The following is a 115343-nucleotide window of genomic DNA, read 5'->3' on the forward strand; positions in this document are numbered from 1 at the left end:
CTCGACCTGCGCCTCGACGATCTCGACCGGCTCGACCGCCTTCGGCGAACCCGCCGGAGACGTCGCCTTACGGACGGCACGACGACGCGGACGCGCGGGCGGCGCGGCCTCCGGCTCCGGGGTGCTGTCGGTCTCGGCGGTGGCGATGTCGGTCACCATGACGTCGACGGCCGTTATGGCCGGGGCGTCGACATCCTGCGTCTCCGTCACCGGCGGACCGGCCGGGCGGGACGCGGCGCGGCGCCTGCGGCGCGGCGGCAGCTTGTCGCCGGGTGCGTTGTTCTCTTCGATGTTCTCGATGTTCCCGGTCGTGCCGGGTTCGTTGGCCTGGGGCATGCGGGCGTTTCTCCCGTCAGGCTCCCGGGCGCCGCGTCTGGTTCCGGTCCGTCGCGGTTCGCGTGATGTGCGCGATACCGCCGTCCGGGGCGCGGGCGCCGCACGGGAGCTCGGTGTCTGGCTCGCCGGTTCCGTACGCGAGGTGCGCACGGCCTGGCGAAAGTCTTATTGGTCATCGCGCGGTCCGACCCAGGTGGCTCCCGAGTCTCAGGGCTGCGCTGCAACGACCGCCTTACGCGGAACCTGCACCTTCCGGCGCCGTCGCGACAGCGGTCCCGACGGCCGTGGGTGGGGCGGCCGGGGCTGCCTCGCGGTCGGGCGCGAGCGGGTCGGTCACCGTGCCGGACTCCTCGTCGAAGAGCCCCTGCGCCAGCCTGGTCACCGCTACCGGGACCGGCGGCGCCAGGTCGGCCACAACGCGGAGACCGGACAGGACGTCGTCAGGTCGGACGGCAGGTGTCACGTGCCGAACAACCAGCCGCAGTATCGCACAGGGCCTGCCCTCGGACCCATCAGGCAGGGAATCGAGGACTCGCAGGTCGACCACGGCGGCGCGGGCGTCGAAGGTCCGCACGCCGTTCTTCGCCCGGCGCTGCACCTCGACGATCTCCGCCCCGTTGAAGGCGTCCACGGCCGCGGTCGCCTCCTCGACGGGAACCCCGTCGAGACGCAGCTCCCACACGGAGGCGGCCAGCCGCTCGGCGAGACCCGACGTGCGGGCCTCCACGGCGTCGACGACGTCGAGGCCGTCCGGCAGCGAAGCGTCGAGCAGCTCACGCAGAACGGCCGGGTCCCGCGCCTCGGTGAGGGCGATCTCCAGGAACTCGGCCTCGCTGCCCGTGCCGGTGGGGGCGGCATTGGCGTACGACACCTTCGGGTGCGGGGTGAACCCTGCCGAGTAGGCCATGGGCACCTCGGAACGGCGCAGCGCCCGCTCGAAGGCACGCTGGAAGTCGCGGTGACTGGTGAACCGGAGGCGGCCGCGCTTGGTGTAGCGCAGTCGGATGCGCTGCACCGCCGGTGCGGGCGGCGGGCCTTCGGGCTGTCGCTTGCCCAGTGGTTCTTCTCCTCGGTGCGGGGCGGACGCGGTGGCATGCCGCCCACGAAAATGCGGGGTGGCCCGGGGTGTCCGTCCGGCTCACGCCCGCTCGGTGGTCTGTCCTCCGAGCGGGGAGATCTCTGGTGCGGGCGCCGCGCTGGGCACAGTCGTTGCAATACCCAGAGTACGCGCAAGGCCGCCCCCGGGTTCCCAGGGCTCGGGCGCCCCCGCTCCACCGCCTGCCGTCGGCAGGCGTCGCGGAGCCCCCGGAACCCCTCTCCCCGCACCGCGCGCCACCGCTCCCGGCCCTTCGCCGGGCATCCGTACGACCGGAACCCCGCACCGGGCCGGGGCCCGGTGCGGGGTGCGGATCCGGGCCGGGCCCCGGGGACCGGGCGTGGCCCCGGGTCACGGCCGCACCCCGACCTCGTGTCATGTACGGGCTACGCTGTCGGCCCGGGCGGGGCCGTAGCGCAGAGGTCGTCGCGCGCGGTCTCCAAAACCGCGAGGACGCCGGTTCGAATCCGGCCGGTCCCGTCCGCGCCGTCCTCCGGTCGCCTGTCCGACGGCCTTCGTCGGACGGCGTCGCGCTGCTTCCGCTACTTCTTCACCATCAGCGGCAGCAGCTTCTTGCCGGTCGGGCCGATCTGGATGCTGGTGTCCATCTGCGGGCAGACGCCGCAGTCGAAGCACGGGGTCCAGCGGCAGTCCTCGACCTCGGTCTCGTCGAGCGCGTCCTGCCAGTCCTCCCAGAGCCAGTCCTTGTCCAGGCCCGAGTCCAGGTGGTCCCAGGGCAGGACCTCCTCGTAGGTGCGCTCACGGGTGGTGTACCAGTCGACGTCCACGCCGTACTCGGGCAGCGTCTTCCCGGCGGCGGTCATCCAGCGGTCGAAGCTGAAGTACTCGCGCCAGCCGTCGAAGCGACCGCCGGACTCGTAGACCTCGCGGATGACGGAGCCGACGCGGCGGTCGCCGCGCGAGAGCAGGCCCTCGACGATGCCGGGCTTGCCGTCGTGGTAGCGGAAACCGATGGAGCGGCCGTACTTCTTGTCGCCGCGGATCTTGTCGCGGAGCTTGGCCAGCCGGGCGTCGGTCTCCTCGGCGCTCAGCTGCGGGGCCCACTGGAACGGGGTGTGCGGTTTGGGCACGAATCCGCCGATGGAGACCGTGCAGCGGATGTCGTTCTGACCGGAGACCTCGCGGCCCTTGGCGATCACGTTGACCGCCATGTCACCGATCTGGAGGACGTCCTCGTCGGTCTCGGTGGGCAGCCCGCACATGAAGTACAGCTTCACCTGGCGCCAGCCGTTGCCGTAGGCGGTGGCGACCGTGCGGATCAGGTCCTCCTCCGAGACCATCTTGTTGATGACCTTGCGCATCCGCTCGGAGCCGCCCTCGGGGGCGAAGGTGAGTCCGGAGCGGCGGCCGTTGCGGGTCAGCTCGTTGGCCAGGTCCACGTTGAACGCGTCGACGCGGGTGGAGGGCAGCGAGAGGCCGATCTTGTCTTCCTCGTACCGGTCGGCGAGGCCCTTGGCGATGTCGCCGATCTCGGTGTGGTCGGCGGAGGACAGCGAGAGCAGCCCGACCTCCTCGAAGCCGGTCGCCCTGAGCCCCTTCTCGACCATCTCGCCGATGCCGGTGATGCTTCGCTCCCGCACGGGGCGCGTGATCATGCCGGCCTGGCAGAAACGGCAGCCGCGGGTGCAGCCGCGGAAGATCTCGACGGACATCCGCTCGTGGACGGTCTCGGCGAGGGGAACGAGGGGCTGCTTCGGGTACGGCCACTCGTCGAGGTCCATCACCGTGTGCTTCGACACCCGCCACGGCACGCCCGACCTGTTGGGCAGGACCCGGCCGATGCGCCCGTCCGGGAGGTACTCGACGTCGTAGAAGCCCGGGACGTACACGCCGCCGGTCTTCGCGAGGCGGAAGAGGATCTCCTCGCGCCCGCCGGGGCGGCCCTCGGCCTTCCAGGCGCGGACGATGTCGGTGATCTCCAGCACGGCCTGCTCGCCGTCGCCGATCACCGCGCAGTCGATGAACTCCGCGATCGGCTCCGGGTTGAACGCGGCGTGACCGCCGGCCAGCACGATCGGGTCGTCGACGGTGCGGTCCCGGGCCTCCAGCGGGATGCCCGCGAGGTCCAGCGCGGCGAGCATGTTGGTGTAGCCGAGCTCGGTGGAGAAGCTCAGCCCGAAGACGTCGAACGCCTTGACCGGGCGGTGGCTGTCCACCGTGAACTGCGGGACCCGGTGCTTGCGCATCAGCTCTTCGAGGTCCGGCCACACGCTGTACGTGCGCTCGGCGAGGACGCCCTCGCGCTCGTTGAGCACCTCGTACAGGATCATGACGCCCTGATTGGGGAGCCCGACCTCGTACGCGTCCGGGTACATCAGCGCCCAGCGGACGTCGCATTCGTCCCACGGCTTGACGGTGGAGTTCAGCTCACCGCCGACGTACTGGATGGGCTTCTGCACATGCGGGAGCAGAGCTTCGAGCTGTGGGAAGACCGAATCGACAGACATCGCGAACTTTCGAGAGCCGGCAAGGGTGACCATCCAGCGTACCCCGGCGTCCGGTCTCCCAGTGCCCTCCGCCGGGCCCCCGCGGGCCCGCCCCACCCGCCTCTCCCCGTCCCGCTCAGCCTCCCAGGGCCCTGCGCACCTTCGGTCTCGCGGCCCGCTCCCACACCGCCGGAAGCTGCCGCTCCTCCTCGGCGGCCGTCGCCTCCTCCCGCCCGTGGAGCAGCCCCCAGGTGAACCCCTGCTCACCCGCCGCATGCGCCTGGACGGCCAGGTCCCGCAGGGCGTCACGGGCCACCACGCTGTCCTGGTGGTCCCCGAGAAGCGTCTGCACGGCCTTCATCCGCGAGGCGAACCGCCGGGCCGGCTTGCCCAGCGCGGGACAGGCCGCCTCCGCCGCGTAGCGGGCGCGCTTGGCGGCCTTGCGGGCGTCGTGCAGGGCGAGGTTCCGGTCGTGGCCGGGCGGAAGCTCCAGTGCGTGGCCGACGCGGGCCGCGAGGCGCCCGTACTCCTTGAGCACGGCGCGGGGCAGCGCGCGCCCGGGGGCGTGGGACGCGGCGGACCGCAGCGGCGGGTCGGCGAGCAGGGCGTCGAGACGGTTCAGCAGGGCCAGGTACCGATCGCCGTCGAGCACCGCGACGGTACGGCGCCGGGAACCGCCCCGGCGGGCCCCCGACCAGATCTGCAGCCGGGCGCGGACGGGGCCGAGGACCAGGGTGCGGGGCAGGGTGTCCAGGGCCGCGCGCAGCCGGGCGTCGAGGACCTCCTGGTCGCGGTCGATCCCGAGCTCGGCGGCCAGCCATTTCAGCTCGTCGCCGATCGGGTCGGTGACGCCCCGGTCGAGGATCCTGCGGTACGTCCGCAACGCGCTGCGGAACCTTCGGGTGGCGACCCGCATCCGGTGCACGGAGTCGGGGAGGTCGCGGCGCACGGCCGGGTCGAGGGCGACGATGTCCTCGATCTGGGCGCGGAGGTACGCGAGGACGTGATCGCCCGCGGTGACGGGTCCGGCGCCCTCCCGGGTGCCCGGAGCGGTCCCTTCGCGCGCCTTGTCCCTCCGGACGCCCGGAACGGTCTCAACGGCTTCTTGGCGTGCGGTGTGCTCCCAGGAGTCCGGCCGGGCCCCCCGGCGCGCGGCCCGTCCGTCCTCGGTCCCCCGCCCGTCTCCCGTACCCCGCCCGTCTCCCGGGTCCGTCTCGGCGAGCGCACGTGCCGCCTTGGACGGGGCCGCGGACGGGCGGACGCCCGCCTTGCGCAGCCGTTTCTCGACGGCGTCGAGGAGGGCGGGGTCGGTGCCGTCGGCCAGCTCGACCTCGATCTCGGTCCAGACGGCCGTGCCGCCTCGGCCGGGCCGCCCTCCGGCCTCCCCGCCGGGCTGCCGTCCGGCCTCGCCGCCGATCAGCCGTTCGGCACGCACGGTGTCGACCGAGACTTCGGCGAGCGACGATCCGTCGGCGCCGGTCAGGCGATGGACGTCGCGGGCGGTGCGCAGCCGGACGACGGGGACGAGCGCGCCGTCGCGCACCCGCGAGCGGACCAGTCCGGCCAGGGAGCGCGGCAGGGTGTCGGAGAGCGGTTCGCGCAGCTCGTCGCGGATGCCGGAGGCGACCGGGAACTTGAGGTGCCACCCGGCGTCGTCGCCTCCGGTGCGGCGGCGCAGGGTGATGGAAGCGGCCGCGAGCCGGAGGTCCTCGGTGTCGTAGTAGACGGCGTCCAGTTCGCCGACGCCCTGGTGGACGACGGACGAGACCCCGGCCACCCGGCTCAGATCGGGGAGCCGGGTCTCCGCGGTGGCTTCGTACTTGCGCTCGATCTCACGCTTCGAGTCCGCCATAGACCGAATCTAGCGCTCCGGCCGGGAAGGTTCACCGGCTCGGAGCCTGCCGGGTGGCCTCCGGCCAAGCGGACGCGGGCCACCCGACAGGCTCTCAGGCGCTTATCGGCCGCTGCACCCTGATCGACTGGAGCAGCCCGACGGCGACCCAGACGGCGAACATCGAGGACCCTCCGTACGACACGAACGGCAGCGGGAGCCCGGCGACCGGCATGATGCCGAGCGTCATCCCGATGTTCTCGAACGACTGGAAGGCGAACCAGGCGATGATCCCGGCGGCGACGATCGTGCCGTACAGCTCGCTGGTCTCACGGGCGATCCGGCAGGCGCGCCACAGGACGACGCCGAGCAGCACGAGGATCAGCCCGGCGCCGAGGAAACCGAGCTCCTCGCCCGCGACGGTGAAGACGAAGTCGGTCTGCTGCTCGGGGACGAACTGGCCGGTGGTCTGGGTGCCCTGGAACAGGCCCGTTCCGGTGAGACCGCCGGAGCCGATCGCGATGCGGGCCTGGTTGGTGTTGTAGCCGACGCCCGCGGGGTCGAGCGCCGGGTTGGCGAAGGCCGCGAAGCGGGCGATCTGGTACTCGTCGAGCAGACCGAGCTGCCAGACCGCGACCGCACCGGCCACACCCGTGCCGAGCAGACCGAACACCCAGCGGTTGGAGGCGCCGGAGGCGAGCAGCACCCCGAGCACGATGACGGCCATGACCATCACGGAGCCCAGGTCGGGCATCCCCATCACGATCGCCATCGGCACGGCCGCCAGGCCCAGCGCCTTGGCGACCGTCCGGTGGTCCGGGTGGAGCTGGTCGCCCGCGTCGACGCGCTCGGCGAGCAGCATCGCCATGATCAGGATGATGGTGATCTTGGTGAACTCGGACGGCTGGATGGAGAAGCCGCCGCCGATGATGATCCAGGCGTGCGCGCCGTTGACGGTGGCACCGAGCGGGGTGAGGACCGCCAGCACGAAGAGCACCGAGACGCCGTAGAGGATCGGCACGGCGCCGCGCAGGGTGCGGTGGCCGAGCCAGATCGTGCCGACCATCAGGGCGAAGCCGATGCCCGTGTTGAGGGCGTGCCGGAGCAGGAAGTAGTACGGGTCGCCGTGGGTGAGCGAGTCCCGTCCCCGGGTCGCCGACCAGACGAGCAGCGAGCCGATGAACGAGAGCGCGAGCGCGGACCCGAGCAGCGGCCAGTCGAGCCGGCGGACGACGGAGTCACGGGCGACGAGCTTGCCCCAGGTGGAGCGTTCGGGGGTGTAGCGCGAGACGGAGAAGCCGGCCATCAGTCGCGCCTCCCCAGGACGGCCGCGAGGGTCTGCTCCTGCGCGGGCTTCTGCGAGGCGGGGTTGTAGGGCTTGATCTCCGGGGCTTCGATGGAACCGTCCGACTGGATCTTCGGCAGGGACTTCTGCGGCGTGGGCAGCAGAGCCTTCTTCAGGTCCTGCTTGCCGGAGTCGTCGAGGCCGTAGATGGCGTCGTAGATGTTGCGCACGGCGGGCCCGGACGCACCGGAGCCGGTGCCGCCCTGGGAGATCGTCATGACGATCGAGTAGTCCTTGGTGTACGTGGCGAACCAGGAGGTCGTCTGCTTGCCGTAGACCTCCGCCGTGCCCGTCTTGGCGTGCATCGGGATCTTGTCCTGCGGCCAGCCGCCGAACCGCCAGGCGGCCGATCCCCGGGTCGCGACCCCGGCGAGGGCCTCGTCCATCTCGTTGCGGGTCTTGCGCGAGAAGGGCAGCTTGCCGTGCGACTTGGGCCTGATCTCCTTGACCGTCCTGCCGTCGCCGCTGACGATCGCCTTGCCGACGGTGGGGTCGTAGAGGGTGCCGCCGTTGGAGATCGCGGCGTAGATGGTGGCCATCTGGATCGGGGTGACGAGGGTGTCGCCCTGCCCGATCGAGTAGTTCACGGAGTCACCGGCGCGCATCCTGTCGCCTTCGAGGCAGTTCTCGTACGCGATCTTCTCGACGTACGAGCCGTCCTTCTTGCCCTGCTTGCACCAGGCGTCCTTGTTCGCCTCGTAGAACTTCTGCTTCCACTGGCGGTCGGGGACCCGGCCGCTAACCTCGTTGGGGAGGTCGATGCCGGTCTCCTTGCCGAGGCCGAACTGGTGGGCGGTCCTGTAGAACCAGTCCTTGGCGTCCTTCTTCGGCTTGTTGCCGCCGTCCTTCTGCCACTCCTTGTGCGCGATGCCGTAGTAGACGGTGTCGCAGGAGACCTCCAGGGCGCGCCCGATGGTGATGTCGCCGTAGCCCTGGGACTCGAAGTTCTTGAACACCTGCCCGCCGATGCTGTACGAGCTGGGGCAGGGGTAATGGCCGTCGAAGGGATAACCGGCGTTGACCGCTGCGGTCGAGGAGATGACCTTGAAGATCGAGCCGGGGGCGGCCTGGCCCTGGATGGCCCGGTTCAGCAGCGGGAAGTTGGACTTGGGGCCGGTGAGCCTGGCGTAGTCCTTGGCGGAGATGCCACCGACCCAGGAGTTGGGGTCGTAGTTGGGCAGCGAGGCCATCGCCACGACGCGCCCGGTCTTCGCCTCCATGACGACGACGGCACCGGAGTCGGCCTTGTAGTTCTCGCCGGTGTTCTTGTCGAACGACTGGCGGGCCGCCTTCATGGCCTCGTTGAGCTCGTACTCGGCGACGGCCTGGACCCGGGCGTCGATGGAGGTGACGACGGAGGAGCCGGGCTGCGCCTCGTCGTTCTTGGCCTCGCCGATGACCCGGCCGAGGTTGTCCACCTCGTAGCGGGTGACCCCGGCCTTTCCGCGCAGCTCCTTGTCGTAGGTGCGCTCCAGGCCGGAGCGGCCGACCTGGTCGGATCGCAGGTACGGGGAGTCGGTGTCCTGGGCCTTGGTGATCTCCTCGTCGGTGACCGGCGAGAGGTAGCCGAGGACCTGGGCGGTGTTGGCCTTGCCGGGCGCGGGGTAGCGGCGCACGGCGGTGGGTTCGGCGGTGATGCCGGGGAAGTCCTCGGCGCGCTCGCGGATCGTGAGGGCCTGCTGGGTGGTGGCCTCGTCGGTGATCGGGATCGGCTGGTAGGGCGACCCGTTCCAGCAGGGCTGGGGCGTCTTCGCGTCGCAGAGCCGCACCTTGTCCATGACCTCGCGGGGCTTCATTTCGAGGACGCCCGCGAGCCGGGTCAGCACGTCCTCGCCGTCGTCCTTCATCTTCATCAGCTCGGTGCGGCTCGCGGAGACGACCAGCCGGGTCTCGTTGTCGGCGAGGGGGACGCCGCGCGCGTCGAGGATGGAGCCGCGGACGGCGGGCTGCACGACCTGCTGGACGTGGTTGCTCTTCGCCTCGTCGCTGTACTCCTGACCGTTGCGGATCTGGAGGTACCAGAGCCGCCCGCCGAGGGTGAACAGCAGCGAGAACACGAGGACCTGGATGACGACGAGACGGATCTGGACCCTGGGGGTCCGGCCGGTCTCGGGGATGTTGCTCACGAGGCGCCCCCGAGGGTGGTCGGGCTGGAGATGCGGTGCGTGCCGTCATGACGGGACGGGCCGGGTGTACGGGACCGGGCACGGGACGGGCCGTGGGTACCGGATGTGCCGGGGGTACGGGGCGCGCCCGGGACACGGTTCGCGCCCGTGGTGCCCGCCCGGTGGTGCGGCCTCACAGTCGCTTGACTCCCTTGATCCGTCCGGCGCGTGTGGCCCGGCGGGCGGCCCTGACGCGCAGTCCGCCGCGCTGGTCACCGACCCGCAGCCCGGTGCCCGAGGCCAGCCATCCGGAGGACACGTCGCCGCCGGACGCCTCGGCGACCGGGTCGTTCACGGTCCGTCTGGCGATGGCCATGATCAGCGGCACGGTGAACGGGGCGAGCAGCAGGTCGTAGAGGGCGGCGGTGAACAGCAGGCTGCCGAGGCCCACGTGGCGGGCCGCCGTGTCCCCGACGAGTGCGCCGACCAGCGCGTAGAGCAGGGTCGAGCCGATCGCCGCGCCGACGACCGCGACCATCGGCACGGCGGCCGACCTGAGCTGCCCGTTCTCCGGCTTGACCAGTCCGGCGAGATAGCCGATGACGCAGAGGACCAGGGCGTAGCGCCCGGCGGCGTGGTCGGCGGGCGGTGCCAGGTCGGCGAGGAGGCCCGCGCCGAAGCCGATCAGGGCCCCGCTGGTGTGTCCGTACACGAAGGCCAGGGCGAGGACGACGAGGAGCAGCAGATCGGGCACGGCGCCGGGGAGCTGGAGGCGGGCGAGCACCGAGACCTGGACGACGAGCGCCACCACGACCAGGACGGTGGAGAGCAGAATCCGGTTGAGACGCATGGGGATCGGCGCTACCTCTGCTCGTCGTCCGCGGCGGTGCGGGCGCCCGGGCTGCCGCTCGGGTCGGGGCCGCCGCTCGGGTCGGGGCTCTCGTGGATGTTGCCGACGACGTTGCCGTCGGTGTCGACGATGTCGCCGTTGGGCGAGATCGTCACGGTGACGGTCGGCGTGGGCTTCGGCTTGGCGGGCTTGGCCGGGGCCTTCGGCAGGACCATGTCGCGGGGGTCCTCGCGCGGGGCCTGGACGACGACACCGACGATGTCGAGCTTGGTGAACCCGACGTACGGGCGGACGTAGACGGTACGGGTCAGGCCGCCGCCGGACGGGTCGACGCGGACGACCTCGCCGACCGGGACGCCGGGCACGAACGGCTTGCCCTTGCTGGAGCCGAAGGTGACCAGGCGGTCGCCCTTCTTCACCTTGGCCTTGCCGTTGAGGAACTGGACCGACAGCGGCCGGGAGCCCTGGCCGGTGGCGAAGCCCAGTTCGTCGGTCTTCTCCATGCGGGTGCCGACGGTGAAGTCGGGGTCGTTGGCGAGGAGCACCGTGGCGGTCTCCGGGCCGACGGTGGTGACCCGGCCGACGAGCCCGTCGCCGTTGATGACGGTCATGTCGCGCCGGATGCCGTCGTGGGAGCCCGCGTCGATGGTGACCGTCCAGGAGAAGCCCTGGGCGGCTCCTATGGCGATGACCTCTGCGGCCTTGATGCCGTACTGCCCGGTGGCCGACTTCTTGAGCATCTTGTCGAGCTCGCGGACCCGGCTGCGGTTGCGGTCGTCGCTGCCGAGCGCGGTCTTGAGTGCGGCGTTCTGGCGCTCCAGTTCGGCGATCCGGTTGTGCCGGGTGCCCGAGTCGCGCACCGCTCCTATGGCGTTGCCCACCGGATCGACGGCGGCCGCGACGCCGTTCTCGACCGGGCCGAAGACGGCGGCGGCGGCCCGCCTGGCGCCGTCCACCGGTGATCCCTCGCCGCCTCGGATGTCCACCGTGATCAATGCGAACGCGATGGCGATCAGCAGCACCAGGAGCAGCCGGCTCTCTCGTGTGTCCCTCACGTGCGGCGGCCGTGCCTTCCTCGTCGGAATGTTCGTGCCTGTATATCAGCGATCCGCCGTACGGAACTCAGGGGTCCGTACGACGGACTGCCGGGTTGTCCACCCGCGTGCGCCCGTCCGCCCGCGGGCTCGTGCCCTGCCGTCTACCGGCGGGGCTGGGCGTCCAGCACCTGCTGGAGCGCCTCGAATTCCTCGACGCACTTGCCGGAGCCGAGCGCCACCGAGTCCAGCGGGTCCTCGGCGATGTGGATCGGCATGCCCGTCTCGCGGCGCAGCCGCTCGTCCAGCCCGCGCAGCAGCGCGCCGCCGCCGGTGAGGACGATGCCGCGGTCCATGACGTCGCCGGAGAGCTCCGGCGGGCACTTGTCGAGCGTGGTCTTCACGGCGTCGACGATCGCGTTGACCGGCTCCTCGATGGCCTTGCGGACCTCGGCTGCCGAGATGACCACGGTCTTGGGCAGTCCGGAGACCAGGTCGCGGCCACGGATCTCGGTGTGCTCGTCCTTCTTCAGGTCGTCCGCCGAGCCGATGGTGATCTTGATCTGCTCGGCCGATCGCTCGCCCAGGAGGAGCGAGTACTCCTTCTTGATGTGCTGGATGATCGCGTTGTCCAGTTCGTCGCCGGCGACCCGGATCGACTGGGCGGTGACGATGCCGCCGAGCGAGATGACCGCGACCTCGGTGGTGCCGCCGCCGATGTCGACGACCATGTTGCCGGTGGCCTCGTGGACCGGCAGCCCGGAGCCGATGGCCGCCGCCATGGGCTCCTCGATGATGTGCACCTGCCGGGCACCGGCCTGCGTCGACGCCTCGATGACGGCGCGGCGCTCGACCCCGGTGATGCCGGAGGGCACGCAGACCACGACCCGCGGACGGGCCAGGTAGCGGCGCTTGTGGATCTTCAGGATGAAGTAGCGGAGCATCCGCTCGGTGATCTCGAAGTCGGCGATCACGCCGTCCTTCAGCGGGCGCACGGCGACGATGTTGCCCGGAGTGCGCCCGATCATCTTCTTGGCCTCGGAGCCGACTGCCAGGATGCCGCCGGTGTTGGTGTTGATGGCCACGACGGACGGCTCGTTCAGTACGATGCCGCGCCCCCTGACGTACACCAGCGTGTTGGCAGTCCCGAGGTCGATAGCCATGTCACGACCGATGAACGACATTGAGTTCCCCTTGTTCCCCATGAGGATGCGTCGGGCCTCCCAGGAAAGCGATGATGGCTTGTTCTGGTCGGCGAGGTGAGCGCTGTGGGCGTGGAAGATTCCATCGTAGTGCCGTGTGGACGGACACCGCGCGAGGGTCCTTCGCCATTGTGGGCGGAACGGGTGGCCGTTCCACTCATGGTGACGTTACGTCGGAGTGATGCGTTCCCGCGACCCCGACTCGTATGCCGAAGGGCGACCGAATTAATTCGGTCGCCCCGGGTCATGAGCGCTGTTCGGCTGATTCGAGGTCAGAAAAGTCCGGGAAAGAAAAGCTTCAGTTCCCGCTCCGCGGACTCCTCCGAGTCCGAGGCGTGGATGAGGTTCTCCCGGACGATCGTGCCGAAGTCGCCCCGGATGGAACCGGGCGCGGCGGCGATCGGGTCGGTGGGCCCGGCCAGTGTACGGATGCCCTCGATGACCCGCTCCCCCTCGGCGACCAGCGCCACGACCGGACCGGACAGCATGAACTCGACGAGCGGCTCGTAGAACGGGCGGCCCACGTGCTCGGCGTAGTGCTGCTCCAGGGTGGCGCGGTCGAGGGTGCGCAGCTCCAGCGCGGTGATCCGCCAGCCGGCCTTGCGCTCGATCCGCCCGACGATCTCGCCGACCAGTCCGCGCCGGACGGCGTCGGGCTTGAGCAGAACGAGGGTGCGCTGGGTCATGGTGTGCGGCTCCTTGCGGGCATGCGGGTGCGGTGAGGCGAGGCTACAGGGCTGTAGGAACGGGTCCGCGACCGGGTTTGGCCAAAGGATGACGGATCAGCCACCGGCGGGGGCCTCCGTCGGCTCCTCCGCGGCCGCCCAGCGGGCCTTGGCCTCGTCGATCTTCCGGCCGTAGTGGACGGAGGCCCACCACAGACCGCCGAAGACCACGCCGAGAACGAACATCATCGGGACGAAGAATCCACTGGCCACCAGGGCGACCTGGAGGGCCCAGCCGAGCTGTGTGCCACCGGGACGGCCGAGCATCCCGCAGAGCAGCACGGAGAGCACCATGCCGATGCCGCAGACCGTCCAGACCGTCGAGGTCGTGAGGTCGTCCGATTTCATCGCGACGAGGCCGGCAAATCCGATCACGAAGAATTCACCGATCAGCGTCGACGCGCAGAGCATTCGCACGGGTCAGCGCCTTCCCAGAAGCAGTCGGGCCTCGCCGACCGTGATCACGGAACCCGTCACGAGCACGCCCGCGCCCGAGTATTCGGCCTCCTCCTCGGCGAGGGTGATCGCCGCCTCCAACGCGTCGTCGAGACGGGGTTCGACCTGGACGCGTTCGTCGCCGAAGACCTCGACGGCGACGGCGGCCAGGGCGTCGGCGTCCATCGCGCGGGGGGTGGAGTTCTGGGTGACGACGACCTCGGCGAAGATCGGCTCGAAGGCTTCGAGAAGGCCCTTGACATCCTTGTCCTCGCTGACGCCGACGACCCCGATGAGCCGGGAGAAGCCGAACGACTCGGTGATCCCGTCGGCGGTGGCACGGGCGCCCGCCGGGTTGTGGGCGGCGTCCAGGACGACGGTCGGGCTGGAGCGGACCACTTCGAGGCGGCCGGGCGAGATCACCGAGGCGAACGCCGCGCGGACCGTGTCGGGGTCGAGCGGGCCGGGCCGCTCGGCACCGACCCCGAAGAACGCCTCCACGGCGCAGAGTGCCACCACCGCGTTGTGCGCCTGGTGGGCGCCGTACAGCGGGAGGAAGACCTCCTCGTACTCGCCGCCGAGCCCGCGCAGTGTCAGCAGCTGGCCGCCGACGGCGACCTCCCGGGAGACCACGCCGAACTCCATGCCCTCGCGGGCGACCGTGGCGTCCACCTCGACGGCCTTCTTCAGCATGACCTGTGCCGCGTCGACCGGCTGCTGCGCGAGGACGACCGTCGCGTCCTGCTTGATGATCCCGGCCTTCTCACCAGCGATCTCGGCGGGCGTGGCGCCCAGCCGGTCGGTGTGGTCCAGCGAGATGGGGGTGATCACGGCGACCGGGGCGTCGATGACGTTCGTCGCGTCCCAGCTGCCGCCCATGCCGACCTCGACGACGGCGACGTCGACCGGTGCGTCGGCGAACGCCGCGTACGCCATGCCCGTCAGCACCTCGAAGAAGGAGAGCCGGTAGGGCTGCCGGCTGTCGACCAGCTCCACGTACGGCTGGATGTCCCGGTACGTCTCGACGAACCGCTCCGGGTCCATCGGGGCGCCGTCCAGGCTGATCCGCTCGGTGATCGACTGGACGTGCGGCGAGGTGTATCGGCCGGTGCGCAGGTCGAAGGCGCCGAGCAGGGCCTCGATCATGCGGGCCGTGCTCGTCTTGCCGTTGGTCCCGGTGATGTGGATCGAGGGGTAGGCGCGCTGCGGCTCGCCGAGCACGTCCATCAGCGCGGCGATGCGCGTGACGGAGGGCTCCAGCTTCGTCTCGCCCCAGCGCCCGGCGAGCTCCTGCTCCACCTCGCGCAGCGCCCTGTCCACCTCGGGGTCGGCGGGGCGGGCGGGGACGGCCTGGCCGTGCGGCGGGCCCGAGCGGGTGCGCAGCGTACGGCTCCCGGCCTCGATCACCGCCAGGTCGGGGTCGCGCTGGGTCGCTTCGTCGACGATGTCCGCGAAGGCGTCGTCGGAATCGGAGGCGTCGTGCCGGTCGGAAGGGCGGGGCTCACTCACGGGGCCAGTCTACGGATCGGCGACGGCGACACGCGCGGCGCCCGGCGGCGGGACGGTGACGGCTCCGGTCGCGGGCCCGGTGACGCGCCGGAGCCCCGGCCGTGCGGTCCCGGGCACGGGCCCAGCCCCGGAGCCCCGGCCGTACGACGTCCGACGGCCGCCGACGGGCTCCCACGTTCCCCTCGTGCGCGGGGAACGGCGAAGCCCCCGCCCTCCCGCGCCTCGGCGGGGGTACGGGGGCTTCGCCAGGGCTCCGCTCAGCCCTGCGGCAGGTTCGCCAGCTGGGCGGTGATCCGCTCGATGTCCGCCTCGGCCTTGGCGAGACGGCCGCGGATCTTGTCGACCACGTTGTCCGGGGCCTTGGCGAGGAACGCCTCGTTGGCCAGCTTGCCGTTGGCCTGGGCCTTCTCCTTCTCGGCGGCGCCCAGGTCCTTCGCCAGGCGCTTGCGCTCGGCCTCGACGTCGATGGTGCCGGACAGGTCGAGGGCGACCGTGGCGCCGGCGACCGGCAGCGACGCGGTGGCGTGGAAGCCGTCCTCGGCGGGCTGGAGGCGCAGCAGCTGGCGGATGGCCGCCTCGTGCGGAGCGAGCACCGTACCGTCGAGGGTGAGTTCGGCCGGGACCTTCTGACCGGGCTGGAGGCCCTGGTCGGAGCGGAACCGACGGACCTCGGTGACGACCTGCTGGACGAGCGCGATCTCCTGCTCGGCCGCTTCGTCGCGGAACCCGCGGTCCTTCGGCCAGTCGGCGACGACCACGGACTCCTTGCCGGTGAGCGTGGTCCACAGCGTCTCGGTGACGAACGGCACGACCGGGTGCAGCAGGCGCAGCATCACGTCGAGGACCTCACCGAGGACCCGGCCGGAGACCTTCGCCTGCTCGCCGCCCGCGAAGAACGTGGTCTTGGACAGCTCGACGTACCAGTCGAAGACCTCGTCCCACGCGAAGTGGTAGAGCGCCTCGCTGAGCTTGGCGAACTGGAAGTCGTCGTAGTACGCGTCGACCTCGGCGACGGTCTTGTCGAGGCGCGACAGGATCCAGCGGTCGGTCACCGACAGCTGCTCGACGGGCGGCAGTGCGCCCTCGACCGTGGCGCCGTTCATCAGCGCGAAGCGCGTGGCGTTCCAGATCTTGTTGGCGAAGTTGCGCGAACCCTGGACCCAGTCCTCGCCGATCGGGACGTCGACGCCGGGGTTGGCGCCGCGCGCCAGGGTGAAGCGCAGCGCGTCGGAGCCGTACTTGTCCATCCAGTCCAGCGGGTTGACCGCGTTGCCGAAGGACTTCGACATCTTCTTGCCGAACTCGTCGCGGACCATGCCGTGCAGGACGACGGTGCGGAAGGGCGGGACGCCGTCGTTGACGTACAGGCCGAACATCATCATCCGGGCGACCCAGAAGAAGAGGATGTCGTAGCCGGTGACCAGGACGGAGTTCGGGTAGAACTTCGCGAGGCTGTCGGTCTTCTCCGGCCAGCCGAGCGTGGAGAACGGCCAGAGGCCGGAGGAGAACCAGGTGTCCAGGACATCGCTGTCCTGCGTCCAGCCCTCGCCCGTGGGGATCTCGTCGTCGGGTCCGACGCAGACGACCTCGCCGTTCGGGCCGTACCAGACGGGGATGCGGTGGCCCCACCACAACTGCCGCGAGATGCACCAGTCGTGGAGGTTGTCGACCCAGTCGAAGTACCGCTTCTCCATCTCCTGCGGATGGATCGCGACCTTGCCGTCGCGGACCGCGTCGCCGGCTGCCTTGGCGAGCGGGCCGACCTTGACCCACCACTGCATGGACAGGCGGGGCTCGATGGTGGTCTTGCAGCGCGAGCAGTGGCCGACGGAGTGGAGGTACGGCCGCTTCTCGGCGACGATCCGGCCCTCGGCGCGCAGGGCGCCGACGATCGCCGAGCGGGCCTCCAGGCGGTCCAGGCCCTGGAAGGGGCCGGGGGTGGTGATGACGGCGTGCTCGTCCATCACGGAGATGGACGGCAGGTCGTGGCGCTGACCGATCTCGAAGTCGTTCGGGTCGTGGGCCGGGGTGACCTTGACGGCGCCGGTGCCGAACTCGGGGTCGACGTGCTCGTCCGCGACGACCGGGATGGAACGGTCGGTCAGCGGCAGCCTGATGAGCTTGCCGATCAGGTGCCGGTAGCGCTCGTCCTCGGGGTGGACGGCGACGGCCGTGTCACCGAGCATGGTCTCGGCGCGGGTGGTGGCGACGACGATGGCGTCGTCCCCGTCGCCGTACTTCATGGAGACGAGCTCGCCGTCATCGTCCTGGTACTCGACCTCGATGTCGGAGATGGCGGTCAGACAGCGGGGGCACCAGTTGATGATGCGCTCGGCGCGGTAGATCAGCTCGTCGTCGTAGAGCCGCTTGAAGATGGTCTGGACGGCCTGGGACAGCCCCTCGTCCATGGTGAAGCGCTCGCGGGACCAGGCGACGCCGTCACCCAGACGGCGCATCTGGCCGGAGATCTGTCCGCCGGACTCGTTCTTCCACTTCCAGACGCGCTCGACGAAGGCCTCGCGGCCGAGGTCGTGGCGGGACTTGCCCTCCTTGCCCAGCTCGCGCTCGACGACGTTCTGGGTGGCGATGCCGGCGTGGTCCATGCCCGGCTGCCACAGCGTCTCGTGGCCCTGCATGCGCTTGCGGCGCGCGAGGGCGTCGATGAGCGTGTGCTCGAAGGCGTGGCCCAGATGGAGGCTGCCCGTGACGTTCGGCGGCGGGATGACGACCGCGTACGGCGGCTTGTCGCTCTTCGCGTCCGCCTCGAAGTAACCCCGTTCTACCCAGCGCTCGTACAGCTTCCCCTCTACCTCGGCCGGTGCGTACTGGGTCGGCAGTTCGGGGTTGCTGGCTGGCGTCTGCTGAGTGTTCTCGGTCACGGGGGACAGTTTACGGCTGTCACAGTCGTGCGCCGAAACCGGTTTGTTCGGTAACGGTGTACCACCCGATCGCCCATACGGGCGCCCTTTCCGTCAGGATGTTCGGAACACATAAGCATCACAACACCTCCGGTGAGCACTTCCGAACAGGGGACACCGCACATGAGCCACAACCAGCCCGGTCCGTACGGCCAGCAGCCTCCGCAGGGTCAGCCCAACCCCTACGGGGCCCAGCCGCCGCAGGGCCGGCCCGGACCGTACGGCCAGCAGCCGGGTCCCTACGGGCAGCCCCCGCAGGGCCAGCCCGGTTACGGCTACCCGCAGCAGGCCCCGGGCCCGCAGGGCGTCCCCCCGCAGCAGCCCCAGCCGGGCTACGGCCACCCGCAGCCCCAGCAGCCCGGCCCCTACGGCCAGCAGCCGCCCACTCCCCCGTACGGCCAGGCTCCGTACGGCGGCCAGATGCCGGTACCACCGCCCCAGCCGAAGAAGAAGACGGGCCTGGTCGTCGGCGGCATCGTGCTGGCACTCGCGGTCATCGGCGGCGGGGTGTACTTCGTGCTGTCGGGCAGCGGCGGCGCGAGCAACAGCGATGTCGCGGACTCCACCAAGGGCTACAAGATCACGGCGGCGGAGTCGGTGGACGACTACAAGAAGGCCCCGTCCGGCTCGGCACGGACCGAGGGCCCCCTGACCGGCGAGGCCAAGACCAGGGCCAACAATCTGGGCATCGAGAACCCCCAGCAGGTCGTCGCTTCGTACCAGTCCGGTTCCGAGACCGACCTGACGAACATGAAGTCCCTGACCTTCTCGGGCATCTGGGGTGAGGTCACCGACCCCGCGAAGGTCATCAACAGCGCCTTCACCGACGCCGAGTCGCTGTACAAGAAGGACGACAAGGACATGGAGGCCGAGCTCGACGGCAGCCCCAGGGCGGTCACCCCGGCGGGCTTCAAGGGCGCCCTGATGAAGTGCCAGGACATGAAGGTGACCAACAAGAAGGGCGACGGCACTCCCCAGAACGGCCCCAAGGAGTTCACGGTCCCCATCTGCGTCTGGGCCGACTACAGCACGGTCGGCACCGTCGTCGGCATCGACCTGAAGCTCGCCATGGCCGGCAAGGGTATGCCCCAGGACTCGCTGGCCGCCCTGACCGCCAAGCTCTACAACACGTCCCGCACCAAGCTCTGACCGCACCACGACACCACGAGGGGCGCCCGGCAGACGGATCTGCCGGGCGCCCCTCGGGTATGCGGGCCGCTACGCGGACTTCTCGTGGCGTCCGCCGTCGTTCTTGCCGATCGTGCGCGGCTCGCGCGGAACCAGCGTCGGGTTCACGTTGTCGCGGACGACGTCCGCGGTGATGACGACGCGGGCGACGTCCTTGCGGGACGGCACCTCGTACATCACCGACTGGAGGACCTCCTCCATGATGGCCCGCAGGCCACGCGCGCCCGTGCCGCGCAGGATCGCCTGGTCGGCGATGGCCTCCAGGGCCGGGCGGTCGAAGTCCAGCTCCACACCGTCGAGTTCGAAGAGACGTTGGTACTGCTTCACCAGGGCGTTACGCGGCTCGACCAGGATCTTGAGCAGCGCCTCGCGGTCCAGGTTGTGGACCGAGGTGAGGACGGGGAGACGGCCGATGAACTCCGGGATCATCCCGAACTTCACCAGGTCCTCCGGCATGACCTCCTGGAACTGGTCGCTCGCCTCGATCTCGCGCTTGGAGCGGATCGTCGCACCGAAGCCGATGCCCTTGGCGCCGGCGCGCGACTCGATGATCCTCTCCAGCCCGGAGAAGGCACCGCCCACGATGAACAGCACGTTCGTCGTGTCGATCTGGATGAACTCCTGGTGCGGGTGCTTCCGGCCGCCCTGCGGCGGGACGGAGGCGGTGGTGCCCTCCAGGATCTTCAGCAGGGCCTGCTGGACGCCCTCACCGGAGACGTCACGGGTGATCGACGGGTTCTCGCTCTTGCGGGCGACCTTGTCGATCTCGTCGATGTAGATGATCCCGGTCTCGGCCTTCTTGACGTCGTAGTCCGCCGCCTGGATCAGCTTGAGCAGGATGTTCTCGACGTCCTCGCCGACGTAGCCGGCCTCCGTCAGCGCCGTCGCGTCGGCGATGGCGAACGGGACGTTGAGCATGCGGGCCAGGGTCTGCGCGAGCAGCGTCTTCCCGGAGCCCGTGGGGCCCAGCAGAAGGATGTTGGACTTGGCCAGCTCGATGGCGTCGTCACGGCCCTGCGCGCCGCCGTTCTCGCCCGCCTGGACCCGCTTGTAGTGGTTGTACACAGCGACCGAGAGGGCCTTCTTCGCGGGCTCCTGCCCGACGACGTACCCCTCGAGGAACTCGTAGATCTCGCGCGGCTTGGGGAGTTCCTCCCACCGCACCTCGGAGGTCTCCGCGAGCTCCTCCTCGATGATCTCGTTGCAGAGATCGATGCACTCGTCGCAGATGTACACACCGGGTCCCGCGATGAGCTTCTTCACCTGCTTCTGGCTCTTTCCGCAGAACGAGCACTTGAGCAGATCGCCGCCATCACCGATGCGTGCCACGAGGTGCTTCCCCTTCGCCTGGGAGCAGCTTGGTTCAGCGGCTCCTGGTGCCTCTATCCGACGGTACCTTGCCTTGCCCCCCGTTCGGGCCCCCCTTGGCGCGGTTCACGCGGTTCGCGCGGTCCAAGCGTCATCAAACCGCCCGAATCCGCCGCGCCAAGGGCTGAAGGCCGACGTCAGGCGGCCGCTCCGGCCGTGCTCTTGCGGGTCGAGACGATCTGGTCGATCAGACCGTAGGCGAGGGCGTCCTCGGCGGTCAGGATCTTGTCGCGCTCGATGTCGTCGCGGATCTTCTCCAGCGGCGTGGTGGAGTGCTTGGCCAGCAGCTCCTCCAGCTGGGTGCGCATCCGCAGGATCTCGTTGGCCGCGATCTCCAGGTCGGAGAGCTGCTCACGGCCGGTCTGCGAGGACGGCTGGTGGATCAGCACCCGCGCGTTGGGCAGGGCCATCCGCTTGCCGGGCGTGCCCGCGGCGAGCAGGACGGCCGCGGCCGAGGCGGCCTGGCCCATGCAGACGGTCTGGATGTCCGGCTTCACGAACTGCATCGTGTCGTAGATCGCGGTGAGCGCGGTGAACGAGCCGCCGGGGCTGTTGATGTAGACGGAGATGTCACGGTCCGGGTCCATCGACTCCAGGCACAGCAGCTGGGCCATGACGTCGTTGGCCGAGGCGTCGTCGATCTGCACGCCGAGGAAGATCACGCGCTCCTCGAAGAGCTTCGCGTACGGGTCGTACTCGCGCACGCCCTGCGAGGTGCGCTCCACGAAGCGCGGGACGATGTAGCGGTTGTCCACCTGCGGGCCGGTGTAGAGGCCGCTCGCGGAGGCGCCGGGGAAGTTGTTCATGTGGGTGTTCACCATCCTGGTGGCGTTCTGTGGCTGGGTGTCTCGGCGTACGAGAGGTGCGCGCGGCGCGGAGCCGATCCGGTGGGTGCCGGATCAGGCGCCGGTGCCGCCGCCGCCCGGAACGCCCGACGCGAACGAGATGATCTCGTCGATGAGGCCGTACTCCTTGGCCTCCTCCGCGGTGTACCAGCGGTCGCGGTCGCCGTCGCGGATGATCGTCTCGACCGTCTGGCCGGAGTGTCGGGCGGTGATCTCCGCCATCCGCTGCTTGGTGCGCAGCAGGTACTGGGCCTGGATCTTGATGTCGGAGGCCGTACCGCCGATGCCGGCCGAACCCTGGTGCATGAGGATGTCGGTGTTCGGGAGCGCGAAGCGCTTGCCCGCGGTACCGCCGGTCAGCAGGAACTGGCCCATCGAGGCCGCCATGCCCATGCCGATGGTGACCACGTCGTTCGGGATGTACTGCATGGTGTCGTAGACCGCCATGCCAGCCGTCACCGAGCCGCCGGGGCTGTTGATGTAGAGGTAGATGTCCTTGTCCGGCTCGGCGGCGAGAAGAAGCAGCTGCGCGGTGATCTTGTTGGCGATCTCGTCGTCGACCTGCTGGCCGAGGAAGATGATGCGTTCGCCGAGCAGCCGGCTGTAGACCTGGTCGCCGAGTCCTCCACCGATGGACGGCTCTCCGGCGGCGTAAGGCATCAGATTCGTCACGTGTCCACCTGCTCGTCTCTGACGGCTCCGGCCGTCTCAGCGTCTTCGTACCGGGTGGGCGGGGACTCCCCTGCCCTTCCTATTCATGGACCCTAACGCGCAGGTGGGACAACGCCATCCCGCTTCCCCAACTGTTCGCTGGGAGCGCAAGCTCCGCAGTCCGCACAAGGGTTGTGGGCCATCGCGCGCCTGCCGCCGACGGCCTCGACCGGTGGTCCGCCGGTCGAAGCCGACGGGCTCCGGACGCACAGCGTCCGGAGCCCGTCGTACGGATCATGCGAGGCTCAGGCCTCGTTCTTCTCCGCGGCGGCCTCGGTCTTCTCCTCCGCCTTCTCGGCGGCGTCGGTGGCTGCCTCGGCGACGGCCTCGGCGGAGCCGTCGGCGGCCTCGACCGTCTCGATGGCCTCCTCCTCGTCCTCCAGGTCGACGGTCTCACCGTTGGTGTCGACGACCTTGGCGGCCTCGACGACCACGGCCAGCGCCTTGCCGCGGGCGACCTCGCCGACGAGCATCGGCACCTGGCCGCCCTCGACGACCGCCTGGGCGAACTGGTCGGGGCTCATGCCGGAGGAGGCGGCACGGCGCATGAGGTGCTCGGTGAGCTCCTCCTGGTTGACGTTCAGCTTCTCCTTGTTGACGATCTCGTCCAGGAGGAACTGGGTCTTGATGCCCTTGACCGCCTGCTCGGAGGTCTCGGTCTCGAACTCCTCGACCGTCTTGCCCTGGATCTCCAGGTACTTGTCGAGGGTCAGGCCCATCTGACCGAGCTGGTGGTGCTCCAGGTTGTGCCGACGGGTCTGGACCTCGTCCGCCAGGAGCTTCTCCGGGATCGGGACCTCGGCCAGCTCCAGCAGGGCGTCCAGGACGCGCTCCTGGGCCTGGGTGGCCTGCTCGTACTGGCGGCTCTCCTCGAGGCGCTTGCGGCTGTCCGCCTTCAGCTCGTCGAGGGTGTCGAACTCGCTCGCCATCTGGGCGAACTCGTCGTCCAGCTCGGGGAGCTCACGGGCGGCGACGGCGGTGACCTTGACGGTGACCTCGGCCTCCTTGCCGGCGGCCGAGCCGCCCTTCAGCTCGGAGGTGAAGGTGGCCTCGCCACCCGCCTCCAGGCCGGTGACGGCGGCGTCGATGCCGTCGAGGAGCTCACCGGAACCGATGGTGTACGAGACACCCTCGGCGATGCCGTCCTCCAGGACCTCGCCGTCGACCTTCGCCTGCAGGTCGACCGTCACGACGTCGCCCTCGGCGGCGGCGCGCTCGACCGGGCTGGTGGAGGCGAAGCGCTCGCGGAGCTGCTCCACGGCCTTCTCGACGTCCTCGTCGCCGACCGCGACGGCGTCGACGGTGACCTCGATGCCGGAGTAGTCCGGGATCTCGATCTCGGGGCGTACGTCAACCTCGGCGGTGAAGGCCAGCAGCTCGCCGTCCTTCAGCTCGGTGATGTCGACCTCGGGCTGGCCGAGGACGTTGAGCTCACCCTCGTTGACGGCCTCGGTGTAGAACTTCGGAAGCGCGTCGTTGACGGCCTCCTCCAGCACCGCGCCGCGGCCGAACCGCTGGTCGATGACCCGCGCGGGGATCTTGCCCTTGCGGAAGCCCTTCACCGTGACCTGCTGGTTGATCTTCTTGTACGCCGCGTCGAGGCTGTCCTTGAGCTCCTCGAAGGGCACCTCGACAGTGAGCCGAACCCGGGTCGGGTTCAGGGTCTCCACGGCGCTCTTCACGGTTCGGTCTCCTTGTGGCTGACTTCTTGGGGTTCTGCTCCGCCGCACGGGAGGCGGCTTCGCGGACCGAGCCCGGTACATCAGACACACGGGCACGCATTTTGCATAGTAACGGCAAGGAGACGGACTCCCACAATGCGCTCTCGCCGTGCTCCGCGATCCCGCCGGGGCGATCCCGGCCGGTCCTGCCGGTGGTTCCGTGATCTTGCCGGGTGGTCCGTGTACGTGCCGGTGGTCGGGGTGGCCGGATTCGAACCGACGACCTTCCGCTCCCAAAGCGGACGCGCTACCAAGCTGCGCCACACCCCGTCGGTGCGACACGTAGGGTACATGCAGACAGGCGGTGCATCGGCCGCTTTGCCCGAGCGGCTCGCAACGGGCGGCTGGCGCGGGTCGCGTTCCGGACGCGACGACCGGAGGAGCGGCTATCAGGTGTGCGGGCAGCTCCCACGACCCGCTACGATGCTTCTCGTGCCGCCGGTCACCGGACCAGCGGTGCGACGTATGCGGGCGTAGCTCAATGGTAGAGCCCTAGTCTTCCAAACTAGCTACGCGGGTTCGATTCCCGTCGCCCGCTCCACGCCCGGGCCCGGTCCGACGAGATCTCGTCGGACCGGGCCCTTCGCGTCGGAACCGTCCGCGCCCGCGATTGCCCTCGGGGCCGGGATGCGGACCGTGGCGGGGTCAGAAGCTGATCTGGTTGATGGTGTGCGCTATCGAGTCCATGAAGCGCTGGATCGTCGGCGCCAGGCCGGTCGAGGCGAGGAAGAAGCCGAAGAGGGCGGCGACGACCGCGGGGCCGGCCTTGATGGATCCGCCTCGGATCATGACCACCAGGACGATCGCCAACATCAGCACCACAGACAGCGAAATGGCCACAACTGATCACACCCTCGGTCGGTCCGCCTTGCCGGCCCGGAGGCGTGCGGCCGAGCACCCCTCCGATCCGTCCATCGTGCCATCAACTCCCCTCCGGCCGCCGCCGAGTGACGGATCGCACTGACAGGATCACGCCACCCTTGCGCCCCCGCGCCTCACGTGCGCCCTCGGGTGCACAGCCGCACGGGCCCCAAGCCGCACGGGCCCCACACCGCGGTGATCCGGCCACGAGCCCGCGCCCCTGTGAATCGCCTGTGCGTCGAATCGTCTGCGCGCCGAATCGCCTCTGCGCCGAATCACCTGTGTACCGAATCACCCGCGAGTCGGGAAATCACAACAGCGCATGAACATAATGGTTTCCGCATCCGCACACTTCATTCACATGCAATTCTCAGATTCGCGCACCGCGAAATTCTCCCCACCAAAGAGTCTTCCATATGCCCCGCTCAAGGGGGATAAATACGGGCATATCAGGCAGTACTCCGCGGTTTCGCCAGCGAGTGGACGCGGACATGTAATTCCAGCAGGCGGTTTTACGAATTACGATCGGGGCGTCTATGGTGCTTTGGATGTTCCAAGCTCCGAACGTATTTCAGAGGGCCCCGCTCCCATCGGCGACCCGGGAGTCGGAGCCCAGACACCAAGGGCCGATTTCCTCTGCGACAGCGGCCGGTACCGCGACGGCCGATCCCGCGACGGCCCCGCACGGGAATCCGGCGGCGGCTCCGACGAAGAAGCGGGATCCCTACTTCGACAACGTCAAATATCTCGCCATCGTGCTCGTGGCGATGGCACACGCGTGGGAACCGGTGATGGAGGGAAGCCGGACCGCCCGCGCGCTGTACATGGTCGCGTACACCTTTCACATGCCGGCGTTCATCGTCGTCTCCGGATATTTCTCCCGCTCGTTCGACATGTCGGCCGCCAAGGTGAAGCGTCTGGTCACCGGAGTCGCCGTGCCGTACGTGGTGTTCGAGACGGCGTATTCACTGTTCAAGCGATACGCGGACGACACTCCCGATCATCCGATCAGCCTGGTCGACCCCTGGTACCTCACCTGGTTCCTGGTCGCCCTGTTCGTCTGGCGCCTCACCACACCGCTGTGGCAGTCGCTGCGCCATCCGCTTCCGGTGGCGCTCGTCGTCGCCGTGCTCGCCTCCTTCTCACCGACCATCGGCGACGATCTCGACCTCCAACGCGTGCTCCAGTTCCTGCCGTTCTTCGTGCTCGGTCTCCGGCTGAGGCCCGAGCACTTCGACCTGGTGCGCCGGCGCGAGGTGCGGATGCTCGCCCCGGCCGTGTTCGCCGCGGCCGCGGTGTTCGCGTACTGGGCGGCGCCGCGGATGCAGCTGGGCTGGTTCTACCGCAGCAACAGCGCGCAGGAGATGGGCGCTCCGTGGTGGTCGGGCGCCGTGATGACCCTGCTCATGTTCGGCTGTGCGCTGTTGCTCACCGTCGCCTTCCTGTCCCTGGTGCCGCGCCGTCGCACCTGGTTCACGGTGCTGGGCGCCGGGACCATCTGCGGCTATCTGCTGCACGGTTTCCTGGTCAAGGGCGCCGGATACGCCGGGCTGTTCGACGCCTACGACTGGCTGTCGTCGCCCGCCGGGCTGGTGCTCGTCTCCGTGGCGGCGGCCGGTGCGGTGACGCTGATGTGCACGCCTCCGGTGCGGCGGCTGCTGCGCCCGGTGACCGAGCCGGGGATGGAGTGGGCGTTCCGGCGGGGCGGTCCCGGACGCTGATGCGGTACGGACGGGTCCTCGGGGCGAACGCCTCGCCCCGGACCCGTTCACCGCCCCGGACCGGTTCACCGTTCCGGACCGGCTCCTTGTCAGCGATCGGTTCCGTGCCGGGGGCGGTCGCTCGCGGGATCGGCTCCTTCTCCGGGATCAGTCCTCGCCACGTTGGCTTGAATTCAGTGCATGGTGGGCGATTCGCCCGAGGTGAGGCCGAGCAGTCGCCGGACGTGTGCATACTTTTCGGTCAGCCGGGTACGGGTCGCCGGTTCCAGTACGGCGAGGCGGACCGGATCCGCGTTGTGCGCCAGGTCGGACTCCTTGATCAGCAGGGCGCCCGGGGTGTCGAGAATGCGCCGGGTGTACGCGCCGAGGTCCTCGCCGTCGCGCTTGGTGACGGCGAGGACCATGTCCTTGACCTGCTGCGGAAGTGCGGCCCCGGCCAGCCATTCCTCCGACAGGACCTCGTCCTCGACGGCGTCGTGCAGCCAGGCGGCGGCGATCTGTTCGTCGGTTCCGCCCCTGGCCCGGACCCCCTCGGCGACGGCGTGAAGGTGTTCCGCGTAGGGGCGTCCGGCCTTGTCCGTCTGCGTGCGGTGGGCGGCGCGGGCGATCGCCTCGACTTCGGCCAGGTCCAGGTTTCTGCGTGGCGTGGTCATGACCCGACTCTAGGACAGAGCCCTAGGGCCGGGCGGCCGCCCCGCGCAGGGCCGCCCGGGCCGGGATCGTCGCGGCGGCGAGCCCGAGCCCGAGAGTCACTGCGACGAAGGTCCCGTACAACACCGGAGGGACGTACGGGGGTTCACCGGTCAGCCCCTTCATCATCGGATTCAGCGTGGCCAGTGCGATGGCGGTGCCGAGCCCGGCCCCGGCCACGGTGACGAGCAGTGCCTCCCAGCGGATCATGCCCATGATCTGGCGGCGGGTGGAGCCGACGAGGCGGAGCAGGGTCAGTTCGCGGCGGCGGTCGAGCACGGTCATCACCAGGGTGTTGACGGCGGCGACGGCGGCGAATCCGCCGAGGACCGCGGCCATGACGGTGTTGGCCCAGGCGTTGAACTCGCGGTCGCGGTCCCGCGCGGCGGCGTAGCCGGAGGCGTCGGTGACGGTGCCGAGCGCGGCGAGCTTCCGCGCCGCGGCGGGGGTGGCCCGCACCAGCAGTTCGGAGGCGTACGGCGCGGTGACGCGGGTTTCGAGGTCCGCGGCGGGGAGCGTGACGAGGCTGGTGCCCAGGCCGCGGCCGTAGACGGCGACGATCTTCGGGGTCGTCCGGGTGCCGTCCGGGAGGCGCAGTTCGAGGCGGTCGCCCGTCGTCCGGCCTGCGGAGTCGGCGAGGGTGGTGTCGATGGCCACGGTGCCGGGGCGCAGGCCGTCGAGCGAGCCGGTCCGGACGTCGAGGTCCTGGACCTCGGCCAGCTCCTCGCCGGTGCCGATCACGCCCTGCGCGGAACTGCTGCTCATCATGCGTCCCTCGCCCGAGCCGGTGGTCACCAGGACGGAGGTGCGGAGCAGGCCGACGGCGGTGGAGACCCCCGGGACGGCGGTGGCACGTGCGGTGGCGTCGGAGGCGAGTCCCCCGGGGGCGGTGACGACGTGGTCGGCGATGACGGCGTCGCGCTGCTGGTGCGCGATCACCCGCTCCTCGCTGGTGTGCATGAACACGAGCGTGGAGGAGAAGGCCATGGCGAGCACGATCGGGGTGATCGCGGAGGCCAGTCGCCGGGAGTTCGTACGGGAGTTGGCGGCGGCCAGCGAGCCGGAGGCACCGGCACCGCGCAGCGGGAGGCCGATGACGACGGCGCAGAGCCGTGCGATCAGCGGGCCGAGCAGGCCGACGGCGAGCATGAAGAGCATGACGACGCCGAGCGCGGCGTTCGCCGCGTCCTCGCCGCTGTCGGCCCCCGCGACACCGGCGAGGGCGATGCCGCCGACGAGCGCGGCGATGCCGAGCGGGGTCCGGATCCAGCCGTACGGCGGCTGTTCGACCGCGGACTGCGCGAGGGCGAGCCCGGGTTGGGTCCGGGACGGGCGGCGGGCGGCGAAGTAACCGGCGGCGAGCGCGGTGAGCATGGTGGTGGCCGTGGCGATGGACAGCGGCAGCCAGGACACGTGCAGGACGACCGCCTCGGGGACGGCGCCCTTGTCCCGGAGCTGCCCGAACCACCAGTGGGCCAGGACGGTTCCGGGCAGGCAGCCGAGTGCTCCGGCGAGCGGCGCGATGAGCAGCGACTCGCAGGCGATGGCGCGGCGCAGCTGGCCGGGGGTGGCCCCGATGGCACGCAGCATGGCGAATTCGCGCCTGCGCTGGCCGACGGAGAGAGCGACCGTGCCGGCGGCGGTGAAGACGGCGACCGTGGTCGCGACGCCGCCGAAGGAGCCGCCGAGCGCGATGAGGAGTTCCTCGGCGTTCGCGAGGCCCGGGTCCTCGACGCCTCCGCGGTCGTCGCCGGTGTGGACCCGGGCCCCGGCGGTGTGGCCGACGCTCGCGCGTACCCGGTCGGCGAGGGCTTCGCTGTCGGTGCCGGGGGCGGCGAGCACGGCGATGGCGTCGACCCGGCCAGGGTGGCCGGACAGCCTCACGGCCTCGCGGTCGCCGAACCAGACGGTTCCGGTTCCGCCGCCGTTCTCGGTGGTGGCCGGGGCGTCGGCGGTGCCCGAGACGCGGAACCTCCCGGCGCCCGCGGGGGTGTCGAGGGCGAGGGTGTCGCCGACCCGCGCCCCGGTGCCGGCGGGGACGACGACCTCGCCGGTGCGGGGGGCCTCGCCGGTGAGCAGCCGGGTGCCGGTGAGGGCGGCGGAGCCCCAGCCGTGGGCGGTGAGGGGGGCGCCGTCCCGGCGTACGGGGTAGCCGACGTCGCCGATCGCGGTGGCCGCGCCGGGGACCGAGGCCGCCCTGTCCACCAGGGACTCGGGGAGTCGTGCGGTGTCCGGTACGAGCGCGCCCAGGTCGACCTCGCTCTCGCCGCTTCCGATCGTCATGTGGACCCGCTGGTCGGCGGCGACCACGACGGGTGCCTTCGCGTAGCGGTCGGCGGGGACGGAGGCGCGCAGGCCGGTCTCCAGCAGGATGCCGCAGGCGGAGACGATCGCGGCGGCCAGCAGGAGGGCGACGAACGTGCCGACGAACGCCGCGGGCCTGAAGCGGACGGCCGCGCGGGCGAGGCCGTTGGGAACGCGTGGAATGAACATCAGGCCGCCGCTCCCGCACGGGCGCGGGCGGTGGCGTCGCCCTGGGCGGCCGGCGCGGTCGCCGTGGTCAGCGCGGTCAGCCGGGCGGCGATCCGTGCGGCGTCGGCGCGCGGCAGGCTGTCCACGATCGACCCGTCGGCCAGGAAGAGGACCCGGTCGGCCCAGGCGGCGGCGGCCGGGTCGTGGGTGACCATGACCACGGTGGCGCCAAGGACGTCCACCGCGTGCCGGAGCAGGCCGAGGATCTCGGCGGCGGTGGTGGTGTCGAGTGCGCCGGTCGGCTCGTCCGCGAAGATCACGTCGGGGCGGGTGATCAGGGCGCGGGCGACGGCGACGCGCTGCTGCTGGCCGCCCGAGAGTTCGCCGGGGCGGCGGGCCCCCTTGTCGCCGAGGCCCACCGCGGCGAGCATCTCGGCCGCGGCGCGGCGGCTGCCGGCGCCACCGGTGCGCTGTCCGGCCAGGCGCAGGGGCAGCAGGACGTTCTGCTCGACCGTCAGGGACGGGAGCAGGTTGAACGCCTGGAAGACGAAGCCGAGACGGGTGCGTCGCAGTTCGGTGAGGCGGTTCTCCTTCATCCCGGTGATCTCGGTGCCGCCGAGGCGGACGGAGCCGGCGGTGGGGCGGTCGAGCCCGGCCGCGCACTGCAGGAAGGTCGACTTCCCGGAGCCGGAGGGGCCCATGACGGCGGTGAAGCCGGAGCGCGGGAGGGCGAGGTCGATGCCCCGCAGGGCGTGCACGGCCGCCTTGCCCCGGCCGTACTGCCGCCGGACACCGCGCAGTTCGACCGCGAACTCCGTGCGGTCCGGGCGGTCGGTGACGTCCGCGGACTCCGAGCGGCCCATGAGGTCCGTGCGGTACGCCGGCTCCGTGCCGTCGGTGAATTCCCTGCCGCCGCTCCGCACGCCCCGCTCGTCCCACGCGTTCTGCTCGTCCCGCTTCTGCGCGCCCTGCCTGGTGCGTCGCAGCGCCATGATGTCCGCCTTCCGTTGCTCACCGGCCGCTTCTCCGGCCGGCGATTCGAACGTACGGACATGGGGCAGGCGCGGACCATGGCGGCTACTGGCGGATCGGGGGTGGGGCAAACCCGAGGTCAGCGATCGGGAGCCCGGGCCATAGTTACAACGTCAATTGTTCGGTAAACTAATTACTGACGAATCCTTGACGCTCTCTTGACCCGAAGAAGGATCAGGCTCATCGGACACGCAGACACGCTCATCGCCATGGGCGGCGCCTTCCTCGCCGCCGCCGTTCTCGCCCGTGTCGGCAGCCGCATCGGACTGCCGACCATTCCCCTGTTCATCCTGGCCGGGATCCTGCTCGGCCCGCACACCCCAGGCATCGTGCTGGTCGCCGACCCGCACGACCTGGAGATGCTCTCGGCACTCGGCCTGGTGCTGCTGCTCTTCTACCTCGGCCTCGAATTCCACCTCGACGACCTCAAGGCAGGCGGCCGCAAGATGGTCGTCGCGGGCTCCGTCTACCTGCTCCTGAACGTGGGGGCCGGGCTCGGATTCGGCTTCGCGCTGGGCTGGGGCACCTCGGAGGCCCTGGTCATGGCCGGGGTCATCGGCATCTCCTCGTCGGCCATCGTGACCAAGATCCTCGTCGACACGAGGCGTCTGGGGAGCCCGGAGACCAAGACGATCCTCGGCATCATCGTGGTCGACGACATCTTCCTCGCCCTCTACCTCGCCGCGCTCCAGCCGATCCTGTCGCGTTCGGACAGCCTCGGCGCCGCGCTTCTCGACGGGGGCAAGGCGTTCGGCTTCCTGCTGCTCCTGGCGCTCAGCGCCCGGTTCGGCACGAAGCTCGTCAGCAGGCTCATCCACACCTCGGACGACGAGCTGCTCGTCATCTCCTTCCTCGGTGCCGCCGTGCTCGTCGCCGGGGTGTCCGAATGGTTCGGGGTCGCGGACGCGATCGGCGCGTTCATGATGGGTCTGATGCTCGGCAGCACGACGTCCGGCGGGCGCATCCTCAAGCTGGTCCATCCGCTGCGCGACGCCTTCGGGGCGATCTTCTTCTTCGCCTTCGGGCTGTCCATCAACCCCGGCGACCTGCCGGGCGTGCTGTGGCCGGTGCTGGCCGCCGTGGTGCTGACCGTGGTGATGAACGTGCTCTCCGGCATGGTCTCGGCACGTGTCTACGGCTTCGGCGCGCAGGCCGCGGCGAACATCTCGACCACGCTGACGGCCCGCGGCGAGTTCGCCCTGATCCTCGCCACGATGGCCGCGGGCGCGGGGCTGGACGAACGGCTCCCGCCGTTCATCGCCGGTTACGTGCTCGTCCTCGCGGTCCTGTCGCCGCTGGCCGCCGGACGCTCGCACTGGCTGGCCCGCCTCCTGCCGGGCGGCCGGGACCGGGGTCCGGACCAGGGCAGCGGCGGTGGTCGTGGCGACGACAGCACCGAAGAGGTCCCGGTCCCGGCCTGAGACGTACGAGCGGGCGGCCGGTTCGTCGGCGGGTGCCGGGCCGGTGCCCGGACCGCCGGGCCCGGCGCGCGGGCCGCGGACCGCTCGGGTGCCGTACGCCTACGGCTCGGGGTGCGCCCGGCTCGGACGGCCCGTCCGGTACCGGGCGCCGACGGCGGGGTCAGGCGGTCCGCGACAGCAGCAGCAGCGCCCGGTCGTCGTTGACGTCCTTGGCGCACGCCTCGATCAGATGCCAGGCCGCGCCCTCGAATCCGGTCGTGACATGGCGGTCGGCCTCGCCGGTCAGCCGGTCGATGCCCTCCGCGATGTCACGGTCGGACGCCTCCACCAGGCCGTCGGTGAACAGCATCAGCACGTCACCGGGGGCCAGCGAGCCCTTCACGGCGTCGAACTGCGCCCCGTCGTAGACCCCGAGGAGCGGACCCTCGGCGGCCTTCTCCTCCCACTGGCCGCTGCCCGAGTGGAGTTGCAGGGCCGGCGGGTGCCCCGCGGAGAAGAGTTCGTAGTCGCCCGATTCGAGGTCCAGGACCAGATGGATCGAGGTGGCGAAGCCCTCCTCCCAGTCCTGGCGCAGCAGATAGCCGTTGGCCGCGGGCAGGAAGCCGTGCGGGGGCAGCGAGCCGAGGAGACCGCCGAAGGCGCCGGACAGCAGCAGGGCGCGCGAGCCCGCGTCCATGCCCTTGCCGGACACGTCGGTGAGGACGGCCTCCAGGGTCCGGCCGCCGTTCGTACGGGCCGCGACCACGAAGTCGCCGGAGAAGGACTGCCCGCCCGCCGGACGCAGCGCCATCTCGCGGTGCCAGCCCTGCGGAAGCCGGGGCAGGGCGCTCTGCACCCGGATGCGTTCACGCAGGTCGAAGAGCATGGTGCTGCCGCGTCGCCACGGCACCCCGACCCTCGCCCGGAACTGGGCGAGGACCAGCCCGAAGAAGCCGCAGGCCGCGACCACCAGGACGATGCCGGGCGTCACCCGGGCCGGACCGTCCTCGTACGGGCCGAGTCCGAGCGACTCCACGATCAGGGCCAGGGCGGCGGTCGCGTAGACGCCGAGCAGGCTCGCGGGGCGCAGCAGCAGACCTCCCGCCACGATCGGCAGGCCGAGCGCCGCCGGTGAGAACCACACAGGGTTCAGCAGGGTGGCGCAGGTGATGGCCGGAACGGTGAGCAGCAGACCGGCCAGCGCGATCCAGTCGGCCCCGTCGCCCCGGAAGTAGTCGACCCCGGCTTTGCGCAGCGCGATGCGCGCCCGGTGCACCGATTTCCGCAATCGGGCCGGGTACGTCTCTGCTCCTGCGCGACGGGCCATTGCGGGGACCCTATCCACCCGACGGCTTCCGGTGCAGGGGGACCCCGTGACAATGCGTTCGAAATCGGGTCGACCAGGTGCTGCGCCCCTGATAGGTATGAATCATGACGACCGAGCTTCGCGTACTGCGCCCCTCCGAGTGGAACCAATGGTTCGAGTCCCTGGAACTCGCGTTCGGCGGAGTCGCGGAGCCACCGGAACAGCGTGAGCTGGACGAGCAACTGACCGAGCCCGAGCGGTCGCTCGGCATCTGGGACGGTTCCGACGTGGTCGCCACGGCGGGGGCGTTCAGCTTCCGGGTCGCCGTGCCGGGCGGGGCGCTGGTGCCCGCCGCCGGGGTCACGATGGTGAGCGTCGCGTCCACGCACCGCAGGCGCGGGCTGCTGACCTCCATGATGCGCCGGCAGCTCGACGACGTCCGGGCGCTGGGTGAGCCGTTCGCCGTTCTGACGGCGTCGGAGCCCGTGATCTACGGCCGGTTCGGCTACGGGGCGGCCAGCCGACAGATGTCCCTGACGATCGACACGGACCGGGTGCGGCTGACGGTGCCGGAGGGCACCGACGCGGTGCGGCTGCGTCACGCGCGGCCGGACGAGGCGGTGGCCGCGTGCGAGAGCGTCTACGCGCAGTTGGTGCCCGGTCGTCCCGGCACCCCCGCCCACGGCCCCGGCTGGGAGCGCAAGCCGATGGTCGATCCGCCGAGCGGACGTCAGGGGGCCTCCGCGCAGCAGTGCGTGCTGGCGGAGCTGGACGGCGAGGTCGTCGGCTATGTGACGTATCGCATCAAGCCCGACTGGGACATGGCGGGCCCCCGGGGCACGGTCGTCGTGAACGATCTCGACGCGCTGGACCCGGCGTCGTACGCGGCGCTGTGGCGGTTCGTCTTCGACATCGACCTGACGTCGACGGTGGAGGCGCGGAACCGGCCGGAGGACGACGCGGTGCTGCATCTGGTGTCGGACGTGCGGCGGTGCGACGTCCGGCTCCGGGACTCGCTTTACGTACGGCTGGTGGAGCTGGGGGCGGCGCTGGAGGCGCGGAGGTACCGGGCGCCGGTGGACGTGGTGTTCGAGGTCGAGGACACGTTCTGCCCCTGGAACGCGGGGCGTTGGCGGCTGACGGGCGACGCGAAGGGCGCGGCGACCTGTCGGCGGACCGAGGACCCGGCCGACCTCGCGCTGTCGGTACGGGAGTTGGGCTCGGTGTATCTGGGTGGCGAGTCCCTGACGGCGCTGGCGCGCGCCGGACGGGTGCGGGAGCTGCGGCCGGGCGCGCTGGCGGAGGCGTCGACGGCGTTCTCGTCGGACGTGGCGCCGTGGCTGCCCCGGGGGTTCTGAACCGGGGTGCCGTACCCGGGGCTTTCGCCCCGGGGTACTGACCCGGCGGTTCCGGGACGGCCCCTTCCGGGACAGCCCCTTCCGGGGGGCTCCGGCTCGTGGGAGGTCACCCGACAGGCTCTCAGGCCCGTTGGCAGCCCGGACACCAGAAGAGGTTGCGGGCGGCGAGATCGGCGGTGCGGATCTCGCCGCCACAGATGTGGCAGGACTGCCGGGCCCTGCGGTACACGTACACCTCGCCGCCGTGGTCGTCGACGCGCGGCGGGCGGCCCATGGCCTCCGGGGTGTGCTCGGGACGGACCGTGTCGATCCGGTTGTTCCGCACGCCCTCGCGCATCAGCGCCACCAGGTCGGCCCAGATCGCGTCCCACTCGGCGCGCCGCAGGTCCTTGCCCCGGCGGTAGGGGTCGATGCCGTGACGGAACAGCACCTCCGCGCGGTACACGTTGCCGACGCCCGCGATGACCTTCTGGTCCATCAGCAGGGCGGCGACCGTGATCCGGCTGCGGGAGATCCGCCGCCAGGCCCGCTCGCCGTCCTCGTCGGTCCGCAGCGGGTCCGGGCCGAGGCGGTCGTGTATCGCGCGCTTCTCGGGTTCGGTGATCAGGGCGCAGGTGGTGGGGCCGCGCAGATCCGCGTGGTGGTCGTCGTTCACCAGGCGCAGCCGGACCGTGTCGGTGGGCGGCGGGGCCGGGGTGGTCCCGAAGCCGAGCTTGCCGAAGAGGCCCAGGTGGATGTGGACCCAGCCGAGGTCCCCGAAGCCTAGGAAGAGGTGCTTGCCGTGGGCGTCGACGCCGGTGAAGGTCCGGCCGTCGAGCAGCGCGGCGCTGTCGGAGAACTTGCCCTGCGGGCTGCTCACCCGTACCGGCCGCCCGGCGAACCTGTCCCGGTGGTCCGCCGCGAGGCGGTGGATCGTGTGTCCCTCGGGCACTGCGGCGGCTCTCCTCGGTGACAGTGGCGGTAGCGCTGAGACAGTGGCGGTGCCGTCGGCGGCGGTGATGACGTCGCCGGCGGCGAGCGGCGCGACGGGCCGGACACGGCTGTGCCGCCGGGGGCTCCGGCGGCACAGGGGCGGTCGTCGGTCAGCCCTGCTGCGGGTGGTGGGCGGGGATCGGCGGGAGTTCGCCGGTCGTCTCGTACGCCGTCAGCATCTCGATGCGGCGGGTGTGGCGCTCCTCGCCGGAGTACGGGGTGGCCAGGAAGATCTCGACGAACTTGGTGGCCTCGTCCAGCGAGTGCATCCGGCCACCGATGGCGACCACGTTGGCGTTGTTGTGCTCGCGGCCCAGGGCGGCGGTCTGCTCGCTCCAGGCGAGCGCGGCACGCACGCCCTTGACCTTGTTGGCGGCGATCTGCTCGCCGTTGCCGGAGCCACCGATCACGATGCCGAGGCCGTCCGGGTCCGCGGCCGTCCGCTCGGCGGCACGCAGGCAGAACGGCGGGTAGTCGTCCTGGGCGTCGTAGATGTGGGGGCCGCAGTCGACGGCCTCGTGGCCCTGGGCCGTCAGCCACTCGACGAGGTGGTTCTTGAGTTCATAGCCGGCATGGTCCGAGCCGAGGTACACGCGCATGTTCCGAGTGTGGCACGAGCGGCGCCGGACAGCCGTCATCGGGGTCATGTCACGGTGGCCTCCGGGCCCGCCGGACCCGGAGGGCCACCCCGGCGGCCCCGCGTGACGTACGACACACCCTCGTGCGGTGCCGCATGACGCCGTGTGAGGCACGGCACGCCCCCGCGTCGGGCACGGTTCGTCCCGCGATGCGGTAGAACGCGCGCGGTGAAACGGTGCCGCACGGGCGGAACCCGCACGGGAACCACCCCGCGCGGGGCCGGTCGCTCCCGCGCCGTTCGTGTGCGCGTCGTGTGTGGGGAATGCCTCACCGGCAACTTTTCTGCCAAGAAATCGGAATGAAGGGTTCCGTTCTTGGTGTCCGAGGAGCTTCAATGCACCACGCCCTGCTCACGGCATCCGCGAGCCGGGCGACCGCGCCCCACCGCGGTATTCGTGGCCGAGCGACCGCGCCCCACCGCGGCATTCGCACGGCGGCCGGGGCGTGCTCGAGTGATCGGCACACGTAAGGACTCCAATCCCATGACGTCGCAGACGACTCCGACCAGGCCGGGCCGGCCCGGCGAACCGGACCGGTCCGACGGGGCGGCCCCGGCGAACTCCTCCGGCGGACTCCAGGCGGGCCTCAAGAACCGCCACCTCTCGATGATCGCCATCGGCGGTGTCATCGGTGCGGGCCTGTTCGTCGGTTCCGGTACCGGCATCGCCGCGGCCGGACCGTCCATCCTGATCTCGTACGCCCTGGTCGGCCTGATGGTCGTCTTCGTGATGCGGATGCTCGGCGAGATGGCGGCGGCCCGCCCCAGCTCCGGTTCCTTCTCCGCCTATGCCGACCAGGCGCTGGGCCGCTGGGCCGGCTTCTCGATCGGCTGGCTGTACTGGTTCTTCTGGGTCGTGGTGCTCGCCGTCGAGGCGACGGCCGGCGCCAAGATCCTGGAGGGCTGGGTACCGGGCGTCCCGCAGTGGGCGTGGGCGCTGATCGTGATGGTCGTGCTGACCGCGACGAACCTGGTCTCGGTCGGGTCGTACGGCGAGTTCGAGTTCTGGTTCGCCGGGATCAAGGTCGTGGCGATCGCCGCGTTCGTGGTCGTCGGCCTGCTGGCCGTCTTCGGGGTGCTGCCCGGAGCGGACAACCCGGCCACGGGGTTCGCCCATCTCACCGACTCGGGCGGGTTCTTCCCCGAGGGGGTGGGCGCCATCCTCACCGGTGTGCTGATGGTCGTCTTCTCCTTCATGGGCAGTGAGATCGTCACCCTCGCCGCGGGCGAGTCCGAGGACCCGCAGCGCGCCGTGCGGCAGGCCACGAACAGCGTGATCTGGCGGATCGCCGTCTTCTACCTGGGCTCGATCTTCGTCGTGCTGGCCCTGGTGCCGTGGAACGACCCGTCGCTCGTGAAGGACGGCAGCTACGTGGCCGCCCTCAACGCCATCGGCATCCCGCACTCCGGCCAGGTCATGAACGTCATCGTGCTGACGGCCGTGCTGTCCTGTCTGAACTCCGGCCTCTACACCGCCTCGCGGATGGCGTTCTCGCTCGGCGAGCGCGGGGACGCGCCGAAGGCGTTCGCCCGGGTGAACAAGCGGGGCGTGCCGCAGGCGGCCATCCTGTCGTCCGTCGTCTTCGGCTTCGTCGCGGTGTTCTTCAACTACCAGTGGCCCGACACCGTCTTCCAGTTCCTGCTGAACTCGTCCGGCGCGGTCGCGCTGTTCGTCTGGCTGGTCATCTGCTTCACGCAGCTGCGGATGCGGGGCGTGATCCTGCGCGAGTCGCCGGAGAAGCTGGTCGTGCGGATGTGGCTCTTCCCGTACCTGACCTGGGCGACCATCGCGATGATCTCGTTCGTCCTGGTCTACATGCTGACCGACGACAGCGGGCGTGAGCAGGTGCTGCTCTCGCTGCTCGTGGCGGCGCTGGTGGTGGCGATCGCGCTGGTGCGCGACGTCCGGCACCGGAAGGCCGCGGGATCCGCTCAGGCCGTGAACGCCGCGAACGCCGCGGAGGCCGCGGCCGGCGGGGCGGCGCGGGAGGCCCGGGCCTGAGCGCCGCTCCGGATCCGGGCGCGGAACACGCGAAGAGGCCGGGCCGGCCGTGACGTGTCACGGCCGGCCCGGCCTCTTCGCGTGTTGCGGGCGTACCGGGGGTGGTGCGGGCCGGGGGTCAGCCCCGGCGGCCGGCCAGCTTCCAGGCCGCGGGCAGCGCGCCCATGGCGAGCGCGGCCTTCAGCGCGTCACCGAGCAGGAACGGCACCAGGCCGGCCGCGATCGCGGCGCTCGCCGACATGCCGGTGGACAGCGCCAGGTACGGGACGCCGACCGCGTAGATGACCGCGGAGCCCAGCGCCATCGTGCCCGCGGTGCGCAGCACGGACCGGTCCCCGCCACGACGAGCGAGGGCGCCGACCACGACGGCCGCGAGCAGCATGCCGAGGACGTAACCGAACGACGGGAAGCCCATCCCGGACCTGGCCTCGGCGAACCACGGCATCCCCGCCATGCCGACGAGCGCGTACACGGCGAGGGAGAAGAAGCCGCGGCGGGCGCCGAGCGCGGTGCCGACGAGGAGCGCGGCGAAGGTCTGGCCCGTGACCGGGACCGGGGAGCCGGGGATCGGGACGGCGATCTGGGCGGCGATCCCGGTGAGCGCGGCGCCCCCGAGGACCAGGGCCGTGTCGACGGCGTAACGGTTCCGGGCGGCGGGCAGCAGGTCGGCGAGGACCGCTCCGGGACGGACGGGGGCGGCGGCAGCAGTACTCATCGGGACTCCGCGGGGTGAGGACAGGAAGGGACAGACCGGACCGACGTTAGCCCACGGGTCAACGGCCGATCACCGTCAGCGGCTGACAAGCGCCGATCGCGGCATTGGTGGAGTTCACACAAAGACACTGAGGCAATCACACGGTGACGTGATGCTCGTCACTGAGGTGGGGGCCGGATCACACGTACGCTCGCTCGCGGGATCCAGCCCGGAAGAACTGTAGGTTCCCCCCAAAAGCCGGTGCGGGCATTTCTCCCCGCTCGTGACGTCGGCGGCGGCACGTGCCGGTATGTGCACGATGTGTGAGCATCGTGCCCGTATGGCGGACACCGGTTCCCGGTCGATGACATGCGCGCCCAGACTGTGCGCGACGTCCCCCACGCCCCACCTCGCGTCCCCCCATGTGTCGCCTACCGAACAGAGCACGTCCATGTCGCGGAATCCCGCCTCTCCCCCCACGGAAGACCCCGCGGAACCCCGGGCCGGAACCGGCACCGGTTCGGGTTCCCCCGTCGAATCCCCCGTCACCGTCCCCGGCGCCCCCACCGACGCCGTCCTCACCCACGGGCTCAAGCAGCGGCACCTGTCGATGATCGCGCTCGGCGGTGTCATCGGCGCCGGGCTGTTCGTCGGCTCGGGCGCAGGCATCGCCGCCGCGGGTCCCTCGATCGTCGTCGCGTACGCCGTCTCCGGGCTGCTGGTCATGCTCGTGATGCGGATGCTCGGCGAGATGTCGGCCGCGAACCCGGCCTCCGGTTCCTTCTCCGTCCACGCGGAACGGGCGATCGGGCCGTGGGCGGGGTTCGCCGTCGGCTGGGCGTTCTGGGTGCTGCTCTGCGTCGCCGTCGGCCTGGAGGGCATCGGCGCCGCGAAGATCGTCACGGGCTGGCTGCCGGGCACCCCGGAGTGGGCCTGGGTCGCGCTGTTCATGGTGGTCTTCCTCGGGACGAACCTGGCCTCGGTGAAGAAGTTCGGCGAGTTCGAGTTCTGGTTCGCCACCCTCAAGGTCGTGGCGATCACGCTCTTCCTCGTCCTGGGCGTGCTGGCGATCCTCGGACTGCTGCCCGGTACGGACGCCCCCGGCACCAGCAACCTCCGCGGCGAGGGCGGCTTCCTGCCGAACGGCGGCGAGGGACTGGTGATCGGCCTGCTCGCCTCCGTCTTCGCGTACGGAGGTCTGGAGACCGTCACCATCGCCGCGGCCGAGTCCGAGAACCCGGTACGGGGCGTCGCCAAGGCCGTACGGACCGCCATGTGGCGGATCGCGCTGTTCTACGTCGGTTCGATGGCCGTCGTCGTGACGCTGGTGCCGTGGGACGACCCGCAGATCGTGAAGGTAGGCCCGTTCTACGCGACCCTGAACCACCTCGGGATCGGTGGCGCCGCGCAGATCATGAACGTGGTCGTCCTGGTCGCCCTGCTCTCCGCGATGAACGCCAACATCTACGGCTCCTCGCGCATGGCCTGCTCGCTGGTGGCCCGTGGCCAGGGACCGCGGCGGCTCGGCCGGATCTCGTCGGGCGTGCCGCGCACCGCCGTCCTGGCCTCGTCGGTGTTCGGCTTCCTGTGCGTGCTGCTCAGCTACTGGCGTCCCGACGACGTCTTCCCGTGGCTGCTCAACATGATCGGCGCGGTGATCCTGGTCGTCTGGATATTCATCGCCGTCTCCCAGCTGATCCTGCGCGGCCGGCTCCAGCGCGAGGCCCCGGAGAAGCTCGTCGTACGGATGTGGTTCTTCCCGGTGCTGACGCTGGTGGCGCTGCTGGCGATGGCCGGGATCTTCGTCCTGATGCTGCGCCAGCCGGGCACGCGCGACCAGCTGGTGGCGAGCGGCGCCCTCACCGCCGTACTGATCGTCGCCGGTGTCGTACGGCAGCGGCGGGCCGCGGCGGTCACGGACTGACGCCGGGGGCGCGGGGCGCGTCCGCCGCGTCCGGCACGGCGGTGCCGTCCGGGGCGCACGGCACCTCGGGGTCGTCCGGGGCGCACGGCACGTTCAGGGAGAGCAGCGCCCCGCCCCGCTCCCCGATCCGCACCTCGCTGATCGCCGTGTTCCGCAGCTTCGGGAAGACCCGGCGGTAGGCGCCCAGCGGGATCGACAGCAGTTCGCAGAGGACGAGCCTGAGCAGGGTGTTGTGGGCGACGACGAGCACCCGCCCGCCCGGGTGCTCGTCCGCGATGCGGCGCAGTGCCGTCGCGCCCCGGGCAGCCGCCGCCCGGGGGTCCTCGGCCCCGGGGAACGGGTGGGCCACCGGGTCGGCGCGGTACTCCCGTCCCTGCTTCGGATGCTCGGCCTCGAACTCCGCCAGGGTGCGCCCCTCCACCTCGCCGAAGTCGCACTCGCGCAGGTCGTGGTCGCGCCGGGGCGTGAGACCGAGCGCCCGGCACGCGGGCCGCGCGGTCTCGATCGCGCGGGTGAGCGTCGACGTCCGGATCGCGTCGACCGGGTGCCGGGCCGCCCACTCCCCCAGCCGCCGGGCCTGACGGCGCCCCTCGTCGGTGAGCGCGATGTCGCTGACCCCGGCGTAGCGGTTCTCCGCGTGCCAGACGGTCTGCCCGTGGCGGACGAGCAGCAGGGTGGCCGGGCTCCTGGTCATGGCTTCTCCGTTCGGGTACGGGCGGTCAGGGCGTCTGCGTCCGTACGGGTCGAGGAGCGGCGGCCCAGGGCTCTCACACGCGCCGGGAGGCACGGCTTCCCGGGACCGCCGCGGTCACGGTTCCCCCGCGCGGTCACGGGCATGGGCGGCGACGGGACCGGGGAGCCAGCCGCGCCGCTCCAGCTCGTCGACCAGTGCGACGTACGGCTCGGTGTACCACGCGGTGCGCGCCGGATGCGGACGCAGCACGTGCCGCAGTCGTACCATCCGGTTCGCGGCCCCCGCCAGGGTGTCGGCGGCCCGCGCGCCGTACGCGGCGAGGACGGCCATGCCGAGCGCGGGTTCGGCGGAGCGCGGAATGTATACGGGCCGGCCCAGGATGTCGGCGCGCAGCCTGCTCCAGTGGCCGCTGCGGACCGCGCCGCCGGTGAAGGTGAGCCGGCCGTGCAGCGGGGCGCCGAGGAGGTCGAGGTAGTCGAGGCAGAGCCGTTCGACCAGGCCCGTCCCGGTCAGCAGGGCCGCCCAGTGCTCGGCCTCGTCGGCGGGCTCGCCGAGCAGGAAGCCGGTGGCCCCGGGCGCGGCGAAGGGGAAGCGTTCGCCCGTTCCGGCGAGGGGGTAGGCCACCACCCGCGCCGGTTCGCACGCGCGGGCCAGCGCGTCCATGCGGGCCGGGTCCGCGCCCGGGAACGCGGCGGCCAGCGCCCCGCCGCCCACCCCGGAGGCGCCGCCCGGAAGCCAGCCGCCGTCCGGGGCGCGGTGGTTGTAGACCACCCCGGCCCGGTCCACGACCGGCGACGAGGTGACCCCCTTCAGGACCAGCGTCGTGCCGAGCACCGAGTTCCAGGAGCCCGTGGTGAGCGCGCCCGAGGCGATCTGCGCCGCGCAGCCGTCCGTCATCCCGGACACCAGGAGCGTGCCCGCCGGGATGCCGGTCTCCTCCGCCGCCGCCCGCCCCACCTCCCCGATCCGCCGGCCGGGCCGCACCACCTCCGGGAACAGCTCCCGCGGCAGGCCCAGCCCGCCGAACCCGCGGTGCGGCCAGTCGTCCCGCTCCAGGTCGTACCCGGTCTTCAGGGCGTGGCTGGAGTCGGTGGGCAGCGGCGTCCCGGCGAGCCGGGCCAGCACCAGGTCGGCCTGGTGCATGACGCGCACCGTGTCGCCCACGCGTCCCCCGTGCTCCCGTCCGTACTCCCGCAGCAGCCACATCACCTTGGGCAGGGCCCAGCTCGGCGGCGTCCGGGCCCGGGCGGCCTCGGCCACGGCCCGCCCGTCGTCGTACATCACCCCCGGCGTCAGCGGCCGTCCCGCCCGGTCGCCGAGCAGGACCGTGCCGGAGGTGGCGCAGACGGCCAGCGCGCGGGGCGGGGCGGGGCGGTCGCGCAGCGCTCCGCGGCAGGCCGCGCACACCGCCGTCCACCAGTCGACGGGCCGCTGCTCGTGCCGTACGCCGTCGCGTCTTCCGGTGAGCGGGGCGGAGCCGCTGCCGAGGATCTCGCCCCGGTCCCCCACCACCACCGCGCGGACGCCCTGCGTGCCGAGATCGATGCCCATCCACATATCGGTCCCTCCTGTGAACTTCTCACTCTGCACCGAGAATTTCCGTTGCGCGAGGGATTGACGGTCAACTTCGCCTGTTCCAAGCTCTGTTAACCAGTCGATCTGGTGTGTGAACGGGCCCCGCCCGTGAGGAACTTCAGAAGAATTCGGGAATCAGAGGGATCAGCACGTGAGCAGCGTTCCGCGGCGGGGGCCGGCCCCGCGTCAGGCATCCATAGCCGAGTACGTCCTCGCGCAGGGCGAGGCGAGCGCCGCCGAACTGGCGGAGCGTTTCGACGTCAGCCTGATGACCATCCACCGGGACCTGGACGAACTGGAGCGGCAGGGCATCGTCCGCAAGTTCCGCGGCGGGGTCACCGCGCAGCCGTCCGGGGTCTTCGAGTCGAACGTCGCCTACCGGCTGAAGGCCATGCGGGCCGAGAAGGCCGCCGTCGCCGCGCGGGCCCTGGAGCTGGTCGAGCCGGGCATGGCGGTGATGCTGGACGACTCGACGTCCACGCTGGAGATCGCGCGCGGGCTGCGGTCCATCACCCCGCTGACCGTCGTCACCAACTTCCTCGAAGCGATCAATCTGCTGTCGCGCGAGCGCGGCATCCATCTGATGGGGCTCGGCGGCGACTTCGACCCGCTGCACGCCTCCTTCCTGGGTGTCTCGTGCGTGGAGGCGGTGCAGTCGCTCCAGGTCGACATCTGTTTCACGTCCACCTCCGCCGTGTCCGGTGGTTTCGCCTACCACCAGGAGCAGCGCATCGTCTCGGTGAAGCGGGCGATGCTCGACTCGGCGAGCCGCAACGTGCTGCTGCTCGACCATTCCAAGCTGGGCCGGGTCGCCCTGCACCGGCTGGCCCCGCTCTCCCGTTTCGATCTGCTGCTGGTCGACGACGGGGCCTCCGAACGAGCGCTGCGCGAACTCGACGAGCACAAGGTGCCTTACGAGGTCTGCCGCACCGGCCGGGAGCCGGGGACGGGAGGCCGCGATGACGGCTGACCGGGCCGGTCCCGCGCGGTCCCCGACGGGTCCGTACCGGTGGTGCCGCCCCGCCCGGACGGGCGTCCCGTCCCCGCGAGCCCGCACCGGACGTCCCCCCGTGGCCCGTGCCCCGGACGGACGGCATGCCCCCGTCCGGGGCGGTGCCCGCCACCCGCCGCACCGCCCGGCGGCGGGTCGCCCGGAGATGCCCCGCGGCCGGCCGGAAGATCTTCGTACGCGTCACCGCCGCTCCACACGGCACATCCATGTCTTCGACGCCCGGACAGGAGACGCTCTGCGATGACCCGTCCCATGACGCCCGACCCGACGACGCCCGCCGACTCCACGACGCCCCGCTCCACGGCATCTCCCTCCACCGCGCCCCGCCCCACGACGCGGGTGCTCGCCGCCGGTGACCACTTCGTCCGCAACTCCCTGATCACCCAGGCCCTGCTGCACGCCCTCGGCCCGCTCGGCACGGAACCGCTGATCACCGAACTCACCCTGCCCTGGCCCCTGGAACCCTTCGGGAAGGTCGCCGAGGTCGACGAGGCCAGCCACGCCGAGGACGCGTTGATCGGCGCCCTGGACGGGGTCGAGGTGTGCGTGACCCAGATGGGCCCGTTCACGGAGCGGGTCCTCGCCGCCGCCCCCGATCTGCGCCTGGTCGTGGTCTGCCGGGGCGGCCCGGTGAACGTGAACGCCGCGGCGGCGCGGGCCCGCGGGGTGCGGGTGTGCTTCGCCCCCGGGCGCAACGCGGCCGCGACCGCCGAGTTCACGGTGGGCCTGATGCTGGCGGCGCTGCGCCGCATTCCCGACGCGCACCGCTCGCTCACCGCGCACCGCCGCTGGGACGCCTCCCACTACACGTACGAGCAGTGCGGTCTGGAGCTGGAGGACACGCCCGTCGGCCTGATCGGCTACGGCGCGGTGGGCAGCCGGGTGGCCCGGGTGCTCGCCGCGTTCGGCGCGCGGGTCGAGGTGTACGACCCGTATGTGCGCGGCGACGTGCACGGCATGCGCGCCCCCTCGCTGGAGGCGTTGCTCACCCGCTCCCGGGTCCTCACCCTGCACGCCAGGCTGACCCCGGAGACCCGGCATCTCGTCGGCGCCCGCGAGCTCGCCCTGCTGCCGCGCGACGCGGTCCTGGTGAACGCGGCCCGGGGCGGGCTGCTGGACACGGAGGCGCTGTGCGACGCCCTGGACTCGGGGCGGCTGCGGGCCGCGGCGCTGGACACGTACGAGCAGGAGCCGCCGTCGCCCTCGTCACGGCTCTTCCGGACCCCGAACCTGCTGATGACGCCTCATGTCGCGGGCGCCAGCCGGTCCGTCGCGCGGAAGGCGGCGCGGATCGCGGCGGCCGAGGTCGCACGCTACGTGCGGGGCGAGCCGCTCGCCCACGCGCTGTGACGGGAGGCGGGCCCATGACGACGTACGGAGGCACTCCATGACGACGTACCGGGCCACGCCCCCCGCACCCGCGGCCGAGGACGCCCCCACCCGGTACATCGGCATCGACGTCGGCACGTCCGTGGTGAAGGCCGCGGCCTTCGGCCCGGACGGCCGCACGCTCGCCGTCGAGTCCCGCCCGGTGGGGCTCACGATCCGCGACGGTTTCGTGGAACAGGACATGGACGAGGTGTTCGGGGCTGTCCGTGAGGTCCTGGCCGCGCTGGGCTCCGACGGGGTCGCGTTCGCCGGTCTCACCGGCCAGGGCGACGGGGTCTGGCTGGTCGACGCGGCGGGCCGGCCGGTCCGCACCGCGATCTCCTGGATGGACGGCCGCGCCCATGAACTCGTCGACGCCTGGCAGGAGTCGGGGGTGTTCACGGCCGTGTACCGGCGCACCGGCAGCGCGATGTTCCCCGGCTGTCCGGGACCGGTGCTGGCCTGGCTCGACCGCCACGACCCCGCCTCGCTCGACGCCGCCACCACCGCGCTGTACTGCAAGGACATGGTGTTCCAGCGGCTGACGGGGGTCCGGGCCACGGACGTCTCCGACGCGTCGATGCCCTTTCTGGACCCGATGACGCGTACGTACTCCTCCGATGTCGTGGCGGCGCTCGGCCTCGGCCACCGGGCCGCGCTCCTCGCCCCGGTCAGCGACCCGGTCGCCACGGCCGAGCTCCCCTCGGGCGTACGGATCTCCAACGGCCCGTACGACCTGCCGGCCTGCGCACTGGGCGCGGGCGTCACCCGGCCCGGCGACGGTCTGCTGATCGTCGGCACGTGTCTGGCCGCGCTGGTGGCGACGGAACGGCTCGACCTGGACGGCGAACCCGCGGGCCTGCACATCTCCACCGACCGTCCCGGTCACTGGCTGCGCGCCATGCCCGCGATGGTCGGCACGGCGGCCCTGGACTGGGTCCTGGCCACGACCGGCGTACGCCACGCGGACGTCGACCGGCTGCTCACCGCCACCCCGCCGGGCGCCAACGGCGTACGGGTGCTGCCCTACTTCGCCCCCTCCGGCGAACGCGCCCCCTTCGTCGAGCCCCGGCTGCGCGCCGAGTTCGTCGGGGTGTGTCTGGAGACCGCCCCGGCGGACCTGGTCCGCGCGGTCTGCGAAGGCATCGGTTTCGCCGCCCGCCACTGCCTGGACGCCGCGGGCCTCACCGGCACCCTGGCGCTGTGCGGCGGCGGCACCCGCTCCCCCGCCTGGACCCGGCTGTTCGCGGACGTGCTGGGCCGCCCGGTGCGGATCGTCGAGGGCGAGGTGGGCGCGCGGGGCGCGGTCCTCGCGGCGGCGCGGCGCTTCGGCACGGAGCTGGACACGGCCGCCTGGACGGCCCCGGCGGAGGTGGTCGAACCGGACCCCGCGCGTGCGGCGTTCTACACGAAGGCGTACGAGGACCACCTGACCCGCCTCGCGGAGGCCCGCACGCGGGCCCGTGCCTGAGACCGGGCCCGCGCCCGGAGCGGTACCCGCGCCCGAAGCCGGGGCCGTGCCTGGAGCGGGCCCCGCGCCCGGGGCCGGCGTGGCGACACGGTCCCGGACCTAAGTCGAAGGGCTGATCACCATCGGCACGCCCTGCTGTTAGCCTGCTTCTGCTCTTGCATAGAGTTCGCAACAACAACAGGAAAGCAGCTGGAGGGTTCGAACCATGGCCACGTACACGCTTCCGGAACTCCCGTACGACTACGCGGCGCTCGAACCGGTCATCAACCCGCAGATCATCGAGCTCCACCACGACAAGCACCACGCCGCCTACGTGAAGGGGGCGAACGACACCCTGGAGCAGCTGGAGGAGGCGCGCGACAAGGGGACGTGGGGCGCGATCAACGGGCTCCAGAAGAACCTGGCGTTCCACCTCTCCGGCCACATCCTGCACTCGATCTACTGGCACAACATGACCGGTGACGGCGGCGGCGAGCCCCTCGCCGCGGACGGCGTCGGCGACCTCGCGGACGCGATCACGGAGTCGTTCGGTTCGTTCGCCGGTTTCAAGGCCCAGCTGACGAAGGCCGCGGCCACCACGCAGGGCTCCGGCTGGGGCGTCCTGGCGTACGAGCCGGTCAGCGGCAAGCTGATCGTCGAGCAGGTCTACGACCACCAGGGCAACGTCGGCCAGGGCTCCACCCCGATCCTGGTCTTCGACGCCTGGGAACACGCCTTCTACCTCCAGTACAAGAACCAGAAGGTCGACTTCATCGACGCCATGTGGGCCGTCGTCAACTGGCAGGACGTGGCGAAGCGTTACGCGGCGGCCAAGGAGCGCGCCGACGTGCTGCTGCTCGCCCCCTGACCGGGAGGCGCGTGAACGTCCTGCCTCGTGATCGTCTTCTCAACCTTCACCGGGCAGGCGGATGAAAGGAGGACCCCCGCCAGGACGTGACTGGCGGGGGTCCTTCCATCGTGTCGCCCGGCAGGACGTCAGGGCGCGGGGACGTGCTCGAGCAGGGTGCCCAGCACCTGCTCGGCATGGGTCCAGAGCAGGGATCCGCCCGCGTCCGGCACGAGGTGCCGGACGGCGCCCGGGATGCGCGCGGCCAGCCCTTCGCCGTGGTCGGGCGAGTGGCCGGTGTCCTTCTCCCCGTACCAGAGGTCGACGGGTACGGCGATGTCCGCCAGGGCGATGTCCCACCGGCCCATGGCCAGCGCGGTGTCCCGGGCGTAGCCCGCGGCGGCCCCCTGCGCGAAGGCCTCGTCGAGGGCGCGCCGGTAGGCGGCGGCGAACGCGGGCTGCTGGTAGACGGCGAGGTCGCACTCCGGGCTGTGGGACATGACCATGTCCCACATGGCCCGCGCGGTGAACCCGGCGAAGATCTTCTCGGCGGCGGCCGGATCGGACACCGCCAGGTCGACCAGGCCCCGCAGGTCGTCCGGGAGCGCGTCGGCGAACCGCGGCTCGGCGACCTCGTCCGCCCCGGAGACCACCGCGAGCGCGCCGGCCACCCCGGCGGCGGCGCAGGCGAGCGCGAAGGGCGCCCCCTGCGAGTTGCCGACCATCGGCGGCCGGCCCAGGCCGCACCGTGCGGCGAACACCCGGATGTCGTCGGCGAAGTCGCCGAAGGTACGGCCGGGCAGCGGCGAGGAGGCGCCCAGCCCAGGGCGGTCGACGGAGATCAGCCGCACGCCGAGCCCGTCCACGACGTCGCCGCCGAACCCGAGGTGCCTGCTGGTGGCCGCGCCGGGCGACAGCAGCACCGGCACACCGTCCTCCGGCCCCCATTCCGCCCAGCCCAGCAGCCGTCCTCCCGGCAGCCGCTCGGTACCGGTACGAAGCGGGTCGTTCACGCGCAGATCCATGCACCTCATCCTGAGCGGGCCCCCAGGGCCCGTCGAACGAATTACGCCGACCGGTACCTCCCGGTCGCAGCACCGGACCTACCCGGTGACCAGGGCCAGCAGCAGACCGTCGTAGCCCTTGGCGCCGACGGTCTGCAGCGCGGTCGCGCTCAAGGTCGGTTCGGCGGCGACGAGTTCGGTGAACCGGCGCACGCCCCGCACCTTCGGGTCGTCGCTCTCGCCGTCGGCCACCTCGCCGTCCCGCACCACGTTGTCGGCGATGATCAGACTCCCGGGGCGGGTCAGCCTCAGCGACCAGGCCAGGTAGTCCGGGTTGCTCGGCTTGTCGGCGTCGATGAACACGACGTCGAACGGCCCCTGCCCCTCCGCCGCGAGCTCCGGAAGCGTGTCGAGCGCCGGGCCGACCCGTACGTCGACGACGTGCGCGAGCCCCGCCCGCGCGATGTTGGCCCGCGCGACCTCGGCGTACGCCGGATCGGCCTCCAGCGTGACGACCCTGCCGCCCTCGGGCAGCGCCCGCGCCAGCCAGATCGTGCTGTACCCGCCCAGGGTGCCGATCTCCAGCACGGTCCGCGCCCCGCGCAGCCGGGCCAGCAGATGCAGCAGCTTGCCCTGATTGGCGGCGACCTGGATGGCGGGGAGCCCGGCCTCGTCGCTCGCCGCGACGGCCGCGTCCAGGGCTTCGTCCGGGCCCAGCAGCAGGCCGTTGAAGTAGTCGTCGACCTCGGTCCACCGTGCCGATTCCATGTGTGTTCCTCTCCGAATCAAAGAGTTCCCAAAAGGAACTTACCTCAGCCGGCCGGATGCGATGATGGGGGCCATGAGTCCCGCCCCCGACAATCCCGTCGCGGCCGCCGCGCCCGCCGCGCCTGCCGATCCCAACGTGCTCCACCCGATGCCGGGACAACCCAGGGTCGTGCTGCTGAAGCCCCTGGTGAAGTCCGGACTGATCGAGGTCGGGGACTTCTCGTACTACGACGACCCGGACGACCCGACCGCTTTCGAGACCCGCAACGTGCTCTACCACTACGGCCCGGAGCGGCTCGTCATCGGGAAGTTCTGCGCGCTGGGCACCGGAGTGCGGTTCATCATGAACGGCGCCAACCACCGGATGGACGGCCCGTCCACGTTCCCGTTCCCGTCCATGGGCGGCTCCTGGGCCGAGCACTTCGACCTGCTGACCGGACTGCCGAACCGGGGCGACACGGTCGTCGGCAACGACGTCTGGTTCGGGTACGGCGCCACGGTGATGCCCGGCGTGCGGATCGGACACGGCGCGATCATCGGCGCCGGTTCGGTCGTCACCTCCGACGTGCCCGACTACGGCATCGTCGGCGGGAACCCCGCCCGGCTGATCCGCACCCGCCACGACGAGGAGACCGTCGCCCGACTGCTCGCCGTGGCCTGGTGGGACTGGCCCGTCGACCACCTCACCCGCCACATCCGCACCATCATGTCCGGCAGCGTCGACGAGCTCGAAGCGGCCGCCCCGGAGGGGACACCGTGACCATCACCGTTCGCGAACTCACCTACTACCCGGTCAAGGGCTGCGCCGGAACCGCCGTCGATTCCGCGCGGGTCCTGGGGACCGGTCTCGAACACGACCGCACGTTCATGGTGGTGGACGCGACGAACGGCGCGTTCCGCAGCCAGCGCACGCACCCCGCGATGGCCGCCATCGGGGTCGAAGTCCTGGACGGGGGCGCGGTGTTGGCGCTGTCCGCCGAGGGCGTCGAGCCGCTGCGGGTGGACGTCGTCCCGGACGGCCCGCGCCGCGAGGTCAGCATGTTCGACCGCCCGCTCGGCGTCGCCGCCGACCAGGGGGACGAGGCCGCGGAGTGGTTCTCGGACGCCCTCGGCGTCGAGTCCCGCCTGGTCCGGGTGGCGCCCGGCTTCGACCGGGACGGCTGGGGCGACACCCCCGGCAAGGTCAACTTCGCCGACGCGCACGCGGTGCTGGTCGCCTCGACGGCCTCCCTGGACGGTCTCAACTCCCGTATCACCGCCCGGGGCGACGCGGCACCCGTCCCGATGGACCGCTTCCGCGCCAACATCGTCCTGGCCGGCGACGACGAGCCGCACTTCGAGGACCGGGTGCGCCGGATGACCCTCGGCACGGTGGAACTCGCCCATTCCGTACGGGCGACGCGGTGCGCCGTCCCGATGGTCGACCAGCGCACCGGCCGCCGCGCGGGCCCGGAGCCGATCCGGACCCTGTCGACGTACCGCCGCGAACCGGAGTACGGGAACAAGGTCAGCTTCGGCGCGAAGAACGCGGTGGTGCGCGAGGGCGTGGTGAGCGTCGGGGACGCGGTCGAGGTCGCGGAGTGGCTCAGCCGCTGAAGGCCCCGGCCTTCACGCCGTCGATGAACGCCGCCCACCCCTCAGGGGCGTAGAACTGGAGCCCGCCGTCGGGGTTCTTGCTGTCCCGGACGGCCCGACCGCCGTCGGCGGTGTGGGCGACCTCGACACAGTCCTGGCCCGCACTCTGGGAGGCACTGGCCTTCTTGAATGCCGTCACGATCTCGTGGCGCTTCATTCCTCTTCCTTCTCACTCTCCGGGATGTCACGCAGAGTCTTCCTGATGAACGCAAGGCTCTCATCTGGGGTCAGCGCTGCCGCAGTCAGAGCCTCAAAGATCCGCGCATGGCCCGCCATCTCCTCCAGATCTTCGAGGAGCACAGTGCTGGTTGTCGTGTCGTAGCCAACGACCTCTGACGCCGGCTCGGGACCGAAACTGAGCATGACGAAGTGCGACGAGAGGTGAGCCGCCCGCCACTCGGACAGCGGGAGTACCTGAACACGCACGTTCTGCTGCTGAGCGACATTCAGAATGTGTTCGAGTTGTTCGCGGTGCACTTTCGGCGAGGGCATGGGTGCCGTGAGCGCCGGCTCCCAGATGATCGCCGCGAATCGTGCACCGCCCTCCCCAATGAGGCTTCTCCGCACAGCCCTCATCGCAAGCGCCTCATCCACCGACTCAGCCGAATGAACGGTGAGGTCCGAACTCATCAACGTCCGCAGATAGTCGTCGGTTTGAAGCAGACCAGGGATGAAGAGCGGCTGCCACGTCCGGATGAAGGTGGCATCGGTCTCCAGCGTGATGAAGTCGGCAAACCCCGCTTCTCTGGTCACCCAGCTGAAGTTGAGCCACCATCCACGCTTGTTCGAGTCACGCGCCAACTGCTCCAAGCGCTGGTACACCGCACGGTCTTCCACCCCGTACAGCTCCAGAAGCAGCCGAACATCGCCAGGGCGGGCCGACACCTGACCGGCCTCGATCCGACTGATCTTGGCCTTCGAACCCACGATGTGATCGGCGGCGTGCTGCTGATCGAGCTTCGCCGCCTCGCGATACCTCTTGAGCGCCGCGCCGAGCCGCCTACTGCGCACAGTAGGACGTCCACCTGCGGGCATGTCCCCTCCTCTTACCGCGTGTGACCAGTTTGCACAACAACGGACGCTACACGCCAGGCGCCTGAGACCATGAGTGATATGCAAATTCTCGCTATCGCTTAGTTGCGCATCAACAGATTCTCGCCCTACCGTGAGATGCATCACGCAGTGCGCCTTGCCGAACGCACTCCGTGACCGTCATCTCGCCTGCCCACCCACGACCTTGGGGGACCCATGTCCGGGCGCACACACATCAAGAGGTTCCGGACCTGCAGGGACGCCGTCCCCGCCGCCCGGCACCATGCCGCAAGCGTTCTGACCGCGTGGAGACTCGGCGGTCTCGTCGACGAAACCGCCCTGATCGTCAGCGAGTTGAGCACCAACGTCGTCACCCATGCCAAGGGCACCGGCGACTACTTCGAGCTGGCTTTACGGCGCCGCAGCAGCACCCTCGTGCTGGAGGTGTCCGACTCCTACCAGTGGCGCATGCCCGAACTGCGCGCGCCGTCACTGGACGATCTGTCCGGCCGGGGGCTGGTCATCGTCGACGCCCTCGCCGCGAAGTGGGGCGTACGGCCGCGCGATCCGGGCAAGACCGTGTGGGCCCATCTGGCCATCGGGCAGGGCGAATCACCCTGAGGGCCGGGCTTCTCGGCCATGGTCTCTACCTCATCCGCATCGCAGCGCGTGCGCGGGCGGTCATGACCGGGTCGCACGACCCGTATGGGGCCCTGCCCGCGGGTGCGGGCAGGGCGGGCGGCCGCGGCGGTCAACGCAGCTGCGTGTCCGCTCCCTTGTCCCGGTCCGCTTCCAGGGAGTCCGCGATGTGGGTCATGACGGACCAGATGATCTCCTTGCGGCACCGGCTCATGCCCTTGGACCCGATGTACAGGGTGTTGTCCCTGCCGACCCGGTAGTTGTCCCGGCTGCCGTCCGCCTTGAGCTTGACGCCCTCCATGCGGCGCAGGAGATGAGGAACGGTGATGGCGATCTCGTCGTCCCCCACGCCGATCCGGGTGACCTCGTCCCAGGGGATCTCGTCGGCGGCGCCGTCGAGGTAGAAGTACGTGGCGCCGATCTCGAAGGGGCTGTACCTGACGTCGCCGCCCTCGGCCAGTTCACGCAGGACGAGCCGCACCCGGGCCTCGACGACGCGGTCGACGATCCCGGGGAACATCGATGTCAGATTGCCCGTGGAACGCAGGAACGTGTGCAGGAAGCCACCGCCGAGGTCGGGCAGGAAGTAGTTTCCGGACAGTTCCTCGATCCCCGGCCCGGGCGCCGTCTCCATACGGGCGACGACCTTGTCCGACAGCGGTCGCGACGACCCGTTGACGTACGTGGCCTCGCGGGTCAGCGTGACGTCGTGGAACTCCTCCCACTTGTACGCCCACCGCACCCTGTGCCGCCCCCGGTAGACGATCCCGTCCTCGTACAGGTCCAGCCAGGAGGCGAAGGAACGGATCAGTCTGACCGCTCCCCAGACGGACAGCAGGACGCAGACGGCGTCGAACACGAGGTGACCGATGCCGTGCGTGGCGAAGGACTCGCCCAGGAACAGGAAGAACGCGACCGCCGGGACGACGGTCATGGCGAGCTTGCCCATCGTCGGGCGTTCCCGGTAGCGCGCGAGCACCCGGCCCAGCTCTGCCGGGTCCGCCGTCCGCCGCCCCTTTCCGCCCGTGCCGCTCCCGCCGCCCCTGCCGCGCTCGCCGCTCCGGTCCGCCATGGTCTCTCCCCCTTGCTCGACCCCTTGTCGTCTTCGTTCGCCCAACGGCGGGTGGGGCGACCGGCGTTCGGCGCCCATCGCCTCCCGGCTCCGTGTGCTGTCCGCAGCCTATGCCCGCCCCGGGCGGGCGGCGGGCCCGGCGTCCACCAGCACGTCCCCCGCGTCCGTACGGAAGTACAGCACCGACCGACCGGCCCGGCGCCGGTCCACGAGACCGGAGTCCAGCAGCACCTTGAGGTGGCGGCCCACCGAGCCCAGGCCCTGTCCGGTCAGTGCCACGAGCTGGGTGGTGCTCTTGGGTTGCGCGAGGAGGACCAGGACCGCCGCCCGCGCGGGGCCGAGCAGCCGGCCCAGTGCGTCCGGCACCCGTGCCCGGTCCGCGTCGGCCAGGGCGCCCGAGCACGGGTAGACGATCGCGTACCGCAGGGCGTCGTCGGCCCAGGACACCCAGCCCGCCTTCTGCGTGACCGGTACGAGGAGCAGCCGCGCCCCGGACAGTTGCTTCGGCGGGTAGTCGTGCGCGTTGATCCGGAGCCGGCTGCCGCCGAGCCACCGCATCCCCGGGCGCAGGCCGCTGAGGGCGGCGGCCCAGCCGTCCCGGCTCAGCTGCCCGGTCCGTGCGACCACGTCCGCCTCGATGATCCGGCGACGGCGCGGCCAGTCCGGCAGGACGGTGTGCCGCCAGACCCAGTGCAGGACGTCGGCGGCGGACCGGGCCAGGTCGTCGCGGTCCAGGAGCCGCGGGAACGGCCGGTCGCCGAGGGACAGCACGAGGTCGGACCGGGCGCGCTCGGGCGTGGTGGCCCGTACCGGGGCCAGCTCCTCCTCGAAGGTCGGCGTGCCCTCGCCCGTCGGGGTGGGGGTGATGAAGTCCGCGTTCCAACTGCCGCAGAGCGCCACCGGAACGAGGAGTGCCGCCACCGGGTCGGCGGCCTGCCGGGCCCGGTAGGCGGGCAGATGGGCGTCGAGCCAGGACCGTTCACCGGGGTGCCGGGCGCTCCCCCGCTCCAGGGACTTCAGGGCGGCGACGGTCTCGGCGAGCGGTGAGACGACGAACCTGCTCCCGGCGAGCGTGTCCGTGTTGATCTCCCACAGGCCCATGACGTTTCGCCTCCGCGCGAAACAGTAACGGCCCGCGCCGACGCCTGCCCAGACTCCCCGCATGCGCACCTACCGGGAACTCTTCCGGGTGCCGCGGTTCCGGCCGTTCTTCGCGATCAGCGCCCTGCAGGTCGCCGCGTCGACGGTCAGCGGGCCGGCCCTGGGCACCCTCGTCTACTCCGCCACCGATTCGCCGCTGCTGGCCGCCCTGTCCATGTTCGGCCCCTCGCTCGCCCAGGTGATCGGGGCGACCGCGCTGATGTCGGCGGCGGACCGGCTGCCGCCCCGGGCCGCGATGAGCGGCATGGCGCTCGCCTTCGCGGCGGCGACCGCCGTACTCGCCTCACCCGGGCTCCCGCTGCCGGGCGTCTTCGCGATCATCCTGGTCGAGGGGGTCGTCGCCGCGGTGGGCGGCGGGGTGCGGTACGGACTGCTCCACGAGATCCTGCCCAAGGACGGCTACCTGCTGGGGCGTTCGGTGCTGAACATGTGCACCGGTCTGGCGCAGGTCGGCGGGTACGCGGTCGGCGGGCTGCTGGTGGTGACGCTGTCCGCGCGCGGGACGCTGCTGGTGGCCGCCTGCCTGTACGCGGCGGGGGCGGCCGTGGCCCGGTTCGGGCTGGCGCGCCGTCCGCCCCGGGCCTCCGGGCGGCCGTCGGTCGGTGAGACGTGGCGGGTCAACCGGATGCTGTGGTCCTCGGGACCGCGCCGCCGGACGTATCTCGCGCTCTGGGTACCGAACGGGCTGGTCGTCGGCTGCGAGTCGCTGTTCGTCCCGTACGCCCCCGGGCACGCGGGGCTCCTCTTCTCCTTCGCCGCGCTGGGGATGCTCGTCGGGGACACGGTGGTGGGCCGGTTCGCCGCTCCGTTGCGGCGGGGACGGGCGGCCACACCGCTGCTGCTGCTCCTGGCCGCGCCCTACCTGGTGTTCGCCGCACGCCCGGGGCTGCCCCTCGCGCTCGCCCTGGCCGCGCTCGCCTCGGTCGGGTTCGGGGCGAGTCTGCTGTTCCAGGAACGGCTGATGGCCCTGACCCCGGACACGATCACCGGCCAGGCGCTCGGGCTGCACGCCTCCGGCATGCTCACCATGCAGGGGGTCGCGGCGGCGCTCGCGGGCTCCGTCGCCCAACTGACCTCGCCGGGAACGGCGATGGCCGTGATGGCGGGGGCCTCCCTCACGGTCACCCTGGCCCTGGCGGCGGCCGGGCGACGGAACACGGAACCGGCGGACACCGGGCCCGCGGCTCCCGGTCCCGCCGATCCCGGGCCCGCGGACGCGGGGCGCGTGGGCCCCGGTCCCGTGGACCCTGGTACGGCGGACGCGGGGCCCGGTACGCGGCGGGGTCTCAGCGCGGAGTGAGCACGTACTCCATCAGCGGCAGCACGCGTCCGGGGATCGAGCCCGACGGGGTCTCCCCGATCCGGACCGCGCCCATCGCCCGGTAGAACGGCTCCGCGTTCGGGTCGGCGTCGATGGTGAGCCGGGCGAAGCCGAGGCGTCGGGCCTCCGCCGCGGTGTGCTCGAACAGGCGCCGCCCGATGCCCCGGCCGATCGCTTCGGGGGCGATGAACATCATGCCGAGGGCGCCCTCGGGCGGGATGCCGTCCAGGGTGGTGAAGCCGAGAACGCGCCCGTCCTCCTCGGCGACCGTCGTGCGGCGGCGCTCGACGTCGGCGGGAATCAGGGTGAGCTCGTCGCGGCAGGCGGCGAGGAACGCCTCGTCGTAGTCCCAGTACCCCTTCGACTCCAGTGCCAGTTCGGTCAGCAATCCGGCCTCGTGCGCCCGTGCCGGTCGCAGGTCCATGTCCGCCCCTCCGTCGTCCCCGTGCCGTCCGGTCCCTCGTCCCGTCCCGCTCCGGTGTTCCGCCCCTCCGCTCGGCTCCTTCACCGCCGTCGGGGGCTCGCCGGGCCGGGACCGCCGGACCATGATCCATGCTGTCGCCCTTGGACGCCACGGACTTCCGGTGCCCGACGGCCGCCTCCTGCCGCGCCGTACGCCCGACGGGCCGCCCGCCGTGCCCAGGGGCACGGGGGTGTGCGGGACCGGCTCATGGCCCGGTCCCGCACACCCCCGTCGTCACCTCGTCGGCGGCGGTGCCGCCGTCGCCGGTCGGTCACCGGGCCGGCGCCGGACTGCCGCCGGGCTCAGTCGAAGATCGGCCCCTGCGTACGCGTCCGCTTGATCTCGTAGAAGCCGGGGATCGACGCCACGAGCAGCGTGCCGTCCCACAGCTTCGCCGCCTCCTCGCCCTTCGGGGCGGGGGTGACGACCGGACCGAAGAAGGCGATCTGCTCGCCGTCCGCGCCCGGGACGGCGATGACCGGGGTGCCGACGTCCTGGCCGACCTTGTCGATGCCCTCCTTGTGGGAGGCGCGCAGCTCGGTGTCGTAGGCGTCGGAGTCCGCGTGGTCGGCCAGCTCGGCGGGCAGGCCGACGTCCTCCAGCGCGCCCACGATCGCCTCGCGGGTGGCCCCCTCGCCCCGGTTGTGGAAGCGGGTGCCGAGCGCCGTGTAGAGCGGGCCGACGATGTCGTCGCCGTGCTTCTGCTGCGCGGCGACGACCACGCGGACCGGGCCCCACGCCTGGTTCTCCAGCATGTCCCGGTACTCCTCGGGCAGCTCGTCGAGCTTGTCCTCGTTGAGGACGGCCAGGCTCATCACATGCCAACGGACCTCGACGTCACGGACCTTCTCCACCTCCAGCATCCAGCGGGAGGTCATCCACGCCCAGGGACAGAGCGGGTCGAACCAGAAGTCGACGGGGGTCCGGCCGGTCGCCGTGCTGTTCTCGGACATCTCTCTCCTCATCGGGACCTCATCGCACGTGATGCGGGCGTGCGCCCGTGCCCGCATACGCACATGCGGGCGTGCGCACATCTCCGCACAACGCCGTCGTGCGCACCGCTCATTCCCGCGCGCGGGCCGGTCGACGACGTGGCCGCCCAGCCGGACGACGGCATGGGAGGATCAAAGTAATCGAACGTACACAAAGGAACGTGACACAAAGGAGTGTGCCCGTGCCCGGTGAGAACCTGTCCCGCGACGAGGCCCGCGAGCGGGCCGAGCTGCTGAGCGTCGACGGTTACGAGGTCGTTCTCGATCTGCGTTCCGCCGTCGGCGGGCCCGACGGGGAGGGCGGGTCCGAGGGGACCGGCGACGGCGCCTCCCCCGGCCCGCTGACCTTCCGCTCGGTGACGACGATCCGGTTCCGCACCGCGCGGGCGGGGGCGTCGACCTTCGCGGACCTGGTGGCGCCGAGCGTGAACGCGGTGACGCTGAACGGGCGCCCGCTCGACCCCGCCGCCGTCTTCGACGGCACGCGGGTGGCGCTGGACGACCTCCCCGAGGGCGAGAACCTCCTGGTGGTCGACGCGCAGTGCGCGTACAGCCGGACCGGCGAGGGCATGCACCGGTTCGTCGACCCGGAGGACGGCGAGGTCTACCTCTACACGCAGTACGAGCCGGCCGACTCGCGCCGGGTCTTCGCGAACTTCGAGCAGCCCGACCTGAAGGCCCCCTTCCGCTTCGAGGTGGCGGCGCCCGAGGGCTGGACGGTCTGGAGCAACGGGGCCGTCGGGTCGCAGGACGACGGGGTGTGGCGGTTCGCCGAGACGAAGCCGATCCCGACGTACATCACGGCGGTCGTCGCCGGTCCGTACCACTACGTCACCGACTCCTACACCCGCGCGTTCGAGGACGGCACCACGCTGGAGATCCCGCTCGGCGCCATGTGCCGCAAGGGGCTCGCCAAGCACTTCGACGCGGACGACGTCTTCCTGATCACCAAGCAGGGCCTGGACTTCTTCCACGACCACTTCGACTACCCGTACCCCTTCGGCAAGTACGACCAGGCGTTCGTGCCCGAGTACAACCTGGGCGCGATGGAGAACCCGGGCTGCGTGACGTTCCGCGAGGAGTACATCTTCCGCGGCAAGGTGACGCAGGCGTCGTACGAGGGCCGGGCCAACGTCATCCTGCACGAGATGGCGCACATGTGGTTCGGCGACCTGGTCACCATGCAGTGGTGGGACGACCTGTGGCTGAAGGAGTCCTTCGCGGACTTCATGGGCGTCTTCGCGATGGTGGAGGCGACCCGGTTCGAGGACGGCTGGATCACCTTCGCCAACAACCGCAAGGCGTGGGCGTACCGAGCCGACCAGCTGCCGTCCACGCACCCGATCACGGCCGACATCCGTGACCTGGAGGACGCCAAGCTGAACTTCGACGGCATCACGTACGCCAAGGGCGCCTCGGTGCTCAAGCAACTGGTGGCGTACGTGGGCCGGGACGCGTTCCTGGAGGGCGCCCGGCGCTACTTCAAGAAGCACGCCTACGGCAACACCCGGCTGGACGACCTGCTGTCGGTGCTGGCCGAGACCTCCGGGCGCGACATGACCGCCTGGTCCCGGTCCTGGCTCCAGACCGCGGGCGTCAACTCGCTGACGCCGGTGGCCACCTACGACGCGGCGGGCCGGCTCACGGAGCTGGCCGTCCTCCAGGAGGCGGCCGGGTCCCACCCGGAGCTGCGCCCGCACCGGGTCGCGGTCGGGCTGTACCGGCGGGCGGCCGACGGGAGCCTGGTGCGGTACGCGCGCGCCGAGGTGGACGTGGCGGGGCCGCGCACGGTGGTCGAGGAGCTGGCCGGTGCACAGCGCCCGGAGCTGATCCTGGTCAACGACGACGACCTGACGTACTGCAAGGTCCGCTTCGACGAGATGTCGCTGGCCACGCTGCGGGAGCACCTCGGCGACCTGACCGACCCGCTCGCGCGGGCGCTGTGCTGGTCGGCACTGTGGAACATGACGCGCGACGGCCTGATGCCGGCCCGCGATTTCGTCTCCCTCGTGCTGGCCTTCGCCGGCCGGGAGTCCGACATCGGCGTCCTGCAGATGCTGCACGCCTGGACCCGGACGGCCCTGACGCACTACGCGGCGCCCGAGTGGCGCGAGGAGGGCGGCCGGGCGCTGTCCGAGGGCGCGCTGCGCGAACTGCGGGTCGCCGGTCCGGGCAGCGAGCACCAGCTGGCCTGGGCGCGGTTCTTCGCGTCGGTCGCCGACTCGGAGGCGGACTTCCGGCTGCTGTCGGGGCTGCTCGACGGCTCGGCCGCCATCGACGGTCTGGACGTCGACCAGGAGCTGCGCTGGGCGTTCCTGTCGCCGCTGGCCGCGCACGGGGTGGTCGACGCGTCGGCCCTCGACGCCGAACTGACCCGTGACGACACGGCGTCCGGGGAGCGGCACCAGGTGCGGTGCCTGGCCTCGCGCCCCTCCGCCGAGGTGAAGGCGCGTGCGTGGGCGGACGTCGTGGAGTCCGACGCGCTGTCCAACGCGCTGACGGAGGCCGTGATCGCGGGCTTCGAGCAGTCCTCGCAGCGCGAACTGCTGGCGCCGTACACGGAGAAGTACTTCGCCGCGATCGAGCGGGTCTGGGCCGAGCGGTCGATCCAGACCGGGATGAACGTGGTGCGGGGCCTGTTCCCGGCGCTCCAGGACAACCCCGCGACGCTGGAGGCGACCGACGCCTGGCTGGCCGCCCACGCGGACGCGGCACCGGCGCTGCGGCGGCTGGTGCTGGAGGCGCGGGACGACCTGGCGCGGTCGCTGCGGGCCCAGGCGTGCGACGCGGGCACGACCGCGCCGACCGGGATCTGACGGGACCGGCGGCGGCCTGACGGACCGTCCGGGGGCACCCGGAGGTCGTCCGGGCCGTCCGGGGGCCGTCCGGCGGAGGTCTCCGCCGGGGCGGCCCTCTGCCGTCCGGCCGCCCGGGGCATGCTTTTCGGCCGTGGGACACGCACGCTTCAGGACCGCGTTGTCCCGGTTCGCCGACGGGTGTGTAACAGCGGGTTGGTGCCGGGTCCGGGTGCGGGATACCGGGAGACATGACACCGAATTCCCCGTACACCCCGCCCTGCCCCTGCCGTCTCCGCATCACCGACGACGTCCGTCGACGCGTGCTGTCCGCAGCTCAGTTGAGGGCGTACGGCGTGTCCGCGGCGGAGGCCGCCGCGCGATGCGGCGCCGGTGGCCCGTGGCAGCAGCCGCTGCCCGGTGTGTACGTCCTGCACCCGGGGCCGCCGTCCGACGAGGAGCGGCTGCGCTGCGCCCTGCTGTACGCGGGCCGTCCACCGGCCTCCCGACGCCGGGGCACGCACGGCCTGCCGCACGGACGACCGGACGCGGGCGGGCCGTCGGGCACGGGCGGACGGACACGAGCCGCCGGGCAGGCGGGCGCGGAGGGACACGCGGGCGTGGACGGGCAGTCGGGCATGGACGGGCAGGCGCGGCCGGGCTCGGACCCCGGGTACGGGGAGGCCATGCTCACGGGACTCGCCGCACTCGCCCTGCACGGGTTCACGGCGGCGGTGCCGCCCGGCTCGCCGGAGCGGATCGACGTGCTCGTGCCGCGCACCCGCCGGCTGCGCTCGGTACGGGACGTGCGCCTGGTGCGGGCCGCCGACCGCCCCCGCCCCGAGCAGATCCGCGGGTTGCCCGTGGCACCGGTGGAGCGGGCGCTCGCGGACGCGGTCTCCGGGCTCACGGAAGGCTCGGCCGTCCACCGGCTGCTCACCGAGGCCATGCACGGTGGGCACGCAGAACCGGCCGCCGTCGTAGGCGAGTTGAGCCGGGCCGGGCTGCTGGACCGCCCGCACGTGGCGGACGCGGCCGACTCGCTGCTCACCGAGGGGCGCGCGCCGGCGGAGGACCGGCTGTACGCGCTGGTGCGGTCGTACGGCCTGCCGGAGCCGCTGTGGAACGTGGACCTGCGGCTGCCCGGGGGCCCGCATCTGGGCGCGGTGGACGCCTACTGGCCCGAGCACGCGGTCGCCGTGGTGCTCGACACGAGGGCGCCCCGCCACAGCAGGCTCGACGGCGACCGGCGCCGGGCGGAGCACGACGCGCGCTGGTCCGCCCACCTCGCCCAGCGGGAGCATCTGGAACGACTCGGGGTCACCGTCGTCCATCTCTCGCCGAAGAAGCTCCTCGCCGCAGCCGAGCAGCAGGCGGTCGTGGTGCGTACGGCCCTGTCCGCGGCGGCGGACCGCGCACCGGCGGCCCGCGTGATCATCCTGCCCCGCTGACCGTGCGCGCATCGCGTACCGCGCGGGCAGCTTCACTCACACCCCGTTCCGTACGCGTGCCGGACTCCGCCCGCATCATGCCGAACTCCCGCCACAGGCGCCGCTATCCACCGTTTCATCCCTGATGGCGCATCAGCCCCGGTGGCGGGATGCCGCCATGTCCACATCTCGTCCCCCTCAACTCTCCACAAACCCCTGTCATTTACGAAAGGGTGAGCGGTCATCCGGTACCGAATTCCGGACCTTCTCTTTCACTTTCAGGGATGCTGATGACCACCGAGTCCTCCAGTCTGATACCCGGGGCGAGACGCGCGGCTCGAGTCGCGGCTGCCGCCGGCCTGGTGGCCGCGCTCGCCGCCACCGGCGCGGCCCCCGTCTTCGCCGTGGACAACCCCGCGCCCGGTCCTGTCAAGTCCGCCGCCGAGGACGCCTCCAAGGACAAGCTCGGCGCGAACGACGCCGAGGTCCTGGCCAAGGCCAAGGCCAAGGGCGAGAAGAACATCACGATGATGGTCGCCACCGCTCCCGGTGCGACCGCCCAGGTCGCCGAGCAGCTGGACGCCGTCAAGGGCTCCGTGCTCGGGCGTGCGTACGACAAGCTCGGCTACGTACGGGCCACCGTGCCGACCGCGAGCGCCGAGGCGACCATCAAGGCCGCCTCCAAGCTGTCGTCCGTCCACGGCATCGATCTCAAGCAGGAGATCAAGCTGGACGACCCGACGCCCGCGGGCGACCGCGCCGCCGGAGCCTCGGCCAGGACGAAGGCCACCGGCAGCCACCCGGCGCCCGACAAGAAGACCCCGGCGAAGAACCCGTACAACCCGTCCTTCGAGACGGGCGCGGTGGACTTCGTCGAGCAGCACCCCCGGGCCGACGGCCGCGGGATCACCATCGGCATCCTCGACTCGGGTGTCGACCTCGGCCACCCGGCGCTGCAGAAGACCACCACGGGCGAGCGCAAGATCGTCGACTGGGTGACCGCCACGGACCCGGTCAACGACGGCGACGGCACCTGGCTGCGGATGACCGACTCGGTGTCCGGCCCGTCCTTCACGCACCAGGGCCGCACGTACAAGGCGCCCAAGGGCGACTACCGGATCAGCCTGTTCGCCGAGGCCGCCACCAAGGGCGGCGACATGGCGGGCGACCTGAACCGCGACGGCGACACCACCGACGTGTGGGCCGTGCTGTACGACCCGGTCACCGGTGACGTGCGCGTCGACCTGAACGACAACGCCGACTTCACCGACGACGCCACCCTGAAGCCGTACAAGGAGAAGCACCAGGTCTCCTACTTCGGCAAGGACGACCCGCGCACCGACGTCGCCGAGCGCATCCCGTTCACCGTGGAGACGCGCAAGAACGTCGTCTACAACGCGGCGGGCGCCACGGCCGACTTCGTCAACATCGGCGTCATCGAGAGCGAGCACGGCACCCACGTCGCGGGCATCACCGCCGCGAACGGCCTGTTCGGCGGCAAGATGAACGGTGCCGCGCCCGGCGCGAAGATCGTCTCCTCGCGCGCCTGCACCTGGTCCGGCGGCTGCACCAACATCGCGCTCACCGAGGGCATGATCGACCTCGTCGTGAACCGCGGTGTCGACGTCGTCAACATGTCGATCGGCGGCCTGCCGCCGCTGAACGACGGCAACAACGCCCGCGCGGAGCTCTACAAGCGGCTCGTCGACATCTACGGCGTCCAGCTGGTCATCTCGGCCGGCAACGACGGCCCGGGCGTGAACACCATCGGCGACCCCGGCCTCGCCGACCACGTCATCTCCGTCGGCGCGTCCATCTCCAAGGAGACCTGGGCCGCCAACTACGGCTCGAACGTCACCAAGAAGTACGACATGATGCCGTTCTCCTCGCGCGGTCCGCGTGAGGACGGCGGCTTCACGCCGACCCTGACGGCCCCGGGTGCCGCGATCAACACCACCCAGACCTGGCTGCCCGGCGGTCCGGTCAAGGAGGCGGGCTACAGCCTGCCGGCCGGCTACTCCATGCTCCAGGGCACCTCTATGGCCTCGCCGCAGGCCGCCGGCGCGACCGCGCTGCTGCTGTCCGCCGCGAAGCAGAAGCACATCGAGCTGCCGCCGGCCGATCTGCGCACCGCGCTGACCAGCTCCGCCACCCACATCAAGGACGTGCCCGCGCACGCCCAGGGCTCCGGTCTGATCGACATCGTCGGCGCCTGGAAGCTGATCGAGAAGCAAGGCACCCCGGCGCACGAGTACAAGGTCAAGGCCCCGGTCGACACCGCGATCGACTTCGCGCTCAAGACCCCGGGCTTCGGCACCGGCCTCTACGACCGCGAGGGCGGCCTGAAGGTCGGCCAGAAGAAGACGTACGACGTCACGATCACCCGCACCACGGGTCCGGACAAGGCCGTCAAGCACCAGCTGTCGTGGAAGAACAACGACGGCACCTTCAAGCTGGTCGGCCCGTCCGCCGTCTCCCTGCCGCTGGACCAGCCGGTCACGGTGAAGGTCCAGGCGAAGCCGGGCAGCAAGGGCGTGCACAGCGCGATCCTGCGCGTCGACGACAAGAAGACCGTCGGCGTCGACCAGCAGATCCTCACCACGGTCGTCGTCTCCACGGAGCTGGCGAAGCCCTCCTACGCGTTCAAGGCGTCCGGATCGGTGCAGCGCAACAGCAGCACGTCGTACTTCCTGACCGTCCCGGAAGGCGCCAAGACCCTCGAGGTCGCGATGAGCGGTCTGCGCTCCGGCAGCCAGACCCGCTTCATCTCGATCCACCCGTACGGGGTGCAGATGGAGGACAGCTCCACCGTCTACTGCTACCCGAACTACGAGAACCCGTCCAACACCTGCCGCCCCGACGTGCGCTCCTACAAGGACCCGCAGCCGGGCGTCTGGGAGATCGAGGTCGAGGCGCGCCGCACCTCGCCGCTGCTGGACAACCCGTACAAGCTGGACGTCTCGCTGCTCGGTGCCACCTTCGACCCGGCGGTGCGGACCCTTCCCGAGGCGAAGATCGGCACCCCGGCCGCGGTGACCTGGAAGGCCACCAACAACGCCGGTGACCTGGCGGGCTCGCTCAAGGGCGGTTCACTGGGCTCGGCCAAGGTCGCCAAGCCGACGATCAAGACGGGCGACGAGCAGCTGTACACGGTCACCATCGGTGAGGGCGTCGAGAAGCTGGACGTCGCCATCGGCGGCACCTCGGACGCCAACGCGGACCTGGACCTGTACGTCTTCAAGGGCAACACCCAGGTCGCCGCGTCCACCACGGCCGGCTCCGAGGAGGCGGTCAGCATGGAGAAGCCCGCCGCCGGTACGTACACCGTCCTCGTGCACGGTTACAGCGTCCCCGCCGGAACCAGCACCTACGACTACCGCGACGTGTACTACGCGCCGTCGCTCGGCACGATCAAGGTCGACGAGTCGAAGGCCGTGAACCTGGCGGGCGGCGCCTCCACCGAGATCGCCGCCGAGGTGTCGGTCGCCGGGGCGGCCCCCGCGGGCCGGCAGTTCTTCGGCGAGGTGCACCTGGTGAACAGCCGCGGCACCGCCGCGGGCACCGGCAGCGTCGTGATCGAGAAGGTCACGCAGTGACCCAGCGGTCACACGCCGATCGAGTGAGGGTCATGCGGTGACGGACACCCTGTCCGGCATGTGATCCGTACGACAGTGGGGCGGGCGCTCGGCGGAGCGTCCGCCCCACTGCCATGCGCGCCGGGAACCGCCACGCCCACCACACGCGCCCCGGCCGCCCCGGCCCCGCGGGCGGGCGCTGTCCACACCCCGGACAATGGATTGGACAAGGAAGCCGTGGACATACGCATCATGGAGCGGCAACCGTGCCAGTTCGTACGTTCGAAGGAGTTCCCGTGAAGGTCGGAATCGTCGGCGCCACCGGTCAGGTCGGCACAGTCATGCGCGGGATCCTGGCCGAGCGGAAGTTCCCGGTCGACGAGCTGCGACTCTTCGCCTCCGCGCGTTCCGCGGGCTCCACCATCGTGTGGGAGGGCCGCGAGATCACCGTCGAGGACGCCTCGACGGCCGACTACACCGGACTGGACATCGTGCTGTTCTCGGCCGGTGGCGCGACCTCGAAGGCGCTGGCCGAGAAGGTCGCCTCGCAGGGCGCCGTCGTCATCGACAACTCCTCCGCCTGGCGCAAGGACCCCGAGGTCCCGCTGGTGGTCTCCGAGGTCAACCCGCACGCGGTCGCCGACCGGCCCAAGGGCATCATCGCCAACCCGAACTGCACCACGATGGCCGCCATGCCGGTGCTGCGCCCGCTGCACGAGGAGGCCGGCCTGGAGGCGCTGACCGTCGCCACCTACCAGGCGGTGTCCGGTTCCGGGCTGGCCGGTGTCGCCGAGCTGCACGGCCAGGCGTCCAAGGTCGTCGCCGACGCCGACAAGCTCACCCACGACGGCGGGGCCGTCGACTTCCCCGAGCCCGCCGTCTACGAGCGCCCGATCGCGTTCAACGTGCTGCCGCTGGCCGGTTCGATCGTCGAGGACGGCTCCTTCGAGACCGACGAGGAGCAGAAGCTCCGCAACGAGTCCCGCAAGATCCTGGAGATCCCGGGGCTGAAGGTGTCCGGCACCTGCGTCCGGGTCCCGGTCTTCTCCGGCCACTCGCTCCAGGTCAACGCACGCTTCGCCCGCCCGATCGGCGTCGAGCGCGCCTACGAGCTGCTGAAGGACGCCCCGGGCGTCGAGCTCTCCGAGATCCCCACCCCGCTCCAGGCGGCGGGCAAGGACGCCTCGTACGTGGGCCGGATCCGGGTCGACGAGACCGTGGAGAACGGCCTCGCGCTCTTCGTCTCCAACGACAACCTGCGCAAGGGCGCGGCGCTGAACGCGGTGCAGATCGCGGAGCTGGTGGCGGCGGAGCTGAGGAAGGGCTGACGCGTCCGCGCACGGACGACGCACGGGTGAGGGGCGGCCACCGGGATGCGGTGGCCGCCCTTTCGTGCGCCCGTGTGCTCGCCCGCGCCGGTGCGCGCTCCACTCGCGTTCCTCCGCACTCCGCCCGCGCGTGCGACGTGGAAGGATGACCGAAAACGTCACACCCAAGGAGATGACCGCGTGCCTGGCACGAATCTGACCCGCGAAGAGGCACAGGAGCGGGCGCGCCTGCTGACCGTGGACGCGTACGAGATCGATCTCGACCTCTCCGGAGCGCAGGAGGGCGGCACCTTCCGGTCCGTGACCACCGTGCGCTTCGACTCCGCCGAGGCCGGTGCGGAGACCTTCATCGACCTGGTCGCGCCGACCGTGCACGAGGTCGAGCTGAACGGCAGGGCTCTGGACGCCGCGGCCGTGTTCCACGACTCGCGCATCGCGCTCCCGGGCCTGGTCGCGGGCTCCAACGAGCTGAAGGTCGTCGCCGACTGCGCGTACACCAACAGCGGCGAGGGCCTGCACCGCTTCGTCGACCCGGTCGACCAGCAGGCATATCTCTACACCCAGTTCGAGGTTCCGGACGCCCGGCGCGTCTTCGCGAGCTTCGAGCAGCCCGACCTGAAGGCGACGCTCCGGTTCACCGTGAAGGCCCCGGAGGGCTGGACGGTCGTCTCGAACTCCCCGACGCCCGAGCCGCGCGACAACGTCTGGTCCTTCGAGCCGACGCCCCGCATCTCGACGTACATCACGGCCCTGATCGCCGGCCCGTACCACGCGGTGCACAGCAGCTACGAGAAGGACGGCCGGACCGTTCCGCTCGGCATCTACTGCCGCCCGTCGCTGGCCGAGTACCTCGACGCGGACGCGATCTTCGACGTGACGCGGCAGGGCTTCGACTGGTTCCAGGAGAAGTTCGACTACGAGTACCCGTTCGCCAAGTACGACCAGCTGTTCGTTCCCGAGTTCAACGCGGGCGCGATGGAGAACGCGGGCGCGGTGACCATCCGCGACCAGTACGTGTTCCGCTCGAAGGTGACGGACGCGGCGTACGAGACGCGTGCCGAGACCATCCTGCACGAGCTGGCCCACATGTGGTTCGGCGACCTCGTCACCATGGAGTGGTGGAACGACCTGTGGCTCAACGAGTCGTTCGCCACGTACACGTCGATCGCCTGCCAGGCGTACGCGGAGGGCTCGAAGTGGCCGCACTCCTGGACGACGTTCGCCAACTCCATGAAGACGTGGGCGTACCGCCAGGACCAGCTGCCCTCCACGCACCCGATCATGGCGGACATCCGTGACCTGGACGACGTGCTGGTCAACTTCGACGGGATCACGTACGCCAAGGGCGCCTCGGTCCTGAAGCAGCTGGTGGCGTACGTCGGCATGGACGAGTTCTTCAAGGGCGTCCAGGCCTACTTCAAGGCGCACGCCTACGGCAACACCCGCCTGTCCGACCTGCTGGGCGCGCTGGAGGAGACCTCCGGCCGCGACCTGAAGACCTGGTCGAAGGCGTGGCTGGAGACGGCGGGCATCAACATCCTGCGCCCGGAGATCACCACGGACGAGAACGGCCACGTCACCTCGTTCACGGTCGTCCAGGAGGCCCCGGCACTGCCCGCGGGCGCGAAGGGCGAGCCGACGCTGCGCCCGCACCGGATCGCGATCGGCTGCTATGCCATCGACACCGCCGACTCCGGCAAGCTGGTCCGTACGAACCGGATCGAGCTGGACGTCGACGGCGAGCGCACCACCGTGCCGTTCCCGGCCGGCACCGCCCGCCCCGCCGTGATCCTGCTCAACGACGACGACCTCTCGTACGCGAAGGTCCGGCTCGACGAGGAGTCGCTGCGCGTCGTCACCGAGCACCTCGGCGACTTCGCCGAGTCCCTGCCCCGCGCCCTGTGCTGGGCCTCCGCGTGGGACATGACCCGCGACGGCGAGCTGGCCACCCGCGACTACCTCTCCCTGGTGCTCTCCGGCATCGGCAAGGAGTCGGACATCGGCGTCGTCCAGTCGCTGCACCGCCAGGTGAAGCTGGCCCTGGACCTGTACGCGGCACCGGAGTGGCGCGAGGCCGGTCTGGCCCGGTGGACCGAGGCGACCCTCGCCCACCTGCGCGCGGCGGAGCCGGGCAGCGACCACCAGCTGGCCTGGGCCCGCGCCTTCGCGGCGACCGCCCGCACCCCGCAGCAGCTGGACCTGCTGTCCTCGCTGCTCGACGGCAAGGAGAGCATCGAGGGTCTGGCCGTCGACACGGAACTGCGCTGGGCGTTCGTCGAGCGGCTCGCCGCGACCGGCGTCTTCGAGGAGGACGAGATCGCGGGCGAGTACGAGCGCGACCGGACGGCGGCGGGCGAGCGCCACGCGGCGACCGCCCGTGCGGCCCGCCCCACGGAGGCGGCGAAGGCGGAGGCGTGGGCCTCGGTCGTCGAGTCCGACAAGCTGCCGAACGCCGTCCAGGAGGCGGTCATCGCCGGCTTCGTCCAGTCCGACCAGCGCGAACTGCTGGCCCCGTACACGGAGAAGTTCTTCGCGGCGGTCAAGGGCGCCTGGGAGTCCCGCAGCCACGAGATGGCCCAGCAGATCGCCGTCGGCCTCTACCCGGCGGTCCAGGTCGCGCAGGAGACCCTGGACGCCACGGACGCCTGGCTGTCCTCGGCGCAGCCGAACGCGGCCCTGCGCCGCCTGGTCTCCGAGTCGCGCTCCGGCGTGGAACGCGCCCTGAAGGCCCGCGCGGCGGACGCGGCGGCGGCCACGGCCTGACGCGGCCTGCACGGGAGAACGGCGATGCCCCGGACCGCGGCCGCGGTCCGGGGCATCGCCGTTCTCCGTTCCCGGACGTACCAGGGGCGCCGCTGTTCCCGGGGACGCGGCTCAGACTGCGATGACCTCCACACCCTGCTCAAGGTCCTTGAAATCGTCCGGTTTGCGCGTGTGGAGCGGCAGCCCTTCGGCCGCCGCCACAGCCGCGATCATCAGGTCCACGCGTCACGGACGGGGGTATCGCGCCGTATTGCGTTGCGATACAGCAGACCACGCTCCTGGGCCCCCGGGCGCAGCGCCGCGGACGGGTCAGGCCAGGGCCCGCTCGTAGCGGCGGGCCAGATCGGCCGCGCCGGCCTCCGTGAGGCTGCCGTGCAGGCGCATGCGGGCGATGCCGCCGTCGGGGAAGGCGTCGAGGCGGACGTGGGTGACGACCGCCGGGGCGCGGAGCGGGAAGCGGTGGAGGGTGTCGGGCTGGAGGCGGGTGCGGGGGATGATCTCGAACCATTCGCCGGTCTCGCCGTTCCGGCCGTGCAGGGCGATCCAGCCGGCCGCGTTGCCCTTGAGGCAGGCGGTGTCGATCTCGACCGCCCGGACCGCGCCCTGGGCGGGGAGGCGGAAGCGGACCCAGTCGTTCGTGTCGCGGACCCGGCGGCGGCGGTTCTCCCAGCCGTCGTCCATCCTGCGGGAGGTGCCGGGCAGGATGATCTGGGTCGGCGAGGAGTAGAAACGGTCCGAGGCGTCCTGGTGACTGCCGCCGTTCAGCACGGATACCAGGTCGAAGGTGCCGAGCGCGGCCAGCCAGGACGGGTCGGGCAGGACCTCGCCGTGGACGCGGAGGCGGGCGATGCCGCCGTCGGGGTGCTGGCAGAGGCGCAGGTGGGTGTGGCGGCGGCCGCTGGTGATCTCGAAGCCGTTGGCGGCGTGGCCGCGCACCGGGGTCGGCGGGACGATCTCCTCCCACTTCACGTCGTCCGCGAGGAGTTCCTCGGGGCCGGGGGCGCCGTCCACCGCCGTCGCCTGGATCGAGACGCGCTGCGGGTAGTTGCCGCGGAAGTGGGCCGTGTCGACGACGATGCCGCGGATGACGCCGGGGGCACCGAGACGGATCAGCGCCCAGTCGTGCTCGTCCGGGGCCGGGAACGGGTGGTGCGCGTCCGCGCCGCGCCGACGGCGGGTCTCCCAGCCGTCCATGACCTTGCCCTTGTGGCCGAAGCGCTCCGGGTCGAAGACCGCGCGTTCCGGGACGAGGAGGTTCTCGCGCTGGGCGAAGAACTCGTCGTTGGCGGCGATCACACCCGCGCCGAGGCGGCGGTCGGCGAGGTCGACGAGATCGGTGAACGGGAGGTCGGTGGTGCGGTAGTCGGCGTACGGGTCGCCGCCGCCGTACGGGGCCGCGTCGTTGGCGTGGGGGTCCTCGGTGGCGTTCTCGTGGTGGTTCTCGTGGGACTTCCCCTGCTGGTTCTCGTTCCGGTCGGAGGTCATGGGGCTACTGTCGCCACCACCGACCCGTCAGGTCCATCGAAAGTTACTGCACTGTCCGTGCAGTGGAAGTGAACGATGCGGCCGTCCCGACGAGCGCCGCGAGGACCCGGGCCACCGCGGGCCCGCGCTCGGCGCCTTGCCGCACCGCCGCCAGCACGTGGCGCCGCGGCTGGTCCGCCTCCAGTACGCGCATCACCACGCGGCCCCGGCGGCCGTACCGTTCCGCGGACGCCATGCGCGGGATCAGCGCCACCCCCATGCCCGCCTCGACCATGGCCAGGATCGCCGTCCAGCCCGCGGCGCTGTGCGCCTGCTCGGGTACGAACCCGGCGGCCTCGCACGCCGCCGTGGTGATCCGCGACCAGGGGCCGGAGCCGCCGAAGATCCAGGGGTCGTCGCGGAGGTCCGCGAGCCGGAGACCGGGCGCGGCGGCCAGGCGGTGGCCGACGGGCAGGGCCACGTCCAGCGGGTCGGCGAGCAGCGGCAGCACGGCGAACCGGGGGTCGTGGGACGCCGGGGCGTGGGCGGCGAGGGACAGCGCGAGGTCCGCGTCACCGGCGGCCAGCAGTTCGTACGCCTGCGCGGCCTCCGCCTCCCGCACCCGCACGTCCGGTCCCGGGCGGTCCTCGGCGCGCAGCCGCTGCACCGCCGGTACGACGAGGGCGGGCACCGCCGTGGAGAACGCCGCGACCCGTACCTCGCCGGCCTCGCCGCGCAGATAGCCGGTCAGTTCCGCGTCGGCGCGCTCCAACTGGGCGAAGACGGCCTCGGCGTGACGCAGCACGAGGTGCGCGGCGTCGGTGAGGCGGACCCGTCGCCCCTGGGCCTCCAGGAGCGGGACGCCGAGCTGCCGGGACAGGTTGGACAGTTGCTGCGAGACGGCCGACGGGGTCATCAGCAGCGCCTCGGCGGTCGCGGTGACCGTGCCCCGGTCGCGCAGCGTGCGAAGGACGCGGAGCTTCTTGACGTCCCAGTCGGTCATGTCCGCGCCCCGGTCATGACCGCGACCCGTCCGGCCGTCCGGCGACGAACCTGGGCCTCCGCCGTCCGGACACGCGTGCGCGCCGCTCGGCACGGGGTACCGACGGCGCACTCGGCGGGAACGGGGGTCTGCCCGACACGGGCCGATCGCCCGGACACGGGTCCGTCTCCCGGACCCGTCGGACCTGTCCCCCGGGGTTCGTCAGGCCTGCTTCTTGGACTTGTCGAAGATCATGACCAGACCCGCGATGACCACGAACAGGGCGATGGGGGCCACGACGTACAGGCCGACCGTCTCCATCACGCTCAGGCCCGGGCCGGGGTCGTCACCGTCGTCGCGGGTGAGCGCGAGCGCGGGGGACGACATGAGCAGCATCATCAGCGTCGTTCCGGCCGCGACGGCGCCGGCGCGCATAGCGTTCTTCTTGTCCACGGTGCAAACGTAGCGAACGCCCCCGACGGGCGCGCGCCCGGGGGTGCCGTACGGGCCTCGCGACCGCGCCCGGGCGGCGTACGGCCCTCGTACGGACCATGGACGAGCCGCCCGCGCCCGGGGCCGGGACGCCTCGGGATCAGGGCGGGGTCACGGCCGGGGCCCCGGCCCGGTACGCGTCGTCGGCCGCTCCGTCCCGTGTTCCTCGCGCGGACGGAAGACCTCCATCAGCCGGTGCAGCCGGGGCGCGGCGGCCAGTTCCTCCAGCGTGACCGCGTCGCCCTCCGCGTCGGCGAGGGGCAGCCGCCAGTTGGGGTACTGGTCCCAGGTGCCCGGAACGTTCTGCGGGCGGCGGTCGCCGAGCGCGTCGGGGAGCCAGACGCCGACCATGCGGGCGGGGGTGCGCAGCAGGAAGCGGTGCACGGCGCGGACGGCGCCCTCCTCGTCGCCCTCGCCCTCCGGGAGCAGCCGGAGCCGGGCGAGATGGCCGAGCCACTCGGCGGTGTCGTGGGCCTCCGCGGCCCGCTCCTCCGCGAGGCCGCGGGTGAGCAGGCCGAGGCCGTGACGCAGCGCCACATGATCGCCGGTCAGCCGGGCGGCGGTGGGCGGCAGGTCGTGCGTGGTGGCGGTGGCCAGGCAGCCCTCGCGCCACCGCTCGGGGGCGAGCGGGCGGCCGGTGCCGTCCCAGTCCCGTTCGAACCAGAGCACGGAGGTGCCGAGCACACCGCGGCGGGCCAGCGTCTCGCGCACCCACGGCTCGACCGTGCCGAGGTCCTCCCCCACGACGACGGCCCCGGCGCGGTGCGCCTCCAGCACCAGGACGGCGAGCATCGCCTCGGCGTCCTGGCCGACGTAGGTGCCTTCGGTGGGCGGGCGTCCCTCGGGCACCCACCAGAGCCGGAACAGGCCCATGACGTGGTCGATGCGCAGGGCCCCCGCGTGGGCGAGGAGCCCGCGCAGCAGTGTGCGGTACGGGGCGTAGCCGGACGCGGCGAGGGCGTCGGGGCGCCACGGGGGCAGCCCCCAGTCCTGGCCGTGGGCGTTGAAGGCGTCCGGGGGCGCGCCGACGGACATGCCGTGGGCGAAGGCGTCCCGCAGGGCCCAGGCGTCGGAGCCGCCCGGGTGCACGCCGACGGCGAGGTCGTGGACGATGCCGACGGCCATCCCCGCGTCCCGGGCCGCGCGCTGGGCGGCGGCGAGCTGTTCGTCGATCAGCCAGACGAGCCGGCAGTGGAAGTCGACCCGGTCGGCCAGAGCGCGGCGGGCCCGGGCGGTCTCCTCGGAGCGGGGGTCGCGCAGGGCGGTCGGCCAGGTGTGCCAGTCGGGTCCGTGCACCTCGGCGAGGGCGCACCACAGGGCGTGGTCCTCCAGGGCCTGCCCCTGTTCGGCCAGGAAGTCGCAGTAGGCGGCGCGGCGGCCCGGGGTGAGGGGGACGGCCCTGACGAGTTCGAGGGCCCGGCGCTTGAGCTCCCAGACGGCGTCCCGGTCGATCAGGGCGCCCTTGTCCAGGACGGTGTCGCCGAGCGCGGCGGCACCCTGTCGCAAGTCGTCGAGGGCGGCCCGGTCGGGTACGTGGCCGTACTCGGGGATCGATTCGACGTGCAGATGGACGGGGTCGGGAAAGCGCCGGGACGAGGGGCGGTACGGGGACGGGTCGGTGGGATCGCCGGGCACGGCGACGTGGAGCGGGTTGATCTGGATGAATCCGGCGCCGAGGGCGCGCCCCGACCAGGCGGCCAGATCGGCGAGGTCGCCGAGGTCGCCCATGCCCCAGGAGCGGGTGGAGAGCAGCGAGTAGAGCTGTACGAGGAAGCCGTGGCAGCGCCCGGGCGGGCCCGGCGCCCGGGGCGGGGCGACGACGAGCGTGGCGCCCGCGCTCCGGCCGCCCGGCGCGTGGGCGGACAACCGGTGCACGCCGAGCGGCGGTTCGCTCCACCAGACGGGGGCCGTCGGTCCGCCCGCGCCGGCGCCCGCCTCCGTGCCCGTACCGGCGGCCCCCGCGCCCGTCCTCGTGGTCCTGCCCGGACGAGCGCCCCGGCCCGGGGTCGTACCGCCGCCCGCTCCGGCGGGCGTGATCCGCATGGAGAGCGGCGGGGACGAACCGGCGTCCTCGAGGGCGATGTCGAGCCTGGTGCCGGGCGGCAGGGCGGTCAGTGCCGTGGGCGGCGGCTCCCCCGACCACACCACGAGCGTCGGCGGGAGGAGCGCGGAGCGGGCGGCGGACTCGGCGGCGACGAGCGAATCCCGTACCGAATCGGGGGTGGCGGCGTCCACGCCGAGCGCGGCGAGCACGGCGACGAGGGTGTCGTCGGGGACGGACACCGTGACACCGGCGGACGGGGAGTAGGAGGTGGCGACACCGTGCAGTGCGGCGAGCCGGGACAGGCCCATTCAGACTCCTGGGGACTCCATGCCCCACGTGCTGCCGGCGGTGGCCGGCTCGCTGGTCAGCGGGGCATTGACGGCGAGCGGGGGTTCGCTGGTCAACGGGGTGGCCTCGGCGAGCGGGGGCTCGCTGGTCAGGGGTATCGCGTCGGCGAGCGGTGGCTCGCTGGTCAGCGGGCCGGGTCCGGGCGCGGGGAACACGCCGGGCGACGACGGGCCGGGGAGCGGATCGGGACCGGATGCCTGTCGGGAGAGGGCGGAGAGCAGAAGCTGCGCGGCAGCGGACATGGTGGCCTCCTGGCCGTGGCGGAACAGGGCACAGCACGCCTACCCAGCGGGCCCGGCCGCAGACGCAGGCGATATCGCAACGAGTTCAACGTGCCCCGAGTCACATTCCGTTCCCCTGGGCCCGGTTCTCCGCAAGTCGTCCGTCGATTTCGGCCATTCGGCGTCATCCTTGGTGTCCCACGCCGATGACCGATCCTCCCTCACCACCTCCACGACATCGGGCATTTGCGGCACAACCGCCCCGTGCATTGACACCCTCGCGCGTGGGTGGTGGGCTCGGAAGCCACCGGTGGGGACCACGGAAGCACCATCGGCGAGAACGAGGCGAACGCCGGCCGGGGCGGAGGAAGCACCGTCGGCGGGAGCCGGGGAAGCGAGGGAGACGGGCGATGCGGCTCAGGTACCGGAAGCGGGCGACGGCCGTCGCGGTCGCCGTGCTCGGCGGGCTGCTCTCCACGGGAACGCCGGCCGCGGTCGCGGCCCCCTCGGTGCCCGGCTCCCCCACCGTCACCACGCCGGACCGCACGGACGAGGGCGCGCCCCCCGCCGTGTGGCCGCGCCCCCAGTCCATCGAGAGGTCCGGCCCGTCCGTCCCGCTCACCGCGGAGGTCACGCTCGTGGCCGACGCGGACGCCGATCCGTACGCCGTGGAGGCGCTCCGACAGGTCCTGCGGGGTGCGGGCGTGCGCACCGTCCACGAGACGCTGCCGGGCCGCGGCCCCGTCGTCCGGCTCGGCGGCGACAGTGCCGGGGCCGCGCTGCGCGCGCTGCGCGTCCCTGACCGCGGCGATCTGCCCTCCGGCGGCTACCGGCTCGCGGTCGGCCGGGTCGCGGGCCGCGACACCGTCGCCGTGGACGGCGTCGGCGAGGACGGCCTGTTCCACGGGGTGCAGACGCTGCGTCAGCTGCTCCGGGACGGCGGTGTCGCCGGGGTCACGGTCCGGGACTGGCCCGGCACCGCCGTGCGCGGGATGACGGAGGGCTTCTACGGGGAGCCGTGGACCCGGGCCGAACGGCTGGCGCAGATCGGCTTCATGGGGCGTACGAAGCAGAACCGGTATCTCTACGCGGCGGGTGACGACCCCTACCGTCAGGCCCGTTGGCGCGACCCCTACCCCGCCGACCGGAGGGCCGACTTCCGGGCGCTGGCCGAGCGGGCCCGTGCCGAGCACGTGACACTGGGCTGGGCGGTCGCCCCCGGTCAGAGCATGTGCATGGCGTCGGACGGCGACGTGCGGGCGCTGACGAAGAAGCTCGACGCGATGTGGGCGCTGGGCGTGCGGGCGTTCCAGCTGCAGTTCCAGGACGTCAGCTACAGCGAGTGGCACTGCGGCGACGACGCCGACACGTTCGGCAGGGGCCCCGAGGCGGCGGCCCGGGCACAGGCGCGGGTGGCGAGCGCGGTGGCGCGGCACCTCGCGGAACGCCATCCGGGTTCGGAGCCGCTGTCGGTGATGCCGACGGAGTTCTACCAGGACGGGGCGACCGCGTACCGCACGGCGCTCGCGAAGGAGTTGGACGACCGGGTGCAGGTCGCCTGGACCGGTGTCGGGGTCGTGCCCCGGACCATCACCGGCGGCGAACTGGCCGGTGCGCGGGCCGCGTTCCGGCATCCACTGATCACGATGGACAACTACCCGGTGAACGACTACGCGCAGGACCGCATCTTCCTGGGCCCGTACACCGGGCGGGACCCGGCGGTGGCGGCCGGTTCCGCGGCGCTGCTCGCGAACGCCATGGAGCAGCCGTCGGCGTCCCGCATCCCGCTGTTCACCACCGCGGACTTCGCGTGGAACCCGAAGGGGTACCGGCCGCAGGAGTCCTGGCGGGCGGCGATCGACGACCTCGCGGGCGGCGACGCCCGTGCCGGGGACGCGCTGCGCGCGCTGGCCGGGAACAGCGCGACGTCCGTCCTGGGCGGCGACGAGTCGGCGTACCTGCGGCCGCTGCTGGACGCCTTCTGGCGGTCGCGCACGGCGGAGGACGCCGCGACGCGGGACGGCGCCGAGCGCGCGCTGCGCGCCGCCTTCACGGTGATGCGCGAGGCCCCGCAGCGGCTGAAGGGCCCGGTCGGCGGGCGGCTCGACGAGGAAGTGCGGCCGTGGACCGAGCAGTTGTCCCGGTACGGCCGGGCGGGCGAACTGGCCGTCGACCTGCTGGGGGCCCAGCGGCGCGGCGACGGCGCCGCCGCGTGGCGGGCGTCCCTGGCGCTGGAGCCGCTGCACCGGGCGACGAAGAAGAGCGGCGCGACGGTCGGTGCGGGGGTGCTGGGCCCGTTCCTGGACCGGGTGCGCCGGGAGGCGGACGCCTGGACCGGCGCGGACCGGAAGGCGGGCACGGTGACCCGGGCGCCGGGCAGTTACACGGTGCGGCTGGACCGGGCCCGTCCGGTGGAGACGGTGACGGCGATGACGGTGCCCGGGAGCGGCCCGGCGGCCGGAGCGACGCTGGAGGCACACGTGCCCGGCGAGGGCTGGCGTCGGCTGGGCCCGGTGTCGGGGACGGGCTGGACCCAGACGCCGGTCCGAGGGCTGCGCGCGGACGCGATCCGGATCGGCTGGCCCGTCGACGGTCCGGCCACTCCCCCGGTCATCACGGGCACGCTGCCGCCCATCGTCCCGAAGAGCACGAGCGGGAGCGACACCTCCGGGGTCTCCGGGGGCGATGCGTCCGGGAACGGACTGACCGCCGGCGGACCCTCCGCGCCCGGGAGCGGGAACGACGCCCCCGGGGACGCGGCGGCTCCGCGCGTACGGGCGCTCGTGCCGTGGTTCGGCGACGAACCGGCCGCCCGGCTCGACCTCGCGCGCGGCGAGACGGACGCCGAGATCGGCGGCGGGCCGCAGCGGGTCCGGGCCCGGCTGGCCGCCCGGCGCCCCGCCGAGGTGCGGGGCAGGCTCACCGCGCAGGCTCCCGAGGGCATCGAGGTGAGCGTGCCGAAGCAGACGAGGGTGCCGCGCGGCTCCCGTACCGATGTCCCCGTCGAGATCACCGTCCCGGCGGGCACCCCGGCGGGCGAGTACGAGGTGCCGATCGGCTTCGGCGAGGAACGCAGCACGCTCACCGTCCGGGCGTATCCCCGCACCGGGGGTCCCGACCTGCTGCGCACCGCCACCGCGTCCTCCTCGGGTGACGAGACCCCGGACTTCCCGGCGTCGGCCGCCTCCGACGGCGATCCGGAGACCCGCTGGTCCTCACCGGTCGAGGACGGCGCCTGGTGGCAGGCGGAATTGTCGAGTCCGGTCCGGGTCGGCCAGGTGGTGCTGCACTGGCAGGACGCCTACGCCTCCCGTTACCGCGTCCAGGTCTCCCCGGACGGGCGGACCTGGCGCACGGCGGCGACCGTGCGGGACGGGCGCGGCGGGCGCGAGTCGGTGCGGATGGACGCGAAGGACACCCGCTTCATCCGTGTCCAGGGCGATGCCCGGGGCACCGAGTTCGGCTACTCGCTCTGGGCCGTGGAGGCGTACGCCGTCGCCGGGACGGAGTAACGCGGGGCGGAGCGACGCCGTCGCCGGTCCGCATGCGGCAACGTCATGCGCGGGCCGGGCACGGCTGCGCAGGCCCGCGTCCCCGGGCCCGGCCCCGGGGACGACGAAGGCCCGGATCCTAGGCTGATACGCCGTCGATCCGGGCCATCGCGTCGTCCGCGCCGAAGGGTTGCAAGTACGGCAACCAGCGCGGGTCGCGATGGCCCGTGCCGATGATGCGCCAGGCGAGGCCCGTGGGCGGGGCGGGCTGCTGGTGCAGCCGCCAGCCGAGCTCGGGCAGGTGCCGGTCGGCCTTGACGTGGTTGCAGCGGCGGCAGGCCGCGACCACGTTGTCCCAGGAGTGCTGACCGCCGCGGCTGCGCGGGATGACGTGGTCGACGCTGGTCGCGGCGGCGCCGCAGTACATGCAGCGGCCTCCGTCACGGGCGAACAGCGCCCGGCGGGTCAGGGGCACGGGCCCCCGGTAGGGAACCCGTACGAACCGTTTCAGCCGGACGACACTGGGCGCCGGGACGACCCGGGTGGCACTGTGCATGAAGGCGCCGGACTCCTCGAGACAGATGGCCTTGTTTTCGAGCACGAGGACGAGAGCGCGGCGGAGCGGTACGACGCCGAGCGGCTCGTACGACGCGTTGAGAACCAGGACATGCGGCACGGTGGACGCCTCCTTGTACGCCGGCGGCGCGTGGCTCGCGCCGGGACGATCCGATCCGATTTTCTCCTCACGCCCGGTCGAAGCGCCACCACGTGCGGGTAACGGGCCGGAAGGATTTTTCGTCGTCACCGGCCGCCCGGCCCCGTCGACGCCCGTCGGCACGGGCTCCTCGGGGCCCGCCGCGGCGGAGACGACCGTCCGGTGTGTGATCGGCCACATGTGCGCCCCAGCGCCCCCGTAACGCCTCCGTCCGCTCGGTCGCGACGGTGGTGCTCGTTCGCTGCCCCGTTAGTGTGGTGGGCCTGTCGCACCCCGTCCGGAGGTTCCGTCGTGTCCCTGTCCGCCCTGTTGACCGCAGCCCCGTCACCCGGGGCCGGCAGCTCGCTCGACGAGGCCGCCGAGCAGGCCGGGAACGCCGCGAGCTGGGTGGAGGAGAACTGGTCCACCTGGCTGAGCATCGGTCTGCGCATCGTGCTCATCATCGCGATCGCGATCGTGCTGCGGACCGCCGTCCGGCGCGCCCTCACCAAGCTCATAGAACGGATGAACCGCAGCGCCCAGGCCGTGGAGGGCACCGCCCTGGGCGGGCTGCTGGTCAACGCGGAACGCCGCCGTCAGCGCTCCGAGGCGATCGGTTCCGTGCTGCGTTCGGTGGCGTCGTTCCTGATCCTCGGCACGGCCTGCCTGATGATCCTGGGCGCGTTCCAGATCAACCTCGCCCCGCTGCTGGCCTCCGCGGGCGTGGCCGGTGTGGCGATCGGTTTCGGCGCCCGCAACCTGGTCACCGACTTCCTGTCCGGCGTCTTCATGATCCTGGAGGACCAGTACGGCGTCGGCGACACCATCGACGCGGGCGTGGCCAGCGGCGAGGTCATCGAGGTCGGCCTGCGGGTCACCAAGCTGCGCGGCGACAACGGCGAGATCTGGTACGTGCGCAACGGCGAGGTGAAGCGGATCGGCAACCTCAGCCAGGGCTGGTCGACGGCCGGTGTCGACGTGATGCTGCACCCCTCGGAGGACCTCGACCGGGTCCGCACGGTGATCGACGAGGCCGCCGCCGCGATGGCCAAGGAGGACCCGTGGAACGAGCGGCTGTGGGGCCCGGTGGAGATCCTGGGCCTGAGCGACGTGCTGCTGGACTCGATGACGGTCCGGGTCGCGGCGAAGACGATGCCCGGCAAGGCGGTGGGCGTGGAGCGCGAGCTGCGCTGGCGGATCAAGCGGGCCTTCGACGAGGCGGGCATCCGGATCGTCGGCGGCGTCCCGGCCCAGGTGGAGGAGGAGCCCGCCCCCGACCCGTCGGCCGCGGTGGCCGCCCCGTCGGCGTTCGCGTCGGCGACCTCGCCGCAGTCCCTGGCCACGAACCCGATCACCCCGCCGTCGAACCTGTCGAAGTAGCCGGTACTTCCCGAACGCGCCCGGAGGGGCACGCATGGATCCGTTGGTCCGCGCGTGCCCCTTCGGCCGTCCCGCGGCCCGCACTCCGGCTCTCCGAAAGACCGGCCGCCGCCCCCGCTCCCCGACCCCGGCTCCACGGCCCCCAGGGAGGTCGGAGGCAACCGAACGGCCGCCTCCACGTAACGCTTTGGTTGCCGCAGCGATGCTGACCATTGACGACCCGGCCGCGGCGCCATACCGTCCTCTCACTGAATAGGAAAGTTTCCTAACAACTTTCCGAACAACCTTTCCGAACACAGGGCAGGTGGAGCTCATGGCCGGAACCACACCGGGCACCCCCCGCGTTCTGCGAGCCATGAACGACCGGGCCGCCCTCGATCTGATGCTGGAGCACGGACCGCTCTCCCGCACGAGGATCGGCAAGCTGACCGGGCTCTCCAAGCCCACCGCCTCGCAGCTGCTGGCGCGGCTGGAGGCGGCCGGACTGGTCGTCGCCACCGGGACGGTGGCGGGGCGGCCCGGGCCCAACGCCCAGCTGTACGCGGTGAACGCGCGGGCCGCGCACGTCGCGGGGCTGGACGTGAACGCCCGGCGGATCCTCGCCGCGGTCGCCGACGTGACCGGCGAGACGGTCGGGGAGTTCGAGCTGCGCACCCCGGGCCGGCGCACCGACTCCGTGGTGCGGCAGGTGGCGGACGCCCTGGACGGGGCGGTCAAGGACGCCGGGCTCACCCGCTCCGAGATCCACCGGGTCGTCATCGGCACCCCGGGCGCCTTCGACCCCGGCACCGGACGGCTGCGGTACGCCTCGCACCTGCCGGGCTGGCACTCCCCCGCGCTGCTGGACGAGCTGGCCGCGTTCCTGCCGATGCCGGTCGAGTACGAGAACGACGTGAACCTGGTCGCGGTGGCCGAACAACGGCTCGGCGCGGCGCGGGGGCACGACGACTTCGTCCTGCTGTGGAACGAGGAGGGGCTCGGCGCCGCCCTCGTGATCAACGGACGGCTGCACCGCGGCTTCACCGGCGGCGCCGGTGAGGTCGGCTTCCTGCCGGTGCCGGGCGCACCACTGGTCCGGCAGGTCACCAAGGCGAACTCGGGCGGGTTCCAGGAGCTGGCGGGCGCCCAGGTGCTGGCCCGACTGGCCCGGGAGCTCGGCATCGACGACGACACGGTCCGCGCCCCCGGCACCCATCACGAGGTGGCGTCCCGGCTGATCGCCAGGGCCGCCGAGGTCGCGGAGGCGGGCGAGGAAGGCCCGTACACGCGGCTCCTCGACCGGTTCGCCACCGCGCTCGCGACCGGGCTGGCGTCCATGGTCGCCGTGCTGGACCCGGAACTCGTCGTGCTGTCCGGCGACGTGATCGCGGCCGGCGGGGAACCCCTGCGCGGCCGGGTGGAGTCCGAACTCACCGAACTGTCCGCCTCCCGGCCCCGGTTGATCGCCGGTGCCGTGACGCATCGCCCCGTCCTGCGCGGCGCGCTGGAGAGCGCCCTCGTCACCACCCGCGACGAGGTCTTCGACACCTCGCGCTGACTGCGCACCCCGCTCCGACGTCCGCCCGTCCCTCCGAATCCGCTCCTCATCCCCACTCCGTACGTCACCCCTCCGCACCTCGTACTCGGGAGTCACCGTCATGTCCGCAGTCCGCCGGAAGTCGGCCGCCGCGCTCGCCGCGGCCGCCGCGCTCACGCTGTTCGCCTCCGCCTGTACCGGCCAGAGCAACTCCGGTGCCACGGACGACGCGTCCAAGGAAACCACCATCACCTTCTGGCACGGCTGGAGCGCCCCGGGCGAGGTCAAGGCGATCCAGGACACGGTCGACGCCTTCCGCAAGAAGCACCCGAACATAAAGGTGGACGTCGTCGGCAACATGACCGACGACAAGATCAACCAGGCGCTGCGGGCGGGCGGTTCGAAGGCTCCGGACGTCGTCTCGTCGTTCACCACGAACAACGTCGGAAAGTTCTGTTCCTCGAAGGCGTTCGTCGATCTGAACCCGTTCCTGAAGCGGGACGGCATCGACCCGGACAAGACGTTCCCGAAGGCGATGAACGAGTACACGCAGTTCGACGGCGTGCGCTGCACCGTTCCGCTGCTCGGCGACGCGTACGGCCTCTACTACAACAAGGACGCGTTCAAGGAAGCCGGAATCGCCGCCCCGCCGAAGACCTGGTCCGAACTGGCCACGATCGCAAAGAAGTTGACCAGGACCAAGGGCGACTCGTACGAGCGGCTCGGGTTCATGCCGAACTACCACGGCTACGAGTCGACGACGGAGCACTACCTCGGCGGCTGGGACCCGGAGTACTTCGACGCGGACGGCAGGTCGAACATCGCCGAGGACCCGGCGTTCGCCGCGATGCTCACCACCCAGAAGAAGCTGGTCGACGGCCTCGGCGGGTTCGAGAAGCTGGAGAAGTACCGCACGTCGTTCGGTGACGAGTGGGGGGCCAAGCACCCGTTCCACACCGGCCAGGTGGCCATGCAGCTGGACGGCCCGTGGCGGCTCGGGATGGCCGAGGAGAGCAAGCCCGGGTTCGAGATCGGTGTGGCCCCGATGCCCGTCGCCGACGACCAGGCCGACACCTACGGCAAGGGCTACATCACGGGCACCATCGCGGGGATCGCCGCCACCTCGGAGAAGCAGAACGCGGCCTGGGAACTGGTCAAGTTCATGACGACCGACACGGACGCGGTCGTGAACTTCTCCAACGCCATCCACAACGTGCCGTCCACGCTGGCCGCACTGAAGTCGCCGAAGCTGAAGTACGATCCGCGGTTCAAGACGTTCCTGGACATCGCCGCCGACCCGAACAGCACCACCACCCCGCCCTCGGTGAACGGCGGCGCGTACCTGGTGTCCCTGCAGAACCTCGGGTTCGACATCGAGAAGGGCGTGCAGAAGGACATCGGGGCGGGCCTGAAGAAGACCGCCGCCGAGATCGACGCGGCGATCGCGCAGGCGAAGTAGCACCGCGATGAGCAAGCGTACGGACGCACTCGCACCGCCGGTGAAGCGCCGGGGGCCGACCCTCGGCGCGAAACGCGGAAGAGCGGCCCTGTGGACCGCGGCCTTCATGTCACCGTGGCTGATCGGGTTCTGCTTCTTCTTCGCCTACCCGCTGATCTCCACGCTCTACTTCTCCTTCACCTCCTACGACGGTTTCACGGCTCCCGAGTTCAGCGGGCTGAAGAACTGGCAGTTCGTCTTCGGCGACTACCCGCTGTTCTGGCCGGCACTGCGCAACACGCTCTGGCTGGTCGTGGTGATGGTGGCCTGCAGGGTGGTGTTCGGCCTCGGCGTCGGGCTGCTCATCACCAAGATCAAGACAGGGGCCGGGGTCTTCCGCACCCTGTTCTACCTGCCGTACCTGGCGCCGCCGGTCGCGGCGACGCTCGCCTTCGTCTTCCTGCTCAACCCCGGTACGGGGCCGGCCAATTCGATCCTCGGGGCGCTTGGACTGCCCACGCCCGGCTGGTTCACCGACGCCACCTGGTCCAAGCCCGCGCTGACCGCGCTCGCGGTGTGGGGGGTGGGCGACCTGATGGTGATCTTCATGGCCGCGCTGCTCGACGTGCCGAAGGAGCAGTACGAGGCGGCGGAGCTGGACGGGGCGGGCCCGTTCCAGCGGTTCCGCTTCGTCACCCTGCCGAACATCGCGCCGATCGTGATGTTCGCCGTGGTCACCGGGATCATCCAGGCGATGCAGTACTACACCCAGCCACTCGTGGCCGGGAAGGTCGCCTCGGGTGTGATGGGCGGCTCCGGGCAGCAGTTCGAACCCGGCTATCCCGACAAGTCGACACTGACGCTTCCACAGCTCGTCTACAACCTCGGCTTCCAGCGCTTCGACTACGGCTCCGCCTGTGTGACCGCGCTCGTTCTGTTCCTCCTCGCCATGGCGTTCACCGCACTGCTGATGCGGCGCCGCGGCGGGCTGATCCAGGCAGGTGAGTGACGTGGCCCAGGCACTGGACACCCGAGCGACGGCGTCCGACGCGGCACCGGCGCCCGACCCGGTCACCCCGGCCGGTCGCGCGGCGCGCCGCAAGGCGCTGCTGAACTGGATCGCCGTGCACGCACTCGGCGTCGCGGCGGCGCTGTTCTTCGTGCTGCCGTTCGTCTTCCTGGTGCTCACCTCGCTGATGAGCGACCAGCAGGCGCTGACCCGCGATCTGTGGCCGCACCCCTTCGAGTGGGGCAACTACAAGAAGGTGTTCGACACCCCGGGCTTCCTGACCTGGTGGAAGAACACCCTGCTGTACGCGGGGCTCGGCACGGTCCTGACGGTCGTCTCGTCGGTGCCCGTGGCGTACGCGCTCGCCAAGTTCCGCTTCCGCGGCCGGCATCTGTCGCTGATGCTCGTCATCTCGATGATGATGCTGCCGCCGCAGGTCGTCGTCATCCCGATGTACCTGTTCTGGGCGAAGCAACTGGACCTGTCCGGCACGCTCTGGCCGCTGATCATCCCGATGGCGTTCGGCGACGCGTTCTCCATCTTCCTGCTGCGGCAGTTCCTGCTGACCATCCCGGACGAGTACCTGGACGCGGCGAAGGTCGACGGCTGCGGCGAACTGCGCACCCTGCTGCGGGTGGTGCTGCCCATGGCCAAGCCGGGCATCGCGGCCGTCGCGCTCTTCCAGTTCTTCTACGCCTGGAACGACTACTTCGGCCCGCAGATCTACGCCTCCGAGAACCCGGCCGCCTGGACCCTCAGTTACGGACTGGAGTCGTTCAAGGGGGCGCACCACACCGACTGGAACCTGACCATGGCCGCGACCGTACTGGTCATGGCCCCCGTGATCCTCGTCTTCTTCTTCGCCCAGAAGGCGTTTGTCGAGGGCGTCACACTGACCGGAGTAAAGGGCTGACCATGAAGCTCGCTGTAGTGGGTGGCGGGTCCACCTACACCCCTGAACTGATCGACGGATTCGCCCGGCTGCGGGACACGCTGCCCATCGAGGAGCTGGTGCTCGTCGACCCTGCGGCCGACCGCCTGGAACTCGTGGGCGGCCTCGCCCGGCGGATCTTCGCCAAGCAGGGCCACCCGGGGCGGATCGTCACCACCGCGGACCTGGACGCGGGCGTCGCCGACGCCGACGCGGTCCTGCTCCAGCTGCGCGTCGGCGGCCAGGCCGCCCGCAACCAGGACGAGACCTGGCCGCTGGAGTGCGGCTGCATCGGCCAGGAGACCACCGGCGCGGGCGGCCTCGCCAAGGCGCTGCGCACCGTCCCGGTCGTCCTGGACATCGCGGAGCGGGTCCGCCGCACCAACCCGAACGCCTGGATCATCGACTTCACCAACCCGGTCGGCATCGTCACCCGGGCGCTGCTCCAGGCCGGGCACAAGGCCGTCGGCCTGTGCAACGTGGCGATCGGCTTCCAGCGGAAGTTCGCCCGGCTGCTCGACGTCACCCCTGACCAGGTGCACCTCGACCACGTCGGACTCAACCACCTGACCTGGGAGCTGGGGGTCCGCCTCGGCGGCCCGGACGGCGAGAACGTCCTGCCGAGGCTGCTCGCCGAGCACGGCGACACGATCGCGGGCGACCTGCGCATGCCCCGGGCGATCGTCGACCGCCTCGGCGTCGTCCCCTCGTACTACCTGCGGTACTTCTACGCGCACGACGAGGTCGTGCGGGAACTGGGCACCAAGCCGTCCCGGGCGGCCGAGGTGGCCGCGATGGAGAAGGAGCTCCTCGCCATGTACGGCGACCCGGCGCTGGACGAGAAGCCCGCGCTGCTCGCCAAGCGCGGCGGCGCCTTCTACTCCGAGGCGGCCGTGGACCTGGCGTCCTCGCTGCTCGGCTCGGGCGGCTCCCCGGTGCAGGTGGTCAACACGTACAACAACGGGACGCTGCCGTTCCTGCCGGACGACGCGGTGATCGAGGTGCAGGCCCGGGTCGACGGCACGGGGGCGACCCCGCTCCCCGTGCCGGAGCTGGACCCGCTCTACGCGGGCCTGATCGCCAACGTGACCGCGTACGAGAACCTGGCCCTGGAGGCGGCGCTGCGCGGTGGGCGGGCCACCGGGCGGGCGGGAGGGAGGGACGCGGTGTTCAAGGCGCTGCTCGCGCATCCTCTGATCGGCCAGTTCGAGTACGCCGAGGCGCTCACCGACAAGCTGATCGCGCACAACCGGGAGCACCTGGCGTGGGCGTGAACGCTTCGGTCCTCGCGATCGACGCCGGGAACAGCAAGACCGACGTGGCCGTGATCGGCACCGAGGGAACGATTCTGTCGGCCGCTCGTGGCGGTGGTTTCCAGCCACCGGTGGTGGGCGTGGCGGCGGCCGTCGACGCGCTGGGCGCGATCGTCGGCCGGGCGCTGGAGCTGTCCGGCGTCCCGTCCGGCGGCGTGAGGCACGTGTCGGCCTGTCTCGCCAACGCCGACCTCCCGGTGGAGGAGGAGGAGTTGGCGACGGCGCTGCGTGCCCGGGGCTGGGGCGAATCGGTCGAGGTGCGCAACGACACCTTCGCGATCCTGCGCGCGGGTGTGGACGAGCCCCGGGGCGTGGCGGTCGTCTGCGGTGCGGGCATCAACTGCGTCGGCATGCTGCCGGACGGGCGGACCGCACGCTTCCCCGCGATAGGCCGCATCTCCGGTGACTGGGGCGGCGGTTCGGGGCTGGCCGAGGAGGCGATGTGGTTCGCCGCGCGGGCCGAGGACGGTCGCGGTGAGCCGACCGAACTGGCCCGCGCACTGCCCGCGCACTTCGGGCTCGACTCGATGTACGCGCTGATCGAGGCGCTGCATCTGGGCCGGATCGAGTCCGAGCGGCGCTACGAGCTGACCCCGGTGCTCTTCGCGACGGCCGCGGCCGGGGACGCGGTGGCGGGTGCGCTGGTGGACCGGCTGGCGGAGGAGGTCGTCTCGATGGCGTCGGTGGCGCTGGGCCGACTGGGTCTGCTGGCCGAGGAGGCTCCGGTGGTGCTGGGCGGCGGGGTGCTGGCGGCCCGTCACCCCCGGCTGGACGAAAGGATCGCGGACCTCCTCGCGGTACGGGCCCCGAAGGCGGTCGTCCGGGTGGTGACGGAGCCCCCGGTGCTGGGGGCCGCGCTGCTGGGCCTGGACCGGACGGGGGCACCGGCCGAGGTGCACGAGAGGCTGCGCGCGCTGTACCGCCGCTGACCGACCGGCCCGGCCCCTCTCTCCGGGGGGCGCCCCGTCCTCCTCCGGGAACGTCCCCCGGCTTCCGGGCTTCCGGGCTTCCGGGCTTCCGGGCTTCCGGGCTTCCGGGCTTCCGGGCTTCCGGGCTTCCGGGCTTCCGGGCTTCCGGGCTTCCGGCAGAGCGTGTCACGGCCTTGTCCCTCGCCTGAGGCGTCCCGCGGTGTTCCGTGCCGCGGGACGCCTCTCGCGTACGGGAACCGATCAGTGGCTCCGGACGTGTTCATGAAAGGGGATCGGTTCGCTCCGGTGTCCGGTTCGGAGTTCGGTTCGAGGTCCGCCCCGGAATCCGGATTCCGGGCGCGGTCCGGACCCGGTTTCGGGGTCCGGACCCCGATCGGCTTGATCGACGGCGCGCGCCTTGATCGAATGCGGATGGATCCGACGTGGACCGACGCGGGATCCGGGCGTTCCCGGTGTGCCGGCCGCTCCACGCGGCCATACTTCTGGCCAGGTACGAGCTCCCCGACCGATCGGGGGCCGGCCGGTCCACCGTCAGCGACCGAGGGGGAGGTCAAGTGACACACCCGCCGAACATGCGCACCGCCCCGGAGCACGCGCGGGCCCGGCCTTCCGTGCCCACGGCCGTACCCGCACCCGCGTCCCCGGCCGTTCGGCCGCATCCCGGTGTCCGGGCCCTCACCTCGCGTCGGCTGCGGGCCGCGGCGACGACCGAGCCGGGCCGGCTCCGGATCATCGGCGCCGTGCTGGCACTGTGCGTCGTCGTGTTCGGGGCCGTGACGGCGTTCGAGATCGGCGACCGGGCGGACGCCGCCGACGACGTGGTGCACCGCAGCCAGCCGCTGAGCGCGAGCGCGGCCGCCATCTACCGCTCGCTGGCCGATGCCGACACCTCGGCGGCCAGCGGCTTCCTGGCCGGCGCGCAGGAGCCGCGCGCGGTCCTCGACCGGTACGACAAGGACATCGAGGAGGCCTCCCGGCTGTTGGTCCGAGCCGCGGCCGGCACCGACCCGTCGTCGGAGTCCGGGCGCGAGATCACCACGCTCAACAAGGAACTCCCCCGCTACACGGGCCTGATCGAGCGGGCGCGCGCCAACAACCGCCAGGGGCTGCCGCTGGGCGGCGCCTACCTCCGGTACGCGAACCAGAAGATGACCGACGTCCTGCTGCCGGCCGCCGAGCGGCTGTACGCGGCGGAGACCGGCCGGCTCGGCCGGGACGGCGACGAGGCCAGGGCCTGGCCGTTCCTCTCGCTCGGGCTCGGTGTGGTGGCGGTGGCCGCGCTGTTCTGGGCGCAGCGGCGCAACTACCGCCGGACGAACCGGGTCTTCAACCAAGGACTGCTCGTCGCGACCGCCGCGTCGACCGTGGTGCTGCTGTGGCTGGCCGTGGGGCACACGGTGGCCCGCGCCGAGCTGCGCAGCGCCGACACGCACGGACAGCAGTCCCTGGACGTGCTCAACCACGCGCGGATCAACTCCCTGAAGGCGCGGGCCAATGAGAACCTCACCCTGGTCGCCCGGGGCGCCGTGCTCACCCCGGACGGCAGGAACGACAAGTACGAGACCGACTTCAACACGGGGATGAAGGCCCTCGGCGAGCAGTTGGCGAGGGCCCGGGAGCTCGCCGACGACGACCGGGGAAGCGGGCCGGTGGAGACCGCGATCGGCGCGGTCTCCGAGTGGCAGGACCGCCACCGGGCCGCCCGTACGACCGACGACAGCGGCGACTACGACGGCGCGCTGGAGCAGATCACCGGGTCGGAGAAGTCGACGGGCGAGTCGTTCGGCCGGGTGGACGACTCGCTGGCGCAGGCGCTCGCCCATGAACAGGACCAGTTCACCACGGCCGCGAACGACGGCCTCGGGGCGCTGACCTGGCTGCCGGTCGGTGCCGCCGTGCTCGCCGCGCTGGGAGCGGTCGCCGCGATCGTCGGTGTCAACCGCAGGCTCTCGGAGTACCGGTGAGAGCGGGAGTGGGAGCGAGAGGGGGAGCGATGACCAGGAAGCGTACGGGAGCGAGGTCCGCCGCCGGCAGGCTGCGCGGCTGGGGCGGTGTGACGGGCATGGCCGTGGCCTGCGCGGTGACGGCCTCGCTGACGCTGCTGCCGCTCTCCCGCGCCGGTGCCGACGCGTTCGGCGGCTTCTCCGGTCCGGGTACGGCGCATGCGACGCAGACCCGGGCCGAGGACTGCGCGGACCCGGAGGCGAGCCTGCCGCCGTCCGGTGCGGACGGCCCGAACATCGCCAGGATCAAGGCGCGCGGGAAGCTGATCGCGGGCGTCGACCAGAACAGCTTCCGCTGGGGGTACCGCAACCCGGAGAACCGCCGGCTCGAAGGCTTCGACATCGATCTGGTGCGGGCCGTCGCCAAGAACATCCTGGGCGACCCCGACGCCGTGGTCTTCCGGGCCATCCCCACCAACCAGCGGGTCGCCGTCCTCGAGAACGGCACGGTCGACGTCGTCGTCCGGACGATGACGATCAACTGCGAGCGGGCCCGCCAGGTCTCGTTCTCCACCGCCTACTTCCAGACCGGGCAGCAGGTCCTCGCGCCGAAGAAGTCGACGATCACCGGGTACGACACGTCCCTGTCCGGCAAGCGGGTCTGCACCGCCGAGGGCTCCACCGCCTACGACGCGCTGAAGAAGCAGTCGTTCGGGGCGGTCTTCGAGGACGAGCACGACGGCACCGGCGCGGACGAGGACCGGCTGACCGTCCCCAACCAGCTCGACTGCCTGGTGCGGCTGCAACTGGGCGAGGTGGACGCGGTGGTCACGGACAACGCGCTGGCTGCCGGGCAGGCGGCCCAGGACCCGGCGGTCGAGCTCAAGGGCGACAAGCCGTTCACCACCGAGTACTACGGCGTGGCGACGAAGCGGGGCGCGGACGACCTGGTGGCCCGCGTCAACCAGGTGCTGGTGGGCTACCGCAGCGGTGGCGCGGACAGCCCCTGGATGCTGTCGTACCGGAAGTGGCTGGAGGCCGGTCTGCCGGGACTGACGGCGCCGCCGGCGCCCAAGTACCGGAGCCGTTAGTGCCGAGCCGGGCGCTGATGCCGGACGTGGCACCGGTGCCGAGAGGGGCACTGGTGTCGTGAGGGCCGTGAGGGGCATTGTGTGCCGGGAAGGACATCGGTGACGGGGGCACCGGTGGCAGCAGTGGCGGACGAGACAGTGGCAGGCGAGGAAGCGGCACTGATCCCGGCGGGTACGTCCCGGCGGGAGGAGCTGAGAGGTGATCGATGAGCGTCGCGGGCCCCTTCCCCGGCTACGCGGAACGGCCCCCCGGACCGGTCATGGACCGGGACGAGGCGGACCGTGCGCTGGACCGGCTGGGCGCGGAGCACGAGGCGATCGAGACCTCGCTCCTCGCCCTCCAGGACCACGCGGGCCGTCGGCTCCTGGAGGGTGCCGACCTGACGGGCATCACCAAGGAGCGCTGGGCCGCCACCGAGGGCTCGATCGCGCTGCTGTGGCGGTACTTCGACGCGTACGCGGGCACGCTGGCGAGGGCCCGTGCGATACGGTCCCGCCGCCGCCACCCCAACCGGGACGATCTGGTGGCCCTCACCGATCTGATGCGCGGCCGCAGCGTCACCGTGGCGCACGCCGCGGGTCACTCCGGTCCGTCGGCCGGCGGTCCGGCCAGGCTCTCCGAGCGGTTCTCGCTGGAGGAGCTGGTCGCCCGGATGAACGATCTGTACGCCCGCTCGCTGGACATGGTGGTCGCCTCCGACTCCGTGTGGTCCGCGCTGCCCGCCCGGATCGACCTGCTCTCCGCCGAACTGCACCGCACCCGTTCGCTGGCGCGTTCGGTGGGCGTCCGGCCCGGTGAGCATCCGGCGGGCGACGAACTGGAGGCGATCACCCAGGAACTGGCCACGCTGCGGGTGCAGGTGATCACCGATCCGCTCGCCTTCTGGCTGTCGGGTCCCGGCAGTGCCGCGCCCGGCGGCGGACGCCCCGACACGACGCGCTACGACCGTGCGGCCCGCGCTCTGGAGGACGTACGCCGCGAGATCGAGGCGGTCCTCGCGGTCCGGCAGGACGCCGAACAGCGGCTGGGGCGGCTGCGCGACGTCCTCTCCCGTGCGGACCGGACCCTGACCGAGGCCAGGGCGGCCCGCGGCGAGGTGCTGGCGAAGATCGCCGCCTCCGAGGTGCCCGCCGTGAGCGGCCCGGCCACCGCGCTCCAGGAGCGGCTGGTGGCGGCCTCGGAATACCGCAAGCACGCCCAGTGGCACCGGCTCTCACCGCTCCTGGAGTCGCTGGAGCGGGAGGCCGAGGAGGAGCTGCTGCGCGCCCGCGAGTCGTTGACCGCCGTCACCGCGCCGCTGGCCGTACGGGCGGAGCTGCGCGGCAGACTGGACGCGTACCGGGCGAAGGTGGCCCGGCACGGTCTGGCCGAGGACCCGATGCTGATCGAGCGGTACGACGTGGCGCGCCGGATGCTGTGGAGCGCGCCGTGCGATCTGCGGGTCGCCGCCCAGGCGGTGCGGCGCTACCAGGAGACGGCGGCCGAGCTGCTGTCCCAGAGCCGGGCCCCCGCACCGGAGGACGGGCGGTGAGCACGAATGCGCGTGAGACGGGACGGACCGCACGGACCGTGAGCACGAGCACGCGCGGAACGGGACGGCCGCCGCGACTGCGGGGCGGACAGGGGGACGGAAGATGAGTACACAGTGCCAGCGCCCCACGTGCGGGGGCGGCTACGAGGATGTCGGCGGCGGTGAGCTGTACTGCGACACCTGCGGTCTGGCCCCGGTCGTCTCCCCGACGGGCATGGTGAGTTCGCCGCCCACCGGGCTCGCGGGCGGCGGTGCGCACGGCCCGGGAAGCTCCGGCAGCGACGGCTCGCGGGCGGCGTCCCGCTCCTCGTCGCGTTCCTCCTCGCGGTCCTCGTCCCGTTCGTCGACGTCCCGGCGGTCCGTCTCGGGCCGGCTCTCGCGTTCGCTGTCCGGGGCGGCCACCTCCCCTTCCGTGTCCGTGCGGTCCTCCGGTTCGTCCTCAGGCGGGTCCGGCCGGGACAGGCTGGGCGTGGGTCTGGTGCGGGTGCCGGACGTGCCGCGGCCCGACCCGCACACGGCGGTGATGGCGAACCCGGAGGTCCCGGAACGGAAGCGCTTCTGTTCGCGTTCCGACTGCGGGGCGCCGGTGGGCCGGTCCCGGGGCGAACGGCCGGGCCGTACGGAGGGGTTCTGCACCAAGTGCGGCCACCCGTACTCCTTCGTGCCCAAGCTCGGCGCGGGCGACGTGGTGCACGGCCAGTACGAGGTGGTGGGCTGCCTGGCGCACGGCGGACTCGGCTGGGTCTACCTCGCGGTGGACCGCGCCGTGTCGGACCGCTGGGTGGTCCTCAAGGGCCTGCTCGACACCGGTGACCAGGACGCCATGGCCGCCGCGATCTCGGAACGCCGGTTCCTCGCCGAGATCGAGCACGCCAACATCGTCCGGATCTACAACTTCGTCGAACACCTCGATCAGCGCACCGGTTCGCTCGACGGCTACATAGTGATGGAGTACGTCGGCGGCAAGGCGCTCAAGGAGATCGCGAACGAGCGGCGCACCCCGGCCGGGAGGCGCGACCCGCTGCCGGTCGAGCAGGCGTGCGCGTACGGGATCGAGGCGCTGGAGGCGCTCGGGCACCTGCACAGCCGCAACCTGCTGTACTGCGACTTCAAGGTCGACAACGCCATCCAGACCGAGGGCAGGCTGAAGCTGATCGACATGGGCGCGGTGCGCCGGATGGACGACGAGGAGTCGGCCATCTACGGCACGGTCGGATACCAGGCGCCGGAGGTCGCCGAGGTCGGCCCGTCGGTCGCGTCCGACCTCTACACGGTCGCACGGACGCTCGCGGTGCTCACCTTCGACTTCCAGGGCTACACGAACGTCTTCGCGGACTCGCTGCCCGACCCGGACAACATCGAGGTGTTCCGGACCTACGAGTCGTTCTACCGGCTGCTGGTGCGGGCCACCGACCCCGATCCGGGGCGGCGGTTCGCGTCGGCGGCGGAGATGGCGGAGCAGCTGACCGGGGTGCTGCGCGAGGTGGTGGCGCTGCAGACGGGACGGCCGCGACCGGCGCTGTCGACGCTGTTCGGTACCGAAGTACGGGTCACGGACACGCAGTTGTTCGCGAAGCCGACGGGCGAGGTGTCGCGGCTGGGCGCGCGGGCCGCCGGACCGGCGCCGTCCGGGCTCCTCGGAAGGCGCCGCCGGAATCGGGCGGGTGCGAGCACGGGCTTGGGTACGGGCGCAACGGCGGTGGTGGGTGCGGGGGCCTCGGGCCCCGCGGTCCCCGGTCCCCGGGTCCCGGCCGCCGTTCCGGGAGCGCCGTCCACGGCACCGGTCCCGTCGGCTGCGGCTGCGGCCTCGGCGCCGTACGTCCCCCGGCCCGTCGGGCTCGACGCACGGACCGCCTCGCTCGCGCTGCCCGTGCCCCGGGTCGACGCGAACGACCCCAACGCCGGTTTCCTCGCCGGGCTGATGGCCACCGCCCCGGCCGAACTGATCGCCGCGCTGGGCAACGTACCGGCGCCCTCCCCGGAGACCCGGCTGCGCGAGCTGCGGGCCCGCCTGGAGACCGGCGAACTCGACGCGGCCGGGCGGACCCTGACCGAACTGGAGGGGCGGCACCCGGACGACTGGCGGGTCGTCTGGTACCGCGGTGTCACCTCGCTGGTGACCGGCGCGTACGAGAGCGCGGCGCTGTCCTTCGACGCGGTGTACGACGCGTTCCCCGGTGAGCCGACGCCGAAGCTGGCGCTGGGGATCTGCGCGGAGGTGCTGGGGCAGCTGGACAACGCCGCCGAGTACTACCGCCTGGTGTGGACGACCGATCCGGGCTTCGTCAGCGCGGCGTTCGGCCTGGCCCGGGTGCAGCTGGCGGCCGGGGACCGGGCCGGGGCGGTGGCGACGCTGGAGTCCGTGCCCGAGGCGTCGATCCACTTCACGGCGGCCAGGGTCGCCGCGGTACGGGCGCGGCTGCGCGAACGGGCCCCGTCAGAACCGCTGTTCGCCGACCTCCGGGCCGCCGCCGACCAGCTCTCGGCGCTGGCGGGATTCGGCCTGGACCCGGTGCGCCGCGAGGAGTTGTCGACGGAGGTGCTGGGGACCGCGCTCGACTGGGTGCTCTCCGGCAGCCCCATGGCCGGGGGCCCGGCAGCGCGGCCGAACGCCCCCGGTGGATCCGCCGGACCCGCTGCATCCGGCGGGCCCGGCGGGCCGAACGGACCGTACGGACCGGGCGGGTTGGGGAAGCTGCTCGACAGTGAGTGGGACGAGCGTGGCCTGCGGTTCGGGCTGGAGCGTTCGTACCGGATGCTCGCCCGGCTCGCGGAGCCCGGCGACGAGAGGATCGAACTGGTGGAACGGGCCAACCGTTTCCGCCCCCGGACGTGGGTGTGAGGATGTCGCAGAAGCCCCAGGAGACGGCCCTGTCGAAGTGCCCGGGCTGCGAGGAACCGGCCGAGTCGGGCGACCGGTTCTGCGGTGCGTGCGGATACGACCTGTCGGCCGTGCCCGCGCCACCACGTGACCGCCCGACGGTCGCCCTGACCGTGCCGGCGGCGGAGAACCGGCCCGACGGGGCGGGCGGTTCGGGAGACTTCGAACTGGCCGCGCCCGCGACCGCGGACGCCCCAGGGTCCGGTCGGCCACATACACGGTCCCCGGCCCAGTCACAGCCCCGGGCCCAGGAAGCGACGGCGGACGCCCCGGCCGCCGGGGCGTCCGCACCGGCGGGCACCGGCGCCCCCTCCGCCGCGCCGCCCGTGCCCGACCCGCGCACCCGTACCGACGGGCCGTTCGCGACACCGCCGGCCGGCACCAAGCTGTGCGTGGCGTGCCGCGCCGGGCGCGTGGACACCGACGGCTACTGCGAGAACTGCGGTCACGCCCAGCCGCGCGAGCGCGACCACATGGAGCAGGAGCTCGGTTCGGTGGCCGCCGTCAGCGACCGGGGGCTGCGCCATCACCGCAACGAGGACTCGTTCGCCGTCTCGACCACCGCCCTGCCCGACGGTTCACCGGCCGTCGTCGCGATCGTGTGCGACGGCGTCTCCTCGGCCAGCCGCCCCGACGAGGCGTCGGCCGCCGCCGCGAACGCCGCCAACGAGGCGCTCCTGGAGTCGTTGCCGCGCGGCACCCATCCGCAGCAGGCGATGCACGACGCGATCGTCGCGGCCTCGAAGTCGGTCGACTCCCTTGCCGGGGAGACCGGCCGCGCGGCGGAGCAGGATCGGGGGCGGCACCAGAACGCGCCGGCGTGCACCCTGGTCGGCGCCATCACGGCGGGCGACCTGCTGGTGGTCGGCTGGGTCGGCGACAGCCGCGCCTACTGGGTGCCGGACGACCGTTCCGCACCGCCCGCCCGGCTCACCGAGGACGACTCGTGGGCCGCGCAGATGGTGGCGGCGGGCCTGATGAGCGAGGCCCAGGCGTACGCGGACGACCGTGCCCACGCGATCACGGGCTGGCTCGGCGCCGACGCGTACGAACTGGAGCCGCACACCGCGTCGTTCAAACCGGATCGGCCGGGCCTCGTGGTGGTGTGCACGGACGGCCTGTGGAACTACGCGGAGTCGGTCGCCGAGATGGCCGCGGTCGTACCGGCCGACGCACGGTCGCGACCACTGCACGCCGCGCGGGCGCTGGTGGGTCACGCGCTCGACGGCGGGGGCCACGACAACGTAACAGTGGCGCTGGTGCCGTTCGCGGTGACGCCGCAGGGGGCAGGATCGGGCTGCGACACCCCATGAGTCCCGTTGCGTAACGCTTGGTTCCGGTTCGCTTCCGGTTCACTCCGGGGGCGTTCCGGTTCCGTCCGCCCTCGTCCCTATTCCGACCGTTTCCCTTCCGCGCCCCTTCCTTGTCTCGCCCCCCTCACAGCTGTCCTCATCCGACACCTGGAGTTCCCGAGGAGCCGATCAGATGGCCAACTTCTCCAAGTCGAACGTGCCGCAGTTCTCGGTCGAGGTGTACCAGAACGAGTTTCTCCCGCAGGGCGGTCGCGAGGTCAACGCCATCGTCACGGTCGCCTCGACCGGAGGCGGCACCACCGGCGGGGTCCCGCTGTCCGGGTCGGCTTCGGCGGACATGTCCGGATCGGGCCGGGCGGCGGACGCCGGCGTGGTGATCATGGTCGACTGCTCCGGGTCCATGGACTATCCGCCGACGAAGATGCGCAACGCACGCGACGCGACGGCCGCGGCGATCGACACCCTGCGCGACGGCACCGCGTTCGCGGTGGTCGGCGGAACGCATGTCGCCAAGGAGGTCTACCCGGGCAACGGAAGGCTCGCGGTGGCCGACGCGCGGACCAGGGCCCGGGCGAAGGAGGCGCTGCGTGCGCTCGCCGCCGGCGGCGGTACGGCGATCGGCACCTGGCTGCGGCTGGCCGACCGGCTGCTCGGCGCGGCCGACGTGGGGATCCGGCACGGGATCCTGCTGACCGACGGCCGCAACGAGCACGAGGCCCCGGAGGATCTGCGGGCCGCTCTCGAATCCTGTGCGGGCCGTTTCACCTGTGACGCCCGGGGTGTCGGCACCGACTGGGAGGTGAAGGAGGTCACGGGCATCGCCTCCGCCCTGCTCGGTACGGCCGACATCGTCGCCGACCCGGCGGGCCTGTCCGCGGACTTCCGGCGGATGATGGAGAACGCGATGGGCAAGGAGGTCGCGGACGTCGCGCTGCGGCTCTGGACGCCCGTCGGGGCCGAGATCATGTTCGTGAAACAGGTCGCGCCGACGGTCGTCGACCTGACCGGACGCCGCACCGCGGCGGGCCCCCGGGCCGGGGACTACCCGACGGGTTCGTGGGGCGACGAGTCGCGCGACTACCACGTGTGCGTACGGGTGCCGGAGGCCGGGATCGGCCAGGAGATGCTGGCGTCCCGCGTCTCGCTGGTCCTCCCCGACCCCGCGGGAGGGGCGCCCCGGACGCTCTCCCAGGGCCTGGTACGGGCGGTGTGGACCGACGACATGGCGGCGTCCACCTCGATCAATCCGCAGGTCGCGCACTACACGGGCCAGGCGGAACTGGCGCAGGTCATCCAGCAGGGGCTGGACGCCCGAAAATCGGGCGACTTCGACAGCGCCACCGCGAAACTGGGCCGCGCGGTACAGCTGGCGTCGGCGTCCGGGAACGAGGACACTGCGAAACTGCTTTCGAAGGTGGTGGACGTCGTCGACGCGGCGACCGGTACTGTGCGACTGAAGGCGAAGGTCGCGGAGGCCGACTCGATGACGCTCGAAACGCGCTCCACCAAGACCGTCCGCGTCAAGAAATAGCCGCACAGGACAACCGCACACCGAAACACCCGCACACCGAAGCGCCCGCACGACGCGCGTCCGCACGGACGCGAGGGACGGCGCGGGGCCAGGCGCGCAGACACGGCGCCGCGCGGGGCACAATCGCACAGCCGTACAGTCAGGCCGCCCGGCCGGAGCGAATGGACCGCCGGGCAGCGAAGAGCACGAGAAGTGACGGCCCCGCGGGGCCGGACGAGGAGAGGGGGAAGCGCCGACATGCCGACCTGCCCGAACGGACACCAGTCGGGTTCCGAGGACTGGTGCGAGGTCTGCGGCCATCGCATGACCGGCGCGGGCGCTCCCGCGGGCTCGGTCCCTCCGCCGCCTCCCCCGCCGCCCGCTCCCGGGTACGGCCACCCCCAGGGGCCGTCCGGCGCCGACCCGACCCAGCAGGCCGAACTCTGCCCGCAGTGCCGCACGCCCCGCGAGGCGATGGCGCCGTTCTGCGAGGAATGCCGCTGGAACTTCCTGACGAACACGGCGACGTCGTACACGCCGCTGGCCCCGCGCCCCAGCGCCGCCACCGGCCCTCCGCCCGGTCTGAACCTGCCGCCGGGCTTCCAGGCGCAGCAGCCGTCGGGGCCCCAGCGGATGCCCGATCCGTTCGAGTACCAGGGCTCGCGGCCCTCGCAGGTGAACCGCCCGGCCGAGCCGCTCTCCCCCGAGCAGGCGAGCCGACCCGGGCCCCCTGCCCCCGCGCCCGGCCCGGTCCCGGCACCCACGCCCGGACCGGCGTCCGCGCCCGGCCCGGGTCCGCAGGCACCGCAGCCGCCGCAGGCGTCACAGCCCCCGCAGCACTTCCAGCAGCAGGGGCCGCCTCCGCCGCCGTTCCAGCAGCAGTCCTCGTCGCCGTTCCAGCAGCAGTCGGCGCCGCCCTCGTTCGAACGGCCCGCTCCGCCCGCGCCCTCGGCTCCCCGGCCGCCCGCACCGCAGCCGCCCCGGTCCGCCGACGACGACTGGATGCTGTCACCGCCGTCCCGGCCGCAGGACCCGCAGCCGTCGGCCCCGGCGCAGCAGCAACCGCCGTCGCCGGGCGGGAACCAGAACCAGCCGCCCGCGAGCTGGACCGCCGTCATCGCCCCGGACCGCGATTACTTCCTGGCGATGATGCAGCGCAGCGGTCCGGAGGCGACCGGCCTCAACCTGCCCGCGTACTCCCCGGAGCAGCGGGTGGCGCTGACCGGCAACCAGGTCACCGTCGGGCGCCGCAGGCACAGCACCGGCGAGTCCCCCGACATCGACCTGTCCGTGCCTCCGGAGGACCCGGGCGTCTCGCACCAGCACGCGGTGCTGGTGCGGCAGCCCGACGGCGGCTGGGCCGTGGTGGACCAGAACTCCACGAACGGCACCACGCTCAACGGCGCCGAGGACCCGATCCAGCCCTACGTCCCCGTCCCGCTCAAGGACGGCGACCGCGTGCATGTCGGGGCATGGACGACGATCACGATCCGCCAGGACTGACGGGCCGCGGGTGCCCCGCCAGGACCGCCGGGGCACCCGCCCCGGCCGGGACCGGGGCTACCCCTCGGGCAGTGGCCAGGCGTACGGCCCTTCGGGGTCGTCCAGCCAGGCCCACTGCCGCCCGTCCCGGACGGTGATGCCGAACCGCTCCCTCCCGGGGCGCCCCTCGCGCTGCCAGAGGGAGAGGGCCTCGTGCGGGTCGAGACTGGATCCGGTCAGCTCCAGCAGGAACCGGAAGCGTTCGTCCTCGCTGAAGCGCCGGGGGAGCGCGCCGGTGTGCGGGCGCCGGGCGGGTCCCGTCGGGCTGCCCCGCAGCGGTACGAAATAGGCGGGCGTGCGCAGGAAGCGTCCCTCGGCGTACCTGCGGCGCGCGGTCACCCGCACCTGTAGCACGATCAGTCCGGTCGCGAGCGGCGCCAGTATCCGCGCGTCCGGAGCGCACTGGTCCAGCCAGGCCGGGGGGACGCACGACAGGGTGCAGGTCGCGATGATCCGGTCGTACGGGCCGCGCGGCGGCCAGCCCCGGGTCCCGTCGCCGGTGATCACCGCCGGGTGGTGACCGGCCGCCGCCAGGTGCCGACGGGCCGACTCGGTGATCTCCGGGTCGAGGTCGACGGTGGTCACGGCGTCGTCGCCGAGCCGGTGCGCGAGGAGGGCCGCGTTGTAGCCGCTGCCCGCGCCGATCTCCAGCACCCGTTGTCCGTCGCGCACGTCCAGTTCGTCGAGCATCCGGGCCATCAGCGACGGCTGGCTGCTCGACGAGATCAGCTCGCCGTCCCTGATCCGGGTGGCCAGTGCCTCGTCCGCGTACGCCCCGCGCAGCCACCGGGCCCGGCGGACCGGGTCGGGGTCCTCGCACCACAGGCGGTCCGTTCCACCGGCCACGAAGTAGTACGGCACGAACAGATGGCGCGGCACCTCCTCGAACGCGGCCCGCCAGCGCGGGTCGCCCAGTCCCCCGCGGGCCACGATGCCCCGCACCATGGCCCACCGTTCACCGGTGGCGGCCTCGGCGAACCGGTCCGGATGTGTGTCGTCCATCTCTCCGTCTTCCCGTTCTCCCCGGTCTCCCCGGTCTCCACCTTCCTGCGCGCGGCCCCCGGTGGCCAGGACCCGGGCCGTGGCAGGCCTCGGTTCGAAGGCAGGGCCTAGGCCCCAGGTACTCGGCCGGTGCGTCTGCGACGATGGACGGGTGACTGAGATTCCGCGCGACACGCTGCAGGAGCAGACCTTCTACGAGCAGGTCGGCGGCGAGGAGACCTTCCGGCGCCTGGTGCATCGTTTCTACCAGGGGGTCGCCGAGGACCCGCTGCTCAAGCCGATGTACCCGGAGGAGGATCTGGGCCCGGCCGAGGAACGGTTCAGGCTGTTCCTGATGCAGTACTGGGGTGGCCCCCGTACGTACACCGAGCGGCGCGGACACCCGCGGCTGCGGATGCGGCACGTCCCGTTCCGGGTGGACCGGGCGGCGCACGACGCGTGGCTGGGCCACATGCGGACCGCCCTGGACGAGCTCGGGCTGGCGCCGGAGCACGAGCAGCGGCTGTGGGACTACCTCACGTACGCCGCGGCCTCGATGGTGAACACCGAGGGCTGAGCCGCCACCGGGGCCGAGGACGGGCCCTGTGCCCGGGGCCGATCCGGAACCGACAGCCGAACCGGGCCCAGGGGCGTCCGGGACCGTGCGGGGCCGAGGACGGAGTCGGCCCTTCTCGTCCCCCGGTGTGACCGGTGGTGCTGGCCCCAGGCCGTACCGACCGGGTGGCCGGATGTCCGTCGGTCGCGTGCGCGCCTAACTTCGTGCGGGATTCGTCCATCCGATCCCGAGGAGCACGATGCGCGTCGCCGCACCGGCCACCGTCGGCCTGGGCCTGGCCTGTTTGCTCACCGGCGGAATGCCCGCGTCCGCCACCGCCACCACTGCCCCCTCCCCCGTCGTCCCCGCCTCCGCCGAGCCCTCCGCCGCCGCCGTCCACCAGCGGCTCGTCTGGGGCCCCTGTTCCGCGCGGCAGACGGAACTGCGCGCGGCGGGCGCGCGGTGCACGCGGGTGACCGTCCCCCTCGACCATTCCGACCCGGGCGGCCCGACGATCGAGATCGCCGTATCGCGCATCGGGGCCACCGGCGGACGCGGCGAGCGGCGGGGCATCCTGCTGTCCAATCCGGGCGGACCAGGTGGCACCGGACTGGCCGACCCCCTCCGTCTGCGGCCCGCGTTGGGGGACGCCGCGGACCGCTACGACCTGATCGGCTTCGATCCCCGCTTCCTCGGCGAATCCACGCCCATCACCTGCGGCCCCGCCGCCCCGGCGCCCGAGCCCGGTCCCGCCACGACCCGACGCGAGGACTTCGAGGCAGCGGTGCGCGATGCCCGGGACACCGCGCGCCGCTGCCGGGAGCACGGGGACAACGCCCGGCTCCTGCCGCACGCCACGACCCGGAACGTCGCCCGTGACATGGACGCGATCCGCGCGGCGCTGGGCGAGCGCCGACTGTCGTACTACGGCGTCTCGTACGGCGCCGACCTGGGCGCCGTCTACACCCAGATGTTCCCCCACCGCGCCGACCGGATCGTCATCGACTCGTCCACCGATCCCGCCGCCACCCAGTACGAGCTGTTCCAGCGGGCGGGCAGGCCGCTCGAAGAGGCGCTGGACACCTGGGCCGGATGGGCCGCACGGCACGACGCCGCCTACCGGCTCGGGGACACGCCCGCCCGTGTGCGATCGAGTGTGCTGGCGCTGCTGGACGGGGCCGAGCAACGCCCGGTCACCGTCTCGGGCGTCCGCCTCGACGCACCGCTGCTACGGCTGATCCTGCGGCAGTTCATCCAGCACGAGGAGCACGACCCGGCGCTCGCCGCCACCGTGCGCGACCTGGTCGACGCCGCCGCGGGCCGACCGGTCGAACCGGGCCCGGAACTCGCCGCCCTGCTGGAGCTGTTGGCCTCGCCCGAGCTGACCGATTCCATGCTGGGCGGGGCGCTGTTCATGTGCGGCGACCGCGGCTGGCCGGCCGGTGGCTGGCCGAAGGACCCCGAGACGTACTGGCGGAACATGGAACGCAGCCGGGCGGCCCAGCCCGTGTTCGGTCCGCTCGTCAACGGCATGATGGCCCCGTGCGCGTTCTGGACGAGCACGTCCCGCGAGCCCGCCACGGTCGTCGGCAACGCCGTGCCCGTACTGATGCTTCAGGCCCGGTACGACAACAACGTGCCGTACGAAGGGGCGTTGGCGCTGCACCGCCGTCTGACGGGTTCACGGCTGGTGACGGCGGACGTCCGCGCGCACGGGGTGTTCGGGCGCGGGCTCGACGGGCTCACGCCGGTCCCGTGCGCCGACCGGGCCGTCGTCGGCTATCTGCGGGACGGCGTCCTGCCCGCCGCCGATCTGACCTGCCGACGCGCCGGGCAGGCCCGGTGAGCGGGTGCCCGGCCCTCGGCCCGCGGGCGTCGGACCGGGCTCTCAGCCCACCGAGACCGCGAACCCGCCGCCGAGCCCGCTGTCGTGGCCGCGCAGGGCGATCGAGCCGAACGGGGTGCGCAGCCGCAGCCAGGACCCGGCCGCGAGCAGAGCGACCGGGAAGTCCGGCGCCGGGCGCAGAAAGCCCAGGGACAGCGCGGCGTGGACGGCCCGCAGCGGGAGGGCGGTGGTGCCGATCGTGCGCGACCAGATCTCGCGGCCGATCCGGTCCCGTTCGGTCCGGGTGCGACGGGCCTCGGGCAGCGCCTCGTCGCGGGTCCGGAACTCCGCCACCGCGGCGGTGACGGCCCCGCGCAGGGAGACCGGGTCGGGCAGGCCCGGCAGTTCGCGCCAGCCGCCGCGCGGCGGGAGCACCCCCGTCCACGGCGGTCCGGTGACTGCGGCGGGCAGGGGGCCCGGATCGGCCCCGCCCCCGGTGTCGGAGGAGCCGAGGGACTCCAGGAGCTCCCCGGCGGACACCGTGATGTCGAATGCGTGGTGCCCGGTCAGCCGGGCCGTGCGGATCGCCAGCACCTCGAACGACGGCGGTCTGCCGAACACCGCCAGTGCGCTGCCGCCCGCCTGCATCCGCACCGCGGCGGCCCGGTCGTAGTGGAGGAGCCGCGCGAGGAAGGCCGCGAGATCCGCGGTCTCCCTCGCGTCGGCGAACTCCAGCGGCAGCACGGGTACGGTCATGCCGCCGCGGGCTCCTCGGCCAGGTACTGCTGGAGGAAGAGCTTCTCCTCGGCGCTGATCCGCCGGGGCCGCTCCGCGGCCAGGTCGTACGGGACGACGACGGTCGTGGCCCGTACGTAGACCTGGTCCGGGTCCTTGATCTCGTACGAGATCGTCAGCGACGCGGCGCCGATCCTCGTGACCCACGACTCGATGGTCACCGGCTCGTGCCGGTGGACCAGCGGGCGCACGTAGTCGATCTCGTGCCGGGCCACCACGGAGCCGCCCGAGAAGGACGGCGAACCGTCACCCGGCGCCAGCCGGAACATGAAGTCGATCCGCGCCTCCTCCAGATAGCGGAGGAAGACGACGTTGTTGACGTGCCCGAAGGCGTCCATGTCCGACCAGCGCAGGGGGCACTGGTAGATGTGGCGTGCCAAGACGGATCAGCCTCGCGTCAGCTTCTTGTACGTGGCGCGGTGCGGACGGGCCGCGTCCGGACCGAGGCGCTCGATCTTGTTCTTCTCGTACGACTCGAAGTTGCCCTCGAACCAGTACCACTTGGAGTCGCCCTCGTACGCCAGGATGTGCGTGGCGACGCGGTCCAGGAACCAGCGGTCGTGGGAGATGACCACCGCGGCGCCCGGGAACTCCAGCAGGGCGTTCTCCAGCGAGGACAGGGTCTCGACGTCGAGGTCGTTGGTGGGCTCGTCGAGGAGCAGCAGGTTGCCGCCCTCCTTGAGCGTCAGCGCCAGGTTGAGGCGGTTGCGCTCACCACCGGACAGGACACCGGCCGGCTTCTGCTGGTCCGGGCCCTTGAAGCCGAACGCGGAGACGTACGCCCGCGACGGCATCTCGACCTGGCCGACGTTGATGTAGTCCAGCTCGTCCGAGACGACGGCCCAGAGGGTCTTCTTCGGGTCGATGTTGGCCCGGCCCTGGTCGACGTAGGAGACCTTGACCGTGTCACCGATCTTGATGGAGCCCGAGTCGGGGCTCTCCAGGCCCTGGATCATCTTGAACAGCGTGGTCTTGCCCGCGCCGTTCGGACCGATGACGCCGACGATGCCGTTGCGCGGCAGCGTGAACGACAGGTCGTCGATGAGGACCTTGTCACCGAAGGACTTGGCGAGGTTCTCGACCTCGACGACGACGGAACCGAGCCGCGGGCCCGGCGGGATCTGGATCTCCTCGAAGTCCAGCTTCCGCATCTTCTCGGCCTCGGCCGCCATCTCCTCGTAACGGGCGAGACGGGCCTTGGACTTGGTCTGCCGGCCCTTGGCGTTGGAGCGGACCCACTCCAGCTCCTCCTTGAGCCGCTTGGCGCGCTTCTCGTCCTTGCGGCCCTCGACCTTGAGGCGGGCGGCCTTCTTGTCGAGGTACGTGGAGTAGTTGCCCTCGTACGGCAGGGCGCGACCGCGGTCGAGCTCCAGGATCCAGTCGGCGACGTTGTTCAGGAAGTAGCGGTCGTGGGTGACCGCGACGACGGCACCGGCGTACTTGGAGAGGTGCTGCTCCAGCCAGTTCACCGACTCGGCGTCGAGGTGGTTGGTGGGCTCGTCGAGGAGCAGCAGGTCGGGGGCCTCGATGAGCAGCTTGCAGAGCGCGACGCGGCGCTTCTCGCCACCGGAGAGGTTGACGACCGCCCAGTCGCCGGGCGGGCAGCCCAGCGCGTCCATGGCCTGCTCCAGCTGAGCGTCCAGGTCCCAGGCGTTGGCGTGGTCCAGGTCCTCCTGGAGCTTGCCCATCTCCTCCATCAGCGCATCGGAGTAGTCGGTCGCCATGAGCTCGGCGACCTCGTTGAAGCGCTTGAGCTTGCCCATGACCTCGGCGGCGCCGTCCTGCACGTTCTCCAGGACCGTCTTCGACTCGTCGAGCTGGGGCTCCTGCATGAGGATGCCGACGCTGTAACCGGGCGAGAGGAACGCGTCACCGTTGGACGGCTGCTCCAGGCCCGCCATGATCTTCAGCACCGTGGACTTGCCGGCGCCGTTGGGACCCACGACACCGATCTTCGCGCCCGGCAGGAAGTTCAGGTTGACGTCATCGAGGATCACCTTGTCGCCGTGCGCTTTGCGCGTCTTGCGCATGGTGTAGATGTACTCAGCCAAGAGAAACCGTCCGGCTATCGATGTGTGGGCAGATACACCCCATCTTGCCTGACGTCCGTCCCCGGACGGAAACCAGCCCGTTGGACGCCGCCCATGTCCCGGACCCGCGCCCGGGCCCGCGCACCGGGCCCTCCGGGCCCGCCCCCCAGGGCCGGCCCCGCCCCTCCCCGCCCCCGTTCGCCGGTGGCGCCCCGGGCACGCCGACGGCCCCGGTACGCGTACACGTACCGGGGCCGTCACCGAGCGGGCGTGACGCCACGCTCGCCGTTCGTCACTCCGCGATCACCGAATCACCGGGGTCACCCGGATCACCGGAATCACGGGATCGCGGGGATCACTCGAATCGCGGAGTCACAGGCTTGCCGCAATCACTGCGCGGAGGGCTGGGCCTTGCGCCTGCGGAGGAGGAAGACCGCGCCGCCGCCGACGACGACGAGGGCGATCGCGACACCGGCGATGACCGGGGTGGCGCTGGAGCCACCGGTCTCGGCGAGGTCACCCGCGGAACCGGTCGAACCGCCGCCGGAGGTGGCGGGGGCCGGCTGGCCCTCGGTCTGGGTCTCGTGGCCGCCGTTGCCGCCGGCACCACCGGTGCCGCTGCTGCTGGTCTTGCAGTCCAGGACGCCCTTGAACGTCTTCGAGAAGCCCTCGGGGCCGGTGACCGTGATGTCGTACGCCTGGTCCTCGGCGACCGGGACGGTCACCGTCTCGGACTTGCCCGCCTCGACGGTGTGCTTCTTCCCGGCCAGCTCGAAGGTGAAGGCCTCGTCGCCCTTGTTGCTCGCCGTGACGTCCACGCCGCCCTTGACGCAGTTCTTCTCCGCCGAGACGGCCGGGATCGCGCCCTGCTTGGCCCAGGTCGCGGTGGCGGTCGCGGAGACCGTGGAGTCGCTGGAACCGGCCAGGATCATGGTCTGGCTCTTGGTCGCGCTGGCGAAGGCCCGGCCCACCGGCACCGAGGTGGTGGCCTGGACGGTCAGCGAGGCGGAGCCGTCGGCGGTGCCCGCCGGAACGTCGAAGTACAGCTCGCCGCCGTTGACCGCGGAGGTGAGGGGCTTGCCGCTCTTGTCGGTGACCTTGACGCCGCTGGCGGCGTCCACGGGCGGGGTCACGGTGGCCTGGCCCGCGTTGGTGTGGACGGTGATCGGACCGAGGCGCTGGCCGGACTTGCCGGAGACCGCGGCCTGGTCCAGGACGAGGGACGCCTTGGGCTCGGCCTGGTCGACGGCGCTCTTCTCCAGCCAGTCGGCCAGCTTCTCGGCCGCGGCGTCGGTCGCCTCGACGTCCACATTGTCCGAGTAACGCCAGATGGCGACCTGGGTGCCCGCGGCGGCGGTCTTCTCCGTGAGCGGGCCGGTGCCGGCTTCCTCGGCCAGTGCCGCGAGGTTGTCGACCTTCGGGTAGGAGTGCTCGAGAATCCAGCGGATCTTGCCGGCGTTCTTGTTGGCGCCGAGCGAGGTCTGGCCCCAGGGCGTCTCCAGGTACTTCGCCCGGTTCTGCGTGGGGTTGTGGATGTCGATGCAGTACGTCTTGAGCTTGCCGCCGCCGTCGACGGTCATCTCAAAGACCCCGGCGGGCAGCTGCTGGTTCCTGCCACCCGCGTGGAGCACGGCACGGTCATAGGTCTTCAGACCGTCCAGGACCGCGGCGGCGCCGCCTTGATGCTGCGGCGCCTCGTCGGCGACCGCGCTGCCGGCGCCGACGAAGGCGCCTGCCATGACCAGACCGGACGCCACCACCGATGCGGCCAGTCGGGCCATGCCCCGCCGCCGCGCGGAATCAGGTGCCTTCAAGGAAGACGAAACGGTCGCTGAATCAGCAGAAAACACAGAATTCCCCTCCGGGCGGAACCCTCCGCGCCTGCTGCGCGTGTGGGGATTGTCCCGCCAGTCGACTCAAGTGCCCCGTGAGTACGGGGGAATCCTAAGGACGAAGCGATGAACAGTCCCCCGTCACAACGTCATATAACCATTCCGACTCAGAATCGTTATGGCCGGTGCGCCTCATTGACGCCCCGCCCACCCCCGCACACCCCACGTCCGAGCCCGCCACCCCATCACCATACGAACCGTTCACGTCACCAACACCAGCGTGTCACTGTCTTTCTGGCGATCCGTCACACGCTTGCCCCGCTGCAGCACGGCACGCCCGCCGCCCTCTCCGCGCACAGTACGCCGAGTCCGTTCGGCCCGTTCGGCCCGCTCACCCCCTTCGGTCCGGTCGGCCCGCCTTTCCGGCCCGACCGGCCCTTCCCGACCGGCCGCCGCTCCCGATACGGGTACCTCTCCCGATACGGGTGCCTCTGCCGAACCGGCCGCCTGTCCCGGCCCGGGCGCCCCTCCCGATCGGGACCACTCTTCCAGCCCGGGGGCCGCCTCGGCCCCGAAGGTCGTTTCCGCCCCGGGGGCCGCTCCCTGCGTGAGCGCCGCTCCCGACCAATCCGGTTCGTCCGCGCGCACCGAAGCACCACCCACGCCACCCGCATCACCCGCATCACCCGCACCGCCCGGCACCGCACTCCCCATGCGCACGTCGATCCCCGGCCCACCCCTCATCACCCGCCGGAACGCCGATGTCCCCCGCGTCAGATCGTGCCCCACGGCGACCGCCTCGACGTCCACGAACGTCCTGTGCCGGCCTTCCCGTTCCTCCTCGCGCACCTTCAACCTTCCGTGCACGACGAGTGGTTCACCCACGGCGACGGAACCGGACAGATTCGACGCCAACGCCCGCCAGGCCCACACGGTGTAGAAGCTGGTGCGCCCGTCCGTCCAGAGTTGCTTCTCACGATCCCAGCGGCGCGGTGTCACCGCGAACCGGAAACGTGCCATCCCGCCGGTGGCGGTCTCCCGGTACTCCACCGCCGTCGCCGCGTTGCCCACCAACGTCACCAAGGTGTCGTTCATGACTCCGCCTCCCCTTCGGTCCTCAGTCCTCCGTCCACGGGGCCGCGGTCATCGACCACCGGTCGTGGGCCGTCGGCTCCGGCGACCGCGTCCGCGCGGTCACGGATCCCAGGTTGAAGGAGAGGCGGAAATCCCGCTGACGCCTGTGGACTACCGAACAGTTGTGGAAAACTCCGTCACCGCCACGTATCGCTCCCGCACCTCGCGGTACCGCACGAGCTCAGCCGCCACCGGGTCGAGCACCCTCGCCCGCCCGCAGGCCGCCGCCGCTTCCCGCAACCGCCGCTCGGCCTCCTGCCCGTACCGCCGCGCGGGCCCCCGCGCGGCGGCCGCGCACGACCACTCCACCAGCGGCCCCCCGACGACACCCGCCAGCGTCACCAGGGCGGGTGCGAGGAATCCCGGGTCGAGCACACCGGCGATCCGGCCCATCAGCCAGAGAACGCCGAAGACCTGCAACAGCGTCATCGACACCTGCGCCAGCACGGCGGCGGGCCACCATCCGGGCCGTGGCGGCCTGGGCCGTGTCGTCGAAATGTCGCCTGCCGCGCGACCACCGTGCCCGGCACCGGACCCGCCGAGCACTCCGGCCGCCCTCGTCATCGCGGCTCTCAGCACCCCCGTCGAACCACCCGCACGACCCGCACCGCCTGCACCATCCGCACTCCTCCTGTCACCCGCGCGGCCGACCCCGCTCGCACCGTCCGACGCATCACCCGGACCAGCAGACTCAGCCGAACCACCCGCATCGCCGCCACCCGCATCGCCGCCACCCGCGTCGACGCAGCCCGCACTGTCCGCACTGTCCACCCCGACCACGCCACCGGAGCCGCCCGCCCCGTTCTCCCCCATGACGCTCGTAACGCCCGTGGCACTCGTGACCAGTCCGTCCAGCGCCTCCGGCAGACCCCGCGCGCCGGTCACCGCCGCCTCGCGGACCGCCTGTGCCCAGGGGGCCGGCAGCCCGCGGGCGGCCTCGTCCGCCAGGATCCGTACCGCCTGCTCGACCCCCTGCCGGGCGGTGAGCCGCTCCTCCGGCGAGGCGGGCCCCGCCGGGCACTCCGGACGTCCCGGCCGCCGCGTGGACTCGTACCGGCGCCACAGCCTCAGCCATGGCGTGCCGCACGCCCGCCCCGCGTTCCCGCGCCACTCCCGCTCGGCCGCCTGGCCCGCCGCTGCCGCCCCGACGGCCTCCGCGAGCCTGTCGGCGAACTCCTCCCGCGCCCGTTCCCCGAGACCGGTCCGGCCCTCGGCGACGTACAGCGGGCGGAGCCTGGCCGCGGCGGCGTCCAGGTCCGCGGAGAGACGGAGCGCAGCCGCCCTGCGCTCCTGGACGAACCGGCCGAGCAGGTCGCGCAGTTCGCCCACGCCCTCGCCGGTGAGCGCGGACAGGGGCATGACGGTGGCACCCGGTTCACCGTGTTCGCCCAGTGCCATGCCGTCCTCGTCCAGCAGCCGGCGCAGATCGTCGAGGACCTGATCGGCGGCGTCGCCCGGCAGCCGGTCGATCTGGTTGAGGACCACGAAGGTGATTTCGGCGTGCCCGGCGAGCGGTCGCAGATAGCGCTCGTGCAGGGCCGCGTCCGCGTACTTCTCCGGATCGACCACCCAGATCACCGCGTCTACCAGGGCGAGCACCCGGTCGGCCTGTTCGCGGTGCCCGGCCGCCGCGGAGTCGTGGTCGGGCAGGTCGACGAGGACGAGCCCCTGAAGCGCCTCGTCGGCGCCCGCGGCACCCTGCTGCGGGCGCCGCCTGAGCCGGCCGGGAATGGCGAGCCGGTCGAGCAGTCCGGCGGCCCCGTCGGTCCAGGAGCAGGCGAGGGGGGCGGAGGTGGTCGGCCTGCGCAGCCCGGTTTCGGAGATCTGGGCGCCCGCGAGCGCGTTGAACAGGGTCGACTTGCCGCTGCCGCTCGCCCCGGCCACGGCGACGACCGTGTGCCGGGAGGAGAGCCGACGCCGGGCCGCCGCCTCGTCGAGCACGCGCCCCGCTTCGGCGAGGGCGTCCGCGTCGATCCGGGCCCGGGACAGCCCGACGAGTTCGCGCAGCGCGTCGAGCCGTGGCCGCAGCGGCCCGCCGGACGGGACGTACGCCTCGACCTGGGGTGCCCGCATGTCGTCGTCCGGGCCGGTGCCGGGCTCGTCGGACACCGTCCTGACGGCCGCGCGACGGGCGATGAGCCCGTCGTTCCAGCCCGCCATCGCCTCCGGGGCGTCCACGCACCCCTCGACCGGACGGCCCGGACTCGATCGGTCCTGACCGGCGCCCGGCCGGCCCTGGTCGTCGTGCGGGCGCTCCCGACCAGGATCCGCGTCATGAGAACGGTCGGGACGGGGACGTCCGGGACAAGAACGGTCAGGGTGAGAACGCTCGTGGTCGTCGGGGGACGCGGTACCGGCGCCCCGGCTCGCCCCCTCGTCGATGACGGCAGTCAACGCTGCCACCTCTCCTTCTGCAGTACGGACAGCGCGGCGATGAGTTCGGCCTGTGGTTCCGGGGCGACGTCGAGGGCGTCGAGCGGGGCGAGCCGTCGGTCGCGTTCCCCGTCGAGCACCCGGCCGAGGCAGTCGGTGAGCAGTGCGCCGCCCCTGTCGCGCAGCCGCAGCGCGCCCTGGGCCCCGATCCGCTCGGCGAGCTGCTCCCCGGCGGCTCTGGTACGCCGACCGCCGAGCAGGGCGGCGGCCAGGAGCACCGCCACCGTCTCGGCGTCGGGCGCGGTGTTGCGTTCGAGCCGGCGCACCTCCTCCTCCTCCGCCAGTTCCTCCAGCACGCGCCACCACCGCCGTACGGCCACGGCGATCCGGCCCTCGACGTCCTCGGCCGGTCCCCATCCCCCGGCCTCCCGGCCGGCGTCCCCGTGGCCGAACGCCCCGGCCGCGGGTTCGCGCCGCCAGGCCGCACGGATCTGCTCGTCGGCGGCGGCGACGGCGCACCGCAGAAGCGCGGCGAGGCTTTCCACCAGCGATTCGAGGAGTTCCTCGGAGGTGCTGTACAGGGGGTATCCGCGCCACCGGGTGCGGGCCTCCCCGGCGAGCACGCCGCCGTCGCGCAGCCGCCGTTCGACCCGCTCCGCCTCGGCGCGGTACGCGTCCTCGACGACCGCGGTCAGTCGCACCGCCGCCGCGTACTGTGCCGCGACGGCCCCGGCCAGCGCGGGCAGCCGGACGTCCAGCGAGGCGATGACCCCGGCCGCGGTGCGCCCGACGGCCTGCTGGCGGGCCGCCGGGTCCTGGGCGCGGTGGCTGAGCCAGGCCCGGAGCGGGGCGACGGCGGTGGTGGGCAGCAGCCCGCTGCCGCCGCCCGCCGATTCGGGCAGTTCCGGGATGGTGAAGCGCGGCACCTCGCCGAGGCCCGCCCGGGTGAGCAGCGCCCCGTACTGCCGCGACACCTCGGCGATCACCTGGTGCGGCACCCGGTCGAGGACGGTGACGAGCGCGGCGTCGTACTCCTTGGCGGTACGCAGCAGATGCCAGGGCACCGCGTCCGCGTAGCGCGAGGCCGTGGTGACCATCACCCACACGTCCGCGGCGCAGATCAGCTCGGCGGCCAGCACCCTGTTCCGTACGACGAGCGAGTCGATGTCGGGTGCGTCGAGCAGCGCCAGCCCGCGCGGCAGCCCGGTGGCGGTCTCGACACGCAGCGTGGTCCCGTCCTCCTCGTCGTCCTCGGCGTCGTCGAACCCGCCGAGGTCATCGGCCCCGCCGAGACCACCGAGTGCGCCGAGGCGTTCGCGTCCGCCGGTGCTCCGCGCCTCCTGGGGCGGCAGCCAGACCCTGGTGAGCTGTGGCAGCACGCGCGTCCCCGCGAACCAGTGGTGATCGTCCGGGTGGCAGACGAGCACGGGCGTGCGCGTGGTCGGCCGCAGCACCCCGGCCTCGCTGACCAGCCGCCCCACCAGCGAATTGACCAAGGTCGACTTCCCGGCCCCGGTGGACCCTCCGATCACGGCGAGCAGGGGCGCTTCGGGATCCTTGAGCCGGGGAAGCAGATAGTCGTCGAGCTGGGCCAGCAACTCGCTCCGGGTCCGGCGGGCACGAGCGGCCCCCGGCAGCGGAAGCGGAAGACGCACGGCGGCGACACGGTCGCGCAGGGCGGAGAGTGCGTCGATGAGCTGAGGCCGTACGTCCAAGGTCACCACATGCGAAGAATGCCCAATTTTGGAGCCTTTTTGAAGCGTATAGCGACCCCTGCGCGCCGGTTCCTCCGCAGAATTCAAGTCAGGACAGAGGGGACGAGTGGGGCGCAGGCATAACGAGTGCACAACACCCGGGGCGTGAGGCGTAAAAAGCGATGCGCGAATCCGGTCCACCTGCGATTATCGGTTCGCTTCACCGAACCTCCACATCGTGCCACGCAGGTGAAGCAACCGGTACGAGGCGATCGGAGCCCTATCCTTGTTCCGGCAGGTCACCGACCGGCCCGGCCCAGGGCTCCAGGCCACCGAGGCCACCACCACCGGCCCCCGTAGCTCAGTGGATAGAGCAGGTGCCTTCTAAGCACTTGGCCGCAGGTTCGAGTCCTGCCGGGGGCGCACCGGGACAGACCCTCCTTCGGGAGGGTCTTTTTTTCGGCCAGGAGTGAATTTCGGTCGGGGACGGGGCCGCGGGGGCACGAACCACGGGTGGCTGAAAATGTACGGCTGAAACCGGTTGTGGACGGCCCCCGGCGGCCGTTCGGCCCGAAGCGGCCCGGTGGTGATCCGCGCCGGGACCGGCGCCGGGACCGGAGGGCCTGGGCCGGGGCGAACTCATCGGGCCGGGGGCCGGCCGCCGTCCGGTCGAGCGCCGGACGTCTCCGGCGAGCGGGCGTCCGCGGTGTGCAGATAGTGCCGGGGCGTGGTACCGATGGCACGGCGGAAGGCGGCGAGGAAGGCGCTGGGCGTGGCATAGCCGACGGCATGGGCCACTTGGGCGACCGGGCGGCCGTCGGCGAGCAGTGGCAGGGCGGCGCGCAGTCTCAGTCGGGTGCGCCAGTGGTCGAAGCTCATCCCGGTGTCCTGGACGAAGAGCCTGCTCAGAGTCCGGCGGCTGGTGCCGACCGCACGGGCGAGCGCCGCCAGCGTGCGCGAGTCGGCAGGGTCGTCCAGCAGCAGTGCGGCCACCGCCCGCGCACGGTCGTCGACAGGTTCGGGCACCGTGATCGGCGAGTTGGGCAGTGGATGGAGCAGGTCGAACACCACGCCCTCCGCGCGGTGCCGCGCGTCCGGTGCGAGGTCGTCGCGTCCCAGGTGGGCCAGCAGCCGGGCCAGCAGTTCGCCGACGCCGACCGCGACCGGCGTCGACCAGTCCAGCGGGCAACGAGTGGGGTCCAGGTACAGGCTGTGGAAGAGCGTGTCGCGCGGCGCACCGGTCCGGTGGACGGTTCCGGCCGGGATCCACAGGGCACGGGTGGACGGCAGCACCCAGGTGTCGTCGCCGACCGTCACCCCCAGCACTCCCCTGGTGGCCCAGGCGAGTTGGTGCTGCGGGTGCTCATGCGCCCCGAACCAGTGGCCGGCCGGGAGCGGGAAGGCTCCCACCAGGATGGCCCCCTCCCCCGCGCCCCGCTCCGCCGCGAACGCCGCACGAGGAGCCCGTCGGCCGCCAGGCCCTGAAGAGGTCACCCGTCAACTCTAAGGGCTGTCCCGCAACCCCTGGCGGGCACACGACGACAGCTACGGCACCTCGCCGCGTTGTCGGAACGCCCGCATGCATCCAGCATGCGGGCGCCCCTCCGCCTTGCGGCGGACCGCATCCGACGCCGCGCGCCGATCCACCAGGGATTACGGGACAGCCCTCAGGGGCTTCCCTCGAACTGCCGCCTGCCGTACGACGGTTCGAAGACAGACCCTGGAGCGGACGTTCCCCGGGCGCTGGCCTCTGTGCGACATCCTCTGGCCCGAGCGGGTCTCGCGGCCGGCGCGCGGCCTTCCTAGGGTCGTGCCATGCCGATGAATTACCTGCATCGCAAGATCTGCAGCTCCGCCCGCTGGGCCGCCGACGTGGCGGACCGCATGCCGGAACAACTGGCCGGCGTGGAACTCGGGGACGACGTCCTGGAGATCGGTCCCGGCTTCGGAGCCACCACCCGGGCGCTGGTGTCCCACACCGCGAAGTCGTCCGACACGACGAAGCTGACCGCCGTCGAGATCGACGAGGCTTCCGTGGCCCTGTTGCGTGCCGAGTTCACCGACCGGGTCGAGATCGTGCACGGCGACGGCGCCCGACTCCCCTTTCCGGACGGACGGTTCTCCGCCGTCGTCTGCTTCACCATGCTGCACCACGTGCCCTCCACCGGCCTTCAGGACGCCTTGTTCGCCGAGGCATGCCGTGTGCTGCGGCCGGGTGGGGTGTTCCGCGGGGTGGACAGCCGGCCCAGCCTGCGCTTCCGGCTGCTGCACATCGGCGACACCATGGTCGTGCTCGACCCCGTGACACTGCCCGGCCGCCTGCGCCGGGCCGGCTTCGAGGAAGTCGCGTCGCAGCACCAGCCCGGTCGGCAGATCCGTTTCCTGGCCCGCAAGGCCTGA

The 115343-nt window shown here is 72.0% G+C and carries 86 protein-coding genes, 4 tRNA genes and 1 pseudogene; 40 read left to right on the forward strand and 51 right to left on the reverse strand.

Going from position 1 to position 115343, the window contains the following annotated elements:
* Positions 1-336: hypothetical protein (locus AB0E67_RS09655; RefSeq protein ID WP_362023190.1), on the reverse strand; the 336-nt coding region annotated here is incomplete at its 3' end.
* Between the two features lie 232 nt (positions 337-568).
* Positions 569-1351 carry a TIGR03936 family radical SAM-associated protein gene (locus AB0E67_RS09660; RefSeq protein ID WP_362023193.1) on the reverse strand — a complete coding sequence of 261 codons (783 nt, stop codon included), beginning with the start codon at positions 1349-1351 and terminating at the stop codon, positions 569-571.
* Between the two features lie 486 nt (positions 1352-1837).
* Between AB0E67_RS09660 and AB0E67_RS09665 the strand changes: the two genes are divergently transcribed.
* Positions 1838-1912: transfer RNA gene (locus AB0E67_RS09665), tRNA-Trp, on the forward strand.
* Between the two features lie 62 nt (positions 1913-1974).
* On the opposite strand, the gene AB0E67_RS09670 is transcribed toward AB0E67_RS09665, so the two are convergent.
* The 11 genes from AB0E67_RS09670 to AB0E67_RS09720 all read right to left on the reverse strand — a co-directional run bounded on the left by AB0E67_RS09670 (position 1975) and on the right by AB0E67_RS09720 (position 17794).
* Complete coding sequence (locus AB0E67_RS09670) at positions 1975-3900, reverse strand: TIGR03960 family B12-binding radical SAM protein (protein ID WP_362023195.1); 1926 nt, start codon at positions 3898-3900, stop codon at positions 1975-1977.
* A 115-nt stretch (positions 3901-4015) separates the two neighbouring features.
* A complete protein-coding gene (locus tag AB0E67_RS09675; protein ID WP_362023197.1) occupies positions 4016-5731 on the reverse strand; it encodes a CYTH and CHAD domain-containing protein in 1716 nt (571 codons plus the stop codon).
* Between the two features lie 94 nt (positions 5732-5825).
* Positions 5826-7016: a rod shape-determining protein RodA gene (gene rodA, locus AB0E67_RS09680; RefSeq protein WP_351522570.1), complete on the reverse strand. Its 1191-nt coding sequence runs from the start codon at positions 7014-7016 to the stop codon at positions 5826-5828.
* A complete protein-coding gene (gene mrdA / locus AB0E67_RS09685; protein WP_362023201.1) occupies positions 7016-9181 on the reverse strand; it encodes a penicillin-binding protein 2 in 2166 nt (721 codons plus the stop codon). Before mrdA ends, rodA begins: the two co-directional genes overlap by 1 nt.
* 172 nt (positions 9182-9353) lie before the next feature.
* The gene (mreD, locus tag AB0E67_RS09690) at positions 9354-10010 is read right to left on the reverse strand and encodes a rod shape-determining protein MreD (protein WP_362023203.1); all 657 of its coding nucleotides are present in this window, start codon (positions 10008-10010) and stop codon (positions 9354-9356) included.
* Between the two features lie 11 nt (positions 10011-10021).
* Positions 10022-11065: a rod shape-determining protein MreC gene (gene mreC, locus AB0E67_RS09695; RefSeq protein WP_362023206.1), complete on the reverse strand. Its 1044-nt coding sequence runs from the start codon at positions 11063-11065 to the stop codon at positions 10022-10024.
* A gap of 143 nt (positions 11066-11208) precedes the next feature.
* The gene (locus tag AB0E67_RS09700) at positions 11209-12228 is read right to left on the reverse strand and encodes a rod shape-determining protein (RefSeq protein ID WP_335936340.1); all 1020 of its coding nucleotides are present in this window, start codon (positions 12226-12228) and stop codon (positions 11209-11211) included.
* 290 nt (positions 12229-12518) lie between these two features.
* Positions 12519-12932, reverse strand: coding sequence for a nucleoside-diphosphate kinase (ndk, locus tag AB0E67_RS09705; RefSeq protein WP_362023209.1), 414 nt, complete (start codon positions 12930-12932; stop codon positions 12519-12521).
* A gap of 96 nt (positions 12933-13028) precedes the next feature.
* Positions 13029-13388 (reverse strand): DUF4233 domain-containing protein, encoded by a 360-nt coding sequence (locus AB0E67_RS09710; RefSeq protein ID WP_362023212.1) that lies wholly within the window; start codon positions 13386-13388, stop codon positions 13029-13031.
* Between the two features lie 3 nt (positions 13389-13391).
* A complete protein-coding gene (locus AB0E67_RS09715; protein WP_362023214.1) occupies positions 13392-14915 on the reverse strand; it encodes a folylpolyglutamate synthase/dihydrofolate synthase family protein in 1524 nt (507 codons plus the stop codon).
* A gap of 257 nt (positions 14916-15172) precedes the next feature.
* Positions 15173-17794, reverse strand: a complete 2622-nt coding sequence (locus AB0E67_RS09720) for a valine--tRNA ligase (protein WP_362023217.1) — start codon at positions 17792-17794, stop codon at positions 15173-15175.
* A 162-nt stretch (positions 17795-17956) separates the two neighbouring features.
* On the opposite strand from AB0E67_RS09720, the gene AB0E67_RS09725 reads away from it, so the two are divergent.
* Positions 17957-18982, forward strand: coding sequence for a hypothetical protein (locus tag AB0E67_RS09725; RefSeq protein ID WP_362023626.1), 1026 nt, complete (start codon positions 17957-17959; stop codon positions 18980-18982).
* Between the two features lie 69 nt (positions 18983-19051).
* Here the strand turns inward: AB0E67_RS09725 and clpX are convergent, their stop codons facing one another.
* From clpX to AB0E67_RS09750, 5 genes are all read right to left on the reverse strand, one after another.
* Positions 19052-20350, reverse strand: coding sequence for an ATP-dependent Clp protease ATP-binding subunit ClpX (gene clpX / locus AB0E67_RS09730; RefSeq protein ID WP_362023220.1), 1299 nt, complete (start codon positions 20348-20350; stop codon positions 19052-19054).
* A gap of 176 nt (positions 20351-20526) precedes the next feature.
* Positions 20527-21210, reverse strand: a complete 684-nt coding sequence (locus AB0E67_RS09735) for an ATP-dependent Clp protease proteolytic subunit (RefSeq protein WP_351522557.1) — start codon at positions 21208-21210, stop codon at positions 20527-20529.
* A 78-nt stretch (positions 21211-21288) separates the two neighbouring features.
* On the reverse strand, positions 21289-21894 hold the full coding sequence (locus tag AB0E67_RS09740; protein ID WP_362023629.1) for an ATP-dependent Clp protease proteolytic subunit: 606 nt from the start codon (positions 21892-21894) through the stop codon (positions 21289-21291).
* Between the two features lie 296 nt (positions 21895-22190).
* A complete protein-coding gene (gene tig, locus AB0E67_RS09745) occupies positions 22191-23627 on the reverse strand; it encodes a trigger factor (protein ID WP_362023223.1) in 1437 nt (478 codons plus the stop codon).
* A gap of 232 nt (positions 23628-23859) precedes the next feature.
* Positions 23860-23936, reverse strand: a tRNA-Pro gene (locus tag AB0E67_RS09750).
* 197 nt (positions 23937-24133) lie between these two features.
* Here AB0E67_RS09750 and AB0E67_RS09755 point away from each other — a divergent pair.
* Positions 24134-24207 (forward strand) — tRNA-Gly (locus tag AB0E67_RS09755).
* Positions 24208-24311: 104 nt separating this feature from the next.
* Here AB0E67_RS09755 and AB0E67_RS09760 read toward each other — a convergent pair.
* On the reverse strand, positions 24312-24506 hold the full coding sequence (locus AB0E67_RS09760; protein ID WP_073783010.1) for a hypothetical protein: 195 nt from the start codon (positions 24504-24506) through the stop codon (positions 24312-24314).
* 569 nt (positions 24507-25075) lie between these two features.
* Between AB0E67_RS09760 and AB0E67_RS09765 the strand changes: the two genes are divergently transcribed.
* Positions 25076-26248, forward strand: coding sequence for an acyltransferase family protein (locus tag AB0E67_RS09765; protein ID WP_362023226.1), 1173 nt, complete (start codon positions 25076-25078; stop codon positions 26246-26248).
* Between the two features lie 173 nt (positions 26249-26421).
* Here the strand turns inward: AB0E67_RS09765 and AB0E67_RS09770 are convergent, their stop codons facing one another.
* Genes AB0E67_RS09770 through AB0E67_RS09780 form a run of 3 tightly spaced genes read right to left on the reverse strand, consistent with a single transcriptional unit; the run spans position 26422 to position 30273 of the window.
* Positions 26422-26901, reverse strand: a complete 480-nt coding sequence (locus AB0E67_RS09770; protein WP_362023229.1) for an HD domain-containing protein — start codon at positions 26899-26901, stop codon at positions 26422-26424.
* A gap of 22 nt (positions 26902-26923) precedes the next feature.
* Positions 26924-29431, reverse strand: a complete 2508-nt coding sequence (locus tag AB0E67_RS09775; protein ID WP_362023231.1) for an FtsX-like permease family protein — start codon at positions 29429-29431, stop codon at positions 26924-26926.
* Entirely contained in the window at positions 29431-30273 is an 843-nt protein-coding gene (locus AB0E67_RS09780) for an ABC transporter ATP-binding protein (RefSeq protein ID WP_362023632.1), read from the reverse strand. Before AB0E67_RS09780 ends, AB0E67_RS09775 begins: the two co-directional genes overlap by 1 nt.
* Before the next feature lie 378 nt (positions 30274-30651).
* Between AB0E67_RS09780 and AB0E67_RS09785 the strand changes: the two genes are divergently transcribed.
* A complete protein-coding gene (locus AB0E67_RS09785; RefSeq protein ID WP_362023635.1) occupies positions 30652-31863 on the forward strand; it encodes a cation:proton antiporter in 1212 nt (403 codons plus the stop codon).
* Positions 31864-32023: 160 nt separating this feature from the next.
* On the opposite strand, the gene AB0E67_RS09790 is transcribed toward AB0E67_RS09785, so the two are convergent.
* Positions 32024-33169 carry a PP2C family protein-serine/threonine phosphatase gene (locus tag AB0E67_RS09790; protein WP_351626519.1) on the reverse strand — a complete coding sequence of 382 codons (1146 nt, stop codon included), beginning with the start codon at positions 33167-33169 and terminating at the stop codon, positions 32024-32026.
* 104 nt (positions 33170-33273) lie between these two features.
* Between AB0E67_RS09790 and AB0E67_RS09795 the strand changes: the two genes are divergently transcribed.
* Positions 33274-34506: a GNAT family N-acetyltransferase gene (locus AB0E67_RS09795; protein ID WP_362023234.1), complete on the forward strand. Its 1233-nt coding sequence runs from the start codon at positions 33274-33276 to the stop codon at positions 34504-34506.
* A gap of 121 nt (positions 34507-34627) precedes the next feature.
* Here AB0E67_RS09795 and AB0E67_RS09800 read toward each other — a convergent pair whose 3' ends face one another.
* On the reverse strand, positions 34628-35437 hold the full coding sequence (locus tag AB0E67_RS09800; protein WP_362023237.1) for a DNA-formamidopyrimidine glycosylase family protein: 810 nt from the start codon (positions 35435-35437) through the stop codon (positions 34628-34630).
* Positions 35438-35588: 151 nt separating this feature from the next.
* The gene (locus AB0E67_RS09805) at positions 35589-36077 is read right to left on the reverse strand and encodes a ribose-5-phosphate isomerase (protein ID WP_073783026.1); all 489 of its coding nucleotides are present in this window, start codon (positions 36075-36077) and stop codon (positions 35589-35591) included.
* A gap of 522 nt (positions 36078-36599) precedes the next feature.
* On the opposite strand from AB0E67_RS09805, the gene AB0E67_RS09810 reads away from it, so the two are divergent.
* Positions 36600-38117 carry an amino acid permease gene (locus tag AB0E67_RS09810; RefSeq protein WP_362023240.1) on the forward strand — a complete coding sequence of 506 codons (1518 nt, stop codon included), beginning with the start codon at positions 36600-36602 and terminating at the stop codon, positions 38115-38117.
* A gap of 118 nt (positions 38118-38235) precedes the next feature.
* On the opposite strand, the gene AB0E67_RS09815 is transcribed toward AB0E67_RS09810, so the two are convergent.
* The gene (locus AB0E67_RS09815; protein WP_362023243.1) at positions 38236-38832 is read right to left on the reverse strand and encodes a biotin transporter BioY; all 597 of its coding nucleotides are present in this window, start codon (positions 38830-38832) and stop codon (positions 38236-38238) included.
* Between the two features lie 430 nt (positions 38833-39262).
* On the opposite strand from AB0E67_RS09815, the gene AB0E67_RS09820 reads away from it, so the two are divergent.
* Positions 39263-40735 carry an amino acid permease gene (locus AB0E67_RS09820; protein WP_362023245.1) on the forward strand — a complete coding sequence of 491 codons (1473 nt, stop codon included), beginning with the start codon at positions 39263-39265 and terminating at the stop codon, positions 40733-40735.
* On the opposite strand, the gene AB0E67_RS09825 is transcribed toward AB0E67_RS09820, so the two are convergent.
* On the reverse strand, positions 40725-41429 hold the full coding sequence (locus tag AB0E67_RS09825) for a histidine phosphatase family protein (protein WP_362023247.1): 705 nt from the start codon (positions 41427-41429) through the stop codon (positions 40725-40727). The genes AB0E67_RS09820 and AB0E67_RS09825 overlap by 11 nt on opposite strands.
* A gap of 114 nt (positions 41430-41543) precedes the next feature.
* A complete protein-coding gene (locus AB0E67_RS09830) occupies positions 41544-42986 on the reverse strand; it encodes an FGGY family carbohydrate kinase (protein ID WP_362023250.1) in 1443 nt (480 codons plus the stop codon).
* Between the two features lie 169 nt (positions 42987-43155).
* On the opposite strand from AB0E67_RS09830, the gene AB0E67_RS09835 reads away from it, so the two are divergent.
* From AB0E67_RS09835 to AB0E67_RS09850, 4 genes are all read left to right on the forward strand, one after another.
* On the forward strand, positions 43156-43974 hold the full coding sequence (locus AB0E67_RS09835) for a DeoR/GlpR family DNA-binding transcription regulator (RefSeq protein WP_362023253.1): 819 nt from the start codon (positions 43156-43158) through the stop codon (positions 43972-43974).
* A 282-nt stretch (positions 43975-44256) separates the two neighbouring features.
* A complete protein-coding gene (locus AB0E67_RS09840; protein ID WP_362023256.1) occupies positions 44257-45366 on the forward strand; it encodes an NAD(P)-dependent oxidoreductase in 1110 nt (369 codons plus the stop codon).
* A 37-nt stretch (positions 45367-45403) separates the two neighbouring features.
* Entirely contained in the window at positions 45404-46855 is a 1452-nt protein-coding gene (locus AB0E67_RS09845; RefSeq protein ID WP_362023258.1) for an FGGY-family carbohydrate kinase, read from the forward strand.
* Between the two features lie 205 nt (positions 46856-47060).
* Positions 47061-47702 carry a superoxide dismutase gene (locus AB0E67_RS09850; protein ID WP_351518159.1) on the forward strand — a complete coding sequence of 214 codons (642 nt, stop codon included), beginning with the start codon at positions 47061-47063 and terminating at the stop codon, positions 47700-47702.
* A 128-nt stretch (positions 47703-47830) separates the two neighbouring features.
* Here AB0E67_RS09850 and AB0E67_RS09855 read toward each other — a convergent pair whose 3' ends face one another.
* Positions 47831-48706, reverse strand: a complete 876-nt coding sequence (locus AB0E67_RS09855; RefSeq protein ID WP_362023261.1) for an alpha/beta hydrolase — start codon at positions 48704-48706, stop codon at positions 47831-47833.
* Between the two features lie 78 nt (positions 48707-48784).
* Entirely contained in the window at positions 48785-49453 is a 669-nt protein-coding gene (locus AB0E67_RS09860) for an O-methyltransferase (RefSeq protein ID WP_362023264.1), read from the reverse strand.
* A gap of 73 nt (positions 49454-49526) precedes the next feature.
* Here AB0E67_RS09860 and AB0E67_RS09865 point away from each other — a divergent pair, with 73 nt between their 5' ends.
* Positions 49527-50213, forward strand: a complete 687-nt coding sequence (locus AB0E67_RS09865; protein ID WP_362023266.1) for a CatB-related O-acetyltransferase — start codon at positions 49527-49529, stop codon at positions 50211-50213.
* Positions 50210-51049, forward strand: a complete 840-nt coding sequence (locus tag AB0E67_RS09870) for an MOSC N-terminal beta barrel domain-containing protein (protein WP_362023269.1) — start codon at positions 50210-50212, stop codon at positions 51047-51049. The genes AB0E67_RS09865 and AB0E67_RS09870 overlap by 4 nt, the downstream gene beginning before the upstream one ends.
* On the opposite strand, the gene AB0E67_RS09875 is transcribed toward AB0E67_RS09870, so the two are convergent.
* Together AB0E67_RS09875 and AB0E67_RS09880 are read right to left on the reverse strand one after the other, a co-directional pair.
* The gene (locus AB0E67_RS09875) at positions 51039-51245 is read right to left on the reverse strand and encodes a DUF397 domain-containing protein (protein ID WP_362023272.1); all 207 of its coding nucleotides are present in this window, start codon (positions 51243-51245) and stop codon (positions 51039-51041) included. The two genes, AB0E67_RS09870 and AB0E67_RS09875, sit on opposite strands and share 11 nt — an antisense overlap.
* Positions 51242-52123, reverse strand: a complete 882-nt coding sequence (locus tag AB0E67_RS09880; RefSeq protein ID WP_362023275.1) for a helix-turn-helix transcriptional regulator — start codon at positions 52121-52123, stop codon at positions 51242-51244. Before AB0E67_RS09880 ends, AB0E67_RS09875 begins: the two co-directional genes overlap by 4 nt.
* Positions 52124-52336: 213 nt before the next feature.
* On the opposite strand from AB0E67_RS09880, the gene AB0E67_RS09885 reads away from it, so the two are divergent.
* Positions 52337-52741: an ATP-binding protein gene (locus AB0E67_RS09885; protein ID WP_362023278.1), complete on the forward strand. Its 405-nt coding sequence runs from the start codon at positions 52337-52339 to the stop codon at positions 52739-52741.
* Positions 52742-52871: 130 nt separating this feature from the next.
* Here AB0E67_RS09885 and AB0E67_RS09890 read toward each other — a convergent pair whose 3' ends face one another.
* Both AB0E67_RS09890 and AB0E67_RS09895 read right to left on the reverse strand, forming a co-directional pair.
* Positions 52872-53831: a hypothetical protein gene (locus AB0E67_RS09890; protein ID WP_362023281.1), complete on the reverse strand. Its 960-nt coding sequence runs from the start codon at positions 53829-53831 to the stop codon at positions 52872-52874.
* Positions 53832-53939: 108 nt separating this feature from the next.
* Positions 53940-54932, reverse strand: a complete 993-nt coding sequence (locus AB0E67_RS09895) for a winged helix-turn-helix domain-containing protein (protein ID WP_362023284.1) — start codon at positions 54930-54932, stop codon at positions 53940-53942.
* Between the two features lie 61 nt (positions 54933-54993).
* Between AB0E67_RS09895 and AB0E67_RS09900 the strand changes: the two genes are divergently transcribed.
* Positions 54994-56292 (forward strand): MFS transporter, encoded by a 1299-nt coding sequence (locus tag AB0E67_RS09900; protein ID WP_362023287.1) that lies wholly within the window; start codon positions 54994-54996, stop codon positions 56290-56292.
* Here AB0E67_RS09900 and AB0E67_RS09905 read toward each other — a convergent pair.
* Both AB0E67_RS09905 and AB0E67_RS09910 read right to left on the reverse strand, forming a co-directional pair.
* Positions 56279-56737 (reverse strand): GNAT family N-acetyltransferase, encoded by a 459-nt coding sequence (locus AB0E67_RS09905; protein WP_362023289.1) that lies wholly within the window; start codon positions 56735-56737, stop codon positions 56279-56281. The genes AB0E67_RS09900 and AB0E67_RS09905 overlap by 14 nt on opposite strands.
* Positions 56738-57078: 341 nt before the next feature.
* Positions 57079-57729, reverse strand: coding sequence for a DsbA family protein (locus tag AB0E67_RS09910; protein WP_351518141.1), 651 nt, complete (start codon positions 57727-57729; stop codon positions 57079-57081).
* 221 nt (positions 57730-57950) lie between these two features.
* Here AB0E67_RS09910 and pepN (AB0E67_RS09915) point away from each other — a divergent pair, with 221 nt between their 5' ends.
* The 5 genes from pepN (AB0E67_RS09915) to pepN (AB0E67_RS09935) all read left to right on the forward strand — a co-directional run bounded on the left by pepN (AB0E67_RS09915) (position 57951) and on the right by pepN (AB0E67_RS09935) (position 69659).
* Complete coding sequence (gene pepN, locus AB0E67_RS09915; RefSeq protein WP_362023292.1) at positions 57951-60584, forward strand: aminopeptidase N; 2634 nt, start codon at positions 57951-57953, stop codon at positions 60582-60584.
* Positions 60585-60814: 230 nt separating this feature from the next.
* Positions 60815-62014: a hypothetical protein gene (locus AB0E67_RS09920; RefSeq protein ID WP_362023295.1), complete on the forward strand. Its 1200-nt coding sequence runs from the start codon at positions 60815-60817 to the stop codon at positions 62012-62014.
* A gap of 263 nt (positions 62015-62277) precedes the next feature.
* Complete coding sequence (locus AB0E67_RS09925; protein WP_362023297.1) at positions 62278-65589, forward strand: S8 family serine peptidase; 3312 nt, start codon at positions 62278-62280, stop codon at positions 65587-65589.
* A gap of 275 nt (positions 65590-65864) precedes the next feature.
* Positions 65865-66896 carry an aspartate-semialdehyde dehydrogenase gene (locus AB0E67_RS09930; protein WP_362023299.1) on the forward strand — a complete coding sequence of 344 codons (1032 nt, stop codon included), beginning with the start codon at positions 65865-65867 and terminating at the stop codon, positions 66894-66896.
* A gap of 180 nt (positions 66897-67076) precedes the next feature.
* Positions 67077-69659, forward strand: a complete 2583-nt coding sequence (gene pepN, locus AB0E67_RS09935) for an aminopeptidase N (RefSeq protein ID WP_362023302.1) — start codon at positions 67077-67079, stop codon at positions 69657-69659.
* A gap of 309 nt (positions 69660-69968) precedes the next feature.
* On the opposite strand, the gene alc is transcribed toward pepN (AB0E67_RS09935), so the two are convergent.
* From alc to AB0E67_RS09960, 5 genes are all read right to left on the reverse strand, one after another.
* On the reverse strand, positions 69969-71144 hold the full coding sequence (gene alc / locus AB0E67_RS09940; protein WP_362023304.1) for an allantoicase: 1176 nt from the start codon (positions 71142-71144) through the stop codon (positions 69969-69971).
* Positions 71145-71187: 43 nt separating this feature from the next.
* Positions 71188-72126 carry a LysR substrate-binding domain-containing protein gene (locus AB0E67_RS09945; protein WP_362023306.1) on the reverse strand — a complete coding sequence of 313 codons (939 nt, stop codon included), beginning with the start codon at positions 72124-72126 and terminating at the stop codon, positions 71188-71190.
* A 201-nt stretch (positions 72127-72327) separates the two neighbouring features.
* Positions 72328-72558 carry a hypothetical protein gene (locus tag AB0E67_RS09950; protein ID WP_351626463.1) on the reverse strand — a complete coding sequence of 77 codons (231 nt, stop codon included), beginning with the start codon at positions 72556-72558 and terminating at the stop codon, positions 72328-72330.
* Between the two features lie 150 nt (positions 72559-72708).
* Positions 72709-74949 carry a 4-alpha-glucanotransferase gene (malQ, locus tag AB0E67_RS09955; protein WP_362023309.1) on the reverse strand — a complete coding sequence of 747 codons (2241 nt, stop codon included), beginning with the start codon at positions 74947-74949 and terminating at the stop codon, positions 72709-72711.
* On the reverse strand, positions 74950-75231 hold the full coding sequence (locus AB0E67_RS09960; protein ID WP_362023312.1) for a hypothetical protein: 282 nt from the start codon (positions 75229-75231) through the stop codon (positions 74950-74952).
* A 389-nt stretch (positions 75232-75620) separates the two neighbouring features.
* Between AB0E67_RS09960 and AB0E67_RS09965 the strand changes: the two genes are divergently transcribed.
* Complete coding sequence (locus tag AB0E67_RS09965) at positions 75621-78722, forward strand: beta-N-acetylglucosaminidase domain-containing protein (RefSeq protein WP_362023315.1); 3102 nt, start codon at positions 75621-75623, stop codon at positions 78720-78722.
* Positions 78723-78840: 118 nt separating this feature from the next.
* Here AB0E67_RS09965 and AB0E67_RS09970 read toward each other — a convergent pair whose 3' ends face one another.
* Positions 78841-79377 carry an HNH endonuclease gene (locus AB0E67_RS09970; protein WP_351518123.1) on the reverse strand — a complete coding sequence of 179 codons (537 nt, stop codon included), beginning with the start codon at positions 79375-79377 and terminating at the stop codon, positions 78841-78843.
* A gap of 330 nt (positions 79378-79707) precedes the next feature.
* Here AB0E67_RS09970 and AB0E67_RS09975 point away from each other — a divergent pair, with 330 nt between their 5' ends.
* The 14 genes from AB0E67_RS09975 (at position 79708) to AB0E67_RS10040 (ending at position 99684) form a co-directional block, all read left to right on the forward strand.
* Positions 79708-80775, forward strand: coding sequence for a mechanosensitive ion channel family protein (locus AB0E67_RS09975; RefSeq protein WP_362023318.1), 1068 nt, complete (start codon positions 79708-79710; stop codon positions 80773-80775).
* A gap of 313 nt (positions 80776-81088) precedes the next feature.
* On the forward strand, positions 81089-82312 hold the full coding sequence (locus tag AB0E67_RS09980) for an ROK family transcriptional regulator (RefSeq protein WP_362023321.1): 1224 nt from the start codon (positions 81089-81091) through the stop codon (positions 82310-82312).
* A gap of 100 nt (positions 82313-82412) precedes the next feature.
* Complete coding sequence (locus tag AB0E67_RS09985; protein ID WP_362023324.1) at positions 82413-83750, forward strand: ABC transporter substrate-binding protein; 1338 nt, start codon at positions 82413-82415, stop codon at positions 83748-83750.
* A gap of 106 nt (positions 83751-83856) precedes the next feature.
* Positions 83857-84738, forward strand: coding sequence for a sugar ABC transporter permease (locus AB0E67_RS09990; RefSeq protein ID WP_351518167.1), 882 nt, complete (start codon positions 83857-83859; stop codon positions 84736-84738).
* Positions 84739-84751: 13 nt separating this feature from the next.
* Positions 84752-85651, forward strand: a complete 900-nt coding sequence (locus AB0E67_RS09995; RefSeq protein WP_362023639.1) for a carbohydrate ABC transporter permease — start codon at positions 84752-84754, stop codon at positions 85649-85651.
* Between the two features lie 2 nt (positions 85652-85653).
* Positions 85654-86943, forward strand: a complete 1290-nt coding sequence (locus AB0E67_RS10000) for a 6-phospho-beta-glucosidase (RefSeq protein ID WP_362023327.1) — start codon at positions 85654-85656, stop codon at positions 86941-86943.
* A complete protein-coding gene (locus AB0E67_RS10005) occupies positions 86934-87911 on the forward strand; it encodes a BadF/BadG/BcrA/BcrD ATPase family protein (protein ID WP_362023330.1) in 978 nt (325 codons plus the stop codon). Before AB0E67_RS10000 ends, AB0E67_RS10005 begins: the two co-directional genes overlap by 10 nt.
* 572 nt (positions 87912-88483) lie before the next feature.
* On the forward strand, positions 88484-89875 hold the full coding sequence (locus AB0E67_RS10010) for a hypothetical protein (protein WP_362023642.1): 1392 nt from the start codon (positions 88484-88486) through the stop codon (positions 89873-89875).
* Between the two features lie 29 nt (positions 89876-89904).
* Positions 89905-90945, forward strand: coding sequence for a glutamate ABC transporter substrate-binding protein (locus AB0E67_RS10015; protein WP_362023333.1), 1041 nt, complete (start codon positions 89905-89907; stop codon positions 90943-90945).
* Between the two features lie 206 nt (positions 90946-91151).
* Positions 91152-92477, forward strand: coding sequence for a hypothetical protein (locus tag AB0E67_RS10020; protein WP_362023336.1), 1326 nt, complete (start codon positions 91152-91154; stop codon positions 92475-92477).
* 103 nt (positions 92478-92580) lie between these two features.
* Positions 92581-95319, forward strand: coding sequence for a tetratricopeptide repeat protein (locus AB0E67_RS10025; RefSeq protein WP_362023339.1), 2739 nt, complete (start codon positions 92581-92583; stop codon positions 95317-95319).
* 2 nt (positions 95320-95321) lie between these two features.
* Positions 95322-96671, forward strand: a complete 1350-nt coding sequence (locus tag AB0E67_RS10030) for a protein phosphatase 2C domain-containing protein (RefSeq protein ID WP_362023341.1) — start codon at positions 95322-95324, stop codon at positions 96669-96671.
* A 172-nt stretch (positions 96672-96843) separates the two neighbouring features.
* A complete protein-coding gene (locus tag AB0E67_RS10035; RefSeq protein WP_362023343.1) occupies positions 96844-98202 on the forward strand; it encodes a VWA domain-containing protein in 1359 nt (452 codons plus the stop codon).
* Between the two features lie 237 nt (positions 98203-98439).
* On the forward strand, positions 98440-99684 hold the full coding sequence (locus tag AB0E67_RS10040; RefSeq protein ID WP_362023346.1) for an FHA domain-containing protein: 1245 nt from the start codon (positions 98440-98442) through the stop codon (positions 99682-99684).
* Between the two features lie 57 nt (positions 99685-99741).
* On the opposite strand, the gene AB0E67_RS10045 is transcribed toward AB0E67_RS10040, so the two are convergent.
* The gene (locus AB0E67_RS10045) at positions 99742-100725 is read right to left on the reverse strand and encodes a methyltransferase domain-containing protein (RefSeq protein WP_362023349.1); all 984 of its coding nucleotides are present in this window, start codon (positions 100723-100725) and stop codon (positions 99742-99744) included.
* Between the two features lie 151 nt (positions 100726-100876).
* On the opposite strand from AB0E67_RS10045, the gene AB0E67_RS10050 reads away from it, so the two are divergent.
* Both AB0E67_RS10050 and AB0E67_RS10055 read left to right on the forward strand, forming a co-directional pair.
* On the forward strand, positions 100877-101281 hold the full coding sequence (locus tag AB0E67_RS10050) for a globin (RefSeq protein ID WP_073783093.1): 405 nt from the start codon (positions 100877-100879) through the stop codon (positions 101279-101281).
* Positions 101282-101519: 238 nt separating this feature from the next.
* Positions 101520-103106, forward strand: a complete 1587-nt coding sequence (locus tag AB0E67_RS10055) for an alpha/beta hydrolase (RefSeq protein WP_362023353.1) — start codon at positions 101520-101522, stop codon at positions 103104-103106.
* Positions 103107-103148: 42 nt separating this feature from the next.
* Here the strand turns inward: AB0E67_RS10055 and AB0E67_RS10060 are convergent, their stop codons facing one another.
* The 7 genes and pseudogenes from AB0E67_RS10060 to AB0E67_RS10090 all read right to left on the reverse strand — a co-directional run bounded on the left by AB0E67_RS10060 (position 103149) and on the right by AB0E67_RS10090 (position 112964).
* Positions 103149-103841, reverse strand: coding sequence for a hypothetical protein (locus tag AB0E67_RS10060; protein WP_362023356.1), 693 nt, complete (start codon positions 103839-103841; stop codon positions 103149-103151).
* The gene (locus AB0E67_RS10065; protein WP_073783097.1) at positions 103838-104260 is read right to left on the reverse strand and encodes a thioesterase family protein; all 423 of its coding nucleotides are present in this window, start codon (positions 104258-104260) and stop codon (positions 103838-103840) included. Before AB0E67_RS10065 ends, AB0E67_RS10060 begins: the two co-directional genes overlap by 4 nt.
* 6 nt (positions 104261-104266) lie before the next feature.
* On the reverse strand, positions 104267-105931 hold the full coding sequence (gene ettA / locus AB0E67_RS10070; protein WP_362023358.1) for an energy-dependent translational throttle protein EttA: 1665 nt from the start codon (positions 105929-105931) through the stop codon (positions 104267-104269).
* Between the two features lie 368 nt (positions 105932-106299).
* Positions 106300-107691, reverse strand: coding sequence for an LAETG motif-containing sortase-dependent surface protein (locus tag AB0E67_RS10075; protein ID WP_362023361.1), 1392 nt, complete (start codon positions 107689-107691; stop codon positions 106300-106302).
* Between the two features lie 798 nt (positions 107692-108489).
* A pseudogene (locus AB0E67_RS10080) lies at positions 108490-108837 on the reverse strand (single-stranded DNA-binding protein); the annotation flags it as partial.
* Positions 108838-108987: 150 nt separating this feature from the next.
* Complete coding sequence (locus tag AB0E67_RS10085) at positions 108988-110949, reverse strand: GTPase (protein ID WP_362023645.1); 1962 nt, start codon at positions 110947-110949, stop codon at positions 108988-108990.
* Positions 110950-111266: 317 nt separating this feature from the next.
* On the reverse strand, positions 111267-112964 hold the full coding sequence (locus tag AB0E67_RS10090; RefSeq protein WP_362023647.1) for an ATP-binding protein: 1698 nt from the start codon (positions 112962-112964) through the stop codon (positions 111267-111269).
* A gap of 329 nt (positions 112965-113293) precedes the next feature.
* Between AB0E67_RS10090 and AB0E67_RS10095 the strand changes: the two genes are divergently transcribed.
* Positions 113294-113366 (forward strand) — tRNA-Arg (locus AB0E67_RS10095).
* Between the two features lie 216 nt (positions 113367-113582).
* On the opposite strand, the gene AB0E67_RS10100 is transcribed toward AB0E67_RS10095, so the two are convergent.
* The gene (locus tag AB0E67_RS10100; RefSeq protein WP_362023650.1) at positions 113583-114356 is read right to left on the reverse strand and encodes a helix-turn-helix transcriptional regulator; all 774 of its coding nucleotides are present in this window, start codon (positions 114354-114356) and stop codon (positions 113583-113585) included.
* A gap of 402 nt (positions 114357-114758) precedes the next feature.
* On the opposite strand from AB0E67_RS10100, the gene AB0E67_RS10105 reads away from it, so the two are divergent.
* The gene (locus AB0E67_RS10105; RefSeq protein ID WP_362023364.1) at positions 114759-115343 is read left to right on the forward strand and encodes a class I SAM-dependent methyltransferase; all 585 of its coding nucleotides are present in this window, start codon (positions 114759-114761) and stop codon (positions 115341-115343) included.

Source organism: Streptomyces sp. NPDC032161 (genome assembly GCF_040636995.1).
Lineage (GTDB): Bacteria > Actinomycetota > Actinomycetes > Streptomycetales > Streptomycetaceae > Streptomyces.

Bases quoted from the DNA above. Each gene is read 5' to 3' on its own strand.
- AB0E67_RS09670 (WP_362023195.1), bottom strand. From the start codon at position 3,900: ATGTCTGTCGATTCGGTCTTCCCACAGCTCGAAGCTCTGCTCCCGCAT.
- AB0E67_RS09675 (WP_362023197.1), bottom strand. From the start codon at position 5,731: ATGGCGGACTCGAAGCGTGAGATCGAGCGCAAGTACGAAGCCACCGCG.
- rodA (WP_351522570.1), bottom strand. From the start codon at position 7,016: ATGGCCGGCTTCTCCGTCTCGCGCTACACCCCCGAACGCTCCACCTGG.
- mreD (WP_362023203.1), bottom strand. From the start codon at position 10,010: ATGCGTCTCAACCGGATTCTGCTCTCCACCGTCCTGGTCGTGGTGGCG.
- AB0E67_RS09700 (WP_335936340.1), bottom strand. From the start codon at position 12,228: ATGTCGTTCATCGGTCGTGACATGGCTATCGACCTCGGGACTGCCAAC.
- ndk (WP_362023209.1), bottom strand. From the start codon at position 12,932: ATGACCCAGCGCACCCTCGTTCTGCTCAAGCCCGACGCCGTCCGGCGC.
- AB0E67_RS09725 (WP_362023626.1), top strand. From the start codon at position 17,957: ATGAGCCACAACCAGCCCGGTCCGTACGGCCAGCAGCCTCCGCAGGGT.
- AB0E67_RS09735 (WP_351522557.1), bottom strand. From the start codon at position 21,210: ATGGTGAACACCCACATGAACAACTTCCCCGGCGCCTCCGCGAGCGGC.
- AB0E67_RS09740 (WP_362023629.1), bottom strand. From the start codon at position 21,894: ATGCCTTACGCCGCCGGAGAGCCGTCCATCGGTGGAGGACTCGGCGAC.
- AB0E67_RS09765 (WP_362023226.1), top strand. From the start codon at position 25,076: ATGTTCCAAGCTCCGAACGTATTTCAGAGGGCCCCGCTCCCATCGGCG.
- AB0E67_RS09770 (WP_362023229.1), bottom strand. From the start codon at position 26,901: ATGACCACGCCACGCAGAAACCTGGACCTGGCCGAAGTCGAGGCGATC.
- AB0E67_RS09775 (WP_362023231.1), bottom strand. From the start codon at position 29,431: ATGTTCATTCCACGCGTTCCCAACGGCCTCGCCCGCGCGGCCGTCCGC.
- AB0E67_RS09780 (WP_362023632.1), bottom strand. From the start codon at position 30,273: ATGGGCCGCTCGGAGTCCGCGGACGTCACCGACCGCCCGGACCGCACG.
- AB0E67_RS09785 (WP_362023635.1), top strand. From the start codon at position 30,652: ATGGGCGGCGCCTTCCTCGCCGCCGCCGTTCTCGCCCGTGTCGGCAGC.
- AB0E67_RS09790 (WP_351626519.1), bottom strand. From the start codon at position 33,169: ATGGCCCGTCGCGCAGGAGCAGAGACGTACCCGGCCCGATTGCGGAAA.
- AB0E67_RS09795 (WP_362023234.1), top strand. From the start codon at position 33,274: ATGACGACCGAGCTTCGCGTACTGCGCCCCTCCGAGTGGAACCAATGG.
- AB0E67_RS09805 (WP_073783026.1), bottom strand. From the start codon at position 36,077: ATGCGCGTGTACCTCGGCTCGGACCATGCCGGCTATGAACTCAAGAAC.
- AB0E67_RS09810 (WP_362023240.1), top strand. From the start codon at position 36,600: ATGACGTCGCAGACGACTCCGACCAGGCCGGGCCGGCCCGGCGAACCG.
- AB0E67_RS09815 (WP_362023243.1), bottom strand. From the start codon at position 38,832: ATGAGTACTGCTGCCGCCGCCCCCGTCCGTCCCGGAGCGGTCCTCGCC.
- AB0E67_RS09820 (WP_362023245.1), top strand. From the start codon at position 39,263: ATGTCGCGGAATCCCGCCTCTCCCCCCACGGAAGACCCCGCGGAACCC.
- AB0E67_RS09825 (WP_362023247.1), bottom strand. From the start codon at position 41,429: ATGACCAGGAGCCCGGCCACCCTGCTGCTCGTCCGCCACGGGCAGACC.
- AB0E67_RS09830 (WP_362023250.1), bottom strand. From the start codon at position 42,986: ATGTGGATGGGCATCGATCTCGGCACGCAGGGCGTCCGCGCGGTGGTG.
- AB0E67_RS09840 (WP_362023256.1), top strand. From the start codon at position 44,257: ATGACCCGTCCCATGACGCCCGACCCGACGACGCCCGCCGACTCCACG.
- AB0E67_RS09845 (WP_362023258.1), top strand. From the start codon at position 45,404: ATGACGACGTACCGGGCCACGCCCCCCGCACCCGCGGCCGAGGACGCC.
- AB0E67_RS09850 (WP_351518159.1), top strand. From the start codon at position 47,061: ATGGCCACGTACACGCTTCCGGAACTCCCGTACGACTACGCGGCGCTC.
- AB0E67_RS09855 (WP_362023261.1), bottom strand. From the start codon at position 48,706: ATGGATCTGCGCGTGAACGACCCGCTTCGTACCGGTACCGAGCGGCTG.
- AB0E67_RS09860 (WP_362023264.1), bottom strand. From the start codon at position 49,453: ATGGAATCGGCACGGTGGACCGAGGTCGACGACTACTTCAACGGCCTG.
- AB0E67_RS09865 (WP_362023266.1), top strand. From the start codon at position 49,527: ATGAGTCCCGCCCCCGACAATCCCGTCGCGGCCGCCGCGCCCGCCGCG.
- AB0E67_RS09875 (WP_362023272.1), bottom strand. From the start codon at position 51,245: ATGAAGCGCCACGAGATCGTGACGGCATTCAAGAAGGCCAGTGCCTCC.
- AB0E67_RS09880 (WP_362023275.1), bottom strand. From the start codon at position 52,123: ATGCCCGCAGGTGGACGTCCTACTGTGCGCAGTAGGCGGCTCGGCGCG.
- AB0E67_RS09885 (WP_362023278.1), top strand. From the start codon at position 52,337: ATGTCCGGGCGCACACACATCAAGAGGTTCCGGACCTGCAGGGACGCC.
- AB0E67_RS09890 (WP_362023281.1), bottom strand. From the start codon at position 53,831: ATGGCGGACCGGAGCGGCGAGCGCGGCAGGGGCGGCGGGAGCGGCACG.
- AB0E67_RS09895 (WP_362023284.1), bottom strand. From the start codon at position 54,932: ATGGGCCTGTGGGAGATCAACACGGACACGCTCGCCGGGAGCAGGTTC.
- AB0E67_RS09900 (WP_362023287.1), top strand. From the start codon at position 54,994: ATGCGCACCTACCGGGAACTCTTCCGGGTGCCGCGGTTCCGGCCGTTC.
- AB0E67_RS09905 (WP_362023289.1), bottom strand. From the start codon at position 56,737: ATGGACCTGCGACCGGCACGGGCGCACGAGGCCGGATTGCTGACCGAA.
- AB0E67_RS09910 (WP_351518141.1), bottom strand. From the start codon at position 57,729: ATGTCCGAGAACAGCACGGCGACCGGCCGGACCCCCGTCGACTTCTGG.
- AB0E67_RS09920 (WP_362023295.1), top strand. From the start codon at position 60,815: ATGACACCGAATTCCCCGTACACCCCGCCCTGCCCCTGCCGTCTCCGC.
- AB0E67_RS09925 (WP_362023297.1), top strand. From the start codon at position 62,278: ATGCTGATGACCACCGAGTCCTCCAGTCTGATACCCGGGGCGAGACGC.
- alc (WP_362023304.1), bottom strand. From the start codon at position 71,144: ATGACCTCCGACCGGAACGAGAACCAGCAGGGGAAGTCCCACGAGAAC.
- AB0E67_RS09945 (WP_362023306.1), bottom strand. From the start codon at position 72,126: ATGACCGACTGGGACGTCAAGAAGCTCCGCGTCCTTCGCACGCTGCGC.
- malQ (WP_362023309.1), bottom strand. From the start codon at position 74,949: ATGGGCCTGTCCCGGCTCGCCGCACTGCACGGTGTCGCCACCTCCTAC.
- AB0E67_RS09960 (WP_362023312.1), bottom strand. From the start codon at position 75,231: ATGTCCGCTGCCGCGCAGCTTCTGCTCTCCGCCCTCTCCCGACAGGCA.
- AB0E67_RS09965 (WP_362023315.1), top strand. From the start codon at position 75,621: ATGCGGCTCAGGTACCGGAAGCGGGCGACGGCCGTCGCGGTCGCCGTG.
- AB0E67_RS09980 (WP_362023321.1), top strand. From the start codon at position 81,089: ATGGCCGGAACCACACCGGGCACCCCCCGCGTTCTGCGAGCCATGAAC.
- AB0E67_RS09985 (WP_362023324.1), top strand. From the start codon at position 82,413: ATGTCCGCAGTCCGCCGGAAGTCGGCCGCCGCGCTCGCCGCGGCCGCC.
- AB0E67_RS09990 (WP_351518167.1), top strand. From the start codon at position 83,857: ATGTCACCGTGGCTGATCGGGTTCTGCTTCTTCTTCGCCTACCCGCTG.
- AB0E67_RS10000 (WP_362023327.1), top strand. From the start codon at position 85,654: ATGAAGCTCGCTGTAGTGGGTGGCGGGTCCACCTACACCCCTGAACTG.
- AB0E67_RS10010 (WP_362023642.1), top strand. From the start codon at position 88,484: ATGCGCACCGCCCCGGAGCACGCGCGGGCCCGGCCTTCCGTGCCCACG.
- AB0E67_RS10015 (WP_362023333.1), top strand. From the start codon at position 89,905: ATGACCAGGAAGCGTACGGGAGCGAGGTCCGCCGCCGGCAGGCTGCGC.
- AB0E67_RS10020 (WP_362023336.1), top strand. From the start codon at position 91,152: ATGAGCGTCGCGGGCCCCTTCCCCGGCTACGCGGAACGGCCCCCCGGA.
- AB0E67_RS10025 (WP_362023339.1), top strand. From the start codon at position 92,581: ATGAGTACACAGTGCCAGCGCCCCACGTGCGGGGGCGGCTACGAGGAT.
- AB0E67_RS10030 (WP_362023341.1), top strand. From the start codon at position 95,322: ATGTCGCAGAAGCCCCAGGAGACGGCCCTGTCGAAGTGCCCGGGCTGC.
- AB0E67_RS10035 (WP_362023343.1), top strand. From the start codon at position 96,844: ATGGCCAACTTCTCCAAGTCGAACGTGCCGCAGTTCTCGGTCGAGGTG.
- AB0E67_RS10040 (WP_362023346.1), top strand. From the start codon at position 98,440: ATGCCGACCTGCCCGAACGGACACCAGTCGGGTTCCGAGGACTGGTGC.
- AB0E67_RS10045 (WP_362023349.1), bottom strand. From the start codon at position 100,725: ATGGACGACACACATCCGGACCGGTTCGCCGAGGCCGCCACCGGTGAA.
- AB0E67_RS10055 (WP_362023353.1), top strand. From the start codon at position 101,520: ATGCGCGTCGCCGCACCGGCCACCGTCGGCCTGGGCCTGGCCTGTTTG.
- AB0E67_RS10060 (WP_362023356.1), bottom strand. From the start codon at position 103,841: ATGACCGTACCCGTGCTGCCGCTGGAGTTCGCCGACGCGAGGGAGACC.
- AB0E67_RS10075 (WP_362023361.1), bottom strand. From the start codon at position 107,691: ATGGCCCGACTGGCCGCATCGGTGGTGGCGTCCGGTCTGGTCATGGCA.
- AB0E67_RS10085 (WP_362023645.1), bottom strand. From the start codon at position 110,949: ATGCGGGCACCCCAGGTCGAGGCGTACGTCCCGTCCGGCGGGCCGCTG.
- AB0E67_RS10105 (WP_362023364.1), top strand. From the start codon at position 114,759: ATGCCGATGAATTACCTGCATCGCAAGATCTGCAGCTCCGCCCGCTGG.